Raw genomic sequence first — 88,511 nt, forward strand, 5'->3', positions numbered from 1 at the left:
TATCTACTGAAGCACCGGTATAACTGTCGTACACATTTACTTCCCATATATCATGTGCCCGATCGTAATAGTTACCATACTGATCGTAATAACCACCAATAATGGTACGAATATGCCATGAGCCCTTCATGAAGTTATAGCCATCATCATATTCGGCACTACCATTTCTGTAGAAATCAAATACACCATCTTCCAGTCCCGACCTGAAGTATTGCCAGCCATATCCGTCGCTGCGCGCAGCATCAGATACCACCCATGTTCCGGCTATCGATCTTGGGCTTACATCAATCACTGCTTTGGAGCAACTGGTAAGCAAAACAATAAGTGTGGTAAAGAGTAGCAGTTTTTTCATACAAAATCATTTTCAGGGTTAAGAACTGTTTACATCTTCTATAATCCAATTCTTTTACCAGAATTTGTTTTGTATGCTCTTTTAGATTTTATTTAACGTATCCATCATCACAACTACCCTGCGCAAACTCCGTTTTCTCTTTTCTCTGCGGTGAATCTTCGAGTAAATTCACCGCAGAGAAAAGAGAACGCAGGGTTTTCGCAGGGTTATTTATCGTTCCCATTTCATAAGGGTGGCCATAATGGTGGTGGAGAAACCAATGATAGCAATGATGGTGAATGACCAGCGAAGACCGGATAATTCTGCTATAAAACCAATGAGTGGGGGTCCAATCAAAAACCCTAAAAATCCAATGGTTGATACGGCTGCCAATGCAACTCCCGGCGACATGGTTTTCGATTTACCGGCGGCGCTGTAGACCATCGGTACAACCGATGAAACACCGAGCCCTACCAGAAAAAAACCAAAAGTAGCCGTAGTAATGGCGGGAAACAATACAGCAATGGCCAATCCACTGCTGATGATGATACCACTGGCCTGCAGCATTCTTTGTATACCAAAACGGGTTACCAGCCTGTCGCCCAGAAACCTGCCGGTAGCCATGGTGGCCATAAAAACAGTATAACCCAGTGTTACCATTTCCTTAGGTGCTTTCACTACTTTCTGAAAGTATACACCACTCCAGTCGAACATAGTTCCTTCACAAACCAGACAACCAAAAGCAATCAGTCCCAGCTTGAGAATCGAAGCATCTGGCTTTACAAAAAGGGGTTGTTGTTTTTCGGGTTTTGTATCCTTGGGAAGAATATAACCCTGTGCCAGCAATACAACAACAAGCGAGGCTATACAAATCAATAAAAAATGATGCAAGGGTGTTATTTCCTGAGCAATAAGAAAGGTACCAATAGCGGCACCGGAAAAACCGGCGAGGCTCCAGATACCATGAAAAGTAGCCATAATTGACCGTTGGTACAATGATTCTACACCCACTGCCTGTGTATTGGCAGAAATATTATAGAGATTTCCGAAAATGCCAAAACAAAACAATACGCCCACCAATTGCCAGGTGGCAGTTACGGCACCAATGAGGATCAATATCAATGGATAACCAACTGCTGCAATAGTTACCATCGTTTTACTGCTGAAACGTGTAACAGCCCAGCCCGATAGTGGCAGGCTCAGCATTAAACCGATGGGTAAAGCAAATAAAACTGCGCCCAGCCCTGCATCACTTAAACCCAGTTTAAGCTTGATATCTGGTATGCGGCTTGCCCAACTGGCAAAACATAAACCCGCCATAAAAAAGAAGACAGCCACCGCCAAACGATGTGCTTTCAGTGATCTGGTTGCTTGCATGTGACAAAGATGAGATAAAACCGCTGTTTTTCAAGCCCTCTCTCATTCGGATGCTTAGGGCTTTTGAAGTATATTTGCAGCCCGTTAAGGTAGACCATAGCCCATGGTCGATGGTCCATATACCATGGACTATAGTCTATGGGCTATCAACTACTACAAGCAATCAACCTCAAAGAACCAATTATGTTTCGTACACACACTTGTGGAGAGTTAAGGGCCAGTGATGCCGGAAAAAATATAACCCTGGCCGGCTGGGTGCAAACTGTTCGTAAATTCGGCGCTATTACTTTCGTTGACCTGCGCGACCGATATGGTATTACACAATTATTATTTGGAGAAGATTTAAATACCGCATTGGATGCCCAGCCATTAGGACGTGAATTTGTAATTCAGGCAACGGGTAGCATTGCAGAAAGAAGTAATAAAAATCCCAATATTCCCACCGGTGATATTGAGATTCATATAAGCAGTTTCAAAATCCTTAATAAATCGGCCGTACCACCGTTTACCATACAGGATGATACAGATGGTGGCGATGACCTGCGTATGAAATACCGATTTCTTGACCTGCGCAGAAACGCCATTAAAAAAAACCTGGAACTGCGTTATGCAGTTAACCGTTCAGCACGCAACTATTTACATGAAACTAATTTCATGGATATAGAAACACCCTTTCTGATTAAATCAACACCAGAAGGAGCAAGAGATTTTGTAGTGCCCTCCAGAATGAACCCGGGTCAGTTTTATGCATTACCTCAATCGCCACAAACTTTCAAACAGCTATTGATGGTGAGTGGATATGACAGATATTACCAGGTTGTAAAATGTTTTCGTGATGAGGATCTGCGTGCGGATCGTCAGCCGGAGTTTACACAGATCGACTGCGAAATGGCTTTTGTAGAGCAGGAAGATATTTTGAACATGTTTGAAGGAATGGTGAAGCGGGTGTTTAAAGATGTAAAGAATATCGACTACACCGAAAAAGTGGAACGCATGAGTTGGGAAGATGCCATGTGGATATACGGTAACGACAAACCAGATATCCGCTTTGGTATGCAGATCGCTAATCTTAAATCGGCTTTCCTGAAGGGCGGAAAAATAAATGCTATCGGCGAACTGATTAATGGTGCTGGTTTTGGCGTATTTGATAATGCAGAAACCGTATTGGCTATTGCCGCTCCCGGTTGCAGCGAATACACCCGTAAGCAAACCGATGAACTGACCGAATGGGTAAAACGTCCACAGATTGGCATGCAGGGTTTGGTGTACATCAAGTGCAATACAGATGGGACATATAAAAGCAGTGTAGATAAATTTTACGCTGAAGAAAAACTCAAAGCCATTGCAGATGCCGCTGGTGCCAAAGCAGGCGATCTTGTATTGATATTGGCAGGAAGAGAAGAAAGAACGAGGAAAGCAACCAGTGAACTTCGTTTGGAAATGGGTAGAAGACTGGGGTTGAGAAAAGATGATGAATTCAAATTATTATGGGTTCTTGACTTTCCTTTGTTTGAATACGATGAAGAAGGTAACAGATGGGTTGCACGTCACCATCCTTTTACTTCTCCGAAACCTGACCAGATTGAAGTAATGATCAATAACAACCCGCTTATTGAAAACGCAGATAAGTACCTGGAGCATCCTTATTCCAATATCAAAGCCAATGCCTACGATATGGTATTGAATGGTAATGAAATTGGTGGTGGTTCTATTCGTATTTATCAACGTGAGTTACAGGAGAAAATGTTTGCGGCTTTGGGTATGAGTGAAGAAGAAGCACAACATAAATTTGGTTTCTTGTTAGGTGCTTTTGAATATGGGGCCCCTCCTCATGGTGGTATTGCCTACGGCTTCGATCGTCTCTGTGCCATTTTAGGCGGCAGTGAAAGCATCCGCGACTTTATTGCCTTTCCTAAAAATAACAGTGGAAGAGATGTAATGTTAGATGCCCCAAGTACGATTGATGCACAACAGTTTGATGAATTACAGATTAAATTAGATTTGAAATAATCATTAAGCAACTGATTTTGAAAATCATAAATATGATTTTCAAAATCAGTTGCTTAGTTGGCAAATGCCGAAGGATATTTATTTTTAGCTTCCTTTTGTACTTCGTTCAACATTTCTATTTTGACCAATGAATTAATAATGTATAAAATCATTATAACAACTATTCCATAAATCTGAATATTACTTCTTAACTCTTCCCCTGCCAATAGATCAAATGGTTTCTTAAATAAACTCGTTAGTATTTGAAGAATGAATACTAAATAGTAAAAACTAAAATCAAAGAATTGAGGATCAGTCATCAGCAATTTTTCATGCTGGGTTCGGCGAAGTTTCGATTTATCTCTTTCAACTCGCAGAAATTGAATTGCAGCAATTAGCCCGATTAAAATAATATTAGCTATTAAATATGGTTCAGACAAAAAACGATCGACTGTAATGACACTTAAAAGAATCATTATTGCCAGCAATATTTTCGGAAAAGTAAAATAAGTGTAAAACAAGCGTTTACGCATTTTACGGTATTTTTTTCGCATTGTGGTAGTCTTAGCTTCAACAATCTCCCGTAAACCCAGATTACCGAAAGAAAAATGAACCAGTTCTAATGCCTGCTTAAAAGTCAGTGACTCGTTGGTTTGCATCTTCTCTTCAATCGCATTAGCCATATGATCAACAATTTCTACCTGTATGTCATAGTAGCTGATACTCTTTCTTTTACAATAAGCATACAATTCTTGAATCTGTTCATCAGATAACATAGTCATGCAGTTTTAGGTTGAAAAATCAATGATAAATTCTCTAAAAATGATTGTAGTTCATTAAATGACTGTACGGATTGTTTTTTCCCTGCTTTTGTAAGTGAATAATACTTACGCATTCGGTTACCCGCAGATTCAATTTCAGTTTCTAATATCCCTTCTTCTTCCAGCCGATGCAAAAGCGGATACAAAGCCCCTTCTGTAATATCCAGGTGCCCTTTAGTCAACTCACGTGCCTTTTGTGTAATCTGGTAGCCATACATACGCCCGTTATCTTTCAGTAACTGAATAATAATGGGTTCAAGACAGCCTTTGTATAAAGCAGACTTATTCATGAATTGAAGGTAGAGAAAATTAATTATACCTAACTTTCTTAGGTATAATTAATTTTGAGAGTATCTTGGCTTTTCGTATATTGTATCTGGTTGCTCTCCCTGCGGGGATGCAACCATTTTTTGTTTGTACCAGACCATACAATCAACTACTTATGCATGGAAACCTGCTTTTCAATAATTATCAGATCAGACCAGGTTCCTGGGATGAAATGAAAGAATCAGACACCGTTCGGCTCCCCTATCATTCAATATGCGATGAGCTCTGTGGGCTAAACCTTACGGAACTGCAGCAGAAAGACAGAATGGCTGCTGAACTTTTCATGAGCCAGGGAATTACATTCACTGTGTACAGTGACAACGAAGGAATAGAAAGGATATTTCCTTATGATATCATTCCAAGGGTTATTACCAATAAAGAATGGGAGCAGATTGAAACCGGTATTAAACAAAGACTAAAAGCCCTGAATCTTTTTCTTAAAGACATCTATCATGAACAACAAATTCTCAAAGATGGTATTATCCCTGCTTCATTAATCGCTTCCTGTCCGCATTTTACCCGTGAAGTTTTTGGCATAAATGTGCCACACGATATTTATGTAAACATTGCCGGCATTGATCTTATCAGGGGAGTTGACGGTGCTTTCTATATCCTGGAAGACAATTTGCGAACCCCATCAGGTGTATCTTATATGCTGGAAAACAGGGAGGTAACCAAACGGCTTTTCCCCGACTTACTGGCTAACAGCAATGTGAGAATGATTAATAATTATCCGCTTTTGTTACATGATAACCTGATGGCCATGTCGCAAAGAAAAGTAGATAACCCAATGGTTGTATTACTTACGCCGGGTGTATTTAATTCTGCCTATTTTGAACATACATTTCTTGCCCGGCAAATGGGTATTCAACTTGTTGAAGGAAGAGATTTGCTGGTCGACAATCATAAAGTTTATATGAAAACAACGGGTGGTCTTCGCCAGGTAGATGTAATATACAGGCGCATTGATGATGAATACCTTGACCCGTTGGTGTTCAGACCCGATAGTGCATTGGGTGTGCCTGGTTTAATGAGTGCCTATAGAAAAGGCAATGTAACTATTGTGAATGCATTGGGTAATGGTGTAGCAGATGACAAAGCAGTTTATGCTTATGTACCTGCCATGATTCGTTATTACCTGAATGAAGAACCCATCATTCCTAATGTTCCTACCTACCAGATGAAAAATGAAGAAGAGCGGCAATATGTTTTTGCGAATATGGATCAAATGGTAATCAAAGAAACCAATCAATCTGGAGGATATGGTATGGTAATGGGCAATAAGGCTTCTGCTGAAGAACTGGATAAAGCAAGAGCTGACATCCTGCTTAATCCAAGAAATTTTATTGCACAACCGATCATCCAGTTATCAACAGTGCCTTGCCTGATTGATGGAAAATTACAGGCCCGACATGTAGATTTACGTCCATATGCACTTTGTTCTCCTACAGGTATTGATATTGTTCCCGGTGGCTTAACAAGGGTAGCATTGCGTGAAGGATCGCTTGTAGTAAATTCATCACAAGGAGGAGGAAGTAAAGATACCTGGGTAATTGATCTTCCCGGCAGCGACTGATCAACCCAATTTTAAAAGCTCAACTAACAAATATGCTTAGCAGAATTGCAGACTCACTATACTGGCTTCACCGATATATGGAAAGAGCAGATGGACTTTTACGTTTGTTAAAAACCAGCTATATACTTTCTTTTGATAAAGTTCAAACAAGTGCCATCACCTGGCAACCTGCATTAGAAATTTTTACCAGTTTACCTGCAGACGAAATCAATACCCTTAAACAGAACAATGCAGCCGCCTTAAAATATTTATTACTGGATAGCAATAACCAGAATTCGTTAAAAGTAATACTTACCCGTGCCCGTGAAAATGCCAGAGGTGTTCAGGATCAGATCACCAAAGAAGTATGGGAGCAGATTAACCTGATTTATCACCTGATTCACCATCCGGCAACACAGGAAAAATTATCCGGTAATGATGCTATTCTTGTTATTGATTCATTTATCAATAACAGCGATCAGTTTTGTGGTATTACAGACAGCACCATGCCTCGTGGACAGGGGTGGAACTATATGAACCTCGGTAAATACACGGAGAGATGTTTACTGACACTGGAGTTTACCTATAATTTTTTTAGAAAAGTCAATCATGACCTGAACCAGGAACAGGATATTTTATTCTGGCGGGGCCTATTACTCGCTCTGTCTGGTTATGAACACCACCTGAAAAATTATAGTAATCAGCAACATAATTACAATGTAGCTAAACAGGTATTATTTGATAAACATTTCCCCCGGTCATTATATTATGCTTTAGAAAGGGTGCATAAATATTTATCGGATATCACCATTTTGAATCCCATAGAAGGAAGTCCTGCCATTACTAGATCATTCGGAAGAACAAACAGTCATGTGCGGTATTCGGATCTGGAAGCGGTTGCCGAAATGGGACTTGATAAATTTCTTATCCAGGTAAGGCATCATCTTAAAGATTTTTCCCGGCAGTTCGGGCAATTGTATTTTTCGTATTCTTAAAGCAACTTATCCATGCCCATTTTCACCATACAACATATTACTAAATACCAATACGACAGGCCCGTTAAGGAAAGTGTAAATGAAATCAAGATCTATCCGTATGCTGATGCCCAGCAGGAAATATTACAACATGATATTCTTATTACAGGCAATCCAGATGTACATCTTTCCTTTGATTACTGGAACAATAAAAAAGGGAGTTTTAACCTGCTTCCACCACACAGGGAGCTGGTAATTGACAGCAGACTTAAAATCAGAACTACCGACTGGGTTACTAAATCTATCCCCGGCAATTTCCCTGAAAGCCTGCCAACAGAAGTGGAACAGAATATGCAATTGCTATCCTTAAGCACTCCAACACCGATACTTGCAGAAAATGAAATACAGCGTTATGCAAAAGCTTTGTACCATTCAGATAAGCAGGTAGCGATGATTATTAAAGATTGCTGTGAGTTTATTTATAATCAGTTTACCTATATCAAAGGAATTACCACTATTGAATCGAGTGTGGATGAAATATTGGAGAAGAAAGCAGGTGTATGCCAGGATTTTGCCCATGTGATGTTGGAAATTTTGAGAAGAATGGGCATTCCCGCGCGTTATGTAAGCGGCTATATTTGTCCGAATAAAAATGGTATGCGTGGCGAGGGAGCTACCCATGCCTGGGTAGAAGCTTATATTCCTTCGTATGGATGGCTGGGTGTTGATCCAACGAATAACGTAGTCGTTACACAACATCATGTAAAACTGGCTGTGGGACGAGATTTTACCGATTGTAGTCCGGTAAAAGGTACTTTCAAAGGACCGGCTCAGCAATCCTTGTCGGTATATGTTTCTGTGGGTTATGAAGATGGTGCCAGATTTGAAGAATTGAATGATGTGCATATGGAAAAACAAAACACACCCGTTCCAGCCATTATAATTGATACATTTGCCGGGCAACAACAATAGAATGTATGCCGGCATTGAAAATTTTCCGTATCCTCTCTTACATCATGATTCCCATCGCCTGTCTTTTCGGATTAATGGGTTTCCTCATACTGATTCCAGCCCTCATGAATCCATCCATGTGGCTGATGCTGTTTTTATTTGCCAGCATTGTTATTTATACTTTTTCCAGTTTTAAATTTCTCAGTTCCGGTATTGAACGTAATGCAAGATGTAAACCCTCACTCAAAGACTGGATCAAAGTAAATGCGTATGTAAGCCTCGTAATGGGAGGTATGTTTTTTATCAATGCCATCGGCATTCTTTCATTAGGTCCTGTGGCGCTGAACGACTTTGTAACACAAATGATCGATTCGCAACCCAACTTACCCAAAGGAATAAAACCAGAACTCATCATTTCAATCCTGAAAACGGTTGCCGGTTTTATGCTGATTGCAAGCATCATTATCGTTGCCCATGTGATACTTGGGCTCCGTATGGTGAAAAAATTCGGGCACCTGTTTGTGCCACCAACAAATCAATAAAGAATCTCTCCCCTTTTTTGTATTTTACAAAAGTGAATACAACAACACCTTTAGCAGAGAGAATGCGCCCGGTTTTATTAGATGACCTGGTGGGGCAGGAACACCTCACCGGCAAGGGGAGTATCCTCAGAACATCAATTGAGAATGGCAGGATACCGTCCATGTTGTTATGGGGACCTCCCGGTGTTGGTAAAACAACCATTGCCAATATTATTGCACATAGTTTACAGGCTCCCTACTTTCAGTTGAGTGCCATCAGCAGCGGTGTAAAAGATGTTCGGGAAATAATTGAAGAAGCCAAACACAAAGCTGGTTCTGTATTGTTTATTGATGAGATACATCGTTTTAACAAAGGACAGCAGGATGCTTTGCTGGGAGCTGTTGAAAAAGGCATCATTACTTTAATTGGTGCCACCACAGAAAACCCATCTTTTGAAGTAAACAGTGCCTTGCTGAGCCGTTGTCAGGTATATGTATTAAAAGCTTTACAGGACGATGACCTGATCCGCCTTTTGCAACAGGTAGCGGAAAAAGATACCATACTCAGGTCGTACAAGATTCAATTAAAAGAAACAACTGCATTGATCAATATTTCTGGTGGTGATGCACGTAAATTGTTGAACCTTTTTGAACTGGTGGTTCAAACAGCCAGCCTCAAACAAAACAATACAAAAGATATTACCGTTACCGATGCATTGGTGATGGAAGTGGCTCAAAAAAAAGTAGCCCTCTACGATAAACAGGGAGAGCAGCATTATGATATTATTTCGGCATTCATCAAAAGTATGCGCGGCAGCGATCCGAATGGAGCAGTTTACTGGTTGGCGAGGATGATTGAAGGCGGAGAAGATGTAAAATTCATTGCCCGTCGTATGGTTATTTTTGCAAGTGAAGATGTAGGCAATGCCAATCCCAATGCGCTCCTTTTGGCCAATACTACTTTTGATGCGGTGAATAAAATTGGTTACCCCGAAAGCAGGATCATTCTTTCGCAATGCGCCACTTATCTGGCATCATCTGCAAAAAGTAATGCATCTTATATGGCCATCAACCTTGCACTTGCAGCAGTACAACAACAGGGTGACCTCCCCGTTCCACTCCATATACGGAACGCCCCTACCCAACTCATGAAAAACCTGAATTACGGAAAAGATTACCAATATTCTCATATGGGAGAAGGCAATTTTATTCCGCAGGAATACCTGCCTGAAAAAATTGCCGGCACCAAATTCTATGAGCCTGGTAACAACGCCCGTGAACAGGAGCTCCGTAAATTCCTCAAAGAAAGATGGAAAGATAAATACAACTACTAACCTCTGCGAAAACTCCCTGTCCTCTCGTTCTCTGCGGTGAATAACAAATTTAAATTCACCGCAGAGAACGAGAGTTAACAGAGGTTACGCGGAGAAGATATTACTGCATTTTCACCCTAATCAATACCTCTTTTACCGACTCTTCCACTAAACAAGTGGTTATAAGCCTTGTTATTCATAGATTTAGTACCCAATTCTGTCTTATGAAACAATTACTACGATTATTTATTCTTACCGGTTTTGTTGGTCTTACCAATATTAGCCATTCACAAACCATTGTTCAACGCGACCCCGAGATTGAGACAATGGTAAAAGAAGTGAATACAGATTCCCTGAAAGCATATATCTATAAACTGGTAAGCTTTGGCACCAGGAATACACTCAGCACGCAAACAGACCCCAACAGGGGTATCGGCGCTGCAAGGAACTGGGTATTGCAAAAATTTAATGAGTTTGCAAAAAAATCGAATGGCAGGTTAACTGCTTTTATCGATACAACTACCCTTCAAAAGGGTGGAAGGGTTGATACAACGATACTATTAGGCAACGTAATGGGCATTCTGAAAGGAACTGATACAGCAGATAAAAGAATTTTTGTCATCAGTGGCCACCTCGACAATATGCGTACCAGTGTAATGGATCGTATTGGTGATGCTCCTGGTGCCAATGACGATGGAAGTGGTACAGCAGCAGTCATTGAAAGTGCAAGGATAATGAGTCAGCGTAGTTTCCCGGCTACCATCATTTTTGTAGCAGTAAGTGGTGAGGAACAGGGATTGCTGGGCGCCAGATTCATGGCAACAAAAGCCAGAAAAGAGAACTGGAATATCGAAGCCGTTTTGAACAACGATATCATGGGTAGCAATAATACCAGTGAAACCAATATCATCGATAATACCCGTATACGTGTATTCAGTGAAGGTATTCCTGCTTATGAAACAGAAAAGAACATTCGTAATATCCGTCAGTTAGGTCTGGAGAATGACGGTAAAGCACGTCAACTGGCAAGGTATACGAAAGAAATTGGTGAACGCTATGTAGACAATCTTGAAGTAGTAATGATTTATCGCAACGACCGTTTTCTGCGTGGCGGCGATCATACTTCATTTATTGAACAGGGGTATGCAGCTGTTCGTTTTACTGAAATGAATGAAAACTATTACCACCAGCACCAGAACGTACGTTTGGAAAATGGTATACAGTATGGCGATCTCCCGGAATTTATGGATTATGAATACCTGCGTAAGAACACAGCAATGAACCTGAGCAATCTTGCTAATCTGTCGAAAGCACCTGCCATGCCGGAAGAGGTAAAAATTGAAACGCGCCGCTTAAGTAATTATAGTCTGATTACCTGGTCTGCACCAAAAACAGGGAAAGTAAAAGGATATTATATTCTGATGCGTGAAACTACAAGCCCCGTATGGCAGAAGAAAATATTTACGACCGAAAAATCGTATCAGTTACCTTATTCTAAAGACAATTATTTCTTTGCAGTACAGAGTGTTAATGAATCCGGCAATGAGAGTTTGCCCGTGATTCCTGTACCAGGCAGATAAAATTGAATTGATTTTAAGCCACAGATTCACTGATTACGGTAATCTGCGAATCTGTGGCTTAACTATTCCTATACTTTCCCAGGTACCATTCTTCCTGCCACTTTATCTTCTGCTCCCCTGTTACCACCTTCATGGTATTCGGCATCTTCGTTTACTTCCCACAAATCGTACAACTCATTACCTGCAATGATGTTTTTAGCAGCCAGCATAGCCGTCATCATACTATGATCCTGGTTATTGTATTTATGCATGCCATTTCTTCCCACCAGGTATAACCCCGGATACGCTTTAATGGCCTGACGAATATTCTCAACATGTTCCTTATAATCCTGGTCGTATACAGGATAAGCTTTTGGCTGGCGAACCACATACCCATCTACCACAGCACTGCCTTTTGTAAGTCCGATTTTTTCTATTTCCTTTTTACCCAATTCAATCAAAACATCGTCGCTGCTCGTCCATAAACCATCGCCTTCAAAACAGAAATATTCAAGTCCGTAGCAGGCCATCGCAGGATCGGGCACCATGTATGGGCTCCATGATTTAAAGTTTTGTACCCTTCCCACTTTTACACTCGGGTCGTGAATATAAATCCAGTTATCACTAAATGCATCTTCATCTTTACAGATCAATACAACAGTGAGAAAATCACGGTATCCCAGTGCTGCTGCCGATTGTAAAACGGGTGTTGAAAAAGCCGGTGATACGCTGGCTACCAGTTCGCGCATGGGTGCAGAAGAAAGCACATAATCAAAATCAGTAAAACTGCCTTTCGTATTTGTTTGCACTGACCATTTTCCGTTTTCTATTTGAATTTGCTGTACACCGCAATTCATTTCCAATACCATACCATTGGCTTTTGCTTTTTCGGCGCATACTTCCCACATCATTCCCGGCCCCTGCTTGGGGTAACGGAAAGAATCGATCAGGGTTTTGATAACTTTATCCTTATCACCCGCTTTCCTCACGGGCTTGAACAATGCATTCCAGATAGCACTGCTTAACGACAATCCTTTGATTCGCTGTGCAGCCCAATCGGCACTTATTTCTTTACAGGGAATACCCCATACTTTTTCTGTATATGTTTTGAAAAAAATATTAAAAAGCCGTTGACCAAACTGATTGGTTACCCAATCTTCAAAATTGGTTGGATTTTTTATGGGGAAGGCTTTTGCTTTGAGATAACTGAGCACACAAAGACCACTTTCAATGATTCCCAGTTTATTCAATGCTTCAAATGCAACGAGCGGATAAGAAAAGAATTTATGGTTGTAATAAATCCGCGAACTTCTGGGTCGTTCCAGCATTTCATCACCTAATATTTCTGTCCAGAAATCTTCCACTTCCTTTGATTTTGAAAAAAAGCGGTGGCCGCCAATATCAAAATGAAAGCCTTTATAAGACTCTGTTCTCGAGATTCCACCCACATATTGCGGATCTTTCTCAAAAACAGTAACTGATTGTCCGTCCTTGGCCAGTAAATACGCTGCAGTTAATCCCGCCGGGCCGGCACCAATAATGGCAATTCTTTTTTTCATATACCTGAATCGCTGAAAATATATTTTCGTCAGCGGGCCAAAGTTGTGAAATAAATATGGTACTACCACTATTTTTGCCCCTGTTCATCTATTTATTCCGCCATGAGCCTATACAACTGGTACCATAAAAGCTTTAATGAGCTTTCTCCACATGAATTGTATGCCATTATGCATTTGAGAAGTGAGGTATTCGTAGTGGAACAAAATTGCCCATATCTCGATCCGGATGGTAAGGATCTGCATTCCTGGCATTTGATGGGCTGGGATGACAATAAACTCGTTGCTTATAGCCGTTTATTACCCGCCGGACTTGCTTTCGAAGAAATTTCAATTGGCCGGGTAGTCAGCTCACCTGCGTACAGGGGTACCGGAGCCGGAAAAGAACTTATGAAGAATGCCATTGAAACAGCTTATCAATTATTTGGTCACCAACCTATACGGATTGGTGCACAGCTATATCTCCAGAAGTTTTATGAATCATTGGGTTTTGTACAGGTAAGTGAAATGTATCTGGAGGATAATATTCCGCATATTGAAATGCTAAAAAAAGATGCAAGTTTCAAGCCTCAAGATACAAGAAGAGAATTTTAAACCCTGCACCTCGTATCTTGTGACTTGTATCTTGTGACTTGTATCTTGTGACTCGTATCTTATAGCCTGTAGCTTACCCCTTTAGTTCCTCCTTCACAAACCTCGCCGTATGACTTTTTTTGTTGTGGATCATTTCTTCCGGTGTGCCTTCAAATAAAATAATACCACCACCATCACCACCTTCCGGGCCAAGATCAATGATATGATCTGCTACTTTAATTACATCAAGGTTATGTTCAATGACCAGTACAGAATTTCCTCTGTCTACCAGTTTATTCAACACATCAAGCAGGTGACGTATATCCTGAAAATGCAGACCGGTTGTGGGTTCATCGAGAATATAAAATGTTTTTCCGGTATCTTTTTTACCCAGCTCTGTTGCCAGTTTCACGCGTTGAGCTTCACCACCACTAAGCGTTACGGCCGATTGACCTAAAGTAATATAACCGAGTCCTACATCCTGCAGCACTTTTATTTTTCTAAACAGGTAATGTACCGGTTGAAAAAAATCGCAGGCTTCATCAACCGTCATGTTTAAAACATCGCTGATCGATTTTCCTTTATAACGTATTTCAAGTGTTTCTCTGTTATATCTCTTACCATTACACTTTTCACAATGCACATATACATCTGGAAGGAAATTCATTTCTATTACACGCATTCCACCACCTTCACACATATCGCAACGCCCTCCTTTTACATTGAAAGAGAATCGTCCTGCATTATATCCCCTGATTTTTGCTTCAGGTACAGATGCAAATAAGGTTCTGATTTCTGTAAAGAATCCACAGTAAGTAGCAGGATTGCTTCGTGGTGTTCGGCCAATAGGCGACTGGTCAATTTCAATCACTTTATCAATATGCTCAAGACCCTTGATGCTTTTGAATTCCATTGGTGTTACCCTGCTGTTGTAACAATGTTTCGACAATAACGGATAGAGGGTTTCATTGATCAGGGTCGACTTACCGCTACCACTCACCCCACTCACCACAATCAGTTTACCCAAAGGAAACTGCACATTTACATTTTTCAGGTTATTACCACCTGCCCCTTTCAGTTCCAGTAATTTCCCGTTGCCTTTTCTTCGCTCTGCCGGTATCTCAATACTTTTTTTGCCGTTCAGGTATTGTGCTGTTTCAGAATGACTCTTTAAAACATCTGCCGGTGTTCCTGCTGCCACAATTTGTCCACCGTAAATACCTGCCCTTGGGCCAATATCAACCAGGTGGTCGGCTGCCAGCATTATATCCTTATCATGTTCTACAACTAATACAGTATTCCCAATATTGCGTAGGTTTTGTAAGGCTTTGATGAGTTGCTGGTTATCGCGCTGATGCAATCCGATGGAAGGTTCATCCAATATATAAGTGATACCCTGCAACTGCGAGCCGATCTGTGTAGCAAGCCTGATTCGCTGTGATTCTCCACCACTCAATGTTCTCGATGGCCGGTTCAAGGACAGATATGTGAGTCCTACATCCAGTAAAAACTGTAAACGCTCCCTGATTTCTTTCAGGATATCTTTGGCAATAACATTTTGCTTGTTATCGAGTCTTTTTTCAATACCATCAAACCACTTATGAAGTTTATCAAGGTTCAGGTTACTGAGTTCAGAGATATTTTTTTCATCAACTTTAAACCAGAGACTTTCTTTTCTCAGTCTTGCTCCCTTACAGTCACCACAGGTTTTTAATTCCATAAATTTCTCTACCCATTCCCGAAGAGTTTCGCTACTGCTGGTTCCTGTAAACCATCTTTTAAGCATGGGTATGATACCTTCAAAAACTCCTTCATAGGGCGTTCCTGTTGACACTTCATCCATATCGATAGTTTCTTCTGTAATACCATCAGCATTTCCATAAAGCAGAATATTGAGTGATTTCTCAGGTATTTCCTTGATGGGTTTATCCAGACTGATTTTATTTTTTTTTGCAAGTGTTTCTACATTCCTGAACATATACGCATCACGCTGTTCACCCAATGGTGCTATACCTCCTTCTTTTATACTCAGGGAACGATCCGGTATTACCGCTTCCATACTCACCGAATACACATTACCCAGACCTTTACAAACAGGGCAGGCTCCATAAGGTGAGTTAAAGGAAAAAGCATTGGGTGAAGGTTCTTCATAACTAATTCCCGTTTCTTCACACATCAATTGCTTGGAATACTGTACAACCTTACTGGTATCGTTGATGAGGAGAAACATGAGATCCTTTCCCATTTTCAGGGTCTGCTGCACACTCTGGCTCAGTCTAACACGCATATCGTCTGTTACCTGTAAGCGGTCTATCACTACTTCAATATCATGTATTTTATATCGATCTACCTGCAATTTGGGTGTGAGATCGATTATTTCTCCATCAACCCTTACTTTCAGAAATCCTTTTTTGCGGATGTCCTCAAACAACTCTCTGTAATGACCTTTTCTACCTCGAATCAATGGCGCCAGTAAAGTGATCTTTTTCTGTTTGTATTTCTGAAAAATATTGTCAACGATTTCTTCTTCGCTGAACTTGACCATTTTTTTACCGGTATTATAACTATATGCTTCCCCTATTCTTGCGAATAACAAACGCATAAAGTCATATACTTCCGTTACCGTACCTACTGTTGATCGTGGATTTTTATTGGTTGTTTTTTGTTCGATGGAGATAACAGGTGAGAGTCCGGTTATTTTATCTACATCCGGTCTTTCCATATCGCCCATAAACTGGCGGGCATAGGCACTGAAGCTTTCCATATACCTTCGCTGTCCTTCATTGTAAATGGTATCAAAAGCGAGTGATGATTTGCCACTTCCACTTACACCTGTAAAAACAATCAGTTTGTTTTTAGGAATACTGATATCGATATTTTTCAGGTTATGCTCCCGTGCACCAAATACGGAAATTTGTTCATCCTGAAATTGTATAGGAGTTATTTCGTTCTCTTTTGAGGTCTTTTTTGCCATAGCTGAAAGGTAAAGATAAGAACATCCTTTCAGCCTTTTCGTTGTAACCGAACGAGTGTTAGGAAAAAATTTTATTAGCTGAAATGCCTTATATTAAAGGGTTTCAGAGAATTAACAATTTTATTTCTTGTTCAGATTTGGAAATTTCATCCTCAGCACCCTACTTTTGTATCAGTTCTTTCAACAACAACTTATCAAGAAAGGCAGAGGGAATTGGCCCGATGATGCCTTGGCAACCCATATCACTTACTCAGTGGTACGAAGGTGCCAAATCCGATCCCGCTAAAAGCGGGAAGAGATAAGTCAGAGTAAAAGTTTGATTTCAAAAACGGTTTACCGTTCTACATAGTTCAAGCTCATCTGACTTACCGGGTGAGCTTTTTTTATGCGCTCCCGGTAAGTTAGCTCTCCTTCTCGATTTGTTGCTGCTGAATAACACTGACTAACAACATTCATCATTCCTTTCTGCGAAAGGACCAAACTGTTTAACATGAGCAACGCAACACAACTGATTCACAGCATTCCGGTAGACCCTCTCACAGGTGCCATTGCCGTACCCATTTATCAGACTTCTACTTTTGTACAGGATGCACCTGGTATTAACAAAGGTTATGATTATGCTCGCAGTGGCAATCCCACCCGTGCCACATTGGAGAACCTGATTGCACAGTTAGAAAATGGCGAAGTAGGACTGGCATTTGCCAGCGGTCTTGCAGCCATCGATAATGTTATTAAACTATTGAAAACGGGTGACGAAATTGTTGCCGTTGATGATATTTATGGTGGTGCTTTCAGGCTTTTTAATAATGTATATGAACAGTTTGGCATCAAAGTACATTATGTTGACACTTCTGATGTAGCGAATATTGTTGATGCTATTACTCCAAAAACAAAACTGATCTGGCTGGAAACGCCAACCAATCCTACTTTAAAGATCTCCGATATTGCCGCAATCGCTAAAGTAGCCAAAGCCAATGGCTGTTTACTTTGCGTGGATAATACTTTTGCTACACCCGTCTTACAGCAACCTCTTTCACTGGGAGCTGATATTGTAGTACACAGTGCCACCAAATATTTGGGTGGGCATAGCGACCTGATTGCTGGAATAGTAGTAGCCAAAGACAAAGAAATTGGTGCCCGTTTAAAATATTTACAGAATGCCTGTGGTGCTGTATTGGGGCCCTTCGACAGCTGGCTGGTGATTCGTGGTATTGAAACCTTGCACCTGCGTATTCGGCAGCATTGCAGTGCTGCTTTGGCAGTAGCTAAATTTCTGGAATCGCACCCTGCAGTTGATAAAGTGTATTACCCGGGTCTTACTTCACACCCTAATCATGCTATTGCAAAAAAACAAGCCAAAAACTTCGGTGGCATTGTTTCTTTCTCATTGAAAGAAGATACTGAGCAAGCCGCCATTGATTTTGTTACATCAACCAAGCTATTCAAACTGGCAGAAAGCCTGGGAGGCATCAAGAGTCTGGTATCGCATCCTGCTAATATGACCCATAAATCTATTCCTGCAGAAAAAAGAAGGGCAGCCGGTGTTACAGATAGCCTTATACGTTTATCAATTGGCCTTGAAGAAACAGAAGACCTCATAGCTGATCTTTCTGATACATTTAACCGCATTTATTCAAAACAACAACAATATTCAACAAACACAATAGCATAAGAGCAATGGAAGCACACAAACAGTTAACGATTGGATTATTTGGATTTGGTGTAGTAGGTGAAGGTTTATTCAAAGTATTACAACAAACCCCCTCTTTAAAAGCAAGTATCAAAAAAGTATGTATCAGGAATGCCGATAAAAAGAGAGATGCCCCTGCTTCACTTTTTACTACAGACAGGCAACTGTTACTCAACGACCCCGAGATTAATGTAATTGTGGAGGTAATTGATGATGCCATTGCTGCATTTGAAATTGTTTCAACCGCATTACGCAATGGCAAAGCTGTAGTAAGTGCCAGCAAGAAAATGATTGCGGAACATTTACCTGAATTACTGGAAATACAGGAACAAACAGGACAATCTTTTTTATATGAATCATCAGCCTGTGCCTCCATACCTGTAATCAGAAACCTGGAGGAATATTACGACAACGATCTGCTACATTCCATCAAAGCAATTGTAAATGGTTCTACGAATTTTATACTGACCAAAATGTTCGAGGATAAACTCGATTTCCAGTCAGCTCTTTTATTGGCGCAGCAACTGGGTTTTGCTGAAAGCAATCCAAAATTAGATGTAGAGGGGTATGATGCACTTAACAAATGGGTTATTTTACTGAACCATGCATATGGTATTGTAACCAATCCAACTGAAGTATTATTCAGTGGTATTCAGAATATTCAATTGAGTGATGCACTGGTGGCAAAGGAAAAAAACCTTGATATCAAACTTATTGCACAGGCTAAGAAACTAAAGAATGGAACAGTTGCTGCTTTTGTATTACCACAATTCATCAAACAGGACGAGCCGCTTTCTTTTGTAAAAAATGAATACAATGGAGTCGTGATTGAAAGCGGATTTGCAGACAAGCAATTTTTTTATGGGAAAGGCGCAGGTAGTTTCCCTACCGCTTCTGCAGTATTAAGTGATATTGCAGCTTTACGGTATAACTATAAATATGAGTACAAAAAACTGTACCATCACAAACCCCATACCCTCACCAACGATTTCTACCTGAAAGTATACCTAAGCTTTGATGACTGGAAATATATTCCACGTGAAGAATTCGAATGGATTGAAGAATGGCATGCAGAGGCAGAAAGAAAATACCTCGTGGGTGTTTTGCATGTAAGTAAATTAACAGAACAAGAATGGTGGAAGGCCAATAATACATCACTGATACTTACCAATGACCCGATTATTGATAATCTCGACATCATTAAACTCAAGAAAAAAAGCCTGGAACTGGCGGGTGTATCATAAACAGAATTGCAGGTTAGCAGCGTTTTCCTTTTCTTCGCTTTGTGAACAGCATAAAGCACCATATGCCCAAAAACCTACAAACGGCAATACTCATTACTTTATTATTGAGTGTTTTGTTATTTAGTTTTTCGGTATGGTACGGAAAGGAAAACGCTTTTTTATTGCTCAATACCGATCTCGGTTCAATCGCCGATCAATTTTTCAGGTATTGCACATATGCCGGAGACGGCATCATTTGGGTTCCTGTTACATTACTAATTCTAATCTTTAGAAGAAAATACTGGATACTGGCTTTTGCAGCGATCATCATTTCAACACTGATTGCACAACTCAGTAAGAATATATTCTTCAAAGGGCTCCCCCGCCCTTCTTTAGCCATTACAGACAGTTCGCTTTTTCATAGTGTTGCCGGTGTTGATTTACACACGATGAATAGTTTTCCATCAGGTCATACCACAACTGCTTTTACGGTTTTCCTGATAGCCTGTTTTTTTATTGACAGAAAATGGATTGTTCCTGTTGGTCTTTTGTATGCCTTACTGGCTGCTTATTCAAGGATCTACCTTGCCCAGCATTTCCCCATAGATCTGGCAGGCGGCATGCTTTCTGCAACAATAACAATTATTTGCGCCGTCGCCCTGCAAAACAAATGGGGTAAAAATTGACAGTAAAGTCATACACGCATTCCCTAAATCGCCCGTTAGCACTTAGCTTTGCTTTACAAATCTCCACTATGCAAAAACTGGTATATGCTATTTTATGCTGCTTATTCGTTTCAGCTATTTACTGCCAGGACACAACAGAGCAAATTGTTCCGGGCAGAATAAACAGTGCTATCCAACAACAGAAGCCTTATGTAATACTTATTTCTGCTGACGGATTCAGACATGATTTTGCTGAAAAATACCAGGCAAAAAATCTTTTATCACTCAGAGAAAAAGGTACTACTGCTGCTTATATGACAGCCTCTTTCCCGTCTCTTACATTTCCTAATCATTATACAATCGTTACAGGTTTATACCCGGCACACCATGGCCTGGTTGACAATAGTTTTTTTGATCTTAACAAGAAGCAAACCTATACCATGGCCGATAAAAAAATGGTGGCAGATCCTTACTGGTATGGGGGTACTCCTTTATGGGTACTGGCAGAACAGCAACAAATGATCGCAGCCAGTTTTTATTGGGTAGCTTCTGAGTCTCCCATTCAAAATCTTCCACCTACCTATCATTATATCTACAATGAAAAAATAAGTATTGATACACGTATTGATAAAGTAAGGCACTGGCTGTCTTTACCGGCAGACAAAAGACCACATTTTATCAGTTTCTATTTTCCTGATGTGGATCATGCGGCACATATGTATGGCCCAGACAGTAAAGAAACAGCAGAAGCAGTAAGCTTTGTAGATGAAAGTATCGGCAGGTTAAATGCAGTAGCAGAAGCATCCGGCTTACCGGTAAATTTTGTTTTTGTAGCCGACCATGGTATGACAGAAGTAGATCATCAGCACACCCTTCCTTATCCTCCATGCATTGATACTGCAAAATTTTTCATTAACAATGGAAGTGCAGTGCTACAATTATATGCAAAAGACGCTGCTGCAATACCAGCAATGTATGATCAACTTAAGAAGGAGGCTAAGGAGTATGATGTTTACCTGAAAGCAGATATGCCTGAAAAATTTCACTACGGATCCAGAGACGATCGCTTCAATCGGATTGGAGATATCATACTACTCGCAAAACTTCCAAAAATATTCAGCAGACAGGGAAAACCAACCAGCCCCGGTAAACATGGCTACGACCCCACTCTTCCCGATATGCGTGCCAGTTTTCAGGCCTGGGGACCGGCCATTAAAAAAGGCCTGAAGATTGATGGTTTTGAAAATATACATATATACCCAATGATTGCAACAATACTAGGTCTGAAGTATGATTCATCAAAAATTGATGGGAAGGAAGAAGTACTAGAGCAAGTGTTGAAAACAGAGAAATAAGTAATAAGAAATAAGGAATGAGAAAGTAGTAGTCTTCTTTCACTTTCTCATTCGTTATTTCTCTGTTCGTTATTTCTCTGTTCGCTTAGTCTTCCCAACGCCATTCACCTGCAATCTTCAAGGGTTCTTTGAGGTTGCTTTTCAGGAGAAAATCACGGGTTTCGGTATCGGTAAAATGTTTGGCTTTGATGATATCGGTATCAGCTATTCCAAACAATAACATGGTATTAAAACGAACGGTGTTTTTCATTCCCTGCTCATCCACCAATTTAAAGGCATCGCAGTCTGCATGATAACAGGGGCCGGCATTGTTAGGTAATCTGCCACCTGCAGCACCACCTGTTGGTACACCGTGTAGCATAAACGGCTGGTGATCGCTATGCAAACCTGCGCCGCTTCTGAACTGGTTGGTAAAACTGGTGTCGATACTTTTTGCAATCGCACCAATTCCCTGAAACAGTTCACGGCTTTCTTCCGCTGTGGTTGAATAACCTTTAGGGTCGTTGGTCATGTCGTAATTAAGCATGTACCTGATCTGGTCGATACTCTTATCTTTTACAGCAGCTGCTACATATGCTTTTGAACCCAGTAAGCCTTCTTCTTCTCCCATAAACATTACAAATTCAATGGTACGCTGGGGTTGCAATTTCAATACTTTGAATGTACGGGCCATATCGAGTACTGAGAATGAACCTATTCCGTTATCAATGGCACCTGTTGCAAGGTCCCAGCTGTCCAGGTGCCCACCAACGATAATTTTTTCATTTGGCTTTGATTTGCCTTTAATAGTGGCAATCACATTTCGTGCTTTGATTATGCCGGAGAAATTTGTCATTTTAATATGCGCAAACTGTTTCTCTTTTGCAACTTCTGCTTTAAATGCCATACCATCTTCCTTACCAATACATACTGCCGGTATGGGAATCAGTTTTCCTGTTACGGAAGCTGTTCCGGTAAGCAGAATACCACCATCAGCTGTATTGATGATAATGATACCTTTTGCACCGTACTTTGTGGCCAGTGCTGTTTTTTCTGAGCGATGCAAGCTCCTTGTTCCTGGTTTTGAACCGGGCAATACGCCCAGGTACACCAAAGCAATTTTACCTTCTGCTTTACCGGGGTTTGCGAGGTAATCTTCTTCCAATCCGTTCCCCATATCTGCAACTTCTAAAGTCACATCTGAAGCTACAGGCGAATGAGCAAGCGTTACTGATTTCACTTCTTTCAATGCATTTACATTGGCGCCTGTATGCACGCTTACTGTGTCACGGCTCCAACTCTCTACCTCAAATGGCTGATAGCGCACATCTTTAAAACCATAAGATTTCAATAATTGGAAAGCATATGCTTCTGCTTTCTCACCATTTTTTGAACCGGTCAGGCGATGTCCAATGGTTTCTGTAGCTTCTTTTAACGTAGGATAGGCTTTTGAGTTCTTTTGAACTTCTTCATTGATGGATTTGAAAATACCGTTCCACTCTTCTTTAACCTGCGCAAAACTTACACTTGCTCCAAAAAGAGATAACAGTAACAAAAAACAGCTATTTTTCTTCATAAGGGTGAATTATTGAACATGAAATGTATAGATAAATCGCGAAGTTTTAAACAATAATACACCAACCGCCCATTCACCGGTTAAAGACGCTTAAAAACCGTATATACACTATAATCCTGTACATAAAAGCATATTTAATATCTTAGCCCCGATGAGTAGCCATAAAAAAACATATTGGATATTTCAGGTCACCGGATGGACCCTGTATTGTCTGATTTATATTTTCTTTTACTTATCCATTCGTATAGAGCCGCAGCCTAATTTTTTTGAACAGCTACTTACACATGTTTTTATTGGGTTTTGGCTCACACATTTAATGCGGATGGTTATTCAGCAGGCAAAAATTCTGTTGCTGGATTTTAAAAAACAGTTGATTGCTTTAACATTATTGTCTTTGTTATTTTCTTTCCTGATAGGGATTTGTATTGTAACAACTGAAATGTTATTAAGAATTCAGTCTGTGAATCTTTCAGAATTCTCTTTCTTGAATATTGCCATCCGTTTTGCATTTTCCTATTTCCATTTTGTATTGATTTGGAACCTGCTTTATTTTACTTATCATTATGTTCAAAAAACAAGACAGCAAAATATAGAACAAGCCAAGTTGGAAAACCTGCTTAAGGAACTTGAAATCACTACCATTAAATCGCATATTAATCCACAGTTCTTGTTCAATGGTTTAAACAGTATACGTTCATTGGTTACCGAGAATCCGGCCAGGGCCAGAACAGCCATTACCATGCTCAGTAATATTCTACGCAGCAGTATCCAGGTAGACAAGGCAGAGAAAACACTTTTTGAAAAAGAGTTATCGATTATCAAGGATTATATTTCGCTTGAACAGGTAAGGTTTTCAGACCGGATGGAGGTTGAATACAGAATAGATGAAGATACACTTGACCAGCCTGTACCGGCCATGGTAATTCAACACCTCGTAGAAAACGCCATTAAATATGGTATCAATACCAGCAAACAACATACCCATCTTGAATTATATTCCGAGTATAAGGAAGACCTGCATTGTTTTGGCGTAATTAGTGAGGGTAGTATTCAGTCATACCTTGAAAATGAATCTTCAGCACTGGATGAAATAAGAAAAAGGTTATTCCTTTTATATGGCAAAACCGCTAATTTGAAAGTAGTGGAAGAAAAACAGGGATATATTACTGCTTCGGTTTGTTTGCCTTTATAGAAGGGTTATACAATTCTGCTTAGTCACAGTTCATTTTATATCCTGTCACAGTAAAAATTCTTCAAATATATTTTGCAGAAAATCCTGCTATCATTTTCAAACAGAGTTACAGGTAAGCTATCTGCCTTTAAATAGGCCTCCCATTCTACACTTCGTTGAAGCAATAAATCGTCAATAACTCACTGGCTTTAACCCACTAATGTTCATTGACTCAAAATGGTCATTTATACGCACTTTTTGAAATTCGGTATATTTAATAGGGAATAACCACTGATTTGCGTGAATTTTAAAATAAACAACCCCACTCCCTTAATATACATTCAGTGCAAAGAAGAGTTTTACAACATATCGTATTCTGGCTGGCCTATCTGGCTTATAAAATCTATCTTAATGTAAGCTCATTTCCCAAATCGGCAGATCCGGCTTCTTTTGTGGAAATTTTTACTATTGTCTTACAATCGCAACTGACTTTCCTTGTCATCAAAATACCATTGGTGTATTCCCTCTTTGCGGTTGTTACCAGATTCAATTCAAAAATCTGGGGAACGGTAAAAACATTTTTTGTTTCATTACTCCTGTTATCAGGCTGCACTATTCTGTTTACCCTTTTAAACGATTTGTTTGTTGTCCCATACATTTATGAGCTTCCCGGACCTGCCATTTCGCAAATCGGTCTTTCATCTATACTGTATAATGCTTTTGTGCTTGTGTTTGTTTGTGGAACCGCCCTCGCCATCAAACTGGTAAGACTTAATTTACAGATGAGAAAGAGAGAAGAGGAAACTGCAAGAAAAAAACTTGCTGCGGAGCTTCAATTTTTGAAATCGCAGATTAATCCACATTTTCTTTTCAACACACTCAATAATATTTACGGACTAGCAAGAAAAAAAGATGACAATACCGCTGAAGTAGTCATGAAATTATCAAAGCTGTTACGATTCATGTTGTATGAAACGTCTCAACAGTCTATTAACATCGCCGATGAGCTGAAAGTAGTTAAAGACTATATTGAACTGGAGCAATTACGCTATGGCACAAGGCTAAACATTAGCTATCTGGAAGATATTGATGTTCAGGAACAGCAAATAACTCCTTTAATCCTCATACCTTTTGTAGAAAATGCTTTTAAACATGGTCTTAGTGAAACCAGGTTTAATTCTTACATCACCATTCATACGATTTTAAAAAAAGGGCGGCTGAGTTTCTCGATTGAAAATTCAAAATCCGAAACTGAGGAAAAATCGATTGAACGGATTGGTTTGAAAAATGTAAAACGGCAACTTGAATTATTATATCCTGAACATGATTTAAAGATTGAGACAAGTGAGCACACATTCAAAGTACATTTAACAATAAATCTGTCAAAAAATGCAACTATATAATACAATTATTGTTGAAGACGAGCCAATTGCAGCCGAGATACTGGCTGATTATATTCAACAGGTTCCTTTTTTGAATAAGGTTGCAGTTTGCACTGACGCCATTTATGCAATGGAAGTATTACAAAAAGAGAAAATTGATTTAATGTTTCTTGATATTCACATGCCAAAAATTAAAGGCATGGAATTTATAAAAATGCTCAAATTTCCCCCTCAGATTATTATTACATCTGCCTACAATGAATATGCACTACAAGGATTCGAATTGGGTGTGCTCGACTATCTCTTAAAACCTATAGAATTTAATCGTTTCCTGATGGCTGTAAATAAATTACAACACCAGACTCCAACGCCTATTGCCCAACAACAGGTGTTTCAAAATGAAAAACCATCCATATTCTTTAATGTAAATAAGAAAAGAATTCGGGTACTGCTTGATAACATACTATATATAGAAGGCTTGAAAGAATATGTAAAAATATTTCTGACTAATGGTAAAACCATCATCACAAAAACACAGTTGTCGCATCTTGAACAGGAATTAGGCAAAAGTGGATTTATTCGAATACACCGTTCTTTTATTGTTTCTAAAAATAAAATTGATGCATACACCGCTGCCGATGTAGAAATACTGGGCAAAAACATTCCGATTGGAAGAGGATATAAGGAACTTATCCAGGCCTTAATGGAGAACAATAGTACTACCCTATGATCAAACTATACATATATTGAAGTACACTTCTACAATTTTGTTTCAATTGCAGCAATTGCTGCCTGTCTTAAGCTGTTAAAAGTAGAAATACTCAATTTTCGCGACCAGAAAGCATTTTTCAATACTTGCTCATTGAACTGCTTATTGCCCGTGATGGTGCCATAGATTACCATCGCGGCAAGGAGACTGCCAGCAAGCTCAGGGTGAAACCCATCAGCACCATAAAGCGATATTCCAGTATTAGCTGCCCAGGTTTTCTTCCAGGCAAGCCCGGCCGCACAAATGATAACATTGTGTTTCTTTCCAGCGTTACTGTAAGAATAAATCACGTTATCCAAATCGGATATTCTGGATTTAGAGGGCCATACCATATAAAGTGCTAATTTGGTTTTAGTCTGATCGCATAATGCCTTGTATTTATTCACAGCAGACATCAAAATAGCCTGAGATTCTGGTAAAGCAGACGGCCCTTGCTGAACGATTACAAAATCATATCTACCATTACTAATCTCACTTTGAACAATTCCTTCTGCCAGGTGATCATCCAAACTATAATCAGGCTTTGCGATGGTTTTGTACCCAATAAGTATGGAATCAGCTTTACCAAGTTCACAAACCAATAAAGGAAGATCATTTGTATAAGTAAGGCTGTTTCCAACAAAAAGAATACGAATAACTTTATTCGAAGGATTACCAGACACTTCTTTCCCCGAGCATCCCCACACACAAATCATCAATAATAAAATATACTTTACTTTCATGTTACATTGTTTATTCCTGAAAATATATTTATGACAAAGAAATTTTTACAAATACTACTTATTCATTTCCTTAGTATCAGAGATTGAATTATTTCTGTCAATTGCGCAGCCGTATATCCTCCTTTGAATTTTCGATTTCACTTTCCTCGGTAAAAGAAGTTCCCGCTTTGAGGAATGTAAATGAGTTTCCTTTCCCCACATAGATCCGTAGCACGGGTATAGATAAAATGATACCACCACATAAAATACTCTCCAAAAGATATCTCCTTGTTATATGTTGACTCCTTATAAATTTTCAGGAAGAATGGTCGGCTACGTTCAAAAATACTTAGCAAGGCTGGCAAAAATCCAAGAGCCATCTGCTTGAGTATATCTTCATCCTTCGGAAGAAGGTATGGCACAGAAGTGTCAGCATAATAGTCTTTTAGCTGAATTCCTACTCTTTTATTACCATAAACGGCAGCACAAATAGTATCGTTACACTGAACCTGGTTACCATAAATTCCAAATACTTCTTTGTCTGAATTCTCATCAAGCTCAGCAATCTGGTAATAGTAATTTTTCCCATGCCGGAGTGTTCTAAGGTCTTTTACAAACTGTGACTCTATGTTATTAATCTGCCAGTTATCGAGTAATACATTACTCATAAGAAAAAAAGATACTTGATCAAATCTGAATTTTTCTGAAAAACTAATACCCGTATAAGCTGACTTTATTTTAGGTAAATAGACAGCTATTGAATCTGCAATTTCCGATGCCACTTTTTCAGATTCTTTATAAATTGATTTGCCATCCTTTTGAGTTACAATCATCACATTCGGTATCAATAACCCTCTGTTCGATCTTTTTAAAAACCCTGCGTTGATCAATAAATCTGTCTTAGAACGGAGCTTTTCTTGGTCCCAGTCTGCTTTCTCGGCGAATATTTTTTCGGAAATTCCATTATGTAATGCGTAAAGAAAATAATCCACACTATCCCGATATGGGTTGAAATTGGGTCGATGATCCCCCTTTGAAATAAGGTGATGTTCCAATTTTATTGAAAACAAGCTGTCAATCTTTTGTTGAGCTCGCGCCACCATTGAAAAAATAATTAAAAGAATAATCACCAGGATGATAATCTTAATAGTATTACGGTTCATACAATTATTTTACTGATTATATTCATTTTACAGGTATATCTTATCAATTGACTGAATAATTTGTTCTGCTTCGTTGATTGTTAAATTATACTTGGTAATAATTTCTTTTACATTCGCTAGAGCAGCCAAGTAATTATTGATTTCATCATCTTTCAGAATCATTTTCAGGTTATCATTTACCGACAATCTCCCTTTTCTTTTCTGATAAAACACTTGCAACATCTGGTTTTTCAATACAATATAGTCTTGAGTTGTATTGGTGAGTCCAATCATTCGTTCTTCATACAAGTCCAGTATTCTGTTTCTCAGTGCTTCATTCTCAATGGTATTGATTTTGCCACTGGCTTTAAATCCTTCATATCGTCCTTTATTGGCCAATAAATGTGTTTTACTGATCAACACCCAGGAGTATTTATTCAATGTGTCATCATTAATCTTTTGCTCACTTACAAAATACTTCAGCCATTTTGAACAGGTTTCATATCCCCAGATATCATCATTCATTTCTTTTACATCATTTTGCAGGTCTTTTTTTAAGCCCAACAAAAATTCTTTCACTTCTTTCTTTTCATGTGCATGCTCTTTTGTTTTCTCCATATAGACTGCAAATGAAACGGCAAAGACGATGATCAGGATTTCTATGAAAATCTCACCTATCCGCTTCCATAGCGGTTTTTTCTTATTCACCGTTTCTTTTACAATATTGTGTATATGCTTTTTTAATTCGTGTTCCATAACTGGATTACTATTTTCTAAATATTAACAAGCGTCTCTTGCTGAAAATTTTCTCAGCAACTATATTACTTAGTTTTCTTTTTAACATTGCTGTTTCATTATATAAAGCCATTACCAATGTCCAAAATGCAGGTAATCGTCAATGATGAAAACCCCACCCTGCTTCATCAAGAACTGTTATTGACTAGTACCTTATAAGTACACATGAAAAGAGCCGACAGACTTGTCGGCTCTTTTCATGTGTTGATCATTATCAAATAGCTATATCCAGACCTTATTTAGTACCCTGTATTTTGAACCAATATTCCTGCGCTTTTATCAACCTCAGCCTGGGGAATTGGCAGAATTGATTTGTTGGCACCAAATGCCTGTGCAGGCAAAACAGTTACTCCATCTCCATCAAACTTATTGGTAACAGTTCCTTTTACACGCATAATATCCCAGAAACGGTGTCCTTCAAAAGCCAGTTCAATTCTTCTTTCTCCCAAAATGGCATTTATCAAATCAGTTTTAGTGGCAAAGCTGGCAATTGTATATTGCGGCGCACCCACTCTTGCACGGTCACGTACGAGGTTTAGTTTTGCTACTGCATCAACATCAATGCCGGTAGCAACCTGTGCCGATGCTTCTGCATAGGTTAATAATACTTCAGCATATCGCAGAATGGGTGCCCAATCAGATCTTGTTGCGATATCAGGATATTTATTGGTGAAAAAACTTGACGCTGTAGCTGAAGTTGTACCGGAAATAATCAAATTTCTTCTTCTATCATCAACAGCGAAATAGGGGTTTGTTGCAATATCCCTGAAATTTGTTGAGATAGCCAGATCGCCTCTTCCACCCGGAAAATAATGCTGCGGCAATGCATTGTTGGTATTCGGATTGTCTGTCGTACTATTTGGTATACTCCATATACTTTCGGCTGTTTCATAATTAGCCGGTCCGAATGCTCCTGCCGGAGAGGCATTCAATGCAAATGTTCCATACTGCCCATTAATGATATTTAAACTTACCGATTTAGCATTTGCATAATCTCCTTTATAAAGATGCACCCTTGCCAGCAAAGCTGCTGCGGCTGCTTTGGTAGCCCTTGTTTTAGAAGCATAAGATGCCGCCGTACCATAAACCGCTGGCAAGTCAGCCAGTGCAGCAGTCAGATCGCTGATAATAGCGGTATATACCTGTGCCACCGTTGAGCGTGGTTTATTCGCAGCAGGATCATTACTGGTAAAATTTTCTGTAACAATCGGTATACCTAAATGCGTAGCACCCGCTGTAAAGTTATATGGGTGGGCAAAAAAGTTAACCAGGTAAAAACTACTTACTGCACGAATAAATAAACATTCAGCCGTTAACTCTTTTGCCTTAGCGGCAGTTACAACGCCCGGATTAGCCGCTAATCCTGCAATTGCACGATTGGCAGTGGCAATTGATATATATCCGGCATTCCATAAGCCACCTGCAAATCCGGCATTAGATAACAGGTTGAATCTGGGCAGATCGCCAAAAAAATTGGTTCGGTCGTAAATATCATTTCCTAAAAGATCTATATACACCAATGCACGACCAGAAAGATAGTCTGCACTTTGCAAAGCATTATAGGCACCCATTACTGATGTTTCTGCTTTTTGTGCAGTGCTAAATGCCAAGTCTGAAGATAAGCGATCAGGCGGTGTAATCTCCGTCACTTCTTTCTGGCAGGAAGCCAGTAATACACCAGCTAGTATAAATGAGTTAAATATGTTTTTTTTCATCGTATTATATTTTATGTTAGAGTCCTAAGTTGATACCAAATGTAAAAGTGCGTGCGAGGTATGGCCTGAATGCATCAATTCCCAATCCGATATTGACATTACCATTTGCATTACTTTCCGGATCCATTCCTTTATACCCTGTAATAGTGAATGCATTCTGAACCTGTGCATACACTCTCAGGTTGGCAATTTTTGCCTTTTCCAGAAGTTTCTTGGGTAATGTGTAGCCAATCTGAATATTTCTCATGCGTACAAAATCAGCTTTCTCTAAAAATCTGGTAGAACCGAGAGTAGACTGGTTCTCGCCAAAAAACAATCTGGGCACATCTGTCTGATCGCCTGCTTTTGTCCATGCTTTTAAGATTTCTACACTTTTGTTACGCGTACCTGTCATCAGCACTAAATTCTGCAGGGTATTATTAAATGTATAAGCCCCTAAAGAATATTGCATATCAAATGAGAGATCAATTTGTTTGTAACTAAATGACTGCGACAGACCGCCAAAAAATTTCGGGTAAGGTGTTTTATCATTCAAAACCACCCGATCTGCTGCCGTAATAGCAGTGGTTACAGCACCATCACTTACCCTTGTCCATCTGTTGGCTGCAGGAGCAGAATGATCATATTGTTTTGCTACACCATTTACATCTAAGAATGTTGGCATACCATTAGCCGAATTAACTCCAGCCCAACGTATCAGGTAGAAAGCACTCATATTGTATCCGGGACGAACAATACTCTGTCCACCGAATATGTCGTTTCCAAAAGCGTTGGTTGAAATAACTTTTGTTTTATTGGTGGCTCCATTAAAACTGATATTCCATTTAAAGTCACGCTTATTAATAACGGGTACATTCAATGCTATTTCGAAACCAGATGCTTCAATACTTCCAATATTTTCAGTGATGGTATTACCCGGAAAACCTACAGTTGCAAGTATGGGATTATCCAGTATGAGGTCTTTTGTCTTTTTTCTGTAATAATCAATAACAACATTGATTCCTTTACCAATTACCATATCAAACCCTACATCGAATTGTCCCGTTTGTTCCCAGCGAAGATTTGAGTTACCCGGATTATTTAGATTCAATGAAGCTATATTCGCATACTGTGTAGGTGCAAATGTTGCAAGGCTTGGATAGTTACCAATATTTGAGTTACCGGTAATACCATAACTTGCTCTTAGCTTAAGGTCTGTGATTAACCTTGATTTCCAGAAGCTCTCCTGAGATATTTTCCAGGCTGCTGACCCCGATGGAAAGTATCCCCAGCGATTGGTTCGGCCAAATCCTGAATAAGCATCACTCCTGATATTGAAGCTTGCAAGATATTTTCCCTTGTAGCCATAATTAATCCCTCCGAAATAGGATGCCAACCCATTATTTACATCGATACCATTTTCGGCTCCTGTTGTTCCATAATTTGCAGGTGCAATTATTCGGATTAAAGGATCATTTAAACCCAATCCGAATATATAGTTAAACGTTGCATAACTTTTCGTGTACTCAGCACCAGCTAAAGCTCCTAACTCATGATCGCCAAATCTGGTATTGTAATTTAGAGTATTGAACCAGCTCCATACGCGTGAATCGGTTGCTACTGTCTGTGCTACACCTGCTAAACCTTGCCCATCGCCAACTGCAGGATCCCAATACTGATCAGTGAACCCAATCTGCATATCGGTATTGTACTGAGATTTCAATTTCAGCCCCTTCAGCAAAGAAATTTCTCCATACACACTATTGATAAACCTTCTGTTATCTCTTGTGTCGTAGTTCAGGTTTTGAACTGCTACAGGGTTGGGTGTATTCTGCGCTACAGTATTACCGCCATTTCCGATATAATAAGCACCTGTTGCATCATAAACAGGAACATTTGGATAAGCTGTTAATGGACCAAAGGGTACACCACTCAATGCCGCACCAGTTCCTGATCCTAATCCATATAAAGTGGTTCGTGTAAATTGACTTTTAATTCCAATTTCAAACCAATTGGTCACTTTAGTAGTAAGGTTTAATCTGGCTGCGGCTCTTTTCTGTCTATTCACTATTATATAGTTTTCAAAATCATTAAAGCCGAGAGAAGCATAATAGGTTGTTCGCTCAGAGCCTCCGCTGATACCAATCTGGTGATCATGTGTAATTCCTTTCCTGTACACTTTATCCTGCCAATCAGTATTATCAGTAATACCATCACCATTGTAATCGCCGTTAGCTGCAGAAGCAGTAAGACCTGCATTGGTTCTCATGGAATTTATCACAGACGTGTATTGCGGGCCGTCAAGTACATTCATCATTCTTGCAGGCTGACTATACCCGAAATAAGTGTTATAACTGATTTTTGGCGCCCCTGCTTTTCCTTTTTTGGTTGTAATCATCAATACGCCACCAGATGCTCGACTTCCATATATGGAAGCAGCAGATGCATCTTTTAAAATCTCAACACTTTCAATATCATTCGGGTTGATATCTGCCAAAGCATTGGTTGGATTGTATAACTGGCCGTTATCTCCTTGAATCAATGGCACACCATCCATTACAATCAATGGCTGACTGCCGGAAGATATTGAGGAAGCCCCTCTGACACGAATATTCACAGGAGCTCCGATTAAACCGGATGAGGTATTTACCTGTACCCCGGCAGCCTTACCAGCCAAAGCCTGATCGAAACTCAGGTTGGGTCTGTTTTCAATTTCTGTACCGGCTACTTTTGCAACAGATCCGGTAAGGTTTGTTTTTCTTACGGTGGAGTAACCCATTACTACCACTTCTTCAAGACTTGCATCATTTGCTTTTAACGTAATTGCAAGCGTATTTCCGTTTCCTATTGCAAACTCTTTGTTTACATAATTAAGAGACGATACAAGTAATGATTTTGCAGTGGTTGGCACGGCAATGGAAAAATTACCTTCAGCATCTGTTGTGGTACCGGTTTTGGTTCCTCTAACCTGAACAGATGCTCCGGGTAACGGATTACCTTTTTCATCGGCAACCCGTCCTTTAATGATACGTGTTTGCGCAAGCAGCACTAAGCTGGATAATAACGCAAAACACAAAAGCGTCAGACTTTTTCTCATAGAGTCAATTTTAGTTTCAAGAAATTAGTTTTCATTTTGTCTTCATTGTAAGGAAGGCTGTTTGTGCTTCCTTGACAAGAGACGATAGGTTCAAGACAGTAAATGTTTTATTTCTACTGCTTGAAAAAATATCTATTCAATCAACAACCAGAAACTGTCAATGAGTGGAAAGAATCAATATCGAATCAGCATTTACTTAGTTATCAGTTTTTAATACAAAGCAAACTGTCGTTCATGTACTTCTCTAAAAGAAAAGGGTTGATAATCATTGTAACAGACTATCAACCCTTTTACCATCTGAAAAAATAAGCTATTTTAAACTTTCTAAAACTTTATCAAAACTAATCCAGTAAATATCTCCACTCCCATTTTGCGGAGACCTGAATGTTTTTTCCAGATCTTCTAATGTTACCTTTTTATCAAACACTTGTTTCAGGATATTTCGTTCGCTCGTAAAAAACATTTTTTTCTTATCAAAACTCACAAAGGGGCAATAATCAATTCTGTTTGAATTGAGGATGGAGATATGCTTTGCAGCTTGCCAATTACCTGATTTATCTTTCTGAGTGATGTATAAATCACTTCTACCCATATCATCTTTTCTGCCATAAGAAGTAAATAAAATAAAATCTTCGTCAGGTGAAACAAAAGCATTAAACTCATCAACCTTCGTGTTAACAGCAGTATCCAAAGCCACAGGCTGGTTAAATTTACCTGCTGTCCATATTGCTACATATATATCTTCTCTACCAACGCCATTCTTATAGGAAGCGGTAAAATAGAGATTTCCAGATTTTGTAAGAGACGGATAAAACTCATTTGCCTCTGTGTTAACTGGCGCACCAATATTTTGTGGTATAGCTGACCAGCTATCTCCCTGTTTTTCAACATACCAGATATCAAAATCCTTAGCTTTATCACCCGTAAGTGGTCTGTTAGATGAAAAAAGAAGTCTCTTCCCGTCTGGAGAGAATGTCGGCTCCAAATCACTATAATTACCTGCAAAAGAGGCTATCTGTGGATTACTCCAAATTCCTTTCAAGTCTTTTCGCATGTACACAATGGTTTGAAAATAGCCCAGGGGTGATTGAATCGTATAAAATAACTCTGTTTCATCCGGTGATAAAGCAAAATCGCGCTCAGGTATTCCTGTACTTACTACGCCAGCCTGAAATAAGGTTGGAACTAAAGGTGGTTCGGTAAATGAAATTTTTACCTGTGCAATCAATATACTGCTACACAAAAAAGAAAAGAAGATCATCAAAACTTTGTACTGAATTTTCATATGTTTTTCAATTTCTACACCAAAATAACCAGCTAGCCTATTTCATTTTATGAAAGTCAACGAATAACATCAATCATTTTATTGATAACGATTATCGCTGTCCGAAGTAGTAGTGTTAGTAAATGGTAGTAGATTTCATTGAAAAAAGTTCACAAAAAAACCCGGATAGAAATCCAGGTTGATATGCATTTTTAACTTAAAACACATGAGAAAATTGTGCGTTTATCCAAATGATTCATTGAAGTTGATATTCAAGAATCAGGCTATTACTATATGAATGAAACCAGATTGACAGAGATTAGCTACTATGAATCTTATTCCCTTTGTAAAGGTAGATAGCACTTGTTTTCATTTTTCCGAAAATCTATCAGTTACCGAAAACGTCTACCAGAATGTCAAAATGGATGTTTATTTAGCACTGAAGACAATTTGAGCAACGTTTACTCGCTTTCTGTTAGTCTGTATTATCTTCTCTACAATAGAAAAGAATAATTAAAAAATGGTTCATCCAATGGTTTAACAAATACCATCTCCCCATCACCTCATCTGGTAAAGCAATAAGACTATAAACCGATCAACCATGTCTGATTAATTTTCTAAAGCTGATTGCAACAATAAAAATAGGGTCACTAGCAAAATTGATTTTGCTGAATAAGTATTGCAACTTAAAATAAGAGTTGCATAATATTTTGTTATCCTATGCAAATACGATACAAAATTAAATCATAAACTACTATAGATCAATTATTTATAATTCCAAAACCCTCAATTACAATGCAATAAATGCAATTGTCAATTTTATAGTATTGAATTTAAATGATAAGAATGTGACTATTAAAGTATGCATATGAATTCTGTGAATCGTTTTTTAAAATAACGATTATATTACGTAACACAATTTTGTTATGACCAAACATTACCAGTCATCACGGCGAAGATTTCTCAGTAATCTGGGGCTGGCCGGATTAGGTCTGCCATTAATGACTGCCAAAGATTTTATGCATCCATTTGTTTCAAAACAAAAAAATATGCAACAGAGTAAGAAGTTGGGTATTGCACTGGTTGGCTTAGGGGGTTACGCCACAGGCCAGTTGGGCCCTGCACTTTTGGAAAGTGAACATTGCTATCTCGCAGGTATTGTTACCGGAACACCTTCAAAGATTCCTGTTTGGAAAGAAAAGTATAAGCTATCGGAGAAAAATATCTACAGTTATGATACTTATGACCAGATAAAAAACAATCCTGACATTGATATTATTTATGTGGTATTACCTAATAATATGCATGCTGAATATACAATCCGGGGATTTGAAGCTGGTAAGCATGTTATCTGTGAAAAACCAATGGCTATAACTGTTCCTGATTGTGACAGAATGATAGCAGCTTCTAAAAAAGCCAATAAATTTTTATCGGTAGGTTATCGTTTACATTTTGAACCCTATAATCTTGAAATGGTAAAACTGGGTACTTCAAAAGAATATGGTGAAATTAAGAAAATCAGCGGTGGCTTTGGTTTTAAAGCCACTCCAAACCAGTGGCGCTTACAACAAAAATATGCAGGTGGAGGACCTTTGATGGATCTGGGTATTTATGCTATTCAGGGCATGTGTTATACAACAGGTATGGAACCTATTGCCGTTTCCGCACAGGAAGGCAAGAAGACAGATTTAAACAGATTTAGTGAAGTTGAACAATCCTTAAGCTGGCAATTTGAATTCCCTAATAGACTTATAGGTAGTGGCGCAGCGAGTTATGATGACAATATGAATTTTCTTAAAGCCGAGGCAGCGCAAGGTGTTTTTGAACTTACCACCGCCTACAACTACAATGGATTGAGTGGTTATACACCAGCCGGGCCGATGAATTTTCCTCAGGTTAACCAGCAGGCCAGACAATTAGATGCTATTGCATTATCAATTAAGAATAATAAACCATCTATTGTACCTGGTGAAATGGGGAGAAGAGATGTAAAGTACCTACAAGCCATTTACGAAGCCATGAGAACAGGAAAAAGAATAACAATTAAAGCTGATTAGTATTACCATTGTTTAAGTGTGCGACGCAACAACTGGTGCCATAAAAAACAAAAGATTAAAACACATAACTCATGTCACAGAAATTACGCAGTCAGGACTGGTTTGGCAAAAAGAATAAAGACGGAATCATTTACCGTAGCTGGATGAAAAACCAAGGTATGCCCACCGATATGTTTGATGGGCGTCCTGTTATTGGCATCTGTAATACATTCAGTGAGCTTACACCTTGTAATGCCCATTTCCGTGATCATGCCGAAGCAGTAAAAAAAGGTGTATTGGAAGCAGGAGGTTTTCCACTGGAGTTTCCAATCATGAGTTTGGGTGAAACCCTGCTCAAACCTACAGCCATGCTTTTTCGAAATCTGGCGAGTATGGATGCAGAAGAATCTATTCGTGGTAATCCTATGGATGCAGTAGTACTTTTAACAGGTTGTGATAAAACAACACCTTCCACTGTAATGGGTGCTGCCAGTGTGGGATTACCCACTATTGTTGTTCCCGGTGGCCCTATGCTGAATGGAAGATACAAGGGGCAAACCATTGGCAGTGGTACACATGTTTGGAAGTTTGACGAAGACATGAAGACCGGAAAAATGACGCAGGAAGATTGTGAATATGCAGAAAGCTGCATGAGCAGAAGTATTGGTCATTGCATGACGATGGGTACCGCTTCCACAATGGCTTGTATGGTTGAATCATTAGGACTTACCCTCAGTGGCGCATCTGCCATACCTGCAGCCGATTCCAGAAAAAAAGTAATGGCTCAGCTCAGTGGACGAAGAATTGTAGAAATGGTAAAAGAAAACCTTACGATTGATAAAATATTAACCCGCGAAGCATTTGAAAATGCTATTAAAGTAAATGCGGCTGTAGGAGGTTCATCCAATTTTATTATTCACCTGATGGCGATTGCCGGAAGGATTGGCGTTGACCTGCATCTGGATGATTTTGACACATTGGGCAGTAAGATTCCGCTGCTCGTGAACTTAATGCCTTCGGGAAAATTCCTCATGGAAGATTTTTATTATGCCGGTGGCTTACCTGTAGTATTAAACGAATTAAGTAAGCACCTGCATAAAAATGTAATAACGGTAACAGGTAAAAACCACCATGAAAATATAACAGGACAGACAGACTGTTATAACACTGAAGTAATTGCCCCATATGAACAACCACTCATTGCTGAAGCAGGTTGCGTAGTAGTAAAAGGCAATCTCGCATTGAATGGCGCCGTAATGAAGCCTTCTGCTGCTTCACCACATTTAATGAAACATAAGGGAAGAGCCGTAGTATTTGAAAGCATTGAAGATTACAATGCAAGAATTGATGACCCTGAACTGGATATTGATGAAACCTGTGTAATGGTTTTAAAATATGTAGGTCCTGTTGGTTATCCCGGCATGCCCGAAGTAGGCAATATGGCTTTGCCTAAAAAAATACTGGAAAAAGGTATCAGAGATATGGTTCGCATCAGCGATGGAAGAATGAGTGGCACTGCCTATGGAACTGCTATCCTTCACGTATCGCCCGAATCGGCCATTGGTGGCAACCTCGCTCTTGTACAAAATGGCGATATGATTGAACTGGATGTTGAGCAAAGAAAATTACATCTTGATGTATCGGATGAAGAGTTAGCAAAAAGAAGGGCTAACTGGGTTGCACCAGCACCTGCAGCCACAAGGGGTTATGTAAGTCTGTATATTAAACATGTAATGGGTTCAGACAAAGGCGCCGATCTTGATTTTTTGCAGGGCAGTTCCGGTTCAGTTGTTACCAGAGATTCACATTAAATAATGTCCATGAAAAAGACTACTGCCATTATCATCGGTTTATGTATTAGCTGTTGTTCATTTGCTCAATACAAAACAACAGGCGTTATTGAACGAATTAATGATGCGCTTGATCTGGTAATCGACAAAAACAGTAAAGCAGAAATTATTGCCGAGGGTTTTGAATGGAGCGAGGGACCACTATGGGTTAAAAGATATAAAATGCTTTTATTCTCTGATGTACCCACCAACACTATTTATAAATGGACCGCAGAAAAAGGCAAAGAAATTTACCTGCAACCTTCAGGCTTTACCGGCACTTCTTCGAAAAGTAAAGAACCAGGTAGCAATGGTTTGCTGTTAGATACTCAGGGTAGCCTTGTTCTGTGTCAGCATGGCAACAGACAGATGGCTGCAATGTCATCCGATCTTGATAAACCGGAAGCTCATTTTCTGCGACTGGCCTCTCATTACAAAGGCAAACGTTTCAGCAGTCCGAATGATGCTGTGTATAACAGACAGGGAGATCTTTTTTTTACGGATCCACCCTATGGCTTACCCATGCAAAACGATCTTGATCCGGAAAAAGAAATACCATTTAACGGCGTGTATAACCGCAAAAAAAATGGAATAGTATCTCTTTTAACAGATAGTATTACCCGACCAAATGGCATTGCTTTCTTTCCGGGCGAAAAACAACTGATCATCGCCTGCTCCGATCCTGCTAAACCCAACTGGTATAGCTATGATGTGGTTGATGGTGAATTAAAGAATGGAAAAATATTTTACACTGCTAAAATGGAAAAGGGCATCAAAGGTTTACCTGACGGACTAAAAATAAACAGCAAGGGAATAGTATTTGCAACAGGACCAGGAGGTATCTGGATCTTCAATAGTAATGCTGTATTACTAGGTAAAATTAAACTGGATGAAGCCGCTTCAAATGTGGCACTATCCGACGACGAAAAAACTTTATTCATTACAAACGATATGCGTGTATTGCGTATTGGGTTAAAATAAAAACATGAAGGCATATAAATTATTGAATGGCATTGCACTGGAACAAAACGATCAACTATACTTCGCAGCAGGAGAAGATTGGAACAATTTTATCAATGATGATGGTGTTTTACAAAAAGCCAGTTCCTGGATAAAATCTGGAAAAGCAGAACCTGTCAGCACACTGGATACATCTGCACTAAGAGCGCCTATCGGCAAAGAACAGGAACTTTGGGCCTGTGGTGTAACCTATTTAAGAAGTAAGATTGGCCGGCAGGAAGAAAGTAAAGACAGCGGCGGTGCCGATTTCTATGCAAAAGTATATGAAGCTGAAAGACCCGAAGTTTTTTTTAAAGCTACTCCACATCGCGTAGTGGGACATGGCGAAAAAGTAAGAATACGCAAAGACAGTACATGGGATGTTCCTGAACCAGAATTAACACTGGTTGTAACATCTTCAGGCAAGATCATTGGTTATACCATTGGTAACGATATGAGCAGCAGGAGTATTGAAGGAGAAAATCCTTTATACCTGCCCCAGGCCAAAACATATGATGCATGCGCAGCAGTTGGCCCCTGTGTTTATATTACCGATGAACCGATTGACAAGAACACAGAAATTTCATTAACAATTCTGCGAAATAATTCAGTTGCTTTCAATGGTTCTATTACATTGGCTCAAATGAAACGTACACCAGCAGAATTGGTTTCATTCGTATATCGGGAAGCATCTTTCCCTTTCGGCTGCCTCATTATGACCGGTACAGGAGTAGTACCAGACAGTAGTTTCACTTTACAATCTGCTGATGAAATACAAATCAGTATCAGTTCAATTGGCACACTGGTTAATTCAGTTGCCTGATCAATACAATTGCTGCCCTATGAATAAAAGCCGGATTACTATTTTATTGTGCATCGCACTAATTTATGGTGTACTCAGTTTTACTACCAGAACACAAAACAGTTCATTAAAAGAAGCATACAAAGATGTTTTTCTAATGGGTGCTGCTGTAAATGATGCCATTGTTTCGGGTTCCGATAAATTATCGCAGGAAATTGTTGTAAAACAATTCAACAGCATTACACTTGAAAACTCCATGAAAGCGGCATTAATTAATCCACAGCCGGGTGTTTTCAATTTTGGTCCCGCTGATGCATTTGTTGCATTTGGTGAAGCCCATAAAATGTTTATTGTAGGACATACACTGGTATGGCATAACCAGGTTCCGGCCTGGTTCTTTACCAATGCCAGTGGAAAAGCCAACACAAAAGCAGAACAAATTGAACGCCTACGCAGTCATATTGAAAAAGTAGCCGGTCGCTATGCAGGAAGGGTACATGCATGGGATGTTGTGAATGAAGTAATAGATAACGACGGTAGTTACAGACCTACAAGTTGGGTAAACGCTTTTGGCAATGGCGATACGTTGGTGAAATATGCTTTCAAATTTGCCAGCCAGTATGCACCCAATACCGAATTATACTACAATGATTTTAACGCATGGCGGCCAACAAAAAGAGATGGTATTGTTCGCATGGTGAAAATGTTGCAAAAAGAAGGTATCAGGATTGATGGTGTAGGTATTCAGGGGCATTGGGGTCTTAATTATCCGACAAATGAGTATATCGAAGCAGCCATTGATGCTTATGCTGCAACAGGTGTTAAAGTAATGATTACCGAGCTGGATGTAGATGTTTTGCCACTCACCAAAGAAGGACAAATTATTGGTCAGGGTATGAGCGACAGACAGTTTCAGCTTGAAGAGTTTAAGACATTCCTCGATCCTTATCAAAAAGGGTTACCGGATGATGTGCAACAACAATTAACCAATCGTTACAAGGAATTATTTAATATCTTTTACGGGAAAAAAGATAAAATAGCGCGGGTTACCTGTTGGGGTATTCATGATGGTATGAGCTGGAAGAACGATTACCCGATACCCAATCGCACCAATTATCCATTGCTCTGGAACAGGAATAGGCAGCCTAAACCTGCATTTCAGGCTATACTGGATATTCCGGTAAAAAAATAAATACATCCAATTCAAACATATGGAACTGCTTGTCATTTTATTTGCGATTTGCCTGCAACTTTTTTTGACTTATAAAAAAGTAAGCCCGTTTTTATCATTGCTTATCGTTGCTATTTTATCCGGCATTTTCCTCGGCATGGAACCCATGCAGATCATTAAATCAGTGGAGAAAGGGGTGGCCAATACTTTGGGTGGTCTGGCGTTAATTATTTGTCTTGGTGCTATCCTTGGTAAAATACTGGAAACTGGTGGTGCAGCAGAAAAAATTGCACGTACGCTGATCAATGGTTTTGGAGAAAAAAATATTCAATGGGCTATCATGCTCACTGGTTTTTTTATTGGTATCCCGTTGTATTATAATGCAGGTTTTGTAATACTGGTACCACTGGTTTTTTCCATTGCCCATAAGGCAAAACTACCTTTATTGTATGTTGCTATACCCATGGCGGCTGCATTATCAACCACGCATTGTTTTCTTCCTCCCCACCCGAGCCCTGTTTTCCTGGTCAATGCATTTAAAGCTGATATGGGGAAAACACTGATCTATGGACTAATCATTACAATTCCTGTAGTAATTGTTGCCGGGCCTTTTCTGGGGCGTTTATTGAAAAAAACAGAAGTTACTATCAAGTCATTTCTTTTTACTTCTGAAGCAGAAAATACAAAAGAACTACCTGCTGCTCTACCCAGTTTTCTCATTGGCCTTTTACCTGTTATACTGATTACCATGGCAGTGATTGCCAATTATTTTTTACCCGATCAATTGTTAAAGAAAACGCTTTTGTTTATCGGCGATCCAACCATTGCTTTGTTATTATCAGTATTCCTCGCCATCGGTGTTTTTGGATTGAAAAGAGGAAACAGTATGGAAACCATTACCAAATGGTTAAATGAAGCCATTTCAGGTATTGCTGTTATTCTACTGATTATTACTGCGGGTGGAATTTTCAAGCAGGTTTTACAGGATAGTGGAACAGACCAATACATTGCTTCATTCAGCAGTAAATGGCAAATGCCCCCGTTAATCTTTGCATGGGTGGTTACTGCATTACTCAGAATTGCCATAGGTTCAGCTACTGTTGCCGGAATTACAGCTGCCAGCGTTGTTACCCCCTTAGTGGCAGCGGGCAATGTATCACCAGAATTGATGGTATTGGCTATAGGCACCGGAAGTGTATTCGGATCTCATATCAATGATTCTGGCTTTTGGATGTTTAAAGAATTTTTCAACCTGACCCTCAAACAAACATTCCTCTCCTGGTCTGTTATGGAAGCCACTATATCTGTGTTAGGGATCATTGGAGTGTTACTGTTAAATCTGGTGATTTAAACAGAGAAGTAAGAAATTAATAAATAAGGAATATGAAATAAGAAATCAGAAAATAGAATCCCACTTTCTGATTTCTTATTTCTTATTCCTAATTTCCTAATTTTTCTTAACCGCCCACTTCCACAGCTCTTTCCAGGTAACTTTTTTACCGTACATCAGGATACCGGTACGATAAATTTTAGCGGCAAGCCAGGTGGTTCCGAAGAAACCGAGTATCAGGAATACCATACTCAATATGAGTTGAAATACGGTTACCCCATCTGGTATACCATGTGCCACCCTCGCCATCATAACAATGGGTGATGTAAGCGGAAACAGACTTCCGAAAACCGCCAGGCTTCCATTAGGATTATTCACGGCCTGCATCATGATAACAATGGCAAAGATGATCGGCATCATAATAGGTAATAACAGGCTCTGTGCATCCTGCATATCTTCATTGGCAGCACTACCTACAGCAGCAAACAAAGAAGCATACATAAAGTATCCACCCAGGAAATAGAATATAAAACAACCGATAATCAAAGGGAAATTGATTTCATTTAATCCTGCCATAATACCACTGAGTGCGCCAGACTGTTTGGCTGTTTCGGCAGCAGCCATCATACCGGGCTGAACAGGCTGCGTTTGCATTTGTTCAAACAGTTGAGGGAACAATACCGGAATCAATAACTGAATGGCAAAAATCAACACCCCCCATATAATAAACTGTAATAAACCTACGGCACCAATACCAATAATCTTACCCATCATTAATTGAAAAGGCTTTACGCTACTGATGATTACTTCAGCAATACGGCTTACTTTTTCTTCTACTACCCCTCTCATTACCATAGTACCGTAAATAAAGAGAATGATATAGATCATAAACCCGGAAACAAAACCAACACCATAACTCAAGCCTACTTTTGTCTGGTTCTCCGTTTTACCTGATGAACTTGAAAAAATAATGGATTCTTTCTGGTTCTGGATGCTATCGAGTTGCGTCTTTGAAATATTCATGGCCATCAGGCGCTTCTCTTCCAGGGTTTTACTGATACGGTTTTCTATCTTCTCGCGGGTCATGATACCTACCGTTTTAGCCGACCTGAAATGCAGAGAATCTATTGTCTTACTTGTTATGGAATACCCGGCAGGCACGTAGAGATAGGCATCGTATTCTTTTTGCTCCAGTTTTGTTTTTAATACAGTTGTATCATCTTTTACAAATTCAAAGATTACATCACTGCCTTTTTTACTGTCGATTTCACCATTAAAAACATTGGCATTATCTGATACGGCAATTTTGAAATTATCTGAAGACTTTACGGTAAAAAAGATGATAGCGGCATAAAAAGCAAAAATGAGTACGGGTACCCCAATCGTGGTTAACAGAAATGTTTTTTTCTGAACCCTGGTAAGAAATTCTCTTTTGGCTACTAATGATATTTTATTCATAAATTATGTAGTTAGTTGGTTGAAGGGAAACTTTTTAATCTACTTGCTGAAACGATCTGGTTCGGGCATTACTGCCTTCTACCAGGCGGATAAATATTTCGTTAAGCGATGGAAGAATTTCATTGAAAGCTTCTACAGTAACACCCTGCTGCAGAAAATGCATCAGGATATCGTTACTTTTAAACCCTTCATTAATCTTCAATACATAGCCATTGCCCTTGTCTTCAAGAATACTAAAAGCCTGACTACCCACATTAATATTTTCGCCCTGAATTTTTATACTGAATTTATTCTCTTTAAAACTTTGTTTGATGCCTGACACTGAACCATCCAGCACTTTTTTACCGAGGTTCATCAAAATAATATGATCACATATTTCCTCTACCTGCTCCATCCGGTGCGTACTGAAAATAATGGTTGATCCTCTTTTGGCGAGTCCGAATATTTCATCCTTAATCAGATTGGCATTTAAAGGGTCAAGTCCACTGAAAGGCTCGTCGAGGATAATAAGTTTGGGTTCATGTAATACCGTCGTTACAAACTGTAGTTTTTGGCTCATCCCTTTACTCAGGTCTTCTACTTTTTTATTCCACCATGTTTCCATTTCCAGTTTCTTAAACCAGAACCTTATTTTTTCCATGGCTTCGGTCTTACTCAATCCCTTTAACTGGGCCAGGTAAAGCGCCTGCTCACCAATTTTCATTTTCTTGTACAGTCCTCTTTCTTCAGGCATATAGCCGATTAGCTGGATATCGTTGATCGGATCGAATTTTTTTCCGTCCAGCATAATCTCTCCCATATCCGGATAGAAGATTCCGGTAATCATCCGGAGCAATGTGGTTTTACCTGCACCATTCGGTCCGAGCAAACCAAAAATGCTTCCTTTTTCAATGGAAAAACTGATATCATCCACTGCTTTTTGTGTGGCATAATATTTTCTTAATGCCTGTAGTTCGAGAATCTTACTCATATTCATGTTTGGTTAAGGTCTGGGAAAGAGTTTCGGGTGATGAAGGTAATAAATCGCCGTCAACAGCAGGTTAGTAGCCTAAACATTCCAAATATTACAGGAGATGAAACCGAATACCCTATTTTCGCAGCCGGTCTTTAAAAAAATGAATATGAAAAGATATATACAACCCATACTGGTGGCTGTTTTAATGGTTTTTTTCATCGTTGGTTCAGGATGGGGGTTTCTCGTTCACAGAACCATTCATCAACTGGCCGTCTATGAATTACCCGACCCTGTAAGGTCCTTCTTTTACAGGAATATGGAAAACCTTGTCAACAATGCCCCAAGACCCGATATCAGAAGGAATGAAGACAGTACAGAAGCCCCCCGACATTTTATTGACTTTGAAATGTATGGTGCTGATGCGGCGCATAAAATGCCGATGGACTGGCAAAAAGCCATTCAGCTATATTCTAAAGACAGTTTATTGAAATATGGTTACGTGCCATACCATATTATATATATACAGGGTAAGCTTACACAGGCGTTTAAAATGAAAAATAAGGACAGTATTCTTTTTTATGCCGCCGATCTGGGGCATTATATTGGAGATATACATGTACCCCTGCATACTACGGTGAATTATGATGGTCAGCTTAGCAATCAAAAAGGGTTACACAGTTTATGGGAGTCTATGATTCCTGAAATTGAAATTGGCAATTACCGTTTATATTCTGCTCACCAGGCCGTATACCTGAAAAACCCCTCAGATGCTATCTGGAAAGTGGCCCGGGCTAGTTTTAATATGGTACCTGAAATGCTGGCCAAAGAAAAAGAAGTATCTGCCGCCTTTACTGAAGAGGAGAAATACAGGGTACAGATCAGAAGAGGACGTGAATCGAAAACCTATACCTCAGCATTTGCCAAAGCTTATGCCGCATCTTTAAAAAACAGTATTAATGACAGACTGATACAATCTGCTGATATGATTGCCAATTTCTGGTACACAGCCTGGGTAGATGCAGGAAAGCCAGACCTTTCAGGTATAGGCGGACAGCTTACAGAGCAAGAGAAAAAGCAGCTTGAAACAGAATTGTCTGCTTTTAAAAAGAATGAGCTCATTCAGCAGCAATTACTCATATCTAAAAAACAGACTGAAAACAGCAATAACTGATTATCCGCATTAAACCCCAAAAAATGGGTGAAAAAACGGTTGTGGAAACACAGCCGTTTTTTATATATTCATTTTTATCGAAAGCCAGAAAGATTTGATTTGTAAATGAAAATCATCAGTAATCATATTGTAGAAGCCATAGCACTTATTACCGCTGTCTGGAATTACCGGTATATAAAAAACACGAGATATGTTTATTTTATTCCTGTTTTAGCATTTATCCTATTGGGGGAACTTGGGGGAGTGTATTTTGCTAATCCCCCCAACCTGAGTGTAGCCAAAAATTCACATATATATTTATCACTTGCCATGGTTCAATTTATTTTCTATGGTTATATGTTTTATCAGATTATTCATTCAAAACGAATGAAACAGATTATTTTTATTGGCACATCTGTAATCTTATTACTGTTGGCCATATGGCTATTCTTTTTTGATAAAATTAGTGTGCCTTTGACCATTACAAACGGTGTCGCAGGCTTTTTCTTCAGTTGTGTATCCTGTTTTTATTTATACGAAAAAAGTATCACCCCCACTCAAACAGAAGAATCACTCTTTGGCAATCCTGATTTTTGGTTTGCAATAGGCATACTTATTTTTCGGGTAACGGCTACTATTCCCTTCTTGCTTTATTTTTTCTTAAGCAAGAATCAAATATTGTTTTTGGGCAAACCATTGTATCACTTCTTCCCACAGGTATTTAGCGTTGTTTTGTATGGTTGCTTTACAATTGCGATTATTTTATGGAGGAAAAAAGCTTTATTAACCGCTTCAGAAAATAAGACTGCACAATAAGATCAAATGAACAGAATAAAAAACAAGATGTCATTTTAATTTTTTTTCCGATGAAAATCATCAGTAATCATATTGTAGAAGCCATAGCACTTATTACGGCTATCTGGAACTGGAAGTATATAAAAAATACACGGTATGTCTATTTTATACCTTTTTTAGCCTTTGTTTTATTAGGAGAGCTTGGAGGCATTTATTTTTCGAGTCCGCCACACCTGAATGCAGAAAAGAATATGCATATCTACCTTACAATTACTATAGTAGAAACTATTTTTTTTGCATACATTTTTTATCAGATCCTGCAGTCAGAAAAGATAAAACAATTTACTTTCATAGGGTCAACCATCCTCGTATCGCTTATGACAGCATGGTTTTTCTTTTTTGTTGATATAAGTGTTTTACTCACCAATACTATCGGCATTACTGGCTTTTTCTTTAGTTGCGTTTCCTGCTTCTATTTATACGAAAAAAATATTACGACTGAGAAAACAGATGAAAATCTTATCAGAAACCCAGATTTCTGGTTTGCGATTGGTGTACTTATTTTTTGGGTCACCTGTACTATACCTTTTATTCTTTACTTTTTTTTAAGCAAAAATAAATTATTGATTTTTGGAGTACCGATATACAGACTCTTTCCGCAAATATTCAGTGTGGTTTTATATGGCTGCTTTACGATTGCAATTATTTTATCGAGAAAAAATTCATTCCCAAAACGATGATTTTATCATGCTATGAAATAATATTTTTACTCGCCTTTTTTAGACTACTGCTCAAAAAGAATCATTAAGGCGTAAGACTCGATTATTAAATGAAAATAACTCCTAATCATATTACAGAAGGTATCGCTCTTCTTACAGCGATCTGGAACTATAAGTACATCGCTAAGACGAGGTATGTTTATTTTATCCCCTATTTAGCCGTAATTCTATCCGGTGAACTGGGTGCAACTTATTTTTCAGAACTGCCTAATAAAAGTATTTTTAAGAATAATCATATTTATCTTTTTATTTCGACAATCGAAACAATCTTTTTGGGCTATCAGTTTCATCAGATGTTCAGGTCTGAAAAAATGAAATATTTTATTCTTAGCAGTACATTATTGATTATTGTATTAAAGATCTTGTTGTTATTTTTTTTTGTTGATATTAGTGTTTTTCTTTCGAATATCTGGGGTTTAACAGGTTTTTTATATAGTTGTATTGCATGTCTATATCTTTATGAAGTAATTATCTACAGTAATAAACAGGAAGAATTACTGTTACGCAACCCTGATTTCTGGTTTGCATTAGGAATACTTATTTTTTGGGTTACCTGTACTATTCCATTTATACTTTATTTTTTCCTGAGTAAAAATCAAGTATTGATTTTTGGAATACCTATTTACAGATTATTCCCACAGGTATTTAGTGTAGTTTTATATGGCTGCTTTATAGTTGCAATTATTTTATGGAAGAAGTATCAAAAGTAATCGTAGTAGGTGTAGTAACAGGAACCATGTTTTTGTTACTTTTTACCCTCATCATGATGATGGTACTCATTAACTATCAGCGCAGGAAGAAGAAACTGGCCTATGAAAAAAAAGTTATGGAGGCGCAGTTTGAACAGGAACTTTTGCAGACACAACTCGAAATGCAGGAACATACACTTAAAACAGTGAGCCAGGAAATTCATGACAATGTGGGACAAATCCTCAGCCTTGCAAAAGTAAACCTGAATATACTTTCGATGGAAGGACAGCAGGACCCAAAAATAACTGAAGTAAAAGAACTCGTAGGAAAAGCCATACAGGAGTTGAGAGCTATCAGTACAGGCTATTTTGCTGATACACTGGTTGAAGAGGGTCTGATTGCTGCAATAAAGCGGGAATTGACACAGTTGGAAAAAACGGGTATATTCTCCACCTCTTTTCAGGCTGATACAGACCAGTTATCGATCGACAAAACAAGGACCATTTTTATATACCGCATGTTTCAGGAAATCTGCAATAATATCATCAAACATGCACAAGCTACTCAAGTAGCTGTTCGCCTAATAATTGAGAAACAACAGATACATATGATCATCAGTGACAATGGAAATGGTTTTAACGAATCTGATGAAACATTTAAACCTGGTATGGGATTAAGCAGCATCCGTCAGCGTGCTTTAATGATTGGGGCAAAAGTAAATATTCAAAGCAGTGCAGGTCAGGGAACCACGATTGAATTAATATTTAATGAAGCAAATACATGATAAAAGTAGCTTTGGTAGACGATCATATCATCCTCCGGAAAAGCCTGGCGGTGTTGATAGGCATGTTACAGGGATTTACGGTAACCTCAGAGTCTGATAATGGAGAGCAGTTTATCAGTCAGTTAAACAATGAAGATCTTCCCGATATTGTTCTGATGGATATTACCATGCCTGTTATGGATGGCCTGGAAACAACCAAATGGCTTAAACAAAACTACCCATCAATAAAAGTTATCGCATTAAGTATGCTGAAGAATGACCTTATTGTAATCAGGATGCTCAAAAACGGAGCAAGAGGATATTTGTTGAAAGATTGCGAACCCGGTGAACTAAAGCTTGCCATAACAGAAGTGTATCAAAAAGGATATTATTATAATGAATGGCTCACACCCCGCATGAAAACCAAAGCATCGGATGCAGATTCGTTAAAAACAAAAATAATGATTAACGAAGGTGAACTGATTTTTCTGCGTCTGAGTTGTACTGAAAAAACCTACAAAGAAATTGCAGACGAAATGGGTATCAGTGTACGTACGGTGGATGGCTATCGAGACGCCCTTTTTCAGAAATTGCAGGTAAGTACGCGTGTTGGACTGGCTATATATGCAATAAAAAACGAATTAGTGCTGCTTTGAAAAAATGGGTGTTTTTCCCCTTGTTCAGACTATTTCCCTCTTTTACTTTTGCCATCAGGATCGTTTATAGTGATGATTTTATTGCTATAGATGAAGAGAGATAGCAACCATGACCTAGGGGGGTAAATGGATTGCTGTCTCAATCCTGTTTTCTCATTTACTAAGTGAACCAATCGAAAAGGGGGAGTTGTATTACTTCTCCTTTTCTATTATACGGCTGGCCACTCTTTCCCCATCCATCGCCGCACTTACAATACCACCCGCATAACCTGCCCCTTCCCCACAGGGATATAAATTATGAAACTGTGGATGCGCGAGACTTATGGCATCTCTTGGAATACGCACGGGTGATGAGGTTCTGCTTTCTGTAGCCACTACAATGGCTTCATTCGTATAATAACCCCTCATTTTTTTACCAAAAGCAGTAAAGCCTCCCTGCAGACTTTTATATACAAAATCGGGCAGTACTGCCGACAAGGATGCTGAATTAACCCCCGGCAGGTAGCTACATTCCGGCAGGCCGGAAGAATGTTTATCCGAACAGAAATCAGCCATTCTTTGAGCCGGTGCTACAAAAGAGCCTCCACCGGCTGCGAATGCAATCTTTTCTATCGCTGACTGAAACTGCATCAATAACAGTGGCGAATCCTTCCATTGGTCTTTATTCCCTAAAGAGAAAAGCTTGGCTTGCTCATGCAGGTCTTTTCTTTTTTCGAAGAAACGAATGGCATCTGCCTGTTCTACCTGAACCACCATTCCACTATTGGCATAGGGGTTATTTCTTTTACTGGGACTCCAGCCATTCACCACCAGTTCTTCCGGGTTGGTTGCCGCCGGAGCAATAATGCCACCAGGGCACATACAAAAACTAAATACACCTCTGTTGTTAACCTGCTCAACCAAACCATAGGAAGCAGGTGGCAATGCATCATCTCTTAGCACACAATGATACTGGATGGAATCGATCAGTTGCTGGTGATGCTCAATTCGCACACCCAATGCAAAAGATTTTGCGTCAATCTGAACCTGCTTATCATACAATAGTTGAAAAATATCGCGGGCTGAATGTCCGGTTGCAAGGATTATATCATCGGCCACCATTTCATCCCCATCTGCGGTTTTAACTCCTTTGATGATGTCGCCTGAAAGTATCAGATCGGTTACTTTTTTTTCAAATAAAAAAATACCGCCACTGTTGCGAATCTGTTCACGCATGGCAGTAATAATCTGGGGCAATTTATTGGTACCTATATGCGGGTGAGCATCGTATAAAACCGATTCTTCAGCACCAAATTGGTATAATAACTGAAGTATACGGTTTATATCACCTCTTTTTGTACTCCGTGTATATAATTTTCCGTCACTATAAGTTCCTGCTCCACCTTCGCCAAAACAATAATTACTCTCAGGGTTAACAATTCCCTCTTTATTGAGTTGTGCCAGGTCGCGTCTTCTGGCACGAACATCTTTTCCTCTCTCCAGTAAAATGGGTTGTACCCCTTTTTCGATCAGCTTTAATGCGGCAAATAATCCGGCCGGACCTGCTCCTACAATAATTACTTTGTGAGTGGCTTTTGAAACATCCTGAAACTGAATGGTATTTGCTTTTCTTTGGATAAAAGGTTCTCCAATAAAAGCCCTGACAGTAAGATTGATCCATACCTGTTGTCTGCTTCTTGCATCGATGGATCTTTTGATTAAATGAAAACCTGAAATATTTTTCAGATCGGTGCCGGCTGCACTGGAAATATAAGCGCGCACGATACTTTCATCGTTCGCCTCTGCTGGTTTAAGCCTGAGTGATAGTTGTTCTTGCATACTGTTAGGTATTTAGCCTAAAAAGTTCTGGAGTATTGAGTCAGGAAGTCCGGAGACCGGAAGTCCGAAAGAAAGTTTTAAAATATAAAATCATCTTTCTGACTTTCTGACTTTCGGACTTTCGGACCTCTTAAAATGGAAGATCATCTACTACATCCGCCGGTGGTGGCATATCATTATACCCATTTCCGGCAGTAGCATCCTGCTGTCCGAGCTTAACAGCTTCCATGCGCCAGGCATCTAAATTGGTAATATAGTTCTCACGACCATCTTTTGTCCATTTACTGCCTTTGATATTGAATTGTACACGAACATCGTCGCCAATATTAAAACGGTCGGGCATTGCGGTCTTATCCTGAACGCATTGAAACTTTACATAATTGGTAATAAGTCGGCCACCAATATCTTCCGATTTTTCCAGCACAAATTCTCTTGTTTTAAAGGTTTCACTACGCTGAATGATATCAAATTTGGCGACCAGTTTACCTGTGATTTCGTACGACATTCATTTACAATTTAATGGCCGTAAAAGTAGGATTAAAATTTCCTATAACCTCAAAAAAAGCTGTCGTGGTTTGAATTATATTGTATCTTCCGAAACTAACCATTAACTGCTATGTACAGGAGAAAGTACCTCTTCTATTGCCTGCTATTTGCACTCAGCTCCTGTTCCCGTTTTTATCAACCCACATCTCTTCAACATACCCAATACAGTATTGAACCGGCACTGAAGAAAGATTCAGCCATGAATATTTTACTGATGCCTTATGCCAAAGACATCAATGCCACTATGAATAAAGTAATTGGCACCAGTGCGGGTAATTATAATAACAACAGACCTGAAAGTGAAATTGGTAATTTTCTGGCCGATGCCTATAAAACGATGGCAGAAGAAAAATTCAGCCGTAAAGTAGATGCCGGTTTCATGAATGCCGGCGGTATACGTTCTTATCTCTCCAAAGGAAATATCACTGTAGGAAAAGTGTTTGAGATCATGCCCTTCGATAATATCCTCGTATTACAGGAGTTAAAGGGATCCATTCTGCAGGCTTATCTTGATAAAATGGCAGAAGATGGCGGATGGCCTGTTTCAAAAGGAGTGACCATGGTAATCAGGAATAAAAAAGCCACACAGGTAATGATCAATGGAAAACCATTGAACCCCGAAGCTGTGTATGTGGTGGCGCATTCTGATTATATAGCCAATGGAGGAAGTGATTGTGAGATGCTAAGACCCATACCGCAGATTAACAGAGGCTACCTCATGCGCGATGCAATCATTGATTATGTAGCAGGATTAACCAAAGAAGGAAAAATAATTCAGCCCGTTATTGAAAACAGAGTAACCAATGGCCAGTAACAGAAGAACATTTATCAAGGAAACAGGTGCGGCATTATTGGCCTCATCTATACTGCCATCGACAGATCTGGCCGCTATGGCCGATCCGGTTCAAAAACTGACCATTTTACATACCAACGACGTTCACAGCCGTATTGATCCCTTTCCGATGGACGGCAGCAGGAACCAGGGCTTGGGCGGGGTATCGGCAAGAGCAGCACTGATTGCAAAGATCAGGCAGGAAGAAGAGCAGGTTTTATTGCTCGATGCTGGCGATATCTTCCAGGGCACTCCTTATTTCAATATTTATAAAGGCGAACCAGAAATAAAAGCCATGAGTGCCATGCAATACGATGCAGCCACCATGGGTAACCACGATTTCGACCTGGGAATGGAAAATTTTGCCATACAGTTAAAACATGCCTCTTTTCCCATGCTGGTGAGCAATTACGATTTTTCGGGCACAGAACTGGAAAACAAAACACAACCTTATAAGATTTTCAAAAAAGGCAGCCTGCAGATTGGTGTGTTTGGTGTGGGTATAGAATTAAAAGGACTGGTACCGGATAATTTATATGGCAAAACTGTTTATCAGGATCCTGTTGTTGCAGCCAATACCACAGCAAATTTGTTACAGAAAAAAGGTTGCGATCTGGTTATCTGTTTGTCGCATCTGGGCGATCGGTATACCGAAAATAAGGTAAGTGATGAAGTGCTGGCAAAAGAGAGTTACGACATCGACCTGATCATTGGCGGACATACGCACCGCTTTTTTGAGGAACCCAGAAAGTACAGGAATAAAAATGGGGGGGATGTGGTGGTAAATCAGGTAGGATTTGGGGGTATACAGCTGGGTAGATTGGAGTATCAATTTTCTCGTTTATCGAGAAAAAAACTCGCAAAGGCCCATACTGTGGTTGTAGGGAAAAAAACAAGTGAATAAAAAATTTTTTTTTCAACATAAAGTCTACATATTCGCACCCCTGTATCTGTTTTTTTTCAACATTTCCACATGTGGGAAAAATAAGATAACTTGAAGGCAAAGCGAATAAGTTAACTCATTATAAAATTGTTCATTTTTTGTATGGCTAAAAATGCTGAATCAGTCTGGAGCAATTGTTTGAAGATCATCAAAGACATTGTAGAATGGCAACATTTTAAAACATGGTTTGAGCCGATTAATCCTGTAGAGCTGAAAGGAAACGTTTTAATGATTCAGGTTCCCAGTCAATTCTTTTATGAATACCTGGAAGAGCATTATGTAAACCTGTTGGCAAAAACCTTAAAGCGCGAACTGGGTAAAGATGCAAGACTGGAATACCGGATCATGGTTGACAGTGGAAACACGAATGGAAGAAGTGGTTCAATGGATGTGCCTGCCAGTAACATGAAAACTTATAACAATAATGAAATGAATTTTCCACTGGTGATTGATAATCCGGTGAAGAATCCTTTTGTTATTCCTGGTTTGAAAAAAATGCAGATTGATCCTCAGCTGAATCATATGTACATATTTGATTCCTTTATTGAGGGCGATTGTAACAGGGTAGCCCGCAGGGCTGGTAAAACGGTGGCAGAGAAGCCCGGCGCTAATTCTTTCAACCCGCTTGTTATTTATGGCGGTGTGGGTTTGGGAAAAACACACCTGGCCCAAGCCATTGGTAATGAGGTGAAAAGAACCCATCCGGGTAAAGTGGTTTTGTATGTAAGCAGTGAAAAATTCATCAACCAGTTTCAGGATCATAGCCGTAATAATGCCATTAACGATTTTATTCATTTCTACCAGCTGATCGATGTACTCATTATAGATGATGTACAGTTCTTCAGCCGGGCAGAAAAAAGTCAGGATGCGTTTTTTGCCATCTTCAACCATTTACACCAGAGCGGCAAACAACTGGTTTTAACTTCCGATAAACCACCCAAAGACCTCGATGGTATGCAGGAACGTTTATTGAGTCGTTTTCGCTGGGGACTGAGTGCAGATTTACAGGTGCCGGATTATGAAACGCGTATTGAGATACTGGAGCGTAAGATGAAGAATGATGGTTTGGACATGCCAAAAGAAGTGGTTAAATATGTGGCGTACAATATCAATACCAATGTAAGAGAATTGGAAGGCGCACTGATTTCATTACTGGCACAGTCATCATTGAATAAAAAAGATATTGATGTTGAACTGGCCAAAAAAGTGCTGCGCAATTTTGTAAAAACCAGCAGCAAAGAAATTACCATCGATGCCATTCAGAAAATGGTTTGCGAATACTTTGATGTGCCTTATGATAAATTATTACAGAAAACCCGTAAAAGAGAAATTGTACAGGCCCGTCAGATTACCATGTACCTCGCTAAAGCTTTTACCAAGAACTCATTAAAAACCATTGGTGAGCATTTTGGAGGCCGCGATCATACCACGGTAATACATTCCTGTCAAACGGTTAAAGACCTGATGGATACCGACTCTATTTTCAGGGAAAACGTGATGGAACTGACGCAGAAAGTGCAATTGGCAGCGATGTAATACCCTGTATTGGTATAGCGAAATAAAAATATTTAAACCCCTTGCGAAATGCGGGGGTTTATTTTTTGGCAGATATCTATTCAGAACCTATTTTTGCAGCCCTCTCCACAAAGAGAGATAGGCTAACAACAGCCCGGTGAGGTGGATGAGTGGCTGAAATCAGTAGTTTGCTAAACTGCCGTACGGGTTAAACTGTACCGCGGGTTCGAATCCCGCCCTCACCGCTTCTCGTTTAAGGCGAGATCATAAATACCGGTTTCGGGAAGTAGCGCAGCCCGGTAGCGCACCTGGTTTGGGACCAGGGGGTCGCAGGTTCGAATCCTGTCTTCCCGACGAAAAACCTCAACAGAAATGTTGGGGTTTTTTATTTGTTGATGTCAGATCGCAGATTTATTTGACTCTTTTCTTCATATTCAGCAGCAACCGATAGCGCATCCCGATGCAATCGGGAGGGTCGCAGGTTCTGCAAACCATCGCTACCTATCCTGTGGTTTATTGATAAAATGATTATTTACGATAGTATCAAATGATAATATCATAAAGCTCCCATATGATATTATGCCAAAAGTGTTGGAACTGTAGTTAACAGTGTCTGAAAATTGTGAGCGATTTATCAGTGCGTAGAACTTCTTTTAGTTTTGAATATTGGGGAGAGATTGGCTTTACAATTTGTAAAATACAAACAGCAAGATTCCTACCTACTGCGCCAGCGAAACACGCACACTCACCCCCGCCCTTGTATTTACACTCGGTGCCGATGTTGAGATATAAGGCGTTACTTTTCGCTGGTCGAAGAAGAAACGGATATTTACCCGGTTATTGATTACATAATCAATAGAAGGTTGTATGGTAATTTCTTTCTGTCCACCTGTTCCATATGCATTCGTTTGATCGAGCCTGCTGTTGGTGAGCGACTCATTACGCATAGACAGATCTATCTTGAAAGTAATATCGTTTTCTAATTTCTTGCCCTTTCCACCCGGTAATTTAAATGGCAGGTTCACACCTTTTTTACGCCAGCTAAAACCAAATGTCCAATCTGTATTACGTGTTTCGCTTAACTGGTAATCAACCAAACTTAAACTCAGTCTTCTACCTTTGGCATAAGTGAATTTAAAGTTCATCTGGTCATTGGTGGTAATGTCTACACCAATCAAAGGTTCAAAACTTTCCTGCATGGTAATATTCGGCACGAGGAAATAAGGCACAAAGTTTCCGCTCACCGTATCAATAAACGCCGGACCTCCCAAACGGAACGGATCAGTGTACAATAAGGCACTGTTGAAACTGTTCATACTCAGGTTGCCCTTATATCCATGCGTTAAAGTAATATTGTTAAATTTCGACTGCAATCCAGGCAATTTAGTCAATCCGGTATAAGTCAATCGCCAGTTGGGTTTGGGCAAAATACCACTGAAAGGATTGGATGAGATATTGGGGTTTGACTGTTTTATTAACGCCACTGCATTAGGATCCTTACCTGTGTACGCCGCCAGGAAGGAAGGCAACAACACATCCTGTGCATAACGGCCATAACCGGTTGCATAACCATCTGGAGTGAATTTCTGTCCTGCCGGCAATGACTGCCAGTAAGGATTGGCTTCCGCTACCCTTCTGGAAACAACCAGTCGGTTATTTTCAAATGTTTTAAAGGTCTTCGATATTTCATTGGGGTTATAACTGCCAAACAATGTACCAAATGAAATATAGGATACACTAAAGCCACCTGTAGCCAATGGATTCAGGTGACTAAATTTACCATTACCCAGTGTATCCTTATACAATTCAGAATAATCTTTGGTGAATGTTTTATCAAGGTTGATATCTATTACCAATTCTCTTACCGGTTCAAGCTGTGCAGTAATGCTGAAACGCTGTTCAAAACTCTGACGGAAGAGGAAGTTGAATGTGGTATCTCGCGATATTAATCCTTGTGCCGCTTTTTTATTGAGCCATCCGGTATCGGGTTGTTTGCCAAAGACATAATCAAGTCCGGGAGCCATACTACTAAAGTTCTGCCCAAGGAATCTTGTACTATCCATATAACCGGGCAACCTGCTCCTGAAATTGGCTGAATAGTTCACTGATACATTCTTAAGCATGGTGAGTAGTTTACCACCTGCTCTTTCCAACCCGCCCAATTCCGGCAACTGATTAGCACGCAATAATTTTTGCGCGATTTTCTCATCCCTTCTTTGTGCGCGCCATTTTTTAAGGGCATCTTTTCTGTCTTTACCAGCCAAACCCTGTAAAGCAATCGATTTAGGCAATAAAGTAGAGCCCAATAAATTAGATGGTGTTTTCTGCTTCCTTGCAGTATCCCCTTTTTGTTTGGGAGGTGGAATATTTTCCAGTGCCCTCATCCATCTCGATTTGGCATAGAGGCTCGCAAAATTAAACTGTGCAGTAAAATTATTTTCCTGCGAGTTTTCAAGTGTATTACCCAGGTTATAGGCCAGTCTGCTGGCTCCTATCCAGTTATAAGTGGTGGTGTATCCATAACGTGCCGTGATCCAGTCTGTTAAAGGAAATTTATTGAGGGGTAAAGTATAACTAAGCGAAGCTTTTTGGGTATACAAAGTATTCCTTCCACCTTTCATAAAATTCTTCCACACAGAATCTTTCTTGGTCTTGGTATCAATTCTTCCAAATGGTTCATCTACCCGTGCATTATTTGTGGCAGAAAAATCCAGGTTAAGTGAACGGCTCAGGTCCCAGCGAAGATTATAAAAACGATCAAACGTAAAGTATTTGTCGTAAGTAGTATCCACACGATCCACCTTGCCATCAAATGTGTTTATAATCCGGGGAATAAATTCTCCAAACTGTCTTTGTATATCTGCCCTGAAACTGATATAGGAAGGCCGCAGGTTAAAATTAAAATCTTTAACCAACGCAAACCATGGTGAGTTTGATTTAATGAATTTCTTGAACGGCTCAATATAACGGCTCTGTGTATTGTAAGTATACCCTAATCCGCCACGATGCCTTGTTACTTTATTCTGTTCAATTACCGGACTGTTCTGCTCCGTTTGTGTAAAGGAATAACTGAAATCGAAATTACTCAGGCTTAATAAACCCTGTTTACTACCGGGCAATACTCGCGCATTGGTGAAATTCAATGTACGTATTGTAGTTTGGTCTACGGCTGCTTTTCTGATAGAATCTCTTTTGTCGGCCGGACTATTATTTAGTTTTTCTTTATACCGCACATCTCTGTCAAACGGATCATACTCTGGAGTCAATACTGTTCTGTTGATACTTGCATATACCGGCAACGATATCCTTGCTTTCTTTGGTAAGAGCTTACCTGCATCTATACTGGCAGCAATATCAAACTGCATGAGGTTATCACGCGCACGTTCATTTACCCTTTGTTCAATGGTACCAAAACCCTGCGATCTTGTATTGGCCGATACCGACATGGTTCCCAAATCGGCCAGCAACAGGTCTACCCTTCCCAATGCTGCCCATCCGCCACGTTCATCAAGGTCAGACAAACGCAGTTCATTCACCCATACTTCAGAACTAAGTGTGGGTCCGTCGGGTCTGTAAGGATTTTCAACACCCACCAGTATGCCCCTTACTTCTCCCAGATTCGGGTTACCGCGAACAGAATAGGTTTTATCACCAAAGCGTTCACGGTAAATATTGGTTACTGTTCCTCCGAGTTGGTTTCTTCGCAATTTCAGGTCAATCAGGTCTCTTAAACTTACATTCAGTTCATTGGCAAGTGGCCATACTTTTTCTTCCTGTCCACGCGGATAATTTCCCGGTGCTGTTACTTTCAATGGTACTTTAATCTCATAATAATTATTCAGGAAATCCTGTCCGATACGCACCACTGCAAACAATTCATTATCCTGCAATACGCGCTGACCGGGTACCGATTCAGCATGAAAGAACATATTCAGGTTGCCATATTGCCTGATATCCAGGTTCAGTGTTTTAAATACTGCACGGGCATCTCCAGTAACCAGGTTCCTGATCTGTAAACTCATGGCCTGTTCATTCTGCTGGAGGTTTACGCCATTATTACTTAGTAGCTGAACACGTTCTACTCCAGGAGGCATGATGTAGTTAACAGGTGTTCTGCTGCTGTTTTCTTCCAGGTTAACAGCCAGTGTATTAAAAGTTGTACCTGCTGCATTATTCACAGGTGTATATGCACCAGTTGTATCGAGGTTAAAGGAGAATTGTCGCCATTGATTACGCACCAGATCCATACGTGCCATTCGAATCACAACAGAATCTTCAAAATCGGTGAGGTATAAACGGGCAAAACGGATCGATTTAAAATCTGAAATGCTACCTACTTTATTAGAGAACGAACGGATAGGAATACGGAAAAGAAACCAGTCTTCTGTTTTGGTTGTACCATCAGCCGCATTTACCGTAATCCTTCTTTTATCTGTGATATAAGGTGTAATACCTACATCCATACCGGGACGAAGGTTTACTTCATATTCATAATAAGCTTCTGTTTCATTGAGTGTATTATCCCTGTTCAGGTCCTCGTTATCCGGATACAATGTTGCTGCCGGAGTAAATTGTCCACCCGTTGTGGCAATGGGTGAATTACCCTGTGGGTTATTATGATTTTTATACCTGCCAAGAATACCTGTTCCCAACTGGTCGAATGAATTATCTCGGAACCATTTATAGTTATCGCGGGCAAGGTCTTCCTGTGCCTGAATAAATGCAGGTGAAGCAGTACCAAAATTTTGCGAAATCCGGTTTAGCACATATCCTTTCTTTCTTCTTTCAGCCGCATCATCCAATCCATCGAAACCAACATCCTGGAAAGGCCTGTCGTTTGGATCGTTACTGAAGGCCTGTGTAATCTGTATAGGATTAACAGGTGTTTTACCCCATGTATTTGAACTATCTACTGATGCAGGAATGGTGGGTGTATTCAAACCATTTTCATAAAAACGCTTACCATCTTTCAGGATATCTTCACTGATATTACCCAGGTTAAGGAACATTTTCCCGCCGCGACTACCCGGATTTAAAATAAAAGGATTCTGTAACCAGATCTCAAAGAATTCTATATTACCTGTTTCAAAATCGGTCTGATCAATAGCACGCATAATACCGCCCCACCTGTTGGCTGGTTTTGTCAGCCTGCCGTTAGCAGTAAATTCAGAGGACCTTGTTTCAAAATTATAAGGCCCTTTTTCTGTAGGATAAAATGCGAGGTCAAATGTAGCGGTCTGTACATCGGTAATATTAGTAGTACGTTGTGGAAATAATTCATTGGTAAATACCTGACGTACGCGGGGGTCACTTAATTCAGCCAGGTTTCTCCGCAATGGGTTATTACTGCTGTTTTTATCCTGCAGGTTCGGTTCAATATTATACCAGGCCAGTTTGGCGCGGTTAAAATTATAATCAATTGAATCGGTTAACGTAGCTTCCGGAAATTTAGGATTGCCCTGAGGTGTTGAAGCCAGTGCCCAGGCTACAAAAGGAAAACGCAGATCGATACTGGTTCTTGTTCCTTCAAAATCATCCACAAAAATCAAACCCTGTTCTCCCTTGCCAATCTGTGGCGGATGACCCGGTTTCAGGAACGCCGCTTCGCCATATGCATTAATGGCCGATGTAGCTTTGGTAGAATAGAATGGCAGTTTATTCAATAATCTGGTAAGACCGGGTAATTCAGACTGGTAACTAAAATCAAGACCGTACATGGTATTACGGATCGGATCATCGCCATAACCCATTTTAGTAAAAAATGGACGTTCCCCCAACCGAACTGTTGTGGCTCCTAATGTAAGTTTTTTATTGGCAACATAATCCAAACGCAAGCCACTAAAACCCCGTTGCTGCATTCCAAAACCCGCATTGTTTTCAAAAGAAACATTTACAGGCACATTCGAATTGAGAATACCTGCATTCAGAATACGAACGGTTCCCAGATTATAATCAACAGTATAATCAGTACCTTCTTTTAATATTTGTCCGCCGGCAGTAACTGTAACAGAACCCTGTGGAATATTAAATGTATTGAGGAAAATTTCCGAACCACTGCTGCTTCCTTTTACCTGACCCTGCATTACATAACGATTCAGGTTGGCATAGGTTTGTGCAATGGCTTTGATTGAATCATACAAAGCATAGTACACGTATTTATTTTTTACCGATGCCGAGAGCCCCGCAAATGCCAGTGTATCGAGGTCCCGCCCAAAAGGTTCAAGTACGGGGAATACAATTTTCCCTGTCTGCGACAATACAGTAAACCCATCAATATAATCAAACACACCATCGGGCTGCGGGTCATTGCGATTATTCAACCGGTCGAGGTTTAGTATGCGTAACAAAGGCTGACCATCTACCGAAGGCGATGTTTCGGGTAAATATCTTTTCAGTCCGCCACTGGGTTCTTCATAGAGTACATTCAGTTTGAATTCTTCTCTTTGTATACCACCAAATACATCCAGCGAATACACGTTTTTCATCATCCAGTCCCAGATAGGTAACTGAATACGCTGCGATGTGGCTTTCAATAATTTCAGGAACAATACTTTTTGAACACCGCTGGCAGAATCGAGTGCCACATCCTGCGAAAATTCGCCTACCTGATACACGCGTCCATTATACGTGTACTGAAATGCTACGGCCAGCACTTCATCGGGTTGTAATTGTGTATTGATAGAAAGAAAACCTGCCTGCGGATTAAAAGAGTATTCTGTGGTAGCCAGTTTTCTTGCAAAAGTTTTTTCATAATCATCAACCGGTCTCAGCCCTTTCGACAATAAAAGTGTATTGATGAATGAAGGGTTTCGACTGTTCGGATCGCCGGCCAGTGAACCATACAAATTATTTGCCTGGTTATAAGGCAAAGGATTATTGGTAAGTGGCGTAACTGCCGGGTTATAAGGTCTTGTTTCAGCCAGGTCCATCAAACCCACAATATCACGGGCATCTGTGGTGGCACCTGTACGGTTGGTAATCCACACTTCCATTCTTTGTATCTGTACCTGTGAGTTTACCACAGGAAGATTGCGCATTACTTTATTATAATTATCCCTGAAATATTGTCCCAATAAAAAGTGACGGTTCTCTTCATAATCATCCATTCTTTTCTGGAAGTTCTGTGAAGCTGCTCCTCCCTGTAACGCAACCGACTGGCGGCTGGAACGCTGGTTGGCCAAAGCACCTGTAACATATAATTTACCAAACTGCAGTTGCGTTTTAATACCAAATAAATTCTGCGCACTGGGTATCAGCGTTCCCCGCGATTGAAAGGAGATATTACCTGCTTCAATACTCTTGATCAGTTCATCATCCATTCCCTTGTAATCGAGCTTGATCTGGTTGTCGAAGTTGAGGTTTGATAAAGTATTGTAATTGATGGGGAACTTAAGTTTGTTACCAATATTCGCATTTACGTTCAGGTTGGCATTCATGTCGAAATCGAAACCCCCGTTTTTTCTGGCACGTTCTGGTAAAGTGGGATTCTTGATATTCTGTCCCTGGTAACCGGCGAGTATGTTTACATCACCTGTAGGGCGGATATCTATCTTAAGACGGTTTTGCGCAGCCAGTTCACCGGCTGCATTTTTTATGTCACCCACCGCATCTTTAATATCTCCGCCATACCTGTTGATTACATCATTTAAACCAAATATGCGGTCGAATAAAGAATTGTATACACGCAGTGGTGGTCGTTGTGCTTTCTTATTGAGCAGTGTTAATGCATCGGAACGTTTTTTAAAATAATCTCTTTCCTGTTCTCTGGCCTGTAATCGCCAGAACTCTTCAAAAGTTAATGTGGTGGGGGTGCGGTAATACCGGTTACCTATTTTTTCAACGATCACATATTGTTTGGTCTTTGGATCGTATTCAATGGTACGTTTAATGAGTGAAGTATCGCGAAGGTCGAAAGGGTTCCTGCTCTTTTCAGACAATGCATCTGCTCTCCTGTCGTTGATAGGATAACGTAAAGAGTCTCGTTGCTGAGCCAACAAGCTACTTTGCCAGAACAGGGCCAGTGAAATAATAAAAAGCAGTCGAAAACGCAATGTGAAACACTTGATTAAGTAGAAGTATATGCGATAGACTATAAATTTTTGAGTGCCTGTTTGATGATCAGTTCAAGTGATGCATCTTCAGGTATGGATGACATGGTTTTTTTGATGGCATTTTCGGCCTGTGGTTTTGCTATTCCCAGTGCAATCAATGCCTGTATGGCATCTTCATCTACACCCGAAATTTTCATGGTTCCCAAAGGCTGACCGATTGTTTGTTTACCCAGTTTGTCGCGTAGTTCAACGATCAGTCGTTCTGCCGATTTTTTTCCTATTCCTTTGATTCCTTCCAACTGCTTTGTGTTGCCCTGAACAATGGCCCTGATGATTTCATCGGGTTTCATTCCGGATAACATCATTCTCGCAGTAGAAGCCCCTACACCTGATACGCTGATCAGTTGCAGGAAAAGTTCTTTTTCTGCAATATCGGCAAAACCGAACAATGTTTGTGCATTTTCGGTAATATGTAAATAAGTGTGTAATTGTCCGTTTTCTACGTTACTGATGGCCGCATAGGTATTCAGGCTTATTTGCAGGTCGTAACCAACCCCATTTACATCCACTACCACACGGGCAGGGGTTTTGATTGCAAATTTTCCTCTTACAAAAGCGATCATAGCAGGTATCAAAAATAGGGGTAAAAATTGACAGATTGTACGTACTTTTGTATAAAATGTATACGTATGGCAACTAAGCTCACACTTTCCATAGACGAATCCGTAATAAGGGATGCGAAGGAGTATGCGCAAAAAACAGGCCGCAGCGTATCACAATTGGTTGAATCTTATCTGAAAGCCATTACACACCCTACTAAAAAGAAAAAGTCTAAGTTACCTCCACACCTTAAAAGATGGCATGGTGCATTCAAAATAGAGGATGAAAGAGATTATAAAGAAATAATTGCAGAGGCCATTTGGGAGAAATATAATACATGATACAGATTTTTCTTGATACCAATGTATTGTTCGATTTCTTTGCGGAGCGGCAACCTTTTGACAAAGAGGCAGAAGAGATCATGGAACTGGCCTATGAAAAACAAATCGAATTGTATTGTTCTGCCATCAGTTATACAACCGTGTTTTATCTGCTCTCAAAATTAAAGGGAAAGGCCAAAGCTTTTCAAGCAATAAAAGATATGCGTGAACTCATTGAAACGGTTGGGGTAGATAGTTCTGTCATAGATAAAGCATTGGATAATACCCATCCGGATTTTGAAGATGCCATTCAGTTAGAATGTGCATATGCAGTGAAACATATACAAACTATTGTTACAAGAAGCCCTAAACATTTTAAAACAAAACAATTACTTGTACAAACACCAAAAGAATTTTTAGACACGTTCAATCAGACTATACATGAATAAACTCACAGCAACCATCACCGCAGTTGGCGGATATGTTCCGGAAGATAAACTCACCAATTTCGACCTTGAGAAAATGGTAGATACCAATGATGAATGGATCCGTACTCGCACTGGTATTGAAGAAAGAAGAATATTGAAAGAACCTGGTAAGGGTAGCAGCGATATGGCTGTTCCTGCCATTCAGGAAATATTACGTAAGAAAAATCTCGATCCATTAGAGATTGATTGTGTAATCTGTGCAACGGTTACTCCTGATATGGTTTTTCCTGCAACAGCCAATATCATCTGCGATAAACTTGGTGCCACCAATGCATGGGGCTATGATATGAGTGCCGCCTGCAGTGGTTTTCTCTACGCACTCACTACCGGCGCTATGTATATTGAAAGTGGCAGGTTTAAAAAAGTAATCGTAGTAGGTGTTGATAAAATGAGCGCCATTATAGATTATACCGATCGCGCCACCTGTATCATTTTTGGCGACGGGGCAGGCGCTGTTTTATTAGAACCCACAACTGATGGGTCTGGTATTCTCGACAGTATTCTGAGAAGCGACGGAAGCGGACGCCACTATCTACACATGAAAGCAGGTGGTTCGGTAAAACCCGCAACAGTAGAAACAGTTATGGCTAAAGAACATTTTGCTTACCAGGAAGGACAGGCCGTTTTCAAATTTGCGGTTAAAGGTATGGCCGATGTTAGTGCCGAACTCCTGGAAAGAAACGGACTGACAGGCGATGATATTGCCTGGCTGGTACCCCACCAGGCCAACCTGCGTATCATCGATGCAACAGCCAACCGGATGGGATTACCGAAAGAAAAAGTAATGATCAATATTCAGAAATACGGGAATACCACAGCCGCCACGCTGCCACTTTGTTTGTGGGACTGGGAAAAGCAACTGAAAAAAGGCGACAATATCGTACTCTCCGCTTTCGGCGGTGGCTTTACCTGGGGCGCTACCTGGGTGAAGTGGGGATATGATGGGGAGTGAATGGGGGGATAGTGAGTAGTGAATGGTGAGTAAGAAAATGAGTGCTATAATCATATACGCTGTTATGCAGTTATCTCGCATAACAGCATATATGATTATAGTTTTAGTGATTCAGCAATACAAAACTTTTGCAGCCTACTTCAACATTCAAAATTCAATATTCAATATTTCTCCGATCTTATTCCAGATACCTTACTGTTCTTGTCATCTTACCATCAGCATTAATGCCTTCGAGTACAAGCAGTAGTTTTTTAGAGAAATCATTATTATAGAATTCTATTCTGAACCTTGGCGTTTTTTTATTGGTCATAATATAAGGGTTCCAGTAAAGAGTACTTCTGGTATCTGCATCATAAGTTGCATCTTTTTCATAACTCGGATTATAAAATTCCCTGAACCTTGAATAACCGGCGAGTATTGTTGTTTCCATACCTTTTTTGCCAGGATCCGTTTTCCGCTCGTCACCTCCCTTTTTAGTATAAATAGCAATGGCTCCGCCTGCTCCACCACCTGCTGCTCCAAAAAAAGGAGGCCTCATTACTTTTATATATGCGATATCGGTTATGGCAATAGTTTGAACCATATCTACATTCGAAATCATTTCATTCAGGTACAGCGAAGGTGTTCCACCACGCCAGCTCAATGATACCTGCTGCCCCGAACCCGTTATCTGCAAACCGGCAACCTTACCCTGCAGGTATGTCAATACATCAAATGCACCCAATGTTTTATCTGTAGTAAGATCAAAGCTATAAGCATCTCCTCCTGAAAAAAGACCTGACGCATATTTTTCATCCAGTACCTGCATAGGATTTTTTGTCTTGGCTTTTACCACCACTTCCTGCAAAGTGGCAGATGCCATACTTTTTCTCAGCTTTTCTTCTTCCTGCAAAAACATATTCATCCGTATCAATGCAAGACTGTCTGACCATGTTTGCAGATAGGGCTGCTGATCCATACGTATGGTACTTCCCGGTTGTTTTTTCAACAGCCCATTACCTAATTGTACCTGTGTAACCCTTCCCGCAATTTTGTTTTTATCGTTCAGGTTATAGTACACTTTTGCCGTATCAAAAAAGAACCCACCCGGCTCCTCAAAACTTCCATCTTTCTGAACCGGTACAAAAAACATATTTACACTGCTATCTTTATTTACCACAACTAGGTTCAACTGCGCAGATGCGGCGCCAACTGATTCCATACCATATACTTTTCCCTGTAATTTCATGTAGTCTGTTTCGGGCTGGTACTGTAAAACAGGTTCTTTTGCTGCTTTTATCTTGTTCCAGTCGAAACGCCGCCATCCGTTGGTCATCATAACAAGATCAAGTCTTTTGGTAATACTGTCTGCATCGCTTTTCAAATAATAAGCAGGGTTATGTATATATCCCTTTAACTGATTACTCAGCAGGAAATCTGAAAAGATAGTATGTTGTTCCGGCCCTGCAAGTTCAGCATCGGTAATTGATACAGACATATTGGCTACAGCAGTATCTGAAACAAATACTTCAACAATATTTTTACCTCTTTTTTTAAGGTTGATGATTCCGGGGGTAACGCGGGTATTAAATTCATGCATCCGGTTATTTACAAAAAGTATACGTTCTTCCAGCGGTACCCAGTTGCTGGTAAACAGCGAAAACTGAAGAATACCAGTTTGTAATTCCTCAATAGGTATGCCGGCATTGATAACAGTTTTCTCACTCATTTTAAGCTGCACTTTATAAATCGGGCGTTCATTCATGTGCACAAGCAGGAATAGCTGTTTACTGCTCTCCTCTACGTTAGCCGTTCTTTGCACCTGTATCATTGCTTTCTCGTTGGTACCAATAACACTTAGTGATACTCCTTCCTGTTGAATACCCGTTATTGGTGTGCTTCCCTTCACACCATTTTCATCTGTCCATTCTATGCGATACTTTTCACCCGGTAATGGACGGAGGGAGAAAAGCCCCATTCCATCGTGTAATACATCCAGTGTATCCAGTACTTTATTCTTATCATTCATTAAAACACCTTTTATCAATACCGGTATCCCGAACTGGTTGGTGGCTTTGAATGCAATTTTTTCATCTAACCCTTCAACAATAGCCCCCCCTTCAGGAAATAATTCAAACCTGGTACGTAATACCACCTGTTTTTTTACAGGCTGACCTCCTTTATTGATCAGGATATCTTTCTGGTAAATAAAACTGGTGTCATCATTCAGCATCCATCTTGTATATGCTTTGACCCTGATGAATTCGCCGGTATAGGTAGCCGGTATATCAAAAGAACCTTTGGTTGTTGACTGAAAAATCGGAGCCACTGTTTGCCGCAACATTTTACCCTCGGTATCATACCAGTCAACATATACATTCTTGCTCAGTGGGCTTGGACTATTATCGGTAAGCAGGTAAAGTTTATACCAGATCGTTTCATTCTGGTTATACAACTGCTTATCGAAATGAATATGCATTTTCTCTTTGGGAAATAAATTAGCATGCGAATCCATAATTGAATCAACAAACTGTGCATGACTTTTTTCCACAGCCAAAAATATCATCAAAGTGATCACAGCAGATACAATGCGCTTCATCTAGTTCTCTTTTGCGCTAAGATAGAAAAGAAAGGAACAGTGAAACAGAGGAATATTGAACATCAAATGTTAAAGGATAGAAAAGCAAGAGGCTTCAGTTTCTACATTCATTTTTGGCCGTCGTATTTTCTGGTAAACAAAATATAATCCGTTTGCGGAATTTTCTCTATTCCCAATTGCCGGAGTTGGGTTACCACCTGTCCGCGATGATAAGTACCATGATTGGAAAGATGGATTACTATCTCATACACCGGTTGTGTAAACTGATCCCCTCTGGTATTATTATAGGGTAAAGAAGTCGTTAATATCTCTTCGCTGGCATCATGTACAAATGCCAGCCATTGGCGGTTCTGTTGTAATAAACCATTGGCAATATCTTTCATACCGGGATGAAAACTAAGACTGGGCATAACCACCTGCTCATGCATCTGTAGCCGCTGCCACCATCCGCTGGCAGCATCCCACATATGCAGAAAAGTCTTTTGCACAGAGGGGAAACTGCTTACTATGGGTCTGTTTTGTTCTTCAGCCGACAGTTCTACGGCCAGGTTCAGCAACTGTTCATTGGCCCAGATCTCATATGCTGTATATGAGAGGAGTAATTGCTTCATGATTCGTCTTACATTTGAGGAAGAAGAAATTAATTTAATCGACAATTTACAAAGAATGTCCGAAAAATTTCCACTCAGCGGCATGAGCTCAGTAGCCATGCATGCCTGCGGTCACCAGAATGCAGAAGATGCACACCTGACACCCATTTTTGCCACTTCCACTTTTACTTTCGACACTGCCGAAGACGGTATGAACCGTTTTGCAGGAACTGATAAAACCAGGGTTTACAGTCGCTGGGGTAACCCAACTTTCACTGCTGCGGAAGAAACCATTGCAGCATTGGAAGCTTTTGGCTTAAAAGATGCAGACGGAAAACCACTCCAGTTAAAAGCCTTGCTACATGCCAGCGGACAGGCTGCCATGACCACACTTTTTCTAAGCAACCTGAAAACGGGTGATGCCATACTCTCACATTATTCATTGTATGGAGGTACCCAGGAACTGATGACCAAAGTGCTCGCTGCTACCGGCATAGAAGTGATTATTGTTGATATGCGCGACCTGAATAAAGTAACTGAAGCATTACAACAACATCATCATATTAAACTGGTGCATATTGAAACACCTGCCAACCCTACTATTCAGTGTGTTGACTTAGATGCCGTTACCAAAATAGCTAAAGCAAAAGGGCTAATCGTTAGTGTTGACAACACTTTCGCCACCCCTTACCTGCAGCAGCCATTTAAGTATGGCGTTGATTTTGTATTTCATTCCACCACCAAATTCCTGAATGGTCATGGCACGGCCATTGGCGGCGTATTGATTGGAAAGGACCTTGAAAAAATGAGAACCTCTGTCTGGAAATGGCATGTATTATTAGGAGGCAACAGCAATCCTTTTGATGCTTTTCTGCTGGCACAGGGTATGAAAACATTAGAGCTGAGGATGGACAGACATTGCGCCAATGCACAAAAAGTGGCTGAATACCTTGCACAACATCCCGCTATTGCCCATGTAAATTTTACCGGTCTGGCCAATCACCCCGATCATGCACTAAGTGCCCGGCAAATGCGTTTACCGGGTGCCGTGATGAGTTATGAACTTAAAGGTGGTTTGGAAGCCGGTAAACAATTTATCAATAAATTAAAGATGTGTGTTCGCGCCATTTCATTGGGAACGGTTGATACACTTGTATCTCATCCGGCCAGTATGAGTCATTTCGGCATCCCACGTGAGGAACGAATTAAATACGGTATTACAGACGGGTTAATCCGCATGAGTGTGGGTATTGAAAATATTGAAGACATTATGAATGACCTGGAGCAGGCATTAAAATAAACTGCTACCTGTAATAAAATCGGCCCTGAACAGACTGATTTATATCATACTCTTAAATATACTGCTATGAGATCATTTTTCCTGTTGGCCATTTGTTGCCTGACTTTATCGGCCCAAGCACAAAAAAAGAAATCAACTCCACCGCAAACCGATCGTTTTGCCGGTCTTGATACCGCTTTTGAAAGGGTATTAAAAGACCAGCTCGCTGCAGGTTTTGCTGTAGCCGTAGTAGAGAAAAATAAAGTGATCTATGCAAAAGGATTTGGCTACCGCGATTATGAAAAGAAACTGCCGGTAACTGCTAATACCCTTTTTGCCATCGGTAGTTGCACAAAAGCATTTACTTCCTCCTTGATCGGGCTCCTGCAAAAAGAAAATAAAATAGCACTCGACAAACCTGTGAGAGAGTACCTGCCTTCACTGAAATTTTATAATGATGATATGAACCGGCTCATTACCGTTCGCGACCTGATGACTCACAGAACAGGACTGCCTCGTCATGATTATTCCTGGTACCTGTTTAAAACCAATTCCAGAGACAGTCTCTTACAAAGAATTCAATACCAGGAGCCTTCATTTGGTCTACGTGAAAGATACCAGTATAATAATTTTATGTTTCTCCTGCAGGGTATGATCACTGAAAAAATTACCGGTAAAAGCTGGGAAGAAAATATCAGCACTGCTATTTTCCAGCCACTTGGCATGACGCGTTCAAATTTCAGCGTAAACGATATGGAGAAAGCTGATGACGCCTCTTTAGGATATGGTATAAAAAAAGACAGCATCATCGACAAACTGGATTATTACAATATCAATGCCATGGGTCCGGCTGGAAGTATCAATAGCAGTGTAAACGATATGGCCAAATGGCTTATCACCTGGATCAATGGAGGCAAATATGAAGGGAAGGAAATTATTCCGTCTAACTTTATTAATAATGCCATGTCTGCTCAAATGGTTTCAGGATCTGGTCTTCCATCAAAAGAACGCCCCGATGTATTTGCTGCCAATTATGGATTTGCCTGGTCATTAACATCTTATAAAGGTCATTACAGGGTAGAACATGGTGGTAATATTGATGGTTTTTCGGCCAGCACTTCTTTCTTCCCTACCGACAGTATTGGTATTGTGGTACTCACCAATCAGAATGCCTCTTCTGTTACATCTACCGTTCGTAACCTGATTGCCGACCGTTTATTAAATCTCCCTTATTTCGACTGGAATAAGGATGTAGTAGATGCCAACAAAAAATCAAAAGAAGCAGCAAAAGCAGCTGAGAAAACAGTTAGTTCCAATCAACAAAAAAATACCAAACCTTCTCATGCATTAAAAGCGTATGAAGGCGTATACACACATCCGGGATATGGTAAACTCGAAGTAGTAGTGCAGAACGACTCACTCTTTGTTCATATATACCAGAATGATCCGGCCTGGTTAAAACATTACCATTACGATATTTTCCAGCCCTATAATGTTGAAAAAACAGGCAAACCAGATACATCAGGAAGCAGTCCGCTTCGCTTTCAGTTTTTTATGAATGAAACAGGTGATATTAATTCACTCAGTCTCAAACTCGAACCCACACTCGACGCGTTGAAATTTTCCAGATCACCTAGAACCATTAAAACCAATGCAAATGATCTTCAGCAATACGCAGGTGATTATGAATTAGGTGGTGCGATTGTGAAAGTATCTGTAAAAAACAATACACTGTTTACACTGGTACCCGGACAACCTGAATATGAAATGTCTGCTTTGGGTAACGACAGGTTTGCATTAAAAATATTGTCTGGTTATTATGTACAGTTTGAAATAAAAGATAAAGAAGTAACCCAACTCATATTTCAGCAACCCAATGGGAACTTTGCTGCAAAAAGAAAAAAATAATCTACCGATATCCATATGAACATTCATATCAGAAGAGCTGAAAGAAACGATTGCAAAAGATTGCTGGAACTGATACAGGAACTGGCAGACTATGAAAAAGCTCCACAGGAAGTAACCGTAACCCTCAAGCATTTTGAAGAAAGCGGTTTTGGCGATAACCCTGTGTGGTGGGCTTTTGTAGCAGAAATTGATGGGAATGTGGAAGGCTTTGCACTTTATTATATCCGTTACAGCACCTGGAAAGGACAATGCCTCTATCTTGAAGATTTTCTCGTTACCGAAAAACTGAGAGGTAAGGGTGCGGGTAAATTATTGTTCGACCGGATTATTGAAGAAGCAAAAGAAAAAGGTTTCAAGCGAATGGTATGGCAGGTACTCGAATGGAATGAACCTGCCATAAATTTCTACAAAAAATACAACGCCACCCTCGACCCCGAATGGGTGAATGGTATCTTAGATTTTTAGTCCATAGTCCATGGACCATCGACTATGGACTATTAACTATCGACTATTAACTCACCCCTTCCACCACCGCTTCCTTATGAATTTTCTGTACCAGTCCCTGTAAAACTTTACCGGGGCCGGCTTCTGTAAAATGGCTGGCACCATCGGCAACCATTGATTGTACACTTTGCGTCCATCTTACGGCACCTGTTAACTGGTTAATCAGGTTTTGTTTAATCATATCAGGCTCTGTAACGGCTGTAGCTACCACATTCTGGTACACAGGACAATTAGGATGGTGAAAACTGGTGGCCTCAATGGCTGCAGCCAGTTCTTCACGTGCCGGTGCCATTAACGGACTATGAAAAGCACCTCCCACCGGTAATACCAATGCGCGTTTGGCACCAGCGGCTTTCATTCTTTCACAAGCTATTTCAATTCCTTTTACTGAACCACTAATTACCAGTTGGCCCGGACAATTATAATTTGCAGGCACTACCACTTCCCCTGTCTCTGCCTGTACGGCCGCGCATATCTCTTCTACTTTAGCATCATCCAGCGCGAGTACGGCTGCCATAGTAGAAGGTACCAGCTCGCAGGCTTTTTGCATGGCTTTTGCACGAATGCTTACCAACTGTAATGCATCTTCAAAACTCAATGTATTATTGGCCACCAGTGCAGAGAATTCGCCTAATGAATGACCTGCTACCATGTGGGGGGTGGCTCCTTCGATGGTTCTATAAGCTACTACTGAATGAAGAAAAACCGCGGGCTGTGTTACACTGGTTTGCTTTAACTCTTCATCAGTACCACCGAACATGATGTCACTGATACGGAAACCCAGAATTTCATTGGCATTTTCAAACAGTTTTTTGGCAGAAGCATTGTTGTCGTAAAGACTCTTACCCATTCCACTGAACTGAGATCCCTGACCCGGGAATATATAGGCATGTTTATTCATTGTTGAGGTTTTAGTAACCGCAAAAAAACCTAATCCTGCCGATATCCCAAATTTATTTTCGCCAATCTTATAATATTGGTACAGGTACCTTGTATTTAGTGAGTATGGCTTTATAAGCTGGCAGGCTCGTTAATGCTTCAAGATCAGCATCAAATACCAGGTGATCAAAATCGGTATATCCTGCTGCAAGTGATTGATCTAAATATTCAAGGGCTTTGGTGTAATTACCTAACATGGTGTACATACAGGCGGCATCATGAAATGCCGCAGCCAGTTTACCCGCTTTTGCACTTGCCTCAATAATTAGTTTAGATACCAGCCGTTCAGTAGTTGCCTTATCCCCCATCATAGCAGAAGCGTATGCATAGTCTGCAGTCGTATCTTTCGTTCTGGTTTCAGCTAAACTCATCTGCATGGCTTTCTGTAGATTCCCGTCACCCAACTCATTTTGTTTCATCGTTGTTTTAAAAAAACGGCCCAGTGTATAATAACTTGTAAAACCGGGTTTAAGTACCACAGCACGCTGTATATCTTTTAGTGCATCACTGGCATTATTTTGTTTAATCAGTACATTGGATCGTTCAATATAAATATCTACCAAAGACAAAGTATCTTTTTTATACATTGCTATCGCTTTATCATAGTCTGCAATTGAGTTTGTGTATTCTTTTCTTAACTTATTTACGTATGCCCGTGCCCAATAAAATGCTTTTGCAGAAGAATGAGTTTTTATCGCATCATTCAGTATTTGAATAGCGGGACCATATCTCAACTTAATCCGTTCGTAGAGGTAGTAATCAAAATAACAATTAATGTGATCATCCGTATTGGTTAAATAGGTTAATCCCTTTTTGTAGTAATCTACCACATCTGTATAACTGGTTGTTTTCTTGAACATATTTGCCAGATCCCAATAAATATAACCGTTCCGGGTATCATACTTAAGGGCAGTCATATAATCAGCTCTGGCTTCTTCAGGTTTTCCCTGGAAATTTTTAATACCTCCACATATGCCGTAAGATTGTGCTAATCTTTTCAGTATGAATGAATCCGGATTTGTTTTTTTGAGATCCAGTCTGATTGTTTCTAAAAAGTCAGGCAGCGACTCTGTATATTGTTTGTCCTGGTATTTTGAAATTCCTCTTTTGAAATACAATGTAGCATTTTGATTGTCTTTAGTAATACCTAAAGTAAAATCAGCTACAATCTCCTTTGTAGTATATTTTCCAACCGCCATTTTAGCATCACCACGGTATAAATACAGTTCAGCAAGTTCTGTGCTACTCGTGGTTTGTTCAATAGCTTTTGTGTAATAGCCAATCGCATCATCCGGGTAACCTGCCCGGTCTACAGAAAGGGCCATACTTTTATACACTTTGAATTTATTTGTACTATACTCATACTTCGTTAAGGCTTCATCATAATCTTCGAAAGCAGACTCATAGTCTTCCATTTCAAAATAGCAGTCTGCTCTCAGCACATACAGGCTTGCCAATGATGATTTAGTGCCGGAAGTATAATAAGTAATTGCCTTTGTATAATCGCTAGCCGCTACCTGATAATTTTTTGAATAATAATTACCCACACCACGCCACCAGTAAGCCTCGCCACTGGGAGTTAAATTAATGGACATGGTTGCATTGCTAATTACACCTGCATAATCTTTTTTATCATAACACTCTTTGGCCTTTTTATTATAATCTGCGGCAGTCTGTGACAGCGAAAGCAATGGCCAGAGGAAAAAGAGAAATACAACAAGGGTAGAAAAAGTAGTTCTTTTCATCAGGATATTATTCACGATAAAATTATCCATTTATCCTGATTATAATATACCCTGTTTTGAGTATTTATCATAAAAAAAACAGCCGAAGCTGTTTTCAAATAAATCATTTATGCTGATTTAAAATTCTGTTTTCAACTCCAGGTATTTTAAAAATTCTTCTTTCACTTTCTCTTCCTTAAACTTGCCGCCATAGAAAGCCGTAATAGTAGAAGAAGTATCATCTTCCACACCACGACTAGCTACACAAAGATGTTTGGCATCAATTACAATGGCTACATCTTCTGTACCAAGGTCTTTCTGCAGTTCTTTTCCAATCTGCATGGTCAGCCTTTCCTGCACCTGTGGGCGTTTGGCAAAATACTCTACCAGTCTGTTCAGTTTACTCAAGCCAATTACTTTACCATTGCTGATATAAGCCACATGTGCCTTACCAATGATGGGCACAAAATGATGTTCACAATTACTGTAAAATGAAATGTTTTTCTCAACCAGCATTTCATTGTACTTGTATTTATTTTCAAATAGTGCAATCGCGGGTTTGTTGGCCGGATTTAACCCCTGAAAAATTTCTTTTACATACATTTTTGCCACACGACGGGGTGTACCTTTTAAACTATCGTCTGAAAGATCAAGACCCAGTATCTCCATGATAGAACGGAAATGCTGTTCAATTTCAGCTATTTTTTCCTCATCTGTTTTCACAAATGCATCTTCACGCATAGGTGTATCCACCGAAGTGCTTATATGGTCATCGCCCATATCATCAATGTGTAAATCACTCAGCTCTATCTGTTCTCCGTTAAGCCGGATATTCAACAAAGTTTCGTTCTGTTTCATACAATCTTATTTTTAAATCCAGATCCTTATCCAGTTTGGCACGCAACAATTGATAAATAACTATGGCAATATTTTCAGCCGTAGGATTGAGTGTTGCAAACTCCACTGTATCGAGGTTCAAATTTTTATGATCAAATCGTTTTATTACTTCTTCCTGAATTATATCACTCAGCAATTTCATATCAAACACATAACCCGTCTCGGCATTCGGTACTCCACTCAGTTTTACTTCCAGTTCATAATTATGCCCGTGGTAATTGGGGTTATTACAAAGACCAAATACTTTTTTATTCATCTCATCCGTCCAGGCAGCATTGTGCAAACGGTGTGCCGCGTTAAAATGTTCTTTTCTGAAAACTGCTACTTTCTCCATATTCAATTCATATGCCGGATTATTATTACCCCGGCAAGAGATCCCGGATCAACTTCCGTTGCGTCGCACACTTCAGCTACAGCAACCCAGGTGTTTAAAATCCTAAAATCAAGTGAGTCAGTTATCAATGGCCGGGCACTGTTTCAGAAGTGTGCTGATCAAGTGGCCTGGCGTACGAGAGCCTGTTCATTAATAACAACGCTTGAATGTCTGTTCTTGATCCATAGTCCATGGCTTATAGTCCATAGACGATAGATTTATATATATCCTTTCAAATTCAGGTATCAAAGACATCCTGATAACAAAGGTACATACGATACTAATAACAGGAAGGATGTTATTTTGTTTAGACAATCAGGTAAAAATATTAAACGATGGAGTGGCTCATGGACCATAGTCGATAGTCCATGGTCCATAGTAAGGCGTTTTTCTATGGTCTATGGACTATGGACCATCGACTATTCCCCTTACCCAAAGTACTCAACATAAATCCTGGGTGTCTCATACAGCTTAATGCAATGTAATTCAACCTGTTGTGGTAAATGGGGTTGTAATTGTTGCCAGATGGCTATAGCCAGGTTTTCGGTGCTGCAAAGCTGGTCTTTCATGAAATCTACATCCAGGTTGAGGTTTTTATGATCCAGCTTATCAATAACATGCTCTTTGACCAGTTTACTTAGTTTTTTAACATCATATAAAAAACCGGTATCGGGATCGGGATTCCCCTTAATGGTAACATAAAGGTCATAATTATGCCCATGCCAGTTTTCATTGGCACAAACCCCGAAAACGGCCTCATTCTGTTCTTTGCTCCAGCGGGGATTAAATAGTTTATGAGCTGCGTTAAAATGCTCCTGCCTCGTTAAATACACCATGCAAACACGAAAATTTTGGCAAAGTTAAGAAAGTTGAGGGGTTTGCGTCTGTATTTATCATTCAAAACAATATTCAACCGGCATATCCACTGCATAGTCGTCTGCAGTACATATAGTAAATGAGAACCTAAAGCTTACACAGGGGAATAAATAGCTATGTAAAAGCTGTACTTTTAGCCTCATTACTCACCTAAAGATTCCAAATGCGCGTTATCATCACCGCCGCCACTGTAGGAGAATGGATGCCCGGTTTTCTCAACATCAATACGCTTTACACAGGTGAAAGTCAGCGCCTGAAAGTGCGTTTCCACCAGTCAGGTGTTGGTATGCTGGCCAGTGCCGTATCATTAACAAGACTGGTAAGTGAAGAAAAACCCGATTTAATTATACAAATAGGTATCGCGGGTACTTTCAATCCGAAAATGCCGTTGGGTAAAGTGGTTTTAATAAAAGAAGAAATACTGGGCGATATGGGTGTTGAGGAAGACGGTAAATGGAAAGATATTTTCGATCTGAAACTTGAAAAAAGCAGTTATCACCCTTTTGAAAAAAGAAAGCTGCCCAATCACTGGCTATCTACTTATAACCTGTTGAAACTACCTGAACTAAGCTCCATCACCGTAAATGAAATAACCACTCATCCAAAACGGATAGAACAACTCACAAAAAAATACAACCCCGATCTTGAAAGTATGGAAGGTGCCTCTTTGCATTATGTATGTCGTGAAGCCAATATTCCTTTTATTCAGATGCGCGCCATCTCCAATTATATCGGCGAGAGAAACAAAGCCAACTGGAAAATGAAAGAAGCGCTGGAGGCATTGAATGATACATTGTTGAAGTACCTTGATAAATTGTATAAAGTAAAGTGAGTAGTGAGTGGTGAGCAGTGAGTAGTGAGCAGTGAAAAGAAAGCAGAATCATATTCCTAATTTTCTCTGTAGGAGTCCTTTGGAGAAATTTTCAAATTCCCAAATTATCAAATTATCATGACAATCTCCCTTGGTTTTTCCCCCTGTCCGAATGATACTTTCATTTTTGACGCACTGGTAAACCATAAGATAGATACAGAAGGACTCTCTTTTGAAGTAGTACTGGAAGATGTTCAAACCCTTAACCATTGGGCCACAGAGGGTAAATTAGATGTATCAAAAATCAGTTATGGCGTATTGCCACTGGTGCTCAATCAGTATACAGTTTTGAATAGCGGCGGTGCACTGGGCAATGGCGTTGGGCCATTACTTATTACAAAAGACCCTGAACTTCAGCTAAAAAATATTGAGCAGCTGTCCATCGCCATCCCCGGTAAAAACACAACGGCACATTTACTTTTTTCACTGGCTTATCCCAAGGCTTTAAATAAACAGTTTCATGTATTTCATGAAATAGAAAACCTGGTATTATCCGGAGCGGTTGATGCAGGAGTTATTATTCATGAGAACCGTTTTACTTATCAGCAAAAAGGGCTACGCAAACTGACTGATCTCGGCAGTTACTGGGAAGAGCAAACCCGTTTACCAATACCGTTGGGTGGTATTGTGGCGCATCATCGTTTAACAGATATTATTGCGATACAGGTAGATAAACTGATCCGTAAAAGCGTGGAATATGCATTTGCCCACTACCCGCATATCACAAACTATGTGAAACAACATGCACAGGAAATGAGTGAGCTGGTAATGAAACAACATATAGATTTATATGTAAATGACTTTTCCATTGATCTCGGCACCACAGGAAAAACAGCAGTACAAAAACTACTGGAAGTTTCAGCAACTATTACACCGGAAAATAAAAATTCAGCTCATCCTGTTTTCCTTCACTGAATATGATTGAATTTACAATTAACAAATAAAGATTTCAGGAACCTGTATAAACCAGTCATACATGAGTACGCTTTTGAAAGACCTATATTCTCCAGCTTTTTATGAGCAATTTTCAGCTACATTAAAAAAAGCGGTTCCCGCTCTTGACAAAAAGAAATTCCAGCAGCAGATTTTCACACCTGCGTTTGAACAGTATGAGCTAAAAGAGAGAATGGCGCATACAGCGCATGTATTGCATCGTTTCTTTCCTCAAAACTATAAAGATGCAACACCTCTACTATGTGAGTTAGTGGAACAGATTAAAGCGCACGGCCCCAAAGCCAGCAGCATTGAATACCTTTTTATTCCTGAATACATTTATTTATATGGCCTGGCCGACTATAACCGCTCTGTAGCTGCCATGGAAAAAATTACACAATTTATTACCTGTGAATTTGCCATCCGTCATTTCATCATTCGCTATGAAGACCGAATGATTCCGCAGATGCTTAAGTGGTCAACACATAAAAACCGGCATGTACGCAGGCTGGCAACAGAAGGTTGCAGGCCCCGTTTACCCTGGGCTATGGCATTACCCATGCTCAAAAAAGACCCTTCCCCTATTTTACCCATACTCGAAAACCTCAGACAGGATAGTTGTGAAGTGGTAAGAAGAAGTGTGGCCAATAACCTGAATGATATTTCAAAAGATAATCCTGCCATTGCACTACAGATAGCAAAAAAATGGAAAGGACTCGGAGAAGAAACAGATGCCATTATCAAACATGGCCTGAGAACCTTATTAAAAGCGGGGGATGCAACGGTACTGTCTTTTTATAAACTTACTGCTGACCATTTTAAGCTCAGTCATTTCAAAATCAATACACCCGCAATATCCATCGGTGAATACCTGCAGTTTGAGTGCATGGTTGAAAACAGCAGGAGCAAGACTCAAACACTTCGTCTGGAGTATGCAATACATTATCTTAAAAGTAATGGCACACTTTCTAAAAAAGTTTTCAAAATCAGTGAAAGAATAGTAGGAGCCGGGGAAAAAGTGAAGGTCATAAGGCGACAAAGTTTCAAACCAATCACCACGCGTGTTTTCTACAAAGGAATTCATCAATTATCCATCATCCTGAATGGGAAAGAAAGCAAGGCGCTATCTTTTGAGTTATCTTAACCCCTAATCCTTTTTTTATAGCTCCGGATTAAAATCTGGAGCTATAAAAAAAGGATTGGTTAGTTCATTTCACTGAGTTCGAGCCAACGCATTTCTTTTTCTTCCAGTTCGCGGGTAATGGCTGTCATACGGTCGCTGAGTTTCGAAATTTCTTCGAAGGGTAGCTCACCACGGCTCATTTGTTCGGCAATTTTTTCTTTCTCTTTTTCCAATGCCGGCAATTCTTTTTCCAGCAATTCAAATTCTCTCTTCTCTTTAAAACTCATTTTCCTCTTGGCCGCAGTTTCATTGATTTTCGACCCGTTTTCTTCCTGCTTTTTATCGGCTGTTATTGGCGGTGCTTCTGTAGCTAACTGTTCCTGTGTTTTCTGCCAGATTCGGTACTGTGTATAGTTTCCGGGAAAATCTCTTACTTCTCCTTCGCCTTCAAAAACAAAGAGATGGTCTACCAGTCTGTCCATAAAATAACGGTCGTGCGAAACAATCATCACACAGCCCTGGTAATCGCTTAAGAAATTTTCCAGCACAGCCAGTGTGGGCAGGTCGAGATCATTGGTAGGTTCATCCAGTACCAGAAAATTCGGATTACGAAATAGAATGGTGAGTAATTGCAGGCGTTTTTTCTCGCCCCCGCTTAAAGATGATAAATAGGTGTATTGCTTATCTGGTGGGAACAGGAACAACTCAAGAAACTGGGCAGCACTTAAACTTCCACCCTTGGCCAGTGGAAAGCTTTCTGCAAAACTTTTTACGTATTCAATAACACGCAGGTCATCTTTTATCTGTAAGCCCTGTTGAGAGAAGTTACCAAAAATGACGGTGTCGCCAATATTGACTTTACCACTGTCGGCCGTTTCAAGTTGTTGAATGATATTGAGAAAAGTAGACTTACCCACACCATTCTTCCCAATCACTCCTATTCTTTCTCCTTTGGTAAAAGTATAATCAAACCCTTTGAGGATGGGCAGTTCACCATAGGATTTATATACTTTTTTCATCTCCACCACTTTGCCCCCCAACCTGCTCATTTTAATATCCAGTTGCAGTTTGGCTTCTTCTATTTTCTGTTTGGCCCTTGCTTCTACTTCATAAAAATTATCCTGTCTGCTCTTGCTTTTGGTGGTGCGGGCCTTGGGTTGTTTTCGCATCCATTCCAGTTCTTTCCGGTACTGGTTGCGGGCCTTGTCAATACTGGCCAGTTCACTGTCTATACGGGCGGCTTTTTTCTCCATATAGTTTTCGTAGTCGCCCTTGTACACATACATATTTTCCCGTTCCAGTTCCCATATTTCATTACAGACTGCATCTAAAAAATAGCGGTCGTGGGTTACCAGTAATAGGGTGATATTTTCTGCATTCAGGTAATGTTCCAGCCACTCAATCATCTCTACATCGAGGTGATTGGTGGGTTCATCCATCATCAGTAAAGTGTGTTTATGCTCAAACCCAATATCGATCAATGTTTTGGCCAATGCCACCCGTTTACGCTGACCTCCGCTTAAATTTTTTACAGGATTTTGCAGGTGGTGTATATTGAGTTTACCCAGAATCTGTTTCACTTTGGCTTCAAAATCCCAGGCACCCAGTTCATCCATTTGTACAACAGATTCAGCAATCAGGTGGCCGTCTTCCGATTCAGCCGCTGCCTCATAGGCACGGATGGCTGTTATGATTGGATGTTCGAGGTGAAAAATATTCTCCAGTACCGAGCGGTCTTCATCAAATAAAGGCTCCTGTTCAAAGAGGGCTACTGTAACTTCTTTGTTGATCCAGCATTTACCTTCATCAGCGGTCTCTTGTCCGGCGAGAATACGCAACAGGGTAGATTTACCGACCCCATTCCTGGCAATCAGTGCAATTTTATCGCCTTCATTGATGTGAAAAGAAATATTACTAAACAGCGGATTGATACCATAACTCTTGGTAAGCCCCTCAACAGACACGTAATGCATGGGGCAAAGATAGGGAGGAGTGAGTAGTGAGGAGTCAGTAGTGAGTAAAGAATCTGCTTCACTACTGACTCCTCACTACTCACTTCTCACAGCCTCCTGATCCTTATTTCCCTGAACCATGCTTCACCTCCATGGTCCTGCAAGGCAATATGCCCGGATTTTACGCTGCCATAAGCAGCTATATCTTTCCATTTTCCATTGGCCTTGTTCTTCTGCCAGTTTTCATCCCATAAAGTGTACTCCACTACTTTTTTCTCATTGAGCCAGTGTTGAACTTTACCCTGGTTAACTATAATACGTGTATGGTTCCATTCACCTGCCGCTTTGGTGGCATCTTCTGCAGGTGTATTCATGGCATAATTGGCGGCGGTTTTCTGCCAGTCTTCCAGTTTAGATGGATATCCTTTGTCATCAATCAACTGATATTCCGGTCCGCTATGAAAACTGGAAGGATAGGCTTCCGATACCAGGTATAAAATACCGCTATTGGCACCTGAAGCAATTTTCCATTCAATAGAAAATTCAAAATTTTCAAACTGCTCTTCGGTAATCAGATCGGCATGTTGTGTATTACCATCTTTATTCCCTTTGCAATACAATATGCCATCTTTCACTGACCATGACCCGGATAGCTTATTCTGATAATTTCTCCATCCGTCCAGTGACTTTCCATTAAACAAATTTTTCCAGCCTTTTTGCGATTGATCTCGCTTACTGGCAATTGTAGTGAAGATGGTTTTCTCTTTGGGTGCAGCTCCTATTACTACACCTCCGCTTACGATAAGGCAAGCCTGCAGAAACATATGGTTCGACATGCGCAACAGTTAGTTTGGTTTTGGGAAGATAGGGAGAAATAGTCAATAGCTGATAGTCGATGGCGAATAGCAGATGGTAAAGGGTGAATGAGCCATTTCTACTCAGTAAAACCAGAAAACCATGGGCTATAAACTATCAGCCATTGGCTATCCCTTATCTTTGCTATATGAAGCAGTTCAATGTGCCTGTTGGCTATAGGAGTCCGCTGATCGGGAGCATCAAGCAGAGAAGAAAAGAGGAGGATAAACTCAAGAAAGATTTTTCGCCCACTTTGCTTGATCTGGGCCCACTGCAGATTTATCTGGCGCGTCATTTCGGTTTTTGTTATGGTGTGGAGAATGCCATAGAAATTGCTTTTCGTACCATTGAAGAAAACCCCGACAAACGCATTTTCCTGTTGAGTGAAATGATTCATAATCCACAGGTGAATGCTGATTTACTGGCCAGGGGTGTACAGTTTTTACAGGATACCAAGGGTAAACAACTGATTGCTTTCGACAGTTTAACAAAAGATGATGTGGTAATCATTCCTGCATTTGGTACCACGCTCGAAATCGAATCTATTCTTACTGAAAAAGGTATTCCTACAGAAAAATACAATACTACCTGCCCCTTTGTAGAAAAAGTATGGAACCGTAGTGAACAGATCGCCAAAAAAGGGTACAGTATTGTGGTTCATGGCAAGCCTCAACATGAAGAAACCAGGGCCACATTTTCTCATGCATCTTATCATACCCCCACTGTGGTGGTGAATGATATGGCAGAAACCATTGAACTCGCAAAATATATTACCGGAGAAAAAAATACAGCCGATTTTTATACGGAGTTCAAGGGTCGTTATTCTGATGGATTTAATATTGAAAAAGACCTGCAACGCATTGGTGTGGTTAACCAGACCACTCAACTGGCAACAGATACACAAGCCATTTCAGATTACCTGAAAGCTGTTTTTATTCGTCATTTCAAGCTAACAGCAGCAAGCATTGCCGATCGTTTTGCAGATACAAGGGATACACTCTGTTATGCCACCAACGATAACCAGACAGCCGTTACCGGTATGCTGGCCAATACCAGGGCCGATCTGGCCATTGTTATAGGTGGTTATAACAGCAGCAACTCCTCACACCTTGTTGAACTATGTGAAGAAAAACTACCCACTTATTTTATTGATGCTGCCGATAAACTCCTGAGTAAAACAGAAATACTTAACCGTAACTGGCGGACAAAAGAACAGACCAACATTCATAACTACCTGCCCGAACAAAACCAGGTACACATACTTATGACCAGTGGCGCCAGTTGTCCGGATGCGGTGGTAGAAGACGTTATCAGAAAATTAGCTTCATTTTACCAGACAGAAGAGCAGTTATCTGCCTATATCATTCCTTAAATATTCACCATTTATATGAACTGGGTATTACTCATTATTGCCGGTTTATTTGAAGTAGGTTTTGCCGCCTGTCTCGGGAAAGCAAGACTTGCAACAGGTATGAGCGTTGCCTGGTGGTACACGGGTTTTGTGGTTTGTTTAACCATCAGCATGTTATTACTGATTAAAGCCACACAGGAACTACCTATTGGTACAGCTTATGCTGTATGGACAGGTATTGGTGCGGTTGGTACTGTAATTGTGGGTATTATTTTCTTTAAGGAACCGGCAGATTTCTGGCGCTTGTTTTTCATCACTACACTGATTGCATCTATAGTAGGACTCAAAGTTGTATCTCACTAATTGCTTCTGCGAAAACTCCTTGTCCGCATGTTTACTACGGCGAATTAATTTGTTATTTAACGCTGAGAACATGAGTTAACAACGTTTACGCAGCGGTTATAAACAGGCAAATCTGTATATTTAGTATAGATTATATGCAACAAAAAATAAAACCCGAAATCTGGTGGACGGCGCTGATTGGTTGCCTGTTTGCATGGACAGGTATCGGTATTCAGTTATATGATACCCTGCAAACGAGTCGGTTATCTGTGCCGGGTACACTGGTTAAATTTTTCAGTTATTTTACCATACTCACCAATCTGCTGGTGGCGCTTTATTTTAGTGCAATTGTATTTGCTACAGATGCAGCTATTGGTAAGTTTTTCAGGAAATATGCCTGTAGTACAGCTATTGCCGTTTATATTTTAGTAGTGGGTATTATCTATAATGTTAGCCTGAGAAGTATCTGGACTTTTACCGGCTGGGCGAAAATATCCAATGAGTTATTACATACTGTTACACCTGCTTATTTTTTGATTTACTGGTTTTTTATTACAGAGAAAGAGAAACTTTTTTTCAGCACGATCTTCTATTGGATGATATACCCCTTATTTTATCTTATTCATACCCTGATCAGGGGAACTATTGTTCATTCCTACCCATATCCTTTCATTGACGTAAATGCACTTGGTTATAGCAAGGTTATATTGAATTGTTTGGGAGTGGCTGTACTCTTTTTTTTACTGTTTATTATATTTATTGTAATTGGCAACCGTTTAAAACGGAATTAGTTTTTTACTTAGTTCTTTTATGTAAAAAGTTAGACTTATGATAATACCCCCTTTCAAACATAAAGTAAGTTCCAAAACAAACAGACCAAACTATTTTCCTTTATAACAAATTGTCGGCCTCACTTCAGTTGCAGTATGCTTACACCTGCGCAAATGCATAAACAGTCGAAGTCAGCTATTAAAACGTGGGAAAAACAATGGCTGGCATGAATTAGATAATTATATTTATTCACCTATTATAAATCAGTCAACCTTTATTAGGACTAGGCAGAGCATAAAAAAACCACCCCATTTTATGGAGTGGTTTTTAATTTTTCTAAATCGTTTTATTTAGGAAATCCCCCTTTGCTGAAGGATGTTAATCTATCTATTGAAAAAAATAATTTGAACCCATACCAATATTATTGGCAGGAACATAGAAAGTAGGAAATAGATAAGAAAGAGCTTACCGTTGTAGTACTTGTAGTTATGCAAGATTCTTTCATATCTTTTATTTCTAAAAATCAAAAAATAATTAATAATAATGCAAGGAAGGATAAATAGGAATATATATGCCAACAAATTATTAATACGAGTAGACAAAAAAGCGAAATTAATTTTATAGAAATAAGTTTGAAAAACAAATTTTTCTAAAATCGTCATAATCAAAATGAAGTTTGCTGACATAGCCAAAGTCATAAATATCATAGTTCCTACTTGCCAACTTTCCTTGTTAGTAGATTGTAATCTAGCTCTCTTAATACAATCTGACCATATCCTATAATATAAATTTAACATCTCTATTTTAATTAATCGTTGTATTAATACCATTGATTCCCTGCTGCTGCTGCTGCTGCTTCATCCATTGCAGCTTGAAACTGTGCATTTGAATCACCAACATAAGAATTTTTATTATACAACTTCGTATTATATATAATTTGAAAAGTAGTCATCCAGTTTTGGTAAGTACCTAAAACCATCCCCCCTGCACCTGTAACCCCAGACACTGCACCCAAGGTTTTCGGAGCAAATCCAAAATACGCCAAACCATTTGCGGCTAATCCAGTTGTACCTAAGGTTAACCCTAATGCGTCTAGCGGATTAATATTTCCATTTAGATATTGATCACGCACCTGAATTGCAGTAAGTAAATTAGCCAAAAGTGACATACCAAAACCTACATTTTTAACAGTGTAAGAACGAAATTGAGCAGCTTTGGCTTGTTTTGACATACGCTTAATATCAATTGGGAATGGTTTTATTTTCCCTTTCGTAGTAGTGTAATTTTTATGGTCATAATTTCGTGAGTAAATATCATAATAAGTATCAGCAGCTCCCATCAGATAAGTAAACATTGATAGACTACTATTTGGATTTTGGCTTTTCTCAGCTTTGAGATTCTTGCTTTTTCCCGATGCTTTAACTACTACATCAGGCAAACCATGCCACACATTTCCTTTTTTATCAGTGCTATCTGCAATTAACCCTAGAGGATCATTAAGTATTATTGGATTATTATTCGCAAAAACATAAGGCGAACTTTCAACAACAACATCAGCTAAAGGATCTATTTGCCAAAATCTTCCTAATTGAGGGTCTAAACTTCTATAATTTGTCTCGTACCAGTTTAAATTAAAGTCTGTATTTAATTCTGTGCCAGCATTAAACTTCTTTCTATTCTCCAACTTCCCAGCAGCCTTACTACTAATCCCCGCCATCGTCAACCCAAATGGATAATAATGCGTCTCTTCCAACAATGGCCCCCTACTATGTACGAGCTGTAAATTATCAAAGAACACATCCAGATTAGTCTGGTTACTTACGTACACATAAAGATAACCATT

General features: G+C 39.8%; 71 protein-coding genes, 2 tRNA genes and 1 riboswitch (1 of these 74 only partly in view). Of the genes, 44 read left to right on the forward strand and 29 right to left on the reverse strand.

Annotated elements, in window-relative coordinates; genetic code table 11:
* Together KXJ59_RS00510 and KXJ59_RS00515 are read right to left on the reverse strand one after the other, a co-directional pair.
* Positions 1-352 carry the 5' portion of a hypothetical protein gene (locus KXJ59_RS00510; protein WP_295199952.1) on the reverse strand. Its footprint begins 95 nt before the window's first position, so 352 of the gene's 447 nt are visible here — the first part of the coding sequence; it begins with the start codon at positions 350-352; its stop codon lies off the left edge, out of view.
* Positions 353-562: 210 nt separating this feature from the next.
* Complete coding sequence (locus tag KXJ59_RS00515) at positions 563-1,708, reverse strand: MFS transporter (RefSeq protein WP_295199954.1); 1,146 nt, start codon at positions 1,706-1,708, stop codon at positions 563-565.
* A gap of 183 nt (positions 1,709-1,891) precedes the next feature.
* Between KXJ59_RS00515 and aspS the strand changes: the two genes are divergently transcribed.
* Entirely contained in the window at positions 1,892-3,718 is a 1,827-nt protein-coding gene (gene aspS, locus KXJ59_RS00520) for an aspartate--tRNA ligase (protein ID WP_295199955.1), read from the forward strand.
* A gap of 53 nt (positions 3,719-3,771) precedes the next feature.
* Here the strand turns inward: aspS and KXJ59_RS00525 are convergent, their stop codons facing one another.
* Both KXJ59_RS00525 and KXJ59_RS00530 read right to left on the reverse strand, forming a co-directional pair.
* A complete protein-coding gene (locus KXJ59_RS00525; RefSeq protein ID WP_295199956.1) occupies positions 3,772-4,473 on the reverse strand; it encodes a hypothetical protein in 702 nt (233 codons plus the stop codon).
* Positions 4,474-4,475: 2 nt separating this feature from the next.
* Positions 4,476-4,808, reverse strand: coding sequence for a helix-turn-helix transcriptional regulator (locus KXJ59_RS00530; protein ID WP_295199957.1), 333 nt, complete (start codon positions 4,806-4,808; stop codon positions 4,476-4,478).
* Between the two features lie 152 nt (positions 4,809-4,960).
* Here KXJ59_RS00530 and KXJ59_RS00535 point away from each other — a divergent pair, with 152 nt between their 5' ends.
* The 6 genes from KXJ59_RS00535 (at position 4,961) to KXJ59_RS00560 (ending at position 11,739) form a co-directional block, all read left to right on the forward strand.
* Positions 4,961-6,421: a circularly permuted type 2 ATP-grasp protein gene (locus KXJ59_RS00535; protein WP_295199959.1), complete on the forward strand. Its 1,461-nt coding sequence runs from the start codon at positions 4,961-4,963 to the stop codon at positions 6,419-6,421.
* A 32-nt stretch (positions 6,422-6,453) separates the two neighbouring features.
* Positions 6,454-7,395 carry an alpha-E domain-containing protein gene (locus KXJ59_RS00540; RefSeq protein WP_295199961.1) on the forward strand — a complete coding sequence of 314 codons (942 nt, stop codon included), beginning with the start codon at positions 6,454-6,456 and terminating at the stop codon, positions 7,393-7,395.
* A 12-nt stretch (positions 7,396-7,407) separates the two neighbouring features.
* Positions 7,408-8,346: a transglutaminase family protein gene (locus KXJ59_RS00545; protein WP_295199964.1), complete on the forward strand. Its 939-nt coding sequence runs from the start codon at positions 7,408-7,410 to the stop codon at positions 8,344-8,346.
* Between the two features lie 5 nt (positions 8,347-8,351).
* Positions 8,352-8,867 (forward strand): hypothetical protein, encoded by a 516-nt coding sequence (locus tag KXJ59_RS00550; protein ID WP_295199967.1) that lies wholly within the window; start codon positions 8,352-8,354, stop codon positions 8,865-8,867.
* 32 nt (positions 8,868-8,899) lie between these two features.
* A complete protein-coding gene (locus KXJ59_RS00555) occupies positions 8,900-10,180 on the forward strand; it encodes a replication-associated recombination protein A (protein ID WP_295199969.1) in 1,281 nt (426 codons plus the stop codon).
* A 203-nt stretch (positions 10,181-10,383) separates the two neighbouring features.
* Positions 10,384-11,739, forward strand: coding sequence for a M28 family metallopeptidase (locus KXJ59_RS00560; RefSeq protein ID WP_295199971.1), 1,356 nt, complete (start codon positions 10,384-10,386; stop codon positions 11,737-11,739).
* 68 nt (positions 11,740-11,807) lie between these two features.
* Here KXJ59_RS00560 and KXJ59_RS00565 read toward each other — a convergent pair whose 3' ends face one another.
* Positions 11,808-13,346 carry an NAD(P)/FAD-dependent oxidoreductase gene (locus tag KXJ59_RS00565; protein WP_295199972.1) on the reverse strand — a complete coding sequence of 513 codons (1,539 nt, stop codon included), beginning with the start codon at positions 13,344-13,346 and terminating at the stop codon, positions 11,808-11,810.
* 33 nt (positions 13,347-13,379) lie between these two features.
* Here KXJ59_RS00565 and KXJ59_RS00570 point away from each other — a divergent pair, with 33 nt between their 5' ends.
* Positions 13,380-13,868: a GNAT family N-acetyltransferase gene (locus tag KXJ59_RS00570; RefSeq protein ID WP_295199974.1), complete on the forward strand. Its 489-nt coding sequence runs from the start codon at positions 13,380-13,382 to the stop codon at positions 13,866-13,868.
* Positions 13,869-13,941: 73 nt separating this feature from the next.
* Here the strand turns inward: KXJ59_RS00570 and uvrA are convergent, their stop codons facing one another.
* Positions 13,942-16,821, reverse strand: a complete 2,880-nt coding sequence (gene uvrA / locus KXJ59_RS00575; RefSeq protein WP_295199976.1) for an excinuclease ABC subunit UvrA — start codon at positions 16,819-16,821, stop codon at positions 13,942-13,944.
* Positions 16,822-17,009: 188 nt separating this feature from the next.
* Positions 17,010-17,126: riboswitch (SAM riboswitch) on the forward strand.
* 185 nt (positions 17,127-17,311) lie between these two features.
* Between uvrA and KXJ59_RS00580 the strand changes: the two genes are divergently transcribed.
* The 4 genes from KXJ59_RS00580 to KXJ59_RS00595 all read left to right on the forward strand — a co-directional run bounded on the left by KXJ59_RS00580 (position 17,312) and on the right by KXJ59_RS00595 (position 21,754).
* The gene (locus KXJ59_RS00580; protein WP_295199978.1) at positions 17,312-18,493 is read left to right on the forward strand and encodes a PLP-dependent aspartate aminotransferase family protein; all 1,182 of its coding nucleotides are present in this window, start codon (positions 17,312-17,314) and stop codon (positions 18,491-18,493) included.
* A 5-nt stretch (positions 18,494-18,498) separates the two neighbouring features.
* Positions 18,499-19,755 carry a homoserine dehydrogenase gene (locus KXJ59_RS00585; protein ID WP_295199981.1) on the forward strand — a complete coding sequence of 419 codons (1,257 nt, stop codon included), beginning with the start codon at positions 18,499-18,501 and terminating at the stop codon, positions 19,753-19,755.
* A gap of 62 nt (positions 19,756-19,817) precedes the next feature.
* On the forward strand, positions 19,818-20,420 hold the full coding sequence (locus tag KXJ59_RS00590) for a phosphatase PAP2 family protein (protein ID WP_295199983.1): 603 nt from the start codon (positions 19,818-19,820) through the stop codon (positions 20,418-20,420).
* Positions 20,421-20,488: 68 nt separating this feature from the next.
* Positions 20,489-21,754 carry an ectonucleotide pyrophosphatase/phosphodiesterase gene (locus KXJ59_RS00595; RefSeq protein WP_295199984.1) on the forward strand — a complete coding sequence of 422 codons (1,266 nt, stop codon included), beginning with the start codon at positions 20,489-20,491 and terminating at the stop codon, positions 21,752-21,754.
* Between the two features lie 85 nt (positions 21,755-21,839).
* Here the strand turns inward: KXJ59_RS00595 and KXJ59_RS00600 are convergent, their stop codons facing one another.
* Entirely contained in the window at positions 21,840-23,309 is a 1,470-nt protein-coding gene (locus KXJ59_RS00600; protein WP_295199985.1) for a M28 family peptidase, read from the reverse strand.
* A gap of 151 nt (positions 23,310-23,460) precedes the next feature.
* Here KXJ59_RS00600 and KXJ59_RS00605 point away from each other — a divergent pair, with 151 nt between their 5' ends.
* The 3 genes from KXJ59_RS00605 (at position 23,461) to KXJ59_RS00615 (ending at position 26,592) form a co-directional block, all read left to right on the forward strand.
* Positions 23,461-24,501 (forward strand): histidine kinase, encoded by a 1,041-nt coding sequence (locus tag KXJ59_RS00605; RefSeq protein WP_295199988.1) that lies wholly within the window; start codon positions 23,461-23,463, stop codon positions 24,499-24,501.
* Positions 24,502-24,995: 494 nt separating this feature from the next.
* A complete protein-coding gene (locus KXJ59_RS00610) occupies positions 24,996-25,883 on the forward strand; it encodes a histidine kinase (RefSeq protein WP_295199989.1) in 888 nt (295 codons plus the stop codon).
* Positions 25,870-26,592: a LytTR family DNA-binding domain-containing protein gene (locus tag KXJ59_RS00615; protein ID WP_295199991.1), complete on the forward strand. Its 723-nt coding sequence runs from the start codon at positions 25,870-25,872 to the stop codon at positions 26,590-26,592. The genes KXJ59_RS00610 and KXJ59_RS00615 overlap by 14 nt, the downstream gene beginning before the upstream one ends.
* Positions 26,593-26,621: 29 nt before the next feature.
* On the opposite strand, the gene KXJ59_RS00620 is transcribed toward KXJ59_RS00615, so the two are convergent.
* The 6 genes from KXJ59_RS00620 to KXJ59_RS00645 all read right to left on the reverse strand — a co-directional run bounded on the left by KXJ59_RS00620 (position 26,622) and on the right by KXJ59_RS00645 (position 35,345).
* Positions 26,622-27,353 (reverse strand): hypothetical protein, encoded by a 732-nt coding sequence (locus KXJ59_RS00620; RefSeq protein WP_295199992.1) that lies wholly within the window; start codon positions 27,351-27,353, stop codon positions 26,622-26,624.
* Between the two features lie 137 nt (positions 27,354-27,490).
* Complete coding sequence (locus KXJ59_RS00625) at positions 27,491-28,495, reverse strand: hypothetical protein (protein WP_295199995.1); 1,005 nt, start codon at positions 28,493-28,495, stop codon at positions 27,491-27,493.
* Positions 28,496-28,522: 27 nt separating this feature from the next.
* The gene (locus tag KXJ59_RS00630; RefSeq protein ID WP_295199997.1) at positions 28,523-29,230 is read right to left on the reverse strand and encodes a hypothetical protein; all 708 of its coding nucleotides are present in this window, start codon (positions 29,228-29,230) and stop codon (positions 28,523-28,525) included.
* Between the two features lie 278 nt (positions 29,231-29,508).
* Positions 29,509-30,984 carry a RagB/SusD family nutrient uptake outer membrane protein gene (locus tag KXJ59_RS00635; protein ID WP_295199999.1) on the reverse strand — a complete coding sequence of 492 codons (1,476 nt, stop codon included), beginning with the start codon at positions 30,982-30,984 and terminating at the stop codon, positions 29,509-29,511.
* A 16-nt stretch (positions 30,985-31,000) separates the two neighbouring features.
* Entirely contained in the window at positions 31,001-34,060 is a 3,060-nt protein-coding gene (locus KXJ59_RS00640) for a TonB-dependent receptor (RefSeq protein WP_295200001.1), read from the reverse strand.
* A 310-nt stretch (positions 34,061-34,370) separates the two neighbouring features.
* Positions 34,371-35,345, reverse strand: a complete 975-nt coding sequence (locus tag KXJ59_RS00645; RefSeq protein WP_295200002.1) for a hypothetical protein — start codon at positions 35,343-35,345, stop codon at positions 34,371-34,373.
* A 905-nt stretch (positions 35,346-36,250) separates the two neighbouring features.
* Here KXJ59_RS00645 and KXJ59_RS00650 point away from each other — a divergent pair.
* From KXJ59_RS00650 to KXJ59_RS00675, 6 genes are all read left to right on the forward strand, one after another.
* Positions 36,251-37,381: a Gfo/Idh/MocA family oxidoreductase gene (locus KXJ59_RS00650; protein ID WP_295200005.1), complete on the forward strand. Its 1,131-nt coding sequence runs from the start codon at positions 36,251-36,253 to the stop codon at positions 37,379-37,381.
* A gap of 71 nt (positions 37,382-37,452) precedes the next feature.
* Positions 37,453-39,171 carry an IlvD/Edd family dehydratase gene (locus tag KXJ59_RS00655; protein WP_295200007.1) on the forward strand — a complete coding sequence of 573 codons (1,719 nt, stop codon included), beginning with the start codon at positions 37,453-37,455 and terminating at the stop codon, positions 39,169-39,171.
* A 9-nt stretch (positions 39,172-39,180) separates the two neighbouring features.
* Positions 39,181-40,170 carry an SMP-30/gluconolactonase/LRE family protein gene (locus KXJ59_RS00660; protein ID WP_295200009.1) on the forward strand — a complete coding sequence of 330 codons (990 nt, stop codon included), beginning with the start codon at positions 39,181-39,183 and terminating at the stop codon, positions 40,168-40,170.
* A 4-nt stretch (positions 40,171-40,174) separates the two neighbouring features.
* Positions 40,175-41,011: a fumarylacetoacetate hydrolase family protein gene (locus KXJ59_RS00665; RefSeq protein WP_295200011.1), complete on the forward strand. Its 837-nt coding sequence runs from the start codon at positions 40,175-40,177 to the stop codon at positions 41,009-41,011.
* A complete protein-coding gene (locus KXJ59_RS00670; RefSeq protein ID WP_295200013.1) occupies positions 40,956-42,182 on the forward strand; it encodes an endo-1,4-beta-xylanase in 1,227 nt (408 codons plus the stop codon). The genes KXJ59_RS00665 and KXJ59_RS00670 overlap by 56 nt, the downstream gene beginning before the upstream one ends.
* Before the next feature lie 19 nt (positions 42,183-42,201).
* The gene (locus KXJ59_RS00675) at positions 42,202-43,512 is read left to right on the forward strand and encodes a gluconate:H+ symporter (protein ID WP_295200016.1); all 1,311 of its coding nucleotides are present in this window, start codon (positions 42,202-42,204) and stop codon (positions 43,510-43,512) included.
* A gap of 96 nt (positions 43,513-43,608) precedes the next feature.
* On the opposite strand, the gene KXJ59_RS00680 is transcribed toward KXJ59_RS00675, so the two are convergent.
* Positions 43,609-44,949: an ABC transporter permease gene (locus tag KXJ59_RS00680; RefSeq protein ID WP_295200017.1), complete on the reverse strand. Its 1,341-nt coding sequence runs from the start codon at positions 44,947-44,949 to the stop codon at positions 43,609-43,611.
* A gap of 34 nt (positions 44,950-44,983) precedes the next feature.
* Entirely contained in the window at positions 44,984-45,919 is a 936-nt protein-coding gene (locus tag KXJ59_RS00685; RefSeq protein WP_295200018.1) for an ATP-binding cassette domain-containing protein, read from the reverse strand.
* A 151-nt stretch (positions 45,920-46,070) separates the two neighbouring features.
* On the opposite strand from KXJ59_RS00685, the gene KXJ59_RS00690 reads away from it, so the two are divergent.
* From KXJ59_RS00690 to KXJ59_RS00715, 6 genes are all read left to right on the forward strand, one after another.
* Positions 46,071-47,075: a zinc dependent phospholipase C family protein gene (locus KXJ59_RS00690; protein ID WP_295200020.1), complete on the forward strand. Its 1,005-nt coding sequence runs from the start codon at positions 46,071-46,073 to the stop codon at positions 47,073-47,075.
* A gap of 105 nt (positions 47,076-47,180) precedes the next feature.
* Positions 47,181-47,870 (forward strand): hypothetical protein, encoded by a 690-nt coding sequence (locus tag KXJ59_RS00695; protein ID WP_295200023.1) that lies wholly within the window; start codon positions 47,181-47,183, stop codon positions 47,868-47,870.
* A gap of 50 nt (positions 47,871-47,920) precedes the next feature.
* Positions 47,921-48,589, forward strand: a complete 669-nt coding sequence (locus KXJ59_RS00700; protein WP_295200025.1) for a hypothetical protein — start codon at positions 47,921-47,923, stop codon at positions 48,587-48,589.
* A gap of 89 nt (positions 48,590-48,678) precedes the next feature.
* Positions 48,679-49,338 (forward strand): hypothetical protein, encoded by a 660-nt coding sequence (locus KXJ59_RS00705; RefSeq protein WP_295200027.1) that lies wholly within the window; start codon positions 48,679-48,681, stop codon positions 49,336-49,338.
* Positions 49,317-50,102: an ATP-binding protein gene (locus tag KXJ59_RS00710; protein WP_295200028.1), complete on the forward strand. Its 786-nt coding sequence runs from the start codon at positions 49,317-49,319 to the stop codon at positions 50,100-50,102. The genes KXJ59_RS00705 and KXJ59_RS00710 overlap by 22 nt, the downstream gene beginning before the upstream one ends.
* Positions 50,099-50,737: a response regulator transcription factor gene (locus KXJ59_RS00715; protein WP_295200029.1), complete on the forward strand. Its 639-nt coding sequence runs from the start codon at positions 50,099-50,101 to the stop codon at positions 50,735-50,737. Before KXJ59_RS00710 ends, KXJ59_RS00715 begins: the two co-directional genes overlap by 4 nt.
* Before the next feature lie 192 nt (positions 50,738-50,929).
* Here KXJ59_RS00715 and KXJ59_RS00720 read toward each other — a convergent pair whose 3' ends face one another.
* Entirely contained in the window at positions 50,930-52,555 is a 1,626-nt protein-coding gene (locus tag KXJ59_RS00720) for an FAD-dependent protein (protein ID WP_295200031.1), read from the reverse strand.
* Between the two features lie 130 nt (positions 52,556-52,685).
* Entirely contained in the window at positions 52,686-53,060 is a 375-nt protein-coding gene (locus KXJ59_RS00725) for a DUF3127 domain-containing protein (RefSeq protein ID WP_295200034.1), read from the reverse strand.
* A gap of 111 nt (positions 53,061-53,171) precedes the next feature.
* Here KXJ59_RS00725 and KXJ59_RS00730 point away from each other — a divergent pair, with 111 nt between their 5' ends.
* The 5 genes from KXJ59_RS00730 (at position 53,172) to KXJ59_RS00750 (ending at position 56,745) form a co-directional block, all read left to right on the forward strand.
* Positions 53,172-53,915 carry a 5'-nucleotidase C-terminal domain-containing protein gene (locus KXJ59_RS00730; protein WP_295200035.1) on the forward strand — a complete coding sequence of 248 codons (744 nt, stop codon included), beginning with the start codon at positions 53,172-53,174 and terminating at the stop codon, positions 53,913-53,915.
* Positions 53,905-54,837 carry a metallophosphatase gene (locus tag KXJ59_RS00735; protein WP_295200037.1) on the forward strand — a complete coding sequence of 311 codons (933 nt, stop codon included), beginning with the start codon at positions 53,905-53,907 and terminating at the stop codon, positions 54,835-54,837. Before KXJ59_RS00730 ends, KXJ59_RS00735 begins: the two co-directional genes overlap by 11 nt.
* Positions 54,838-54,978: 141 nt before the next feature.
* Positions 54,979-56,412, forward strand: coding sequence for a chromosomal replication initiator protein DnaA (gene dnaA, locus KXJ59_RS00740; RefSeq protein WP_295200040.1), 1,434 nt, complete (start codon positions 54,979-54,981; stop codon positions 56,410-56,412).
* A gap of 135 nt (positions 56,413-56,547) precedes the next feature.
* Positions 56,548-56,636: transfer RNA gene (locus KXJ59_RS00745), tRNA-Ser, on the forward strand.
* 35 nt (positions 56,637-56,671) lie between these two features.
* Positions 56,672-56,745: transfer RNA gene (locus KXJ59_RS00750), tRNA-Pro, on the forward strand.
* A gap of 365 nt (positions 56,746-57,110) precedes the next feature.
* Here KXJ59_RS00750 and sprA read toward each other — a convergent pair.
* Both sprA and ruvA read right to left on the reverse strand, forming a co-directional pair.
* A complete protein-coding gene (gene sprA / locus KXJ59_RS00755; RefSeq protein ID WP_295200041.1) occupies positions 57,111-64,442 on the reverse strand; it encodes a cell surface protein SprA in 7,332 nt (2,443 codons plus the stop codon).
* Positions 64,443-64,480: 38 nt separating this feature from the next.
* Positions 64,481-65,065, reverse strand: coding sequence for a Holliday junction branch migration protein RuvA (gene ruvA / locus KXJ59_RS00760; protein WP_295200042.1), 585 nt, complete (start codon positions 65,063-65,065; stop codon positions 64,481-64,483).
* Positions 65,066-65,131: 66 nt separating this feature from the next.
* Between ruvA and KXJ59_RS00765 the strand changes: the two genes are divergently transcribed.
* The 3 genes from KXJ59_RS00765 to KXJ59_RS00775 are packed head-to-tail and all read left to right on the forward strand — an operon-like array spanning position 65,132 to position 66,802.
* Complete coding sequence (locus tag KXJ59_RS00765) at positions 65,132-65,383, forward strand: DUF6364 family protein (protein ID WP_295200045.1); 252 nt, start codon at positions 65,132-65,134, stop codon at positions 65,381-65,383.
* Positions 65,380-65,811 carry a PIN domain-containing protein gene (locus KXJ59_RS00770; RefSeq protein WP_295200048.1) on the forward strand — a complete coding sequence of 144 codons (432 nt, stop codon included), beginning with the start codon at positions 65,380-65,382 and terminating at the stop codon, positions 65,809-65,811. Before KXJ59_RS00765 ends, KXJ59_RS00770 begins: the two co-directional genes overlap by 4 nt.
* Positions 65,804-66,802: a beta-ketoacyl-ACP synthase III gene (locus tag KXJ59_RS00775; RefSeq protein WP_295200050.1), complete on the forward strand. Its 999-nt coding sequence runs from the start codon at positions 65,804-65,806 to the stop codon at positions 66,800-66,802. Before KXJ59_RS00770 ends, KXJ59_RS00775 begins: the two co-directional genes overlap by 8 nt.
* A 178-nt stretch (positions 66,803-66,980) precedes the next feature.
* Here the strand turns inward: KXJ59_RS00775 and KXJ59_RS00780 are convergent, their stop codons facing one another.
* Together KXJ59_RS00780 and KXJ59_RS00785 are read right to left on the reverse strand one after the other, a co-directional pair.
* A complete protein-coding gene (locus KXJ59_RS00780) occupies positions 66,981-69,380 on the reverse strand; it encodes a hypothetical protein (protein WP_295200052.1) in 2,400 nt (799 codons plus the stop codon).
* 107 nt (positions 69,381-69,487) lie between these two features.
* Positions 69,488-69,991, reverse strand: coding sequence for a DinB family protein (locus KXJ59_RS00785; protein ID WP_295200053.1), 504 nt, complete (start codon positions 69,989-69,991; stop codon positions 69,488-69,490).
* A 55-nt stretch (positions 69,992-70,046) separates the two neighbouring features.
* Here KXJ59_RS00785 and KXJ59_RS00790 point away from each other — a divergent pair, with 55 nt between their 5' ends.
* The 3 genes from KXJ59_RS00790 (at position 70,047) to KXJ59_RS00800 (ending at position 73,622) form a co-directional block, all read left to right on the forward strand.
* On the forward strand, positions 70,047-71,270 hold the full coding sequence (locus KXJ59_RS00790; protein WP_295200055.1) for an aminotransferase class I/II-fold pyridoxal phosphate-dependent enzyme: 1,224 nt from the start codon (positions 70,047-70,049) through the stop codon (positions 71,268-71,270).
* 66 nt (positions 71,271-71,336) lie between these two features.
* Positions 71,337-73,157 carry a serine hydrolase gene (locus KXJ59_RS00795; protein WP_295200058.1) on the forward strand — a complete coding sequence of 607 codons (1,821 nt, stop codon included), beginning with the start codon at positions 71,337-71,339 and terminating at the stop codon, positions 73,155-73,157.
* Positions 73,158-73,172: 15 nt separating this feature from the next.
* Positions 73,173-73,622, forward strand: a complete 450-nt coding sequence (locus tag KXJ59_RS00800; protein WP_295200061.1) for a GNAT family N-acetyltransferase — start codon at positions 73,173-73,175, stop codon at positions 73,620-73,622.
* A gap of 46 nt (positions 73,623-73,668) precedes the next feature.
* Here the strand turns inward: KXJ59_RS00800 and fabD are convergent, their stop codons facing one another.
* The 5 genes from fabD to KXJ59_RS00825 all read right to left on the reverse strand — a co-directional run bounded on the left by fabD (position 73,669) and on the right by KXJ59_RS00825 (position 78,430).
* Entirely contained in the window at positions 73,669-74,562 is an 894-nt protein-coding gene (gene fabD / locus KXJ59_RS00805; RefSeq protein ID WP_295200063.1) for an ACP S-malonyltransferase, read from the reverse strand.
* A 67-nt stretch (positions 74,563-74,629) separates the two neighbouring features.
* Entirely contained in the window at positions 74,630-76,375 is a 1,746-nt protein-coding gene (locus KXJ59_RS00810) for a tetratricopeptide repeat protein (RefSeq protein ID WP_295200066.1), read from the reverse strand.
* Between the two features lie 87 nt (positions 76,376-76,462).
* A complete protein-coding gene (gene folE / locus KXJ59_RS00815) occupies positions 76,463-77,182 on the reverse strand; it encodes a GTP cyclohydrolase I FolE (RefSeq protein ID WP_295200068.1) in 720 nt (239 codons plus the stop codon).
* The gene (locus KXJ59_RS00820; RefSeq protein WP_295200071.1) at positions 77,145-77,555 is read right to left on the reverse strand and encodes a 6-carboxytetrahydropterin synthase; all 411 of its coding nucleotides are present in this window, start codon (positions 77,553-77,555) and stop codon (positions 77,145-77,147) included. Before KXJ59_RS00820 ends, folE begins: the two co-directional genes overlap by 38 nt.
* A 467-nt stretch (positions 77,556-78,022) precedes the next feature.
* Positions 78,023-78,430 carry a 6-carboxytetrahydropterin synthase gene (locus KXJ59_RS00825; RefSeq protein WP_295200073.1) on the reverse strand — a complete coding sequence of 136 codons (408 nt, stop codon included), beginning with the start codon at positions 78,428-78,430 and terminating at the stop codon, positions 78,023-78,025.
* A 203-nt stretch (positions 78,431-78,633) separates the two neighbouring features.
* Between KXJ59_RS00825 and mqnB the strand changes: the two genes are divergently transcribed.
* From mqnB to KXJ59_RS00840, 3 genes are all read left to right on the forward strand, one after another.
* The gene (gene mqnB / locus KXJ59_RS00830) at positions 78,634-79,302 is read left to right on the forward strand and encodes a futalosine hydrolase (protein ID WP_295200076.1); all 669 of its coding nucleotides are present in this window, start codon (positions 78,634-78,636) and stop codon (positions 79,300-79,302) included.
* 117 nt (positions 79,303-79,419) lie between these two features.
* Positions 79,420-80,256: a 1,4-dihydroxy-6-naphthoate synthase gene (locus KXJ59_RS00835; RefSeq protein WP_295200078.1), complete on the forward strand. Its 837-nt coding sequence runs from the start codon at positions 79,420-79,422 to the stop codon at positions 80,254-80,256.
* Positions 80,257-80,317: 61 nt separating this feature from the next.
* Positions 80,318-81,418: a DNA alkylation repair protein gene (locus KXJ59_RS00840; RefSeq protein ID WP_295200080.1), complete on the forward strand. Its 1,101-nt coding sequence runs from the start codon at positions 80,318-80,320 to the stop codon at positions 81,416-81,418.
* 59 nt (positions 81,419-81,477) lie between these two features.
* Here the strand turns inward: KXJ59_RS00840 and KXJ59_RS00845 are convergent, their stop codons facing one another.
* Together KXJ59_RS00845 and KXJ59_RS00850 are read right to left on the reverse strand one after the other, a co-directional pair.
* Positions 81,478-83,370, reverse strand: a complete 1,893-nt coding sequence (locus KXJ59_RS00845) for an ABC-F family ATP-binding cassette domain-containing protein (RefSeq protein WP_295200083.1) — start codon at positions 83,368-83,370, stop codon at positions 81,478-81,480.
* A gap of 86 nt (positions 83,371-83,456) precedes the next feature.
* Positions 83,457-84,185: a DUF1080 domain-containing protein gene (locus KXJ59_RS00850; protein WP_295200085.1), complete on the reverse strand. Its 729-nt coding sequence runs from the start codon at positions 84,183-84,185 to the stop codon at positions 83,457-83,459.
* A 167-nt stretch (positions 84,186-84,352) separates the two neighbouring features.
* On the opposite strand from KXJ59_RS00850, the gene KXJ59_RS00855 reads away from it, so the two are divergent.
* From KXJ59_RS00855 to KXJ59_RS00865, 3 genes are all read left to right on the forward strand, one after another.
* Positions 84,353-85,576: a 4-hydroxy-3-methylbut-2-enyl diphosphate reductase gene (locus KXJ59_RS00855; protein WP_295200086.1), complete on the forward strand. Its 1,224-nt coding sequence runs from the start codon at positions 84,353-84,355 to the stop codon at positions 85,574-85,576.
* A gap of 15 nt (positions 85,577-85,591) precedes the next feature.
* Positions 85,592-85,918, forward strand: a complete 327-nt coding sequence (locus KXJ59_RS00860; protein ID WP_295200088.1) for a multidrug efflux SMR transporter — start codon at positions 85,592-85,594, stop codon at positions 85,916-85,918.
* A 134-nt stretch (positions 85,919-86,052) separates the two neighbouring features.
* Positions 86,053-86,688, forward strand: a complete 636-nt coding sequence (locus KXJ59_RS00865) for a Pr6Pr family membrane protein (protein WP_295200090.1) — start codon at positions 86,053-86,055, stop codon at positions 86,686-86,688.
* Positions 86,689-87,488: 800 nt separating this feature from the next.
* On the opposite strand, the gene KXJ59_RS00870 is transcribed toward KXJ59_RS00865, so the two are convergent.
* Positions 87,489-88,511 (reverse strand): RHS repeat-associated core domain-containing protein (locus KXJ59_RS00870; protein ID WP_295200092.1); only part of this gene is annotated, 1,023 nt, incomplete at its 5' end.

The sequence above is a fragment of the Sediminibacterium sp. genome (assembly GCF_019264485.1).
GTDB lineage: Bacteria > Bacteroidota > Bacteroidia > Chitinophagales > Chitinophagaceae > Sediminibacterium.

Excerpts from the sequence above, each read along its gene's own strand:
- KXJ59_RS00855 (WP_295200086.1), top strand. The coding sequence starts at position 84,353 with ATGAAGCAGTTCAATGTGCCTGTTGGCTATAGGAGTCCGCTGATCGGG.
- KXJ59_RS00835 (WP_295200078.1), top strand. The coding sequence starts at position 79,420 with ATGACAATCTCCCTTGGTTTTTCCCCCTGTCCGAATGATACTTTCATT.
- KXJ59_RS00570 (WP_295199974.1), top strand. The coding sequence starts at position 13,380 with ATGAGCCTATACAACTGGTACCATAAAAGCTTTAATGAGCTTTCTCCA.
- KXJ59_RS00540 (WP_295199961.1), top strand. The coding sequence starts at position 6,454 with ATGCTTAGCAGAATTGCAGACTCACTATACTGGCTTCACCGATATATG.
- KXJ59_RS00705 (WP_295200027.1), top strand. The coding sequence starts at position 48,679 with ATGAAAATAACTCCTAATCATATTACAGAAGGTATCGCTCTTCTTACA.
- KXJ59_RS00670 (WP_295200013.1), top strand. The coding sequence starts at position 40,956 with ATGAAATACAAATCAGTATCAGTTCAATTGGCACACTGGTTAATTCAG.
- KXJ59_RS00730 (WP_295200035.1), top strand. The coding sequence starts at position 53,172 with ATGTACAGGAGAAAGTACCTCTTCTATTGCCTGCTATTTGCACTCAGC.
- KXJ59_RS00675 (WP_295200016.1), top strand. The coding sequence starts at position 42,202 with ATGGAACTGCTTGTCATTTTATTTGCGATTTGCCTGCAACTTTTTTTG.
- KXJ59_RS00595 (WP_295199984.1), top strand. The coding sequence starts at position 20,489 with ATGCAAAAACTGGTATATGCTATTTTATGCTGCTTATTCGTTTCAGCT.
- KXJ59_RS00785 (WP_295200053.1), bottom strand. The coding sequence starts at position 69,991 with ATGAAGCAATTACTCCTCTCATATACAGCATATGAGATCTGGGCCAAT.
- KXJ59_RS00525 (WP_295199956.1), bottom strand. The coding sequence starts at position 4,473 with ATGTTATCTGATGAACAGATTCAAGAATTGTATGCTTATTGTAAAAGA.
- KXJ59_RS00650 (WP_295200005.1), top strand. The coding sequence starts at position 36,251 with ATGACCAAACATTACCAGTCATCACGGCGAAGATTTCTCAGTAATCTG.
- KXJ59_RS00530 (WP_295199957.1), bottom strand. The coding sequence starts at position 4,808 with ATGAATAAGTCTGCTTTATACAAAGGCTGTCTTGAACCCATTATTATT.
- KXJ59_RS00800 (WP_295200061.1), top strand. The coding sequence starts at position 73,173 with ATGAACATTCATATCAGAAGAGCTGAAAGAAACGATTGCAAAAGATTG.
- KXJ59_RS00535 (WP_295199959.1), top strand. The coding sequence starts at position 4,961 with ATGCATGGAAACCTGCTTTTCAATAATTATCAGATCAGACCAGGTTCC.
- aspS (WP_295199955.1), top strand. The coding sequence starts at position 1,892 with ATGTTTCGTACACACACTTGTGGAGAGTTAAGGGCCAGTGATGCCGGA.
- KXJ59_RS00515 (WP_295199954.1), bottom strand. The coding sequence starts at position 1,708 with ATGCAAGCAACCAGATCACTGAAAGCACATCGTTTGGCGGTGGCTGTC.
- KXJ59_RS00615 (WP_295199991.1), top strand. The coding sequence starts at position 25,870 with ATGCAACTATATAATACAATTATTGTTGAAGACGAGCCAATTGCAGCC.
- KXJ59_RS00660 (WP_295200009.1), top strand. The coding sequence starts at position 39,181 with ATGAAAAAGACTACTGCCATTATCATCGGTTTATGTATTAGCTGTTGT.
- KXJ59_RS00640 (WP_295200001.1), bottom strand. The coding sequence starts at position 34,060 with ATGAGAAAAAGTCTGACGCTTTTGTGTTTTGCGTTATTATCCAGCTTA.
- KXJ59_RS00550 (WP_295199967.1), top strand. The coding sequence starts at position 8,352 with ATGCCGGCATTGAAAATTTTCCGTATCCTCTCTTACATCATGATTCCC.
- mqnB (WP_295200076.1), top strand. The coding sequence starts at position 78,634 with ATGCGCGTTATCATCACCGCCGCCACTGTAGGAGAATGGATGCCCGGT.
- KXJ59_RS00635 (WP_295199999.1), bottom strand. The coding sequence starts at position 30,984 with ATGAAAAAAAACATATTTAACTCATTTATACTAGCTGGTGTATTACTG.
- KXJ59_RS00645 (WP_295200002.1), bottom strand. The coding sequence starts at position 35,345 with ATGAAAATTCAGTACAAAGTTTTGATGATCTTCTTTTCTTTTTTGTGT.
- KXJ59_RS00770 (WP_295200048.1), top strand. The coding sequence starts at position 65,380 with ATGATACAGATTTTTCTTGATACCAATGTATTGTTCGATTTCTTTGCG.
- fabD (WP_295200063.1), bottom strand. The coding sequence starts at position 74,562 with ATGAATAAACATGCCTATATATTCCCGGGTCAGGGATCTCAGTTCAGT.
- KXJ59_RS00860 (WP_295200088.1), top strand. The coding sequence starts at position 85,592 with ATGAACTGGGTATTACTCATTATTGCCGGTTTATTTGAAGTAGGTTTT.
- KXJ59_RS00775 (WP_295200050.1), top strand. The coding sequence starts at position 65,804 with ATGAATAAACTCACAGCAACCATCACCGCAGTTGGCGGATATGTTCCG.
- dnaA (WP_295200040.1), top strand. The coding sequence starts at position 54,979 with ATGGCTAAAAATGCTGAATCAGTCTGGAGCAATTGTTTGAAGATCATC.
- KXJ59_RS00710 (WP_295200028.1), top strand. The coding sequence starts at position 49,317 with ATGGAAGAAGTATCAAAAGTAATCGTAGTAGGTGTAGTAACAGGAACC.
- KXJ59_RS00790 (WP_295200055.1), top strand. The coding sequence starts at position 70,047 with ATGTCCGAAAAATTTCCACTCAGCGGCATGAGCTCAGTAGCCATGCAT.
- folE (WP_295200068.1), bottom strand. The coding sequence starts at position 77,182 with ATGAAACAGAACGAAACTTTGTTGAATATCCGGCTTAACGGAGAACAG.
- KXJ59_RS00840 (WP_295200080.1), top strand. The coding sequence starts at position 80,318 with ATGAGTACGCTTTTGAAAGACCTATATTCTCCAGCTTTTTATGAGCAA.
- KXJ59_RS00865 (WP_295200090.1), top strand. The coding sequence starts at position 86,053 with ATGCAACAAAAAATAAAACCCGAAATCTGGTGGACGGCGCTGATTGGT.
- KXJ59_RS00700 (WP_295200025.1), top strand. The coding sequence starts at position 47,921 with ATGAAAATCATCAGTAATCATATTGTAGAAGCCATAGCACTTATTACG.
- ruvA (WP_295200042.1), bottom strand. The coding sequence starts at position 65,065 with ATGATCGCTTTTGTAAGAGGAAAATTTGCAATCAAAACCCCTGCCCGT.
- KXJ59_RS00655 (WP_295200007.1), top strand. The coding sequence starts at position 37,453 with ATGTCACAGAAATTACGCAGTCAGGACTGGTTTGGCAAAAAGAATAAA.
- KXJ59_RS00795 (WP_295200058.1), top strand. The coding sequence starts at position 71,337 with ATGAGATCATTTTTCCTGTTGGCCATTTGTTGCCTGACTTTATCGGCC.
- KXJ59_RS00685 (WP_295200018.1), bottom strand. The coding sequence starts at position 45,919 with ATGAGTAAGATTCTCGAACTACAGGCATTAAGAAAATATTATGCCACA.
- KXJ59_RS00715 (WP_295200029.1), top strand. The coding sequence starts at position 50,099 with ATGATAAAAGTAGCTTTGGTAGACGATCATATCATCCTCCGGAAAAGC.
- KXJ59_RS00620 (WP_295199992.1), bottom strand. The coding sequence starts at position 27,353 with ATGAAAGTAAAGTATATTTTATTATTGATGATTTGTGTGTGGGGATGC.
- KXJ59_RS00765 (WP_295200045.1), top strand. The coding sequence starts at position 65,132 with ATGGCAACTAAGCTCACACTTTCCATAGACGAATCCGTAATAAGGGAT.
- KXJ59_RS00820 (WP_295200071.1), bottom strand. The coding sequence starts at position 77,555 with ATGGAGAAAGTAGCAGTTTTCAGAAAAGAACATTTTAACGCGGCACAC.
- KXJ59_RS00605 (WP_295199988.1), top strand. The coding sequence starts at position 23,461 with ATGAGTAGCCATAAAAAAACATATTGGATATTTCAGGTCACCGGATGG.
- KXJ59_RS00845 (WP_295200083.1), bottom strand. The coding sequence starts at position 83,370 with ATGCATTACGTGTCTGTTGAGGGGCTTACCAAGAGTTATGGTATCAAT.
- uvrA (WP_295199976.1), bottom strand. The coding sequence starts at position 16,821 with ATGGCAAAAAAGACCTCAAAAGAGAACGAAATAACTCCTATACAATTT.
- KXJ59_RS00600 (WP_295199985.1), bottom strand. The coding sequence starts at position 23,309 with ATGAAGAAAAATAGCTGTTTTTTGTTACTGTTATCTCTTTTTGGAGCA.
- KXJ59_RS00590 (WP_295199983.1), top strand. The coding sequence starts at position 19,818 with ATGCCCAAAAACCTACAAACGGCAATACTCATTACTTTATTATTGAGT.
- KXJ59_RS00680 (WP_295200017.1), bottom strand. The coding sequence starts at position 44,949 with ATGAATAAAATATCATTAGTAGCCAAAAGAGAATTTCTTACCAGGGTT.
- KXJ59_RS00725 (WP_295200034.1), bottom strand. The coding sequence starts at position 53,060 with ATGTCGTACGAAATCACAGGTAAACTGGTCGCCAAATTTGATATCATT.
- KXJ59_RS00810 (WP_295200066.1), bottom strand. The coding sequence starts at position 76,375 with ATGGATAATTTTATCGTGAATAATATCCTGATGAAAAGAACTACTTTT.
- KXJ59_RS00585 (WP_295199981.1), top strand. The coding sequence starts at position 18,499 with ATGGAAGCACACAAACAGTTAACGATTGGATTATTTGGATTTGGTGTA.
- KXJ59_RS00665 (WP_295200011.1), top strand. The coding sequence starts at position 40,175 with ATGAAGGCATATAAATTATTGAATGGCATTGCACTGGAACAAAACGAT.
- KXJ59_RS00625 (WP_295199995.1), bottom strand. The coding sequence starts at position 28,495 with ATGAACCGTAATACTATTAAGATTATCATCCTGGTGATTATTCTTTTA.
- KXJ59_RS00825 (WP_295200073.1), bottom strand. The coding sequence starts at position 78,430 with ATGGTGTATTTAACGAGGCAGGAGCATTTTAACGCAGCTCATAAACTA.
- KXJ59_RS00720 (WP_295200031.1), bottom strand. The coding sequence starts at position 52,555 with ATGCAAGAACAACTATCACTCAGGCTTAAACCAGCAGAGGCGAACGAT.
- KXJ59_RS00630 (WP_295199997.1), bottom strand. The coding sequence starts at position 29,230 with ATGGAACACGAATTAAAAAAGCATATACACAATATTGTAAAAGAAACG.
- KXJ59_RS00780 (WP_295200052.1), bottom strand. The coding sequence starts at position 69,380 with ATGAAGCGCATTGTATCTGCTGTGATCACTTTGATGATATTTTTGGCT.
- KXJ59_RS00580 (WP_295199978.1), top strand. The coding sequence starts at position 17,312 with ATGAGCAACGCAACACAACTGATTCACAGCATTCCGGTAGACCCTCTC.
- KXJ59_RS00545 (WP_295199964.1), top strand. The coding sequence starts at position 7,408 with ATGCCCATTTTCACCATACAACATATTACTAAATACCAATACGACAGG.
- KXJ59_RS00560 (WP_295199971.1), top strand. The coding sequence starts at position 10,384 with ATGAAACAATTACTACGATTATTTATTCTTACCGGTTTTGTTGGTCTT.
- KXJ59_RS00695 (WP_295200023.1), top strand. The coding sequence starts at position 47,181 with ATGAAAATCATCAGTAATCATATTGTAGAAGCCATAGCACTTATTACC.
- KXJ59_RS00850 (WP_295200085.1), bottom strand. The coding sequence starts at position 84,185 with ATGTCGAACCATATGTTTCTGCAGGCTTGCCTTATCGTAAGCGGAGGT.
- KXJ59_RS00735 (WP_295200037.1), top strand. The coding sequence starts at position 53,905 with ATGGCCAGTAACAGAAGAACATTTATCAAGGAAACAGGTGCGGCATTA.
- KXJ59_RS00690 (WP_295200020.1), top strand. The coding sequence starts at position 46,071 with ATGAAAAGATATATACAACCCATACTGGTGGCTGTTTTAATGGTTTTT.